The organism is Aminobacter ciceronei (assembly GCF_014138625.1).
In the GTDB taxonomy this organism is placed as follows: domain Bacteria; phylum Pseudomonadota; class Alphaproteobacteria; order Rhizobiales; family Rhizobiaceae; genus Aminobacter; species Aminobacter ciceronei.
In genome coordinates this window covers 167,698-257,519 of record NZ_JACJHY010000004.1, presented here as the reverse complement: position 1 = coordinate 257,519, position 89,822 = coordinate 167,698, and the positions used below count along the sequence as shown (strand labels likewise).

Here is an 89,822-nt window from a genome sequence, read left to right as displayed (position 1 = left end):
CGGTTGAAGCGGTTGACGCAGGTCGTGTGCGGACCGTAGCGCGTCGGAATGTCGGCCCAGGGAGCACCCGTGCGAAGCCGCCAGAAGATGCCGTTCAGCACCTTGCGGTCATCGGCGCGCGGCACCCCGCGCACCTTCGTCGGAAGCAGAGGCTGGATCACCGACCACTCGAAATCCGACAGATCGAAACGCGCCATGATCACCTCCCGCTGATTGCAGGAAGGGAATCACAACCGATGCCAAATGGGAATCCCGTTTATGGGTATGTGACCTAGAACCGTGGTCAGGCAGCACAGCTCCCGACGCGAATTTCGCTCAGCAGGCTTCTTCTTCCTCGGGCGCCTCTTCCCCGCCATCCAAGAATTCGGCAAGCTGCTCCTCGTGGGGCTCGTCGTAGGTTTGGAAGCGGGGCAGCTCCCGTATCTGGTCGCCGTCCGAGTGATAGAGGCGGGTGAAGGTGAACCGGCCTCCAAAGCGATCGCCATGGCCTTCACCATAGGCATTCTTTTCGCCGGCGATCGCCCAGATTGCAACGAGCCCCTGTCGCCTGAGCAGGTCGAGGAAGGCGGTTCGATCGACAAGGGCAACGCTTCGTCCTGCCTCGCTTACCGACGGATCCCAGAAGCGCACGATGTCCGTACCATCTTGATAGACGATCGACTGGCCGTCCGTGAGCCGAAGATTCAATCCGTCCATGATCCAGCGCGCAGGTAAATGAAGATTTATGTTGTCGCTGATTGACCCGTCATAGCCGGCGGATTCCGCCGAGTATTCCGCTGTAGTCGGGAGCGCCGGGATCTTGACGCCGGATCGCTCGGACGATCCATCGGGACGCCATTCGTCGATCCAGTCGTCATGACTTTCGTCGAGCGTGTGCCACGGAAACTCGCCTAGATGCACGCGGTATCCGCCCCCTATTGCGGTCGGCAGATCGTGGTTCGCGGTAAGATGGCTTCCCGACATGATGTTGATCGCCTTCCCGATGTCGCTCGCCCCGACCACCACGCATGACACACGCCGCCAGCTTTCGGTGCTGATCCGTGAAGCAGATGCGTGCCAAGTCTCGAAGCCGGTGAGGACCAGCCAATCGCGGTTGTCGTGAGGCGAGGTCACGGCGACCACGTCGATCCCGTCGAGAATGTCTTCGTCCGAGTGGAGCCACGCGATTGCTGTCGCGGGCGTTTTGGCCGGTAGCCCCGGTGGCGTGCCCGTCCAGAACGCGTTGACCTCGAACTGCTTCCATCCGTCGTCGGAGGTGCGAGTGACGAGCAGGGACGGATCCAGGTTGCGCAGCCGGAGCCGGTCCTCGCCCCGGTCCGGCAGACGTGCCAGGTTGTCGCTCATCCGCGCAACGAGCTCGTAGAGCGCCAGCCATTGATATTTCTTGCCGATGCGTTCGAGCGAATGCTTGCTGCGGCTGCTACGGATGCCCTGGTCAAAGGCGCCGTGCAGATCTTCGGTCCAACCGAGTTGGTGGGCGCGCATCACGACCCAGCGCCGCGCCCAAGCAAGGTTGAATTCAGTGGGCCCGCGCCTCGCGAAGCTCTGATACATGCCCTCGGCACGCCAATACTCTGCCTTCTCGCGCCACTCCTCGAAGGCATCCGACCCCACGAGGGCTCGAAATGCTGCCTTGGCTTTGTTGATATGGTCGCGCTTCTCGCGATTGATGAACGTCCCGTTGAGGTTCTGTTGGGCTATCGTCGCGACGAGCGCATCGTGCGCATCCTTCATCTCCTTGGTGGCCGTAGCGCTGAACTGGGCATACCATTCTTGACGCAGACCGAGTGCTGTCGGCAGCTCGACGGTGCCGATCGGAGCCGGGCTCCAATCTTGCACGGCGTAATCGAGCACGTATCGGCCGAAGTCGCCGTCTAGGCAGGAGCTGACTATCTGGTCGCGCCATCTTCCGCTCTCGCCGCAACCCTGCGAATAGGTGTCCATGGTCTCATCGGACACATGATCGATCGGCCAGGGGCTCTTAAATGGAGGTTCAAGGTTTGCCGGATCGATGGCACTTGGATCGCCGTGGTGCTGGGCGTAGCCTATCAGTCCGAGGGCGTGATTGCGAAGCAACTCGTTGGTCGGGGGCGAGCGGTCGGCGAACAGGTCGTCGTATAGCTTGCGCGCGACGGCAGTCAGCGCGTTCGGCTTCCAGCGCCCTTGCATCGCGGCGCCGTACAGCGAAGCGACAACGCGCTCCGTCACATAGCCGTCGTCGACATCCTTGAACCGGTCCCACAACGTGACCGCCAGTTCCGGGCGACCCGCCAGCAGCACGACCAGCGCTTTAGTCGCGCAGTCGCGCAGCGGTCGGTGCGTGGCCGTCAGGAACCATGTGAGTTGGACCGCCGCAAGCTCGGCGCGGCCTTTCGTGATGCGCGACTGGTCCGCGTTCCAAGCCCAGTTGACAAGGTGGTTCGCTCGATCGGATCTCGCTAGATGTGCGCTCCACCCAGCGTCGCGCTCCGGCATGCGGAACGTTCGGAGTTGCGCGTCGAGATAATTCACATTGAAAGGGTGACCCGGCTCGGACGCAAGCGCGATCAGCGTCTCGTATCGAAAATAGCTGTCGCACTTATCCTCAACCAGCTGCCAAGTTCGGTCACAGAAGGCCGAAGCGCAGCGGGTAAGTAGGCTTTTCGCGAAGGCATTATCGATCCAGCCGATGCTGGGCAATCCTGCGAGGTCCGGAAGCTCGACTTCGAACCGTTCCGGCAGCTGGACTGCAAGCGCTTCGAGAAGGCCGGGCACAATCCTTGACCTGGCATCTGACAGCGTTGCATTGAGCGGCGATCCGGGTTCGCAAAGTTTGTTCGTCCCGTGCTGCGCGCTTCGATCCAGCAGGTTCGCCGCGATCGCATGATCGCCGACGCGCTCGAACGCGAAGCGGACAACTTCGTCGTCGCCCGCGACCGAGTAGGGGTCAGGTTCGATCGCCAGCAATCCCTCATTCGCTAGCTGGAATAGAAGGTCACGGGCCATTTCCTGGCCGTCGTGGATCGACCGCATCAGCGCGTCGGCACGGGCGTGGCCGACCTGCCCGCGGCCAGCGTTGGCCATCTCTTCCGCCAGCGCGGCAATCGCCTTTCGAGCGATCCTGCGCATTGGCGCGACGCCTAGAGTAGCTTCGACCCGCTTCGATGCTTCAGTGGTGAATAGCTCCAGTGCAGCGGAAACGCCAACAAGGCTGTCAGGCATGAGCGCTTGGCCATCGGCCCTGAGCGCATCGCACGCGATGCGTAGGAAAAGCGGATTGCGAAGCTCGTCGAGTTGGCGCGGCGTCTCAGGAACACTAATGCCACGCTTGGCGAGATAGCGCACGACGTCCTCGTCGTCGAAGCCAAGATGTTCGATCCGAGGCAGTTTCTTCTCGTCCAGGGAGGATGGGATCACGACGTCGGCGTATGTGGACCGGCACGACAGAACAACGGTGATCCAGGGAAACTCGCGCAAGTCACTCAGGAGCCCGGGTAGCCGCGTCGGCCAGATCGACTGCCCGTTCTTTTCGTTCAAAGCGTCGATCGCGACAAGGGTACGCACGCCAGCCGCTTCACCGGCCGCGTTCAGCGCGCCAAGGAACTGCTTCACCTGCAAATGTTTCGGCAGGTCGAGATCCCGCAAGATCTCTCCCCAGGGTTCGGCGTCGGGCAGCTTGCCGCCGAGGATCATGAGAGTGGGGCGGTCTAGCTGAATCTGGTGCGCGCATGCGTCCGCAAGAAGATGAGACTTGCCTGTGCCGGCTTCGCCCAGGATCAGGAGCGCCCGTCTATCGAGGTACGCCCAGCGATCGGACCTCAGCCCGCGGCCCGCAGAGCGCAGCGCGCCGACGAGGTTGGAGACAGCTGCGACCTCGGGATCCGGCTTGTCCATCGAAGTGCGCTTGAGCTCAAGATTGTCATGCCAAGTCAAGGCCAACTCGGCGGCCTTGTCGACCGATTCCGTCAAGTCGACAAGGGGGAACGGTTCCGGTCGCCCCAGTCCCGCCTGCCGCAGCACCGCGGCTGCGGCAAACGCGGCGCTGTTTGCTCCGCTGTCGCCAGTAGCGGGCACCTTCTCAAGCCTACCTTCGATCCTCGCGGCGAAGGCCAGCAGCTCGTCGAATACACTAGGGTCGCGGAGGGTTGCAAGGATCGTCCGTCGGACGGGAAGGTCTATGTGGCATTCGGGGCTGTAGCGCTCGCCGAGGCTATCGACGACGCGGTTGAAGGCCTTGCTGAGCCATTCGCCGGTCAGCATCTCCTTGTCGAACCAGAACGCTATGCGCCCCGCTGACCGGATGTTACTTTCGGTGAGCCTGAGCTTGATCTCATGCGCGTCCCACCGGTCGATCGTGATCGTGCGGCCAGCTGCTTTGGCGGCCTCGATCCTTCCATCCTTCCATGCGTCCCATTTCGAAAGCGCGGTCTTGACGTCCTCTTTCCGGGAATCGGAGAGATCGAATGGGAAACAGGCAACGAAACGGTTCATCACGGGATGCTTGTTGAGCGCGGTCGTCAACGACTTTTCCAGCGACCCGATCATGCTGTCGAAGCTCGAGTAAAACTTGACCTGCCAACCGACCTCCGACCTGTCTGCGAGCGTGGCGAAGCACTCTACGCCGGCATCGCCTCCGCGACCCTTCCGGTCAAAGCGAATCTTATCTTTGATGGGCTCTTCGTTGGCTAGCTGACAGCAAAGCTCCTCGAACGCGTCTGCCTGGCTGCCGCGATGCTGGCGAATTTCGTACATGTCGATGTCGGGGAGAGCCATCTGAGGAAGCGACCTTGTTACTGAGCAGCTGGGCGCGGCATATTCTTGCGTTGAACGGATACTGATCATCTAACTACCGGCGATGCATTCGTCCACGAGCGGTGATGATATGATCTACGTAGTTGATACCTGGGACGAGGCATCGATGTCTCGGGCAGCACGACTGCGTTTAGCCGGTTCTTTCCATACGCATCGATACTTCTGGCCTTGAGATGGAGCCGCCGCCTTCGTAGCTAGCATTTCCCACCCTGAATGGCGAAACCCGGCGCATTGCCTTCGAGGCTCGCCGGCCCGATGAGTGGCCGCTTTGCGATGTCGCCGCAGGTTCCGGTGGCACCCGCCCGCCGCATCCTTCATGACACCTGCACAACCCTAGCCCTCCAGCCCACCCTTACGTTGGACGTCGAACATCCACAGCCCCCCGTCGTCGGTGGGCGGCGGGTGATAGGACCGGTCGGCCGGTATCGCTTCGAGCTGCACGCCGGTTTCGTCGGCGAGGTAGCCGATGGCCTGGTCGCGGCGGTGCGGGTCGAGGAGGAGGTCGCGGCGCGCGCTGCGCCGGGCCGGGTCGATCATCTTGAGATGATAGAGATTGAGCCCGCTGCGCAATTCCTTGAAGCCGGCATTTTTGGGGTGCCACAGATTATGCAGGCCGGTGTCGGCCGAAGCGCGACCCGACGTCGCCGCTCAAAAACTCATCGCAAACCCCACCGTTCCCTTGACGCCGTAGCTGCCGGCGAAGCTGGTGGAGGCCAGCGCCTCGCCGTGCAGGGTGCCGCCGGCCCAGCGATAGGTTGCGCCCAAGCCGAGTTCGGCGCCGAAACGCTGCGCGGCAAAAGCCGTGTCGAGGCCTGAGACCATGACGCTTGTGCCGTCGCCGAACTGGTAGGTCAGGTTGGCGATGCCGTGGAGCTGCATTCCGGCCGCTTCATGGTTGGCGGCGATGCCGATGCGGCCCTTGAGGCTGTCGCCGTCCTTGAGAGAGACGACGGCGCCGAAGCGGTCGGTGAAGCTGTCGAAGTCGACCGACGACCAGGCCAGCTGCGCCTGCGGCGTCAGCGACCAGCCGTCGCCGAGCGCGATGTTCCGGCCGGCCTCCAGGCTGAGCGCATGGCCGCTGCCGTGAATGTCGTCGCCGACCCTGCCGATGCCCGTGGCATCGAGGTCGCTGCGCAACATGGCCATCTGCACCTGTCCGTCGACATAAAAGCCGTTCTCGCCAAACCAGCTCAGCGTAGCCCCGATGCCGTAGCTGGTGGTCGCGTTGGATCCGTCGCCGATGCCGGAGAAGATGTCGGCGCCGGCGCGGCCATATTGCACGGTCAGCCCGCCTATCCACATGCCCTGGGCGTTGGCCGCCAGCTGGCCGTCGAGGCCGGCCTGCAACAGCGCGCCCGTGGTGTCGAAGCCTGTGCCGCCGCTGGTCGACCCACCTGATTTGACGCGGCCATGCGCGCCCTCGATGCGGGCCCAGATGGGGCCCGGCGCGGCGCCGCCCGAAGCCGTGCCGCCGATCGGCGCGGCACCGTCCAGCGCCGTGCCGTAGCGGGCGCCGACGCGCTGCTTGAGGGTGGGCAGCTCGACCATGCCGAGCAGCAGCTGCGGATAGGTTTCGTAAACAGGCAAGGTCGGCGCCAGGCCGGACGAGCGCAGATACCAGTCGCCGTCGGCGGGGTCGGCAATGCCGTTGTGGTACAGGCCATAACGATAGGCGCCGGCGATGGCCGGGCCGGCGAGCGCGAAGGCACTCGCATCGGAGATGCCGTCGACCCGGATGACGCGGATGCCGTCGGCGGTGGTCAGGCCACCTGTGCCGCCGACATTGACGACGCTGACCAGCGTGGTGCCGTTGCCGAGAATGCTGTTGCCGCCGATGACCAGCAGGTCCGTCGGCGCGGTGTCGGTGCCGAGTTCGGTGGCGATCTCGAGCGTGCCGCCATGACCGGTATAGTCGCCGGCAACCGTCAGCGTGGTGCCCGGTGTGCCGCCGAACGTCACCCGCCCGGCATTGTTGAGCGAGGCGACAGACTGGTCGAAGCCGTCGAGCGCAAGCGTGCCGCCGCCGAGAACCATATGCGCCGAGCCGGCACTGAAGACGTTGGCAGCGCCTGCGGCCAGCAGGCCTGACGCAACCGTCGTGCCGCCGGCATAGCTGTTGGCGCCGTTCAGCGTCAGCCTGCCCAGGCCATCCTTGGTCAGGCCGCCCGCGCCGGTCATTTCGGGGGCGATGCCGATATCGTGGCCATTGGTGTCGACGATGCCGCCGGCTGTGCCAAGGCTGATCTGTTGAGCGCCGTAGTTGCGGAAGAAGGTCGCGTTGTCGGCGATGGCGCGGATGATGCCGCCGTCGAGCGTGAGATGTGCCGTGCCCATGCCGCCGCGGAAGCCGCTGGTTTCCACGACCCCGCGGGCACCTGGGGTGCCCAGCACGTCAAGCGTGCCGCTTGCCGCCGCATCCGACATGCCGAGATAGACGCCGCCCTGCGCAAAAACCCGGCCGCCGTCTGCGATGGTCATGGCGCCGACGCCGTAATTGCCCAAGTTGAGATTGGAGCCGGTCATCTCCCAGCTCGACCCCGCACCCGTCACGGTGACGGAGCCGTCGCCACCGGCATTGGCGCCGACATAACCCTGGTTGCTGCTCACCCGGGCGCCGCCCTCGATCCGCAGCACGCCCTGGGCGCCCAGGCCGACCGTCAGCTGGTCGGTCATGGTCCAGGACCCGGCCGATGTCAGCAGCGCCTCGCCATAGCCGGCGACGCCGACGATCGCGTCGTGGCTCGAGACGGTGGCGCCGTCCGAGATGGCAATTTCGCCCTGGCCGTAAGTGCCGATGTTGATGCGGCCTGTGGTCACGACGCGGCCGCCCTGGGCGACATTCAATGTGCCGCTGCCCTCATAGCCGACATTGAGGTCGTTCTGCTGGGTCCAGGTCGAGGCGTTGCCCTGGCCATCGTCGCCCGACACGGTGACGACACCGACGCTGCCGGGGCTGGCGCCGACATAGCCCGACGCGCTGCTGACGCGCCCGCCGGCGAGAACATCGAGCGTTCCATCGCCGGACTGGCCGATGACGACGTCACCGAGATTGTTCCACCATGAGCCCTGGCCGGAAACCGTAACCGAACCGGTGCTGCCAGCCGCATCTCCGACAAAGCCGCCGCTGTCGGTCACCACCCCGCCATCGAGAATGTCGAGGGTGCCGCTGCCCTGACCGCCGACAGTGAGAAAATCCGTGTTGGTCCAGCTGGAGGCAGTGCCCGCGCCGTCGCGCCCGCTGACGATGACAGTGCCATTGCCGCCGATATCGCTGCCGAGCGTGCCCTGCCTGTTGGTCAGCGTGCCGCCATCCTGGATGGTCAGGGCGCCGATGCCGGTGCGGCCGATCTGCAGATCGTCAGCGCTGGTGATAACAGTCGGATCGGAAGGATCGACGTCGCCGCTGAGGATGACCTGCTGCGCCGCCACGGGCGCGCTCGCCAGCATCAAGGCCAAAGGTGCTGCGACCATAAGCAGGCAATGGCGGGACAGTTGGAAAGCCCCAAACGGGCGGCGATGCTTCAACATGGAAAACCGAAATGATTCAAATACCAAGCGAGGTTGGGAGGATCATGGTTAAAACTTCGATAATCTGCGCCGGCCGGCACGAGCATAAAGTCGTGGGGCAGAGGGGCTGTGACGAGAGGTCGGGTTCGTGGGGATGGCGCCGGACGCAGAAGCCGCACATAATCAGGACATGCCCGAGCCGTTGCCTGGCGAACAGAGGGCAGGGCTCTGGAAGGTCGGAGACGCGCCATGGATATCCGGTCGCTGTTGACGGAACTGAGCGACGCTTTCAACGCCCATGATCTCGATCGCATCCTCGCGCTGTTTGCCGACGATTGCGTTCTGGAGATGCCGAGGGGCAATGCGCCGTGGGGCGCACGCTTCGAAGGCAAGCCGAAGGTGCGGGAGGCACTGGCATCGCGCTTTCAAGGGCTGCCTGACGTCCACTACGGCAACACAGAGCATTTCGTCGATGCGGCGGCTGAAACCGGCATCTCGAAATGGACGCTGACGGGCACGACACCGGATGGGGTTCGAAAGGAAGTCCGTGGCTGCGACTTCTACACGTTTCGCAACGGCGAGGTGATCCGCAAGGACTCCTACTGGAAGATCGTGGAGTGAAGCCTTGGCCAAGGCCGGCGTCGTGCTGCGCTCCACCCGCAACAGGCGGGTCGACGCGATCTCCCGAGTGCCTGGACGACCACGCGCCTGCCGATGGCCAACGATGCGGGCTGCCGCGGACACGCCCGGTCGGTGGGCGGCTGCTCCGCCCGCCGCTGCCGCCGCGATCCGCAAACGCTGGCGCGTGCGACCTTGCGCGCTGAACTGCCTCGCTGCGCCGGAACAAGCTGCTGATTTGGTAGCCTGCCTAAACAGACGAGCTTTCGTTCTAAATTGAGCTAAACAGGCAAGCGCGCTAATCAGGACGGGTCGGAACGCGGTCAGTCCTGCGCCGGCCTGGAGGGAGGAGCCTCCCAGCATATTCTGGAATTTCAACCGTCCGGCGCAGCCGCCGGATCGTTGCGCGTTTCCGTCCTGTTGCACCTGGCGGCCGACTGCCTGCGGCGACGGATGGATTTCGCGCGACCGCTCGCGAACAAAAGGGACCTTCCATCATGAATCTCGCCTCACTTCTCGCCGCCCGCACCGCCGCGGGCAAGCCGGTTCGGGTCGGACTGATCGGCGCCGGCAAGTTCGGCTCCATGGTGCTGGCGCAGGCCCAGCGCATTCCCGGCTACCACATGGTCGCGGTTGCCGACCTCAATGTCGGCAAGGCGCGGGACGCGCTCGAGCGTGTCGGCTGGCCGAAGGAGCGCTTTGCGGCGACCAGTGCCGCCGATGCGGTCAAGAACGGCACGACCTTCGTTACCGACGACGTCGCCAGGCTCCTGGCCTGCGGCGAGATCGAATGCGTCATCGAAGCGACCGGCCATCCGATTGCCGGCACCCGCCACGCGCTTGCCGCCATCGAGGCGAACAAGCATGTCGTCATGGTCAATGTCGAGGCCGACGTCATGGTCGGGCCGATCCTGGCCCAGAAGGCGGCGGCCAAGGGACTGGTCTACTCCATGGCCTATGGCGACCAGCCGGCGCTGATCTGCGAGCTGGTCGACTGGGCCCGCGCCACCGGCTTCGAGGTGACCGCTGCCGGCAAGGGCATGAATTTCGAGCCGCGTTACCGCTATTCGACCCCCGATACGGTCTGGGGCTTCTTCGGCTGGTCGGAGGAATATGTCGCCAAGGGCGACTTCAATCCGAAGATGTACAACTCGTTCACCGACGGCACCAAGGCGGCGATCGAAATGGCTGCGGTGGCCAACGGCACCGGCCTCGATTGCCCCGACAATGGCCTGGCCTTCCCGCCGGCCGGCCTGCACGACCTGGCAAAAGTGTTCCGGCCGGCAGCCGACGGCGGTCGCATGGACCGCAGCGGTCTCGTCGACATCGCCGCCAGCCAGGAGCCGGACGGCCGCGAAGTGTTCAACAACATCCGCTACGGCGTCTTCGTCACCTTCAAGGCGCACAATGAATATTCAAAAGCCTGCTTCAACCAGTATGGCCTGCTGACCGACCCGTCGGGCTGGTACGCCTCGATGTGGCGTCCGTTCCACATCATCGGCCTGGAGACGTCGATCAGCGTGCTGTCGGCCGTGCTGCGCGGCGAAGCCACCGGCTGCTCGAAGGAGTTCCGCGGCGATGCGGTGGCGACCGCCAAGAAGGACATGCAGCCGGGCGAGATGCTGGATGGCGAGGGCGGTTTTGCGGTCTGGGCCAATGCCATTCCAGCGACGCGCAGCCTGGCCCATCGCGCCCTGCCGATCGGCCTTGCCCACAATGTCAGGCTGAAGCGCGCGATCAAAAAGGACCAGATCGTCAGCTTCGACGACGTCGAACTGGTCGACGATCTCGATGTCGTGGCGCTGCGCCGCGACATGGAAAGCCGCTTCGCGCCGAAGCCGGGCGTGGCCGCCTGATCGTTGGGAGGGAAAGCCGATGGCCGAGGCCCTGCCTTTCGTGGTGATCCCGGAATTCCGGGTCAGGCCGGCGGCCAGGGCAGCGTTCCTCGAGGCTGCCCTGGACGACGCGCGGCATTCGCTTGCCGACGAAGCGGGATGCCGTCGCTTCGACGTGGTCTGCCCCGAGGGCGTGGAGGAGACGGTGGTGTTTTACGAAGTCTATGACGACCGCACAGCCTTCGAAGCGCATCTTGAGACACCGCATCTCAAACGCTTCCAGGCGGCGATGCAGACGCTCGGCGTCGACGAAACGGGCGTCCGTTTTGCCGCCTTGCAGAATGGCTAAAAGGTGAGGGGAGGCAGCACAATGGGCAACAGGCATATCGGGTTCGTCGGCACCGGCATCATGGGCGGCCACATGGCCCGCCGGCTCGCCGAAGCGGGTTTCCGGGTGACGGCCTGGAACCGGACGGCCGACAAGGCCGCGGCACTGGCCGCAGCAGGCGTCGAGCTGGCCGGTAGCCCGGCCGGCGCCGCCAGCGCGGCGGACGTGGTCATCTGCATGCTGAGCTCGGGGCCGGTCTGCGACGAGGTCCTCTTGGCTGCAGGCGGTGTGCTGGAGGCGATGCGCCCCGGCGCGACGCTGGTGGTGATGAGCTCCATTCCGGTGGAGACCGCGCGCAGCCAGGCAGGGCAGGCGGCCGAAAGGGGCGTCCGTTACATCGACGCCCCGGTTTCGGGCGGCGAGACCGGCGCCCGCGACGGTTCGTTGGCCATCATGGCCGGCGGCGCGGCGCAAGAGGTTGCGGCGCTTGCCGATGTCTTTGCGCCGCTGGGCCGTCTCACCCATATCGGCCCGGCAGGCACAGGCCAGCTGGCCAAGCTCGCCAATCAGCTGATCGTCGCCTCGAACATCTGTGCGGTCGCCGAAGCCCTGGTGCTGGCCGAGCGGGGCGGGGCCGATCCGGCCATGGTGCGCGAGGCGCTGCTCGGCGGCTTCGCCGACTCGACGGTGTTGCGCCAGCACGGCCAGCGCATGGTCGACGGCAATTTCATCCCGGGCGGACCGGCGAAATACCAGCTCAAGGATACCGGCACCGCGCTGGCACTGGCCGGCGCGCTCAAGCTGCAATTGCCGATCGCCGAGACGGTCGACGCGCTGTTTCGCCGGCTCGTCGAGGAGGGCGGCGGCGATCTCGACCACAGTGCGGTTTTTCTGACATTGCAAAACATGAACCAAGCCGGGGGCGCTGGCGCCCTCTAAGATCTGTCAAGGGAGGAAAATGACATGACCATGCACAAAGCCATTCGTGGCCTGCTTGCCGGTGCCGCGATGCTTGCGGCAAGCGTTGCCCAGGCAGCGACGACGTTCACGCTGTCGACGCCCGATCCGGATGCCGCCGAGATCACCGTTGCGGCCAACAAGTTCGCCGAACTGGTGGCGGCCAAGACCAAGGGCGAGGTGACGATCAAGGTGTTTCCGAACGGCACGCTTTATGGCGGCGACCCCTCGGCGGCGGTCAAGCAGCTTGCCAGCGGTTCGCTCGACATGCTGGTGCTTGCCGGATCGCTCTATGCCAACTTCAATCCGAAGTTTTCGGCGATTTCGATCCCCTATCTGTTCGACGACGAGGCACAGCTGCGCGCCTATCTGGCCGGCGAGCAGGGGCAGGAGCTGGTCGCCGACCTGAACGGCATCGGCATCAAGGGCCTCAGCCTGTGGACCCGCCCGTTCCGCCAGATGACCAACTCCAAGCTGCCGATCGAAAAGCCGGCCGATCTCACCGGGCTGAAGTTCCGCGTGCCGAACAACCCGCTCTGGGTCGAGTTTTTCAAGAAGATGGGCGCCGCACCGACCCCGATGGCCTTCGCCGAAGTCTACAACGCCTTGCAGCTCAAGGTCGTCGATGGCCAGGAAAACCCGATCAGCGTGCCGCTGGCGGCCAAGTTCTACGAAGTCCAGGGCTTCGTCTCGATGACCAACCACATGGCCGACTCCTGGGTGCTCGGCATCAACCCGGCCAAGTTCGACGCCCTGAGCGACGCCGAAAAGGCGGCGATCAACGAGGCGGCGAAGGAAACGGAAGCCTGGAAGGCCGACAACGACGCCGCCCAGGCCGAGACGATCCTCAAGGAGCTGGAGGGCCATGGCATGAAGGTCAATCGCCTGACCCCGGAACAGCAGGCCGCCTTCGTCGCCGTGTCGAAGGAGCTCTATCCGGTGTTCGCCGGCCTGGTGAAGGACCAGGCCTTTTTCGACAAGAGCGTTGCCTTCGTCGGCAAGAAGTAACAGCTGGCGCCAAGGCGGCGGGAAGAGGGGGCCCGCCGCTGCTTCTGGGAGGAGCATATGGACAAGCCCATGGACGAGCCGTTGGACAAGCCGGTGGACTGGCCGCGCAGCCGTTGCGATGCGACGCTTCACGTCCTGCTGGACGGCCTCGCCGGCCTCGCCATGACAGGCGTGATCGTCGTCGTCCTGGCACAGGTCGCCAGCCGCCTGCTCGGCGTGCCGTTGTCGTGGACCGAGGAAGCCACGCGCTTCCTGTTCGTCTGGATGATCTTTCTCGGCATCGGGGCCGGCTTCCGGACCGTGGAAACGGCCCGCGTCACCGTCTTCATCGGCATGTTCAGGGGCGGGCTGCGCCGCCTGGCGGTTCCGATCTATGTCGCCTCGTCGGTGCTGTTCTTCGTGCTGATGGCATGGACCGGCTGGAAACTGGTCCAGCAGCAATGGATGATGAACGAAACCGCCGCCACGCTGATCGTGCCGATGTGGGTGATCGGCTCGATCATGCCGATATCGGCCATCCTGGCGATCGCAGCCATTTTCGAGTCGCTTCGCACACGCCGCAGGCAGATCGAGCTGCCTGACCTCGATCTGCAGGTGGGGCAGGCAGTCGACGTCGACGTCAACGTTCCCGACACGGAGCCGAAGCCATGAGCATCGCACTGCTCGTCCTGTTCCTTTTGTTGAGCGCGCTCGGCGTTCCGCTTGCCGTGGCGCTCGGCCTGGCAGCCGTCGCGGTGATCTTCGCCTTCACCTCGACCCCGATCGACCTTTTGTCGCAGAGCATGTTCTCGGCGATGAACTCGTTTCTGCTCGTCGCGGTGCCGCTGTTCATCTTCGTCGGCGTGCTGATGGAGCGGGGCCGGGTCGCCGAGAAGCTGTTCGACTTCGCCGAAGCCTGCGTCGGCTGGATGCCGGGCGGCATGGGCCATGTCAACGTCGTCTCGTCGGTCATCTTCGGCGGTGTATCCGGCTCGTCCGTCGCCGACATCGCCTCCATCGGCGCGATCGAGATCAAGGCGATGGAACGCCACGGCTATCCCAGAGGTTATGCCGTCGGCATGACGCTGTGCACCTCGACCCTGTCGTCGATCATTCCGCCGTCGATCCTGATCGTCATCGCCGGCTCGATCGCCAATGTGTCGATCGGCACGCTGCTGGTGGCGGGACTGATCCCGGGCCTGTTCATCGCTTTCGCCTTCATGGTGTTCAACCATGTCTATGCCGTGCGGCACGGCTACAATCCGCCATCGCCGATCAACCTGCGCAAGATAATCGTCACCGGCATGGGTGCCATCCTGCCGATGCTGACGCCGGTCATCCTTCTGGTCGGCATCGTCGACGGCTATTTCACGCCGACCGAGGCGGCGGCGATCGCAGCCCTCTACACGCTGTTTCTTGCCGTCGTGCTGTACCGGACCATCGGCATCGGCGAGCTGCCGGGCATCGTCGTCGAGACGGCGCGCACCTCGGGCACCATCCTGTTCATCGCCGCCACCGCCAAGCTGGCCGCCTGGGTGTTCACCTTCGACGGCCTGCCGCAGCAGGTCGCCGCTTTCCTCGGCGCCGTCAGCACCGGCCCGACAACGGTGCTGATCCTGGTGTTCCTGTTCCTGATCGTCGTCGGCATGTTCATGGACGCGATCGCGGCGATGTTCATCCTCATCCCCGTGCTTCTGCCGCCGGCGGTTTCGCTGGGCGTCGATCCGATGCATTTCCTTGTCGTCACCGTCATCACGCTGACGCTCGGGCTGGTGACGCCGCCGGTCGGCGTCTGCCTGTTCGCTGCAGCGCAAGTGGCAAAGATGTCGATCGAGGACGTCATCAGGGGCGCGATGGCGCCGATGTCGATCCTGGTGCTGGCGATCCTGGCGCTGGTGCTGTTTCCGATGCTGACGCTCGGGCCGATCCGCCTGATGGGCCTCTACTGATGGCCCCCCACTGATGGCCTCCTTGCTGATGGAAAAGCCCGACTTCATCGTCGTGATGGGTGTCTCCGGCACCGGCAAGTCGGTGATCGCGCGCCGCCTGGCCGAGCGGCTCGGTGTCGACTGGATCGAGGCCGACAGCTATCACAGCCCTGAAAATGTCGAACGCATGCGCAGCGGCCAGGGTTTGACCGACTGTTTGCGCTGGCCCTGGCTCGCGGCCGTGGCGGCAGCCGCCCTTGATTTGCCCGGCCGGCCGGCCGTCGTCGCCTGCTCCGCCTTGAAGCGCAGCTATCGTGATTTTCTGCGCCAGCGCCTGGGCGATGTCGCCTTCGTGTTTCTGGACGGCGAGGCCGAGCTGATCCGGCAGCGGCTCGGCGACCGCGCCGACCATTTTGCCGGACCGTCGCTTCTGGCGAGCCAGCTGGCGACGCTCGAGCGCCCGCAAACCGACGAACGCTTCATCGCCCTGCCGATCGCCTGGAGCCCCGATCGCATCGTCGACGCGGCCGCCGCAGCCTTCGCTTGATCAGGCTCCGGCTCAGCTTCAGGTTCAGGCTATGGCTCCGGCGCTGCGCTCCGTGCGCAGCCAGTCGAGAAACGTCCTGACCTTCTTGTGGCGCAGGTGGTCGCGCGGGCAGACGATCCATTGTGTCACGATGCGGATCTCGGGCGGGCTCTTGACCGGGCAGACGACGGCGCCGGCGGCAAGCTCGCGCTGCATCATCAGCGTGCTTTCGAGGGCGATCCCCATGCCGCCGGCGGCAGCGTCGATTGCCATGTGACTGCGATCGAACAGCACCCGGCGCCAGCGTTCCCTGGGCTCGACGCCGGCAAGCGCAAACCAGCGCGGCCATTGCGCCTGCGATTTGACCGAGTGGATCAGGCGATATCCCAGGACATCCCCAGCCTCGAGGCTGCCGGGCCCGGCCAGTCCAGGCGAACAGACCGGAATGAAGCTCTCCTCGGTCAGTCCCTCGACGAACAGGCCGGGCCATTTGCCGTCGCCATGGCGGATCTCGACATCGACAGCCTCGCGGTTGAAATCGGTCGGTTCGTTGGTTCCGTCCAGCCGCACCTCGAGATCCGGGTTGGCGGCCAGGAACTGCCCGAGGCGCGGCAGCAGCCATTTGTTGGACAGCGTCGGTGTCGCCCGCACCGTCAGTGTCGTCACCGAGCGGTAGCCGCGGATGGCGTTGGTCGCCTCGGTGATCAGTTCGGCACTTTCGTCGATGGACTCGAAGAAGCGTTCCCCGGCCTCGGTCAAGACGACGCCGCGTCCGACCTTGGCCAGCAGCGACACGCCGAGCTGTGTTTCCAAAGACTGGATCTGCTGGCTGACGGCCGACGGCGTGACGCCCAGTTCGCCTGCCGCACGCGTAATGCTGCGGCTGCGGGCCACCAGGTGGAACACCCAGATCGAGCGAATCGGAACTTGCGACACAAAGACATCCTAACCCTTGGATCGCACGGTCTTATCGCGCGTCGGCCGAGTCAATGCATGCCCGGCGTCGCCGACGCGGCCGGGTCTGACGACGCGAGGGCTGCACCATATGGTCCGTCTCGGGGGCGGTTGCGGTGCGGCGGCTTTCAGCCACCTCCGGTACGAAAGCGGGGGTTGACGATGTGAACCTTGGAGTGGCGGGGGAATGTGCCGTGAGCAGTTCGACAACATCTGTTGATAAAGGTGAGATTGCCAAGGCGTGGCCCAATGGGAAGCACATAGAAAGTAGGGCATGTTGCTGCGTGATGTTCGCTACACCCTATCAACAGGCCCGGAGCCCTATAAACTGCCCGCAACAAATACCTAAGCGAAGTCATCATGCCGGTATCGAGAAAGCGAAAAAAGAGGGGCCAGCCGGTCAAATCCAGCGATCCGCACAAAATCGTTTTCAGGCAGATAGAGATTGGCGGCGACAATCATGCGGAGTTCAAGGCGGCGATGATGGATGCCGCCCGGAAAGGGGTTGACGAGTTTCCAAAGCTCTTGGGTCGTATCTCCGACCTATTCCAATCGACCTATCCGCCCAACCTCCTGAGTACGTTTGCCTTTTACGGTTGCCAGGGCTCGATCGACGATCAGGGCCATCAAAAGCCCATGGCCGGGGGCATACTACAATACCATGTCGAGTTGTTGCAGGCGCTGGCTCTGATGGTGCCTCGCGAAAAATGGGGCGGAGCGCCTAGTACGGGCGAGAAAATGCAAGCGGTCTTCGACACGGTCCCGGAGATTTCCGACACGTTTTTGAGAATTCGGATCGTCAGACAGGCGGACGAGACCGACGCTCAAAAGAAAGCGGTCTTGTCGCTACAGGAGAAAATCCGACTTCATACCCAGGCGGTACGGAATTGGGGCTACTATCTCGAAGTCATCAAAATTTGCCGCGAACTATATTGCCCGCTTGATGGCAAGTTCAATGAGGTGCTGGGCTTTTCAGCGACCGACTTCATCGATGTGGCGGAAGCGCTAGTGTCTGAATTTGAGAGGCGCGCCCGCCTTCACTTCGAGACTATGCGAAAATTTCTGCGGGGCAAAACCATTCCCCAGATTGTGAATCTATATTTCGAGCATATGCCCAACATACAGGGTTCGCCGGGTGATTTTATCAAGTCCATACCCCCCGGCACATCGCTCCAAGGCGTGAAGGGTTTCCTGATGTCCCACGCGGATCTCCGCCACGTGGATCTGATGACGTTCACGCCAAACGAGTTGGCAACCCTTACCAACAAGCCAGTAAGCACCGTCGAGAAGGTTCTGGACGCGATCGCCCTGGAGCCAGGCGCTCTGGTCGGTGCAAATGTTGAATACCTCTTTCTCTCCAATCCGGTTTGGACGCGGCCCGCTATCAAGCTGATGGACGGCTACTTCATTCCGCTGCCTCAGGCGGTCTTCAGCCATATCAACAACATCATGCGGGGACTGGCAGAGAGCGCCAAACTGGACAATGCGCTCAGCGACCGCCGCGCCGCCTATCTTGAAAACAAGACGGAGGAAGTGCTGAAAGCGGTGCTGCCAACGGCCCGTATCGAGAAGAACAAGAAGTGGTCAGTCGACGGCGTTCAGTACGAGACGGATATTTTCGGCGTCGTCGATCGGACATTGATCATCGTGGAAGCCAAGTCGCACCGAGTTTCCTCGCAAGCGCTTCGTGGTGCTCCCGATCGCCTGAGGAAACACCTGGTCGATCTTGTTGTTGATCCGTCAGTGCAATCGGAACGGCTTCAGTCGCTGGTAGTTAATGCCCGAGCCGGTGACACGGTGAGCAAAGCGATTATCGCTCCGCTGGGACTCGATGCGGGACAGATCGACAACATCATTCGCTTGTCGGTGACGCTTGATGATTTTTCGATCATGAGCTCGTCAGAGGACGAGTTAAAAGAGGTGGGATGGATACCGGAGGGGCATGAGCTTGCCGCTACCATCCTCATCGCCGATCTAATCTGCATAGCCGAGATATTAGTTAACGAGCTGCAGTTCTTGCACTACCTCGCAGAGCGATTTCATTTTCAGAAGGCGTTCGAGCTTCTCGGGGATGAACTCGATTTTCTGGGTTTGTATCTCGCAAACGGGTTCAATCTTGGTCAGGCGCAAAAGCAGTTGAAACGCATTGCGCTTAGCGGCCTGTCGGAGGTAATCGATCGCTACTACCAAGGCCGAGAAGTTGGGTTGGAACTTCCCCGTCCGAAGTCCAACCTGAATCGCACCTTCCGCGATATCGTTGATCGGCTGACGCTTCGAAAGCCGCCAGGCTGGACGACCATAGGCATTCACCTCCTGAATTCCGTCGATGGCGAGGAGCAGAAAAAGGTTACGGCGGGACTGGAGCGGCTCCGCAAATCTGTTCTGAACAAGCGGACCATACCCGGCGATGATTGCATCATGCAGATTATTCCGCCGCTCGAACGGAAAGCGACAATTGCCTTCTTCGTTTACTCTCCCGACGGCGGTTTGGACGTCCGAAAGTCCATGGAGCAAATTGCGGCGGACATGCTGGAGCGCGACGAGGCCAAGGTATGCGTTGTATTTGGTAAAAGCACCGCAGCATGGGACGAGCCTTATCGGTCAGCGCTGATCGTTCAAAAGAGAGATTGAACCGAAGGCTCAGAGAGAGCCCTCCTGGCCGCGATCAAGCTGCGATCAGTTTTGGCTTAGACGTGCGAAGCAGTTGGGCCTCAAGCCCAACGCCAGCCTCCCGTCATCCGGGCAGGCTGGTGGTCGAACTCGAGGCTTGTGCATCGATGGCGTCGCGGCTCGACGACCGCCATCAAGCGCGAAGCCGTCCGTCAGTGCGGTAACAGCAGCTCCAGCGCCCGCGTCAGGCAAAAGGATCAGCTGCCGCCGCCATCGAGCGGCTGAACCGCAGCACCGGGGAATATCTTCTGCAGATTGCCGGAGATGATCTTGTCGCCTTCCACGATGCCTGACGTCAGCGTCACCAGCTCGCCGTCGGTGGGGCCGAGGGCGACGACGCGCTGTTCGACGAGGTTGTCCTTGCCGACGACATAGACATATTTGCCGAACTGGCTCGAGCCGAGGGCCGTCTGCGGCACCATCAGGGCGTTGGGCAGTTCCCTGATATGCAGGCGGATGCGGACATATTGGCCGGGCAGCAAGGAGAAGTCGCTGTTCTCGATCGTCGCGCGGGCGACGATGGTGCCGGTGTTGCGCTCCACCGCATTGTCGATGAAGGTCAGCTTGCCCTGACGCGGCTTCTCGTCGCTGCCGGGGATGATGACCTCAGTGTCGACAGTGCCGTCGGCAAAGGCCTTCTGGATCTCGGCCAGCTCGGTTTCGCCGGGGTTGAAGGTGATGTAGATCGGCGCGAGCTGGACGAGATTGTTCAGCGGCGTGCCGGCCGAGCTGGTGACCAGCGTGCCTTCCGGCGCCTGGTTGCGTCCGAGGCGACCGTCGAAGGGGGCACGGATTTCGGTGTTCTTCAGATTGATCTCGGCGGTCCGCAAGGCCGCGCGCGATATGGCGAGTGCCGCTTCCGCCTGGCGCACGGCGCTGCGGCGCTGATCGAAGCCGTCCTTGGCGAGATAGCCGTTGTCGGCGAGCTTGTTGCCGCGGTTGAGACTGGAGTTGAGGTATTCGAGCGATGCCTGGTCGCGCTCGATCTGCGCCTTGGCCTGGTCGAGTGCTGCCTGATAGTCCGAGGCCTCGATCCGGTAGAGCAGGTCGCCCGCCTTGACGTCGGCGCCGTCGGATACCGGCTGTTCCTGCAGATAGCCCGACGCCTTGGCGCGCAAGGTCACATTGCGGATGGCCTCGGTGCGCGCGGCATATTCGAGATAGATGGGGATCGTCTTCTTGACGACGCCGACCACCGGCACCGGCATGGCCTGGGGCGCCGGGGCCGAAGGGGCGGCACCGGCAGAGGTGCTGCCGACGTTCCAGCCCTGTTGAGCGAGCAGGTAGCCGCCCGCCACAGCCAGAGCGAGAAGGCTGCCGTTCAGACCGAGTTTGAAAATGCGCATCGTAATACTCCTGATTATTCGGCCGGCTCGACCGCATGGGGATGCTGCGAGCGGCGGGCGAAACGTTCACGCCAGGTTTCGAGCACGACGTAGAAAATCGGCACGAAAGCAAGCGTCAGCACGGTGGCGATCAGCATGCCGCCGAAGACGGTGGTGCCGATCGACTGCCGGCTTGCCGCGCCGGCGCCCGACGCCAGCATCAGCGGCACGACACCGAGGATGAAGGCGAAGGCCGTCATCAGGATCGGGCGCAGCCTGAGGCGCGCGGCTTCGACGGCCGCGGCGACGATCTCGACACCTTCCTCGCGCCGGCGTTTGGCAAATTCGACGATCAGGATCGCATTCTTGGCGGCGAGGCCGATCAGCATGACGAAACCGATCTGCGAATAGACGTCGATCTGCAGGCCGCGCAGCCAGATCGCCAGCAGCGCGCCGAGCAGGGCGAGCGGCACGGCGAGCAGCACGACGAAAGGCATCGACCAGCTTTCATACTGCATGGCCAGGACCAGGAAGCAGAAGACGATGGCGAGGCCAAAGACGAGGTTGGCGATCGAGCCGGCGCGGATCTCCTGATAGGTGATGCCGGTCCATTCGAAGGCGAAGTCCCGGGGCAGGGCGCTTGCCGCGACACGCTCCATGGCGGCGACCGCCTGGCTCGAGCTGTAGCCTTCGGCGGCCGCGCCATTGACGAGGGCGGAAGGGTAGTTGTTGTAGTGGGTGACCGTTTCCGGTCCCGACACCGCCTTCAGCGCGCCCAGCGTGCTGAGCGGCACCATGTCGCCCGTATTGCTGCGGACATAGAGCCGTGAAATGTCGGTGGCAGAAGCGCGCGCCTGCTGTTCGGCCTGCAGCGTGACGCGGAAGGTGCGGCCGAACAGGTTGAAATCGTTGACATAAAGCGAGCCGAGATAGATCTGCAGCGTCGAGAAGATGTCGGGCAGGTTGAGGCCGAGCAGCTTCGCCTTGTTGCGGTCGAGGTCGTAGGAATATTGCGGCGTCGAGGTGCTGAAGGTGGTGAACAAAGTGAACGGGTTCAGCTCCGGCTGCTTGCGCGCTTCGGCAAGCAGCGCCTGCGTCGCCTCGTCGAGGGCGACAGCACCGCGGCCGGTCAGGTCCTCGACCTGGAACTCGAAGCCGCCCGTCGCACCCAGACCCTGGATCGAGGGCGGGTCGAAGGCCAGAACCAGCGCTTCCGGAATCTGGATCAGCTTGCCCTGGGCGATGTTCTTGAGTTCGGTGGCACTTTCGCCGGGGCCGCGCTCGTCCCACGGCTTGAGCACGGCGAACTGGACACCGGCATTGGACTGGTTGGCGAAGGTGAGGAAAGAGAAGCCGACGACGGAGCCGACGGATTCGACGCCGGGCAGGGCGCGGAGGACCTCCTCCGACTTCTTGGCGACGGCCGCCGTGCGTTCCACCGAGGCGCCGTCGGGCAATTGCAGGACGACGAAGAAATAGCCCTGGTCTTCGACCGGCAGGAAGGTGGAGGGGATGCGCTGCGACAGGGCGTAGGTGGCGTAGAGAGCGAGCGCGAACAGCCCCATGAAAGCCCAGCGCCATCTAACGAAGCTGCGGATGCTGCCGGCATAGGCGTTGGACAGCCAGCGGAAGCCTGAATTGAACCAGCGGAACAGGACGAATTTCGGCGCGCCGCGATGGCGCAGGAAAACCGCACTCAGCGCCGGGCTCAGCGTCAGCGAGTTGAAGGCCGAGATGGCGAACGAGATCGCCACCGTCAGCGCGAACTGGTTGTAGAGCTGGCCGGCGACGCCGGGGATGAAAGCGACGGGCACGAAGACGGCGAGCAGCACGCCTGTGGTCGCGATGATCGGGCCGGTGACCTCCTTCATCGCGATCTTTGCCGCCTCGAGCGGCGGATGGCCGTCTTCGAGCTGGCGTTCGACGTTTTCGACGACGACGATGGCGTCGTCGACGACAAGGCCGATGGCCAGCACCATGCCGAGCAGCGACAGCATGTTGAGCGAGAAGCCCAAGAGATACATCACCGTCAGGGTGGCGATCAGCGACACTGGTATCGCGATGATCGGGATGATGGTGGCGCGCCAGCTCTGCAGGAAGATGAAGACGACGAAGACGACGAGCAGCAGCGCTTCGACAAGCGTCTTGATCACGTCGTCCATGGCGGCGGAGACGAAGCGGGTGGTGTCGTAGAACATGTTGTAGGACATGCCCGCGGGGAAACGCTTGGACAGCTCGTCCATCTTGGCCTTGACGCTGCCCTGCAGGTCGAGCGCGTTGGAGCCCGGGGCCTGGAGCACGGCGAGCACGACGCTGTCCTCGCCGTCGAGGCTGAAGGAGGAGGAGTAGGACAAAGCGCCGAGTTCGATGCGTGCGACGTCGCGCAGATGGATCGCGGCGTGGGTTTCGGGATCGACGCGCAGGATGATCTCGCCGAACTGCTTGGGGTCGCTCAGGCGGCCGACGGCACTGACCTGCATCTCGAAGGGCGTGCCCGACGGCGCCGGCGACTGGCCGATCTTGCCGGCCGCGACCTGGATGTTCTGCTCCTGGATGACGTTCTGGACATCGACGGCGGTGACGCCGAGGCTCGCCATCTTGTCGGGGTCGAGCCAGACGCGCATCGAATAACGACGCTCGCCGAAGAACTGGACGTCGCCGACGCCGGGCAGCCTTTTGATCGGGTCGAGGATCTGCAGATAGGCGTAGTTCGACAAAGTGGTGAAATCGACCGACTTGTCCGGCGAGCTGAGATTGACCAGCACGTTGAAGTTCGGGTTCTGCTTGATGACGGTGACGCCGGTCTGGTTGACCAAAGCGGGCAGGGAAGGGGCCGCCTGCGAGACGCGGTTCTGCACGTCCATGGCGGCGATGTCGACGTCATAACCGACCTGGAACGAGATGGTGATGCGCGCCGAGCCGTCGTTCGAGCTCGTCGACGACATGTAGAGCATGCCCGGCACGCCGTTGAGCTGCTGCTCCAGCGGCGTCGTCACCGTATCGGCCACGACCTGGGCGCTGGCGCCGGGATAGTTGGCGGCAACCACGATCTGCGGCGGGGTGATGTCGGGAAACTGCGAGACCGGCAGAAGGAAGTAGGAGATGGCGCCGGCCAGCACCATGATGATGGCGATCGCCGAAGCGAAGATCGGCCGCAGGATGAAGAAATTGACCATGATGGTTCTCTCCGAGGCGGCTCGTGATGGTCGATGGCTGCCCTGGGAGATGGCAACGAAAAACCGATGCAGCGCACGGAACCGTGCGCTGCTCCTGAACAACCCGATATTGACTTCAGACGATGGATGTTACTATCTAGTAACAGGATAAATGTTACGGATCGGTAACATTGTCAAGGGCGTTCCAGCGACAAGACTGGAAGCGAGGAAACGTTGATGACAGTTGCTGTCAAATGTCCCCCGAGAGAGCGGATCATCGACGCTGCGCGCGACCTGTTCCGAAAGCACGGCATCAAGGGCATTGGTGTCGATGCCATCGCCGAGGCCGCCGACAGCAACAAGATGACGCTCTACCGCCATTTCGGCTCCAAGGACGACCTGGTGTTCGTCTGCCTCAAGGAGGCGGCCGCCGAGGCCGACGCCTTCTGGGAGGGCATCAAGGCCGCCAATCCCGGTGATGCCAAGGCGCAATTGCGCGACTGGGTCCGCTGCGCCGGCGAATTCGTCACCGTCGAACATTGCAATTGCGAGCTCTTGGATGCCGCAGCCCAGCTGGTCGAGATCGACCATCCGGCGCGGCAGTTCGTCGAGGAGCTTCGCAACCTGTACCGCGTGCGCCTGGTCGAGCTCTGCCGTGCTGCCGGTGCTGCCGACGCCGAGCTGATGGTCGATGCGTTGACGCTTCTGGTCGAAGGCGCCAGGACCAACTGGCGCAGCGCCGGGCCTGGCGGCGCTGCGACGCGCTTCGTCAAGGTCGCGGAGATGATCGTCGACGATTTTCTGGCGTAGGCTGGCGGCAGCTTTGGGCCGATCCAGACAGTCCGATCAAGGCGCCTCGACATCAATAAGCATGCGTTTTTCGGTACATGAAGCCGGAGCAGCAGACCGGCTGGCCGCCGTCTCGATCGCAACCTGTTCCAATGGAACGGCGCCGTGGGCCTCCCTCATCGCCTTCATCGCGGCGGACGAGGATTGCGTGCTTGTCCTCATCAATGGCAATTTAGCTGTCTCTGTAATATGGTTGTCACAATTCGGTTTGCTGACATCGGAATCCTGTCATCTGCAACCGATCCGGGCTCGAACCGATTTCGGTGGGCAATGCAGGCTGGGACCGATCCGAACAATCCTGCTTTGCCCCATGGCGAGGAGCCGGAAGGATTCAGGCTCGCACGCATAGGCGACCTGCAGGATCTGGAAGGCGGCGTGTATTGGCCGCGGCTCCGGCCGCACTTCCTCAAGCCTCATTTCAAGCTGTTGCGCTACAAGATTGAAGAAGGGACCGGGGCCGACCGGACCCCGAAATTCTTCTCGGTCCGGGGCGCGAGCGGGGTCGGCGATCTGGATGTCGCCTATGTTGCGGATCGGCTCGCCGCGACGCTGACCGTCACCGGATCCGGCATACCCGACTACTGCCTCACCGCCGTGAGCAGGGGCGCCTTGAAGTTCGGCGGCGCGCCGGGCGCTCGGACAGTGCCTGGAATCGACCGCAGCGTGGGCCTGGTCTACCGCGGCGAGCCCGGAACGACGCTGTCCGCGACCGGGAGCCACGAGCGACTTTCGGTTTGGATCCCTGCGACGAGCCTGAACCAGCGATTGGCTGCGTTGCTGGGTGGGCCCGTGACGAAGGACATCGCCTTTGAGCCGGTCTTCGACTGGGGTTCGGTGCCGGCGCAGCGCTTGAGGCGCCTCATGGAGCTGATGGTGGAGGAGCTTCGCGCGCCGACACCCTTTGCGGGCAGCGAACTCGCCAGCCGTTCTTTCATCGACCTCATGCTCTACACACTGCTGCGCGCACTCCCTCACAACCATTCGGATCATCTTGCCCGGGCAGGCAGCCCCGCTGTCCCGGGAATCATACGGCGGGCGGAGGCCTATATCCACGCCCATGTCGAAGAGCCCATCGCGCTGCACGAGGTGGCGGCGGCGGCGGGGTGCAGTGTGCGCAGCCTGCAGCTTGGCTTCCGGCGGTTCCGCGAGACGACGCCGCTGGCAGCGGTCCGCCTCGCCCGCCTCGTCGCGGTGCGCGACGCGCTCAGGACCGGCGACATCGCGGGCACGGTCACCGACCTCGCCCTTCGGTTCGGCTTCACCAATCCCAGCCGCTTCGCGCACGACTACAAGGCGGCATTCGGTGAGGCCCCGCGCGACGCCTTGCGTCGCGGTTCAGGACATCGACGACGCGGCCGGTGATTTAGGCGCCACGCAGGCCCGTGGGCGGTTGCCGCTGTCGCGATGTTTGCGCGATCTGTCCTGCTCTTTCGCTTTCCGCATAGAACGCAGCCTTAACGTAGCGTTAACTTAGGCCTGTCGCGCTCAGTCCGGCTCTCTTGCCGTTGAGCAGCGCAGCCGCCCCTGCGGCTGCCAGGCAACCGACACTATGACACCAACCGCAACTACCAGTTCGCTTAGGGAGGGCTGATCATGAAACGCGCGCTATCTGCACTTCTTGCATTGCCTGCACTTCTTGCATTGCCTGCACTTCTTGCATTGCTTGTACTGTCGCATGCAGCACAGGCGGATACGAAAACGGTTATCGTCAAAAAGAAAGCGGTCATATCAGAGGAAAGCCCGCCGGCTCTCGACAAAAGGCCCACCGGATCGGTCAGGCCCGCATCCGATGCAATCACAGATAACACCAGCAAAGACCCGTCCTATCCTCCAGCACTGTGGTTCACGTTCTAAGCAGCGCGGCGCGCCCTTTGGGGCGTGCGAACGAGGTTTTGACACGTCGAGTTGACTGATGACGGCACGCGTCAGCTTCGCTGAGCGATGTGTCGCGCTCGCGCTGATCGACCGCAGGGCGTTTGGCCTGCTGACCCCCGAGCCGATGGTTGGGGCGGCCGGTGGAAGCGTGCTTCATACGGCCAAGCTGCCACGAAGCCTGCCGACGGTACAGTTTCTGCGCCCGGTTAAGCGGATCAGTCGACCCAGACCGTCTGCTGTCGGTTCTTTGGGCCGGATTTTTTGGGGGGGGCGGAAGCCGTCGGTCGCGCGCGGACCAACTGGCGCAGCGCCGGGCCTGGCGGTGCGGCGACGCGCTTCGTCAAGGTTGCGGAGATGGTCGTCGACGATTTTCTGGCGCAGCCAGTCGGTATCCGGGCGCCGCCGGCCGGCCGCCTGGAACCTCGCATCAGATGTCTGTTCCTGATGTAACGGTCCGAGGGGCGCGAAGCCCGCTTTTGCGCCGCCGCCGCAGGCGTGAATGATTTCAGCCGGACAAGCCTGGACATCCACAGATCGCCGTCGTCGATGTGAGGCGGAAGCGCTCGATCGGGTCGCGTGAACGAACAGAGGTGGTTCAGGGTCGATTCGATCAGGACCCCAAGCGCGCAGGATTGCCATGTGAAAGCGTGTGTCGGCCTGCGTCCGGTGCTGCAGCGAGCCGCCGCAGGATGTACTCCACCCTCTCATCGGCAGGCAATGGCGGCACGGTTTCGAGAGGGAAGCCGAGGGACCGGTACACGTCGATCAGCAACGCATGGATCCGGTGTTGTGCACCGGTGTCTTCGGTCCGCGCATAGTCCCTGGCGAGCGGCAGCAGGTCGAGGACGAACACCTTCCGGTAGGAGGCGGTTTTCAGCGCTTCGATCAGTTCCGGCTCCGGCTCGAGCGACAGGAAGCGGTAGTAGGCCAAGGCATCGGGCAGCGCGCGGTCGAGGAAGCAGACCTCGTCCGGGTCGAGCATTCCTTCCTGCTCGATCTGCATCTTGAGAACGCCCTTCTGGAACTCGCGCTGGTTGGCCCGTATCTCGGCGACCGTCCGTCCGGTGACGCGCTGCGTGTCGATGAAGTGCCGTGCGTGCTCGATCGTGGTGCGATAGCCACGCTTGGCGAGCAATTCGATGGTCGTCGTCTTGCCTGAACTCGGTCCGCCGGTGATCACGTACCAGTTTGTCATGGACGGCAGCCTGACACGCGGCGGCGATCGCGCCCTTGATCGGGATCAATTGGCAGCACAGGCATCGTGCCGGTCCAGACCTCTCTTCCCAGTCCCGCGAGGCAGGCATGGTCAGCCATGCGAAACTTGCCGAGACATATGCTCTGCAGGTCGGTGACTTCGAGGGTGACGGTTTTCACGCTCGGACCTCGGGGTCGGCAGCCGAAGGTCGAATCATGCCGGCCGCCTTGTGGGAGAGGTGGTTGCAGTCGTCTGATGCTGTTCCAACCGCGACTGGACGGTCGCGGTTGGGGGGATGGCATGGAACTGCCGCTGCTGGTCATTGAGACCGCGCCGGCCCTGCGGCCGGCCCGTCTCACAGTCCGCGTGCCGCGACGGCGTTATGCACCGCAGCCACGATCGCGCCTGCAATGATGCCGAAAACGAGGCTGAAGAAAATGCCTTCGAGCCAAGCCTGGGGCGACGTCACGGGTGCGAGCGTGAACAGTCCTACCCAGGCATGCGTCACCTGCAGGCTGGGAAACAGCACTCCCACGAGCGCGCACAGGACGAACAGCACGATCAGCGCTGCGCTGGCCGCCATTGCCAGCCCCAGCATCGACAGCGTGCGTCTATTGACGATGTCGGTCATGGCATGTCTCCCTCAGCAGGGGCCTCGGGTGCGGGGATGTCCATCTGCATCTGCCGCATCATCCGCATCATGTCCATCTGCATCATCTGCATGGACCGCATCATCTCCATCATCTGCATCTGCGGCGAGCCGCCGGCGCCTGGCTGCATCATCCCGCCACTCTGCATCTGCTGCATGAGTTGCAGGTGCATCTGCATCATCGTCATCATGTGCATTTGCATCATCGGTATGGCTGCTCCCCCGCCGCCCTTCATCATGCCCATCATGTCCGGGCATTGGGCCGTCGCGTTGGCCGCGGGCGGGGCAGGAAGCTGGGCAATGTTGCCTGCCGGTGTCCCGGTCGTGGCAGAGGGGGTATCGGCCCCCTCGGGGTGATGCGGGTCGGTCTGGGCGATCGCAGGATTGGCGAGGCTGAGGAACAGCGCCGCCATGAACAGGGGCCTGGTAACGCGCATGGGTCTTCTCCCTTTGCGTTGTGCTGGATTGAATGGGTGGTGACGAGACGCCGGACAACGGTGCAATGCAGGGCAGTGCGCGGGCGAGAAGCGAAACGCCGCGGCCGTCAAGGTCGCTTGTGTCAGCCGAGGTCGCGGGGCGGATGGCGGTTGACGAGCGGATCGATCCCGTGGAGGCATTGCGCTCCTGCCAAGGTCCAGGTCCGGTGCGCGGAACCGGCAAAGCCGGGCGCGTCAGCCGGCGCCACGAGGGCAATACCGCTGCAATGCGCCAGGCTTGAACAGCAATCGGCGAACCGATCATCGCACGGCTCTTGCCCGTTGGCGTCGTGCGCGATCGATGCAGGATGGACGATGGCCAGATGGTGCAGTTGTTCGACGGACGTGCCGGGCAAAGCGGCAACCGCCGCAGCGCCGACGCCAAGCGCCAACGCCAGGCTCAAAATCAGCGCCGTCGCCAGAAGCCGGAGTTCGTCGCACAACCAAACCATGTTGACACGATAAGGCCATCCCGCAAGCTGTCCTTGATCGAAATCAAAATCGCGTCGCCGGACGTTCGAGCTTGCGGCCGGCCGGTTCGAGCCGCACGCCGGTTTCGGCGGCCAGGTCATCGTAGCCAATGGCCTGGTCGCGGCGGTCGGGATCGTCTGCCTTCTCAAAAATCGTTCGTTTCCGCGTTTTCGTGCGCTTGCTCTGCGTCAATTCGGATCCGCAGGCCAGGTGATAGGCTGGCGTCGGATTGTGGTGCCTACGCGCCGTCTCGCACGCAAACTGGACAAAGCGTCGGCCACTCGCCGGACGCAGAAAAAGGAAGGGATATGTCAGCAACGCCGGGCAGCGATCTGCCCATGGATCTAAAGCTTGCGGATGGCATGCCGCGTCGCAGCGGCCGGTGGTTCCACAAACGATATTTGCTCGTCCTGCTGATACCGGTCTTCATGTTCTTGGGCGGCGTCCTGGGTATGTATTTCCAGCCCGTACCCCTCCAGAAATTCTATGAGATTACCGGGCTGACGCCGGGTGCGGGATCAGCCTCGCCAATCGCGCTGCCTCCCAATATCGAGTTGCCGGCGCAGTTGGCCGAAACGATGCTGCCGTCCGACGTCGTGGGGCTCGCCCGCGTGATACCGCGCGGTGACGTCTCGATCGTTGCAGCGCCTTACGGGGCCGGAGATGCCAGGCTTTCCGAACTGCTCGTCGGTGTCGGCGATTGGGTCGACCGGGGCACGCCACTGGCGCGCCTGGACAACCGCGACGCACTCGAAAGCGCCGTTCTTCTCGCTGAGGCAAATCTGGCGGTACGTCAGGCTGCACTGCTTCAGACCCGCAGCACCGTCTTGTCGAGCCGCGACGAGGCGCAGGCGACGCTCGACCAGGCTCGCTCAAATCTGCGTGAAGCCGAAGCCAATCTCGATCGCACCGGGAAGCTTGCCGGTAGCGGGGTTGCGACCGGCGCTACGCTCGATACGGCGCGCGCGGCCGTCCAGGGTGCCGCGCTCAGCGTGACGCGTGCCGAGGCAACGCTCGCCCGTTTTTCCTCGGTTCACCCCGACGAGCAGCCGGACGTGGTTGTCGCCGGCCGCAACGTTGCTGCCGCCGAGGCCGATCTTGCCCGGGTGAAGCTCGACACGCAGCGGGCGCTCGTTGTCGCGCCTATTGCAGGAACGATCCTCGATATTCACGCGACGCCGGGGCAGCGACCACCGACGGAAGGGATCATGGAGATGGGTGACACCAGCCAAATGATGGCGGAGGTCGAGATCTATCAGGACCGGATTGCCAGCGTTCGAGCCGGCCAGCCGGTGGAACTGGTCGCCAGCGCGCTGGGGCGGACATTGCTGGGAACGGTGGAAAGCATCGGCCTGACTGTTGGCCGACAGGGCCTCATCTCCGACGATGCCGCCGCGAACACCGATGCGAGGGTCATTCGCATCCTCGTGGCTCTTGACGCCTCGTCGACGAAGCTGGCTTCGGGCTATACCAACCTGGAGGCTATTGCCCGCATCGACACGTCAGCGGCGACACGGGCCGCACGATGAGCCGCCTGCTGCAACGGCTCTTTGGGCGGCTCCCTATCGGCTGGTTGCAGCTGACCCATAATCGCACCCGCTTCGCGGCTGCGATCGCGGGTGTCGCCTTCGCCAACGTACTGGTCTTCGTCCAACTCGGCATAATGAACTCGATGGCCGTTGCGACGCTCAGACCGTATGAGTTTTTTCGGGCCGACATCATCATTTCGGCGGCCGACGCCAATGCGATCGCGGACGGGGGGAACGTTGCTCGCCAGTGGATGCTGCAGGCGCTGGCAAATCCGGACGTCATCGCAGGCATGGGCCTCTTTGTCGCCAATGTGCCCTGGGACCGCGGACAGACGGACATCAGCCTCACAACATTCGGGATAGATCCGTTCAAGCAGGACTTCATCTCGCCCAAGATTGCGGCCGACCTGAACCTGCTGCAGGTGAACGACGCGGCGATCCTGGACAGGCTCGCGCGCGGAATTACGCGAGACGAAGCTGTCGCCATCCGGCCGCAGACGCCGCTCTCCTTCGAGACTGACGGCCGCACCATCAAGGCCTACAACACGTTTTCCGGCGGTGGAGGGTTCGGCGGCGACGGCTACATGCTGGTCTCCGACCAGACCTTCCTGTCGCTGTTTCCCGCGCGAAGCTCGGCCGCGCCCGATCACATCCTCCTGCGCACGAGACCCGGCACGTCAGTGGACGAAGTGTCGGAACAGCTGCGCGGCCAGATCTCGGATTCCTCGCTGCGCATCCGCAGCTATGCAGACGCGATGGCCGAGGATTTGCGGTACCAGCAGACGCGACGTCCAACCGGCGTGATATTCGGGTTCGGCGTCTTTATCGGCATACTGGTTGGCCTGATCATCATCTATCAGGTACTCTCCACCGATGTGGCGGACCACTTGCGGGAATACGCGACCTTCAAGGCCATGGGATATGGCTCGCGGTTCTTTCTGGGCATCGTATTCGAGGAAGCGTTGATCCTCGGTGTCTTCGGCTTCATCCCGGGCCTGATCGTCGGCACGACAATTCTGACTGTAATGGCAAAGGTGACGACGCTGCCGCTATCGATGACGCTCGTTATGGCGGCTTCTGTCTTCGTCGGAACGATCGCAGTTTCGTCCCTGTCGGGCGCGATCGCCACCAGACGCGTCGCAGCCGCAGATCCGGCGGACCTCTTCTGATCATGGAAACGCCAGATCGCGACGTCATCGAAGTCCGTGGGCTTAACCACTGGTTCGGCATAGGCGATGCCCGCAAGCAGGCGCTCTACGATCTCAATTTCGCGATCGAGGCTGGAAGCTTCACCGTGCTCATGGGGCCATCCGGCTCCGGCAAGACGACGGTGCTTACCCTGCTCGGTTGTCTTCGCGGCGTGCAGGACGGATCTGTGCGCCTGCTCGGGGAGCAACTGAACGGTGCCCGTGAAACCACGCTGATGACGCTGAGACGGCGCCTCGGCTTCATTTTCCAAGCGCACAATCTGCATGAGAGCCTGACGGCCTTGCAGAACGTGATCATGGGCGTTCAGGTTCATGGTGATGTTTCGGATGAACTCGCACACAAGGCAGCGGTCCATGTCCTTGAACTCGTGGGCCTGTCCGATCGAATCAACTATCTGCCCGCCAACCTCTCGGGCGGACAGAAGCAACGCGTGGCCGTTGCCCGCGCACTCGTTGGCAACCCGGCACTCGTGCTGGCTGACGAGCCCACCGCCGCGCTCGACGCCGACAGTGCATCCGAAGTCGTGGATCTCCTCAAGCGCCTCGGCCGCAGCCGCGGCACGACCACTCTCCTTGTCACCCACGACAGCCGGATACTCGAACGCGCAGACCGTATCCTTGTGCTGGAGGATGGTCGAGTTGTCTCTGATACGGCACCACGAACAGCGCAGAAACGACACCACCCCTGACGCTTTTGGCGCCCTGCGCGGTCCTCTCATGAACTTGAAAAGACAAGTTTCAGTATCCGATCGCGGGCAGCTGAACGACCGCAACGGGGCGCATTGCCGCCGAAGCTCGTCGGCCGATGAGAAGCCGCTTTGTGATGTGGTTGTTTCGGCGGCATCCGGCCGCCGCAGGCCTGAATGGCAGAGTGATCTCAGCTGGACAAGCCTAGCCCTGCCATCCTTCTGCGCCGGCCTTGTCGCGGAGGTCGAACATCCACAGGCCGCCATCGTCGACATGAGGCCGATGATAAGGACGGTCGGCCGGGATGGGCTCGAGCTGCACGCCGGTTTCGTCGGCGAGGTAACCGACGGCCTGGTCGCGGCGGTGCGGGTCGAGAGGAGGTCGCGCCGGACGCTGCGCCGGGCCGGGTCGTTCATCTTCAGATGATAGAGGTTGAGCCCGCTGCGTTATTCGCGGAAGCCGGCGTTCTTTGGATACCAGAGATCATGCAGTCCGGTGTCGATGCGTTCGGCCGGGTCGAAGGTCCGGAACAGGCAATGGCGGATCTTGGCGCCAAAGAGCGAGGTGACTGCAGCCCCTATCTTGCTCGTCGAGCGATGATCTCATCGGTATTCGCCAGAAGCTTGCGGACCGCGTTGCGCGCGGCATTCGGCTTCTGCAGCCGAATGCACTTCTCGATGTTCTCGTGCAGTTTCTGCGCGCGCAGCAGGCTGCTGTCCTCGCGGGTCACGTGAACGAACAGGTGGTTCAAGGCAGATTCGATCAGGACACCGAGCGGCACCAGAAGGTCGTTGCCCGATGCGCGCAGGATTGCCACGTGAAAGCGTGTGTCGGCCTGTGTCCGGTGCTGCAGCGAAGCGGCATTGCCCATGTCGTGAAGGGCCTGGCTTATGTCAGCCATCTGCGCTTCGGTCCGGCGCTCGGCGGCCAGTGCCGTCGCTTCCGGCTCGATGATGTGGCGGAACTCCTGCACCGTCCTGAGAAAGCCTTCGCGGTCGGGCGAGGCGGCGTACCAGCTCAGGACGTCGCGGTCGAGCAGGTTCCAATGCTCCTTGGGCTCCACCCAGCTGCCGATCTTGGGGCGGGAGGCCAGCAGGCTCTTGGCCATCAGCATCTTGATCGCTTCGCGCACCGCGGAACGACTGACATCGAAGATTTCGGTCCACTTGGCCTCGTTGGGCAGGATCGTTCCGGGGGGATAGTCGCCGCGAACGATCCTGAGGCCGATCTCGCTGGCAAGGGAGGTATGTACGCTGGCGCCCGAAATACGCGTGGCGTCGGTTCGGCGGCTCGCCAGCGGCTTGTCGGCGATGAGTGCGTCTGTCGGCTTCGAGGCCATTGGTCTTCCTGTTGTCGTCTTCCTGTTGTCGTCTGGCCGATGCTGGAATTTCGGGCCGCCTTCGCAACAGAGTGGTGCGCCATCCCAAGTGTCAAGCGTCGCTTCCCGGCGCCGGCCAATCAGTTTTGCGAGACGTATTTTCGCCAGCTGTGCTGGCTGCGGAAACCCAGGACCTCCTTGGCCTTGCGATTGGACAGCAGCGTTTCGAATTCGCCGAGTTCATGCTTCAACGGCACGCCGGGATAGAACCGCTCGAGCAGCTCTTGTGTCGGCAGGTCGGACGAGGTGTCGTCATTGGCCGCGTTGAAGACCTGATAGCCCAGGCCGTCGGTCTTGACCGCGAGGTCGGTGATCTGACCCAGGTCACGCGCGTCGATGTAGCTCCAGGCGATGCGCTTGCGGAAACCCGGATCGGCAAACCACTTCGGAAACAGCTCGTATTCGTGCGGCTCGATGACGTTGCCGATCCGCAAGGCATAGATGTCGAAGCCGCTGCGCAGTGCAAAGGCCCGTGCCGTCTTTTCATTGACGACCTTGGAGAGGGCATAGCTGTCCATCGGATCGACGTCATAGTCCTCATCGAGCGGAAAATAGTGCGGGTTTCGCGGCTCATTGGCGAAGACAAGACCATAGGTCGTCTCGCTCGAGGCGATGATGATCTTGCGGATGCCGAGTTTCACCGCCGCCTCGATGACGTTGTAGGTGCCGAGCGCGTTGATGCGGAACAGCTCGTTATCAGGTGTGAGCATGATCCGAGGAATGGCGGCGAAATGCACGACGGCGTCGACGGGCTGCGGCCGCAACGACGGGTCGAACTCGTGCAGCCCCATATAGCTGGTCAGCGCGTTGAAGAGCTGGCCGCTGTCGGTGATGTCGGTGATCAGCGTCCGGACCTTTGGATTGTCGAGCGGCCTGGCGTCGAGATTGAGAAGCTGATGCCCCTGGTCGACAAGGTACTGGACGACGTGGCGGCCGGCCTTGCCGCTGCCGCCGGTAAAGATGATCCGCTTCGACATTTTGTCCTCCACATTCTGCCAGATCATTGGATATTGTCAGACAATATCATCGGTGACGACTGCGCCGAATTCAACCTGCGACCGGAGGGCACGGAAGATGGCAAACAGCACCAGATCGACCGAGCAGATCGGTTTCATCGGCCTTGGCCTGATGGGGCATGGCATTGCCAGGAACATCGTCGACAAGGGCTATCCGCTGACCTTTCTCGGCCGCAGGAACCGCGGCCCGGCCGAAGACATGATCGCCCGCGGCGCCGTCGAGGTCCCCACTGCTGCGGAGGTGGCCGCCCGCTCGAGCGTCATTTTTATCTGCGTCACCGGTTCGCGGCAGGTCGAAGACGTCGTTCGCGGCGCAGGCGGGTTGAAGCAGGCGCTGAAGCCGGGCTCGGTGGTTGTCGATTGTTCGACGTCCGACCCGGTGTCGACGATGGCGCTGGCGGCCGAGCTTGCCGCCGTCGACGTCACCTTGGTCGACGCGCCGTTGAGCCGCACGCCAAAGGAGGCGTGGGAGGGCACCCTGGACACCATGGTCGGCGCTTCCGATACGATGTTTGCCAGGCTGAAACCGGTGTTCGACACCTGGGCCGGGCGTGCCGTCCATGTCGGCCAAACCGGCGACGGCCACCGGATGAAGCTGTTGAACAATTTTCTGTCGCTCGGCTATGCAGCACTTTATTCCGAAGCCCTGGCCCTGGCCGGCAAGGTCGGCATCTCGCCCGCCCGCTTCGACAGCGTCATCCGCAACGGCCGCATGGACTGCGGTTTCTATCAGACCTTCATGCGCTGGACCCTCGAAGGGGATCGCGACGCCCACAAGTTTACGCTGGCCAATGCGGTCAAGGACCTGACCTATCTCGAATCGATGGCCGATTCCGTCGGCATGGTGAACCCGCTGGGAAATGCCGCCAAGAACGCGTTTGCCGGCGCCGTCGCCGCCGGCGGAGGCGAGCGCTACGTGCCGATGCTGGCGACACATATCGGGCAGATCAACGGCGTCGACCTGGCGCCGCCGGAAAAGAGCTGAGTGAGCCCGGGCGGGACACGTGTCTACCGTCCCGAGCGGGCGATCACGTCGTCGGTGTCGGCCAGCAGCCTGTGCACGGCGTTGCGCGCCGCCCTGGGGCGCCTAAGCCGGATGTTCGTCTCGATCGCCTCATGCAGGCTCTGGGCGCGTTCGTCCCTGATCTCCTGCGTCACGAAGGTGAAGAGGTGATGGAGCGCGGATTCGATCAGCACGCCCAGCGGCACCAGAAGGTCGTTGCCGGATGCACGCAGTATGGCAAGGTGGAAGCGCGTGTCTGCCTGGGTGCGTTCCTGCAATGATGTCGCCTGGCCCATGTCGCGACAGCTCTGGCTGATCTCGCCCATCTGCGCTTCGCTGTGGCGTTCCGCGGCAAAGGCGGCGGCTTCCGGCTCGATGATGTGGCGGAACTCCTGCACTGTGCGCAGAAAGGCTTCGCGATCGGGCGAGGCCGCATACCAGCTCAGCACGTCACGATCGAGCAGGTTCCAGCGATCCTTCGGTTCGACCCAGCTGCCGACCTTGGGGCGCGATGCCAGAAGGCTCTTTGCCATCAGCATCTTGATCGCCTCGCGCACGGCCGAGCGGCTGACATCGAAGGTTTCAGACCATTTCGCCTCGTTCGGCAGGATGGTGCCCGGCGGATAGTCGCCGCGCACGATCCTGAGGCCGATCTCGCTGGCGAGCCAGGCGTGCACGCTCGAGCCGCTCATGCGCGCGGCGTTGGGGCGACGCATTGCCGGCGGGCGGTCGGCGACCGTTTCCTCAGGCCTTTTGGACGTTCCGTCTGCCATCGACCGAGTTGATCTCTGCTGGATCAATTCCGTTCTGATTGGTGCAGCAAAAGCCGGCTCGGGCGGCGGAACCGTCCGCGCGCGACATCAACCGCGCAGGCTTGTCGGAGCGCCGGCGAGCCGGGCGCTCCGAGCTGCACCTACTTCTGGCCTGCACCTATTTCTGGATACAGGTATCGACCGTGTCCTTGGTGCATTCGTCGAGGCCGGTGAAGACCGGATCGTCGACCGTCTTGCCTTCGATCAGGTCGATCATGACAGTCGGTGCCTTGTAGCCCATTTCGAACGGCCGCTGGCCGACCAGCGCAGTGACAAGGCCCTCCCTGGCAATCGCCACTTCGTCGCCGATCGTGTCGGCAGCGCCGATGACGAACTCGTTCTTGGCGATCTTGTCGGCCATCGGCTTGAACAGGTCGCGATAGGGCTGCGGGGCGCCGAACAAGGGCCAGCCGCCCATGATGCCGAAGGCATCGAGGTCGGGATTGGCCGCGAGGATGTCGGTCATCGCCTGGACGCCCTTGGCGCCATCGTCATTGGTGAAGACAGGGCAGCCGGCAACCTCGGTCCAGCCGCCTTCACCCTTGAGTTCAGTCAGGCCCTTCTGGCCGGTCAGCGTGTCGCGCATGCCCTGGGCGCGGCGCAGGATGTTGTCGGCGCCCGGATTGCCCTCGATGGTGCAGATCTTGCCACCACTGGGCTTGGCTTTCTTGATGTATTCGCCGATGCGCGCGCCCATCAGGTAGTTGTCGGTGCCGAGATAGGTCTTGCGCAATGCGGCGTCCTCGGCGGCGAGATCGGCATCCAGCGTCATGACCGGAACAGTCGGGTTGGCGGTCTTGATGGTCTGGGCGATCAGCTTGGCGTTCGAAGGCGAAATGGCGATCGCAGCCGTGTCGGCCTTGCCCAGCATGTCCTGGACGATCTGCGCTTCGCCAGCCTCATCCGACGTCGATGCCGGCCCGGTGTAGAAGCATTCATATTCCGAGCTGGCGTTTTCCTTGTTCCACTTCTGGCAACCCTGGTTGATGGCTTCGAAGAATGGGTTGTCGAGGCCTTTGACGACGATGACGAGCTGCTTCTTGGCGAGCGCGTTTCCAGCGCTGAGTGCCAGGACAGCGGTAGCGAGCAATAATGCCTTCCTCATTGTTTCCTCCCATTTGAACAAACGGGCACGGCGTGCCCGCGACGAAATCAACCCGGATACCAGACGGTGCGAGGATCATTGTCCGAACGCTCGTACCGCCAGGCCGAGTCGATGAGCATTTCGAGGTCGTATCGGGGGTGCCAGCCAAGCAGGGACCTGGCCTTGGCATTGTCCATCCAGTTCGAGTGGTACTGGCTCGCTATGTCGATCGAGGCGAGGTGACGGGTGCGGGCGAGATGGTCGGCGACCTCGCCATAATCGACCGGACGATCCATGCAGACGTTGAAGAGTTGCTGCCTGGCGCGCGGATTGTCGATCGCCGCAAGGATCGCCGACACCAGGTCGTGGACATGGACGAAGTTGCGCTTCAGCGGCTGCCCGTCGGCATCACGCAACAGCGGCACGGTGCCCGCCCTGGCATGGCGCCTGGCGTCTGCCTCCGGCACCAGTGTCTTCCAGTCCGGGCCGCCAAAGACGTCGTCACCGAAAGACAGCGTGTATCTGAAGTCGTCCTTCTCCATGATCCACGGCGCGCGCAGGCAGCACCAGTTGAGGCCATACTGGATGCCGAACTGCTCCAGCATGACCTCTTCGAGAACCTTCGACAGCGCATAGCTGCCGGGATAGGCCCGATGCCGTGCCGCTTCGGTGAGGGGCGCATCGTTGCGGTAGTGGAAATGACCGATCGCCGCGTCGCCGCCGATGAGGATGAACTGTCGGGCGGTTGGACTGAGCCGAAACGCCTCGAGCAGCCAGAACAGGCCCTTGACGGCGACGTCCATCACGTCAGCTGGCGTTTCCTTGCATGTGGCGAGGTGCACGACGTGGGTGACGCCGGCAAGCGCGTTGGCAACGACGTCGCGATCGGCGATCGAGCCGCGGGCGATCTCGATGCGGTCGCCTTCATCGACGGAGCGGTTGTGACAAAGCGCGCGGATGCGGGTCTCGGAAAATCGCGGATCGTCAAGCAGCCCAGCGATGAAGTGCCGCCCGACCTTGCCCGTTGCACCGGTAACAAGGATCAGCATGCTCTTCCTCCGATGCCCAGCTAATATCCTGGCGTCGTCGTCGTCAATGCTATTTGTCCGACAAAACAGATTTTTGAGACATTTGTGCCGAGTCCACCCGACAATTGATTGACGCTGTCGAGGCGTTTTGCATAAATGCGGGTCTTCGCGTTTCCCGGGAGGAGATCGGGGAACGTGAATGCGCAGTGCCCGAGCGTGACGCGTGCGGGACGGCTTGCGAGGCTTGCATGTTTCGGGAGGCTAGAGGCTGGTGGCAGTTCTCGAACTCGCCAACATTTCCAAGCATTTCGGCGCCATCCAGGCGGTCAACGACGTGTCGTTCTCGCTCGAGGCGGGACAGGTCGTCGGCCTGATGGGCGACAACGGCGCCGGCAAGTCGACCCTGGTCAAGATGATCGCCGGCAACTTTCGGCCGAGCCATGGCAGCATGCGGCTGGAGGGGGCCGAGCTGGTCATGCATCGCCCGGTGGAAGCGCGGCAGCATGGCATCGAGATCGTCCACCAGGACCTCGCGCTGTGCAACAATCTGACGGCGGCGGCGAACGTCTTCCTTGGCCGCGAGCTGCGCCGCGGTTTTGGACCGTTGCGCGTCCTCGACTACAAGGCGATGTACAAGCGGGCCGGCGAGATCTTCAGGGACCTGAAGTCCGAGACGCGGCCGCGCGACCTCGTCCGGCAGATGTCGGGTGGGCAGCGGCAGGCGGTGGCCATTGCCCGCACCATGCTTTCCGAGGCCAAGATCGTGTTGATGGACGAGCCGACGGCGGCGATCTCGGTCCGTCAGGTGGCGGAAGTCCTCAACCTGATCCGCCAGCTGCGCGATCGCGGCATTGCCGTCGTGCTGATCAGCCACCGCATGCCTGATGTCTTTACGGTGGCTGACAGGGTCATCGTCATGCGGCGTGGCCACAAGGTTGCCGACAAGCCGATTGCCTTGAGTTCGCCGGAGGAAGTGACGGGGCTTATTACCGGTGCCATCGAACAGGTATGATCAACCCTGCCGGTCGCGCAGTGACGAAACGAAGGTCGATGATGGCTGTTACCCTTGACCAGAGCATTTCACAGAAACAGCAGAGCTGGATGGCGCAGGTTCTCGGCAGCCAGACCTTCTGGGTCCTCATTGCCGTCATTCTGGCCTGCATCTTCCTGTCCTTTGCCACCGATTCATTCGCGACGACGAAAAACCTCTACAACATCACCCGCAACGTCACCTTCGTCGCGATCATCGCGCTTGGCATGACGCTGGTCATCATCACCGGCGGCATCGATCTGTCGGTCGGTTCGGTGCTGTGCCTGTGCAGCATGGTGCTGGCGGTGGTCATGCATGCCGGATACGGCATCGAGGTCGGCATTGCGGCGGCCATCGGCACCGCGCTGGTGATCGGGGCGTTCAACGGCATCTTGATCGCCTATCTCGACTTTCCGCCATTCGTGGTCACGCTCGGCATGCTGTCGATCGCACGCAGCCTGGCCATGGTCGCATCCAACAACACCGTCGTCTTCCAGTTTGGCCCCGACCACGACAAGCTGCTGGCGCTGGGCGGCGGCGCCTGGTTCTTCGGCATCGCCAATCCGGTGCTGTACATGATCGTTCTGGCGCTGCTCACCGGTTTTGTGCTGCGCTGGACGCGATTTGGCCGCTACGTCTTTGCCATCGGCGGCAATGAGCACGCAGCGACGCTGACCGGCGTTCCGGTGCGCAAGATCAAGGTCGCCGTCTACATGATCTCGGCGCTGTCGGCCGGCATCGCCGGCATCATCCAGACCGGCTGGCTCGGTGCCGTCACCACCAATATCGGCGCAGGCATGGAACTTCAGGTGATCGCGGCCGCCGTCATCGGCGGCGCCAACCTGGCCGGCGGGGTCGGCACTGCCTTCGGCGCGATCATCGGTGCGGCGCTGATCGAGGTGATCCGCAACAGCCTTGGCCTGCTCGGCATCAACGCCTTCTGGCAAGGCACATTCATCGGCAGCGCCATCGTGCTTGCCGTGCTGTTCGACAGGATCCGCAATTTCCGGCTGAGCGAATAGTGGTTCTGCGGGGCGGCGATCCTCGACGGCCGAACCGAAAAATTCCGTCCTGTTGCCTGTGCGCGCAACCGGCTTGAAGCGAGCGGAAGCCGACCAACGCAGCCGCCAACCGGCATGCCAGCGGCGTTGCGAGCGGGGAGACGCCGGAGTAAACTTACACCCGATGGACCAGAAGCGATGCGGGAGCATTGCGGAAGGAGGTCCGGCATGGAAGCGCCCTCGAACGACAACCCACAAAAACCGCCGGCGGCGGAGGCTGGCGTCATTCTCAAAGACCCTGTCCACGAGCTGACCGTCCATGCCGACGTTCTCGCCTTGTTAGCCGATCCGGCAACCACGCGGCTTTGCCTGGATATCGCCGAAGACGCAGCGTGTGCCGTCGGCGGCACCATGGCCGCCGCCCATGTCGGCGCCGATCCTGAAAGGATGATCGCGGCCGCCGAGGAGATCGACCTGCAGATGCTGCGTGACCTCGACGAAGGCTCGCCGGCGCAGCGGTTGGAGCGGGTCACTTCCGCATTCGAAGACTGGAAGCGAGGCAAGCCGGGTCGAGACCGTCTTCGTCTTGATGATTGCCGCGGCGACCTTAATCGCTGCGTGACGAGCGAATGCCATGAGACGGCACTCGCCGTCGCCCCCTGCCATGGCAACATAGATGCCCGCGATGCGTTTCACGACCTTCTGTTCAACGAACACAAGCTCGTCCTGGCGCCGCCGCCCGGCCAATATGCCGGTGATCTGATGGGTCACATCGTGGTTGGCTGGAAGCAGCACGATCATGCCCAGCGCGCCGTCGTCGCAGCGAGACGCTGGCTGGCGGCAGCCGATCACATCACCGTTCTATGCATCAACGACAAAACCGACGGACGTAATCAGTTCACGGCGCGGGAACTGCTCAAGCAGCTCGAGCTGGACGGCGACGTTGTCACGACCAGCTCAGGCAACTGCTCCGTCGGCGAAACGATCCTCGATTTCGCGAAAACCGCGAAGGCCACCTGCCTGCTGATCGGCGCCTTCAAGCATGGATATTTCCTGGAGCTGCTGCTCGGTCGCGTCACCCACTACCTGTTGTCGCATAGCACGCTGCCGATGATGATGAAGCATTAGAGCGCCGGGCGGGGTCGTGGCCACCGCGGACTGGGCATCATCGGAAAGCGGGCGATCGTCCTTCCCATGGCACATGAATCCAGCTCAAGCGGAGCTTGGAGTGATCTCTGACGTTGACCGTGAATGTGGCGTCAGAGCGTTGCGGGACGTATCCCGCGCAATCCTGCGGAGAACGCAGCCGTGACCAGCCGAACCATAGAAACCGTCGTCCACTTCGCATCCGCATTTTCATTCGCGGGCATCGCCGGACAGCAACCGGCGGGAGCCTACCGTGTCGATCGAGACGAAGAACTGATCGAAAGCGTCTCCCGAGTGGCCTGGCTGCGAACCAAGACATTCTTCCATCTGCCGGCGATCGACACGCCGGGGCCTAAACAACAGATGGTGCCGATCAATCCGGCAGACCTCGAAGCCGCACTGGAAAGGGACCGGCAATCATGACTGCGACCTTCCTCATGCGAGGCAAGCATCCTGCCCGGCGCGACCCGACGATCCATCGTTTTTCGATAGGGCAGACCGTACGGTTGAAGCGAAGCTTCGGCACGCAGGCATACCGCATTACGGGCACGTTGCCCGCGAGAGAAGACTCGCCTCAGTACCGCATCCGCAACGAACGAGAACTTCATGAGCGCGTGACGTCCGAAGACAATATCGAACTGCTCGGCGCGCCACTGGGGCAGGACGACGCAAGTCTCATCGAAAGGGCATTCGGCCATGGCTAAGGGACAAAAGCGCAGCAGTCGCGAGATTCGAAAGCCCAAGCAGGCCCAGGTGAAAACACCTCCGATGCGTGAAGTCACGTTCGGCAGCCAGATAAAGCTCGCCAGAAAGGTGACCGCGGGCGGCAGATGAAGATCGTGATCGAATTCTATCGCACCCGCGGCAAGGACGACGCCCATGCGGTCGTGGGCCGCGAGACAGATGAAGTCGCCGACGTCGAGGGGGCGATAGAGCTTGCACTGCGCCTGTCGCAAACCCTCGACCTGCCGCAGCGGCCGGACGGCATCACGATTACCGACGCGGATGGCAGGGTTCTCTATTCCGGGGACGTAGATGCCGACGCACTCTATGAAGGAAGGTCACGACCATGACGGACCGCAGCACCGAAAGCCAACCCAGACGCGATGCCGCCGCGATCGACATCTGGGACAATGAAGGCGGGGCGCCTTACTCCATCGAACATCAAGTTGGCCGCCGCATCGAAGCGGATCGCTCCTGGACCGTCTATCATGTCTTCACGGGCATCCCGGTCAATATCGACGGCCAGGCGATGACGGGGCTGACCCGGTCTCGTGCGACGAGCGGGATGATTTTTCTCAATCTTCGCAATACAGGCCGCCACAGGGGACGGAGCGGGCCGGAAGCGTTTGGGCTGAGCGCAACAGGAGGCAACACGTGACGCTTGCATTTCTCAATCCGAGCCGCAGCTTCGACCAAGCAAAAAATGCCGTCCGCTTCATCGGTCACGACGGCATGTTCGAAGTGCGCTTCTTCGTCGAAGCCGGCGCATTGGCGAGAGCAGGGGCCTGTGCAAGCGGGACACAGCTGTCCGAGTCAGAATGCCTGACCGCGTTCGACGTAGCGCGCAAGTCAATCTACGATGTCGCGCGCGAAGCCTATTCCCATGGTCGCCGCACCTACTACACGCTGACTGCCGTCGATTTCCGGTGAGACAGCCAATGCCCCGGGGACCGATCGTGCCTGCGCACGATCCTGTCCCAGGCGTTCACGCCGTTGGCTGCCGATTGGGTCGCAACCCGAAAAGTCGATGCAGCCAATATGAGCAACTCAAAATCTGGTCTGGAGTTTCGTCATCAACAGCTTCCCACAAGACGCGCGAGCCGCGAGCCGCACTCTGCTGAACACATGCAAGAAGGCAGCTCGTCCGTTCGCTATGCTCGAGGTCTTTGGAGCGGCCAGGCGAATGTTCCCTCTCGATACATCAGGCATGAGGCTCGCATACGCCACCGCAAGTGAAGCATCGAAGGCTGGGCCCAGCGTCAATTCTGATGATGCCGCAAAGGTGATGGATATCGAAAAATCGGACGATGAGGGCGCCGCCGTGAGAGGACCAAGAACCGAAACCCAGCGACGGAGCGAAAACGACACGAGCGGCATCAGGCGCAGGGCAAGAGAAACGCACACGCGACATCAGCTGGTCTAGGCTATTGTGCCCATCGTGCCCGACGACCAGCGACGTTGAGCGCTCTGTCCGTTGAATCTGGCCAGAAGGAAGTGGACGATGACGCGGATCGGGCATGGCTCGGACCGCTCGCTACGTCCGCTCTCGAGACGCCAGCGACTTGCTCAATATTTCCATGGCCGGCAAGTTTCAGTCGACGCTCCCAGGCAATGGTCCGCGATATCGGAACCGAGATTCCAACGAACAGCATGTGCACATCCTCAATGAGGGAGATCGACGTGAAATATCGTGAGCTTCAAGAGTACCTTCGACCGCTTGGTATAGTCATGAGCAAGAGAGGGACGACAATCCGGTTAAACAGTTTTGGCGGCCTCGAGAACACTGCGCGCTACTCCGAGACATTGGAAGGCGCGCTCGCCATAGCAGGAGATATGGCGAAACCTAGACGCAATATACTATCGTGATGGGTTTCTGGCTTGTTTTGTGTTAAAGTATGACTGACCCATTGCGGGCGCCATGCCTGCATTTCCGTTGATCGGAAAAACCATGAGATCACCTATGCTCTCGATAGCGGTGCTTTACGGCGCCGCCATCGGCGCTCTGGCTACAGCAACCATCGGCTTCACCGTTGGCGGATGGGTTACCCAAAGCACGGCCCTCTTGATGGCCGAGGCCTCATCGCAAATGGCTGTGGCGTCTGTGCTGACGCCGTATTGCCTGGAACGCTCAAGATCCGACCCGCTTTCCACTCAAATCTTGTCGGAGCTGGAGACCAGCCGAGGCTTCAACCGCCGTGGGGTCATTGAACGCGCCGGCTGGGCCACTCCACTTGGGTCCGACAAACCGCTCTCCGAGGTTGCGATTGCATGTGAGACAGCGCTCGCAAAAGGGTAGCTCGGCGCTTTTCAGAGGTGGATTGAACAGAGGTCCGTGCCAAGCTCTGCCGGCTGTTCGAGCCGATCGGCGGCGTCGGCGAATGGCGCGGCGGTGCGGCATCTTGCGCCGCAATCCCGGCGTCGGGGCGGGGTGAGAGCGGCACGGCCCTGCCTGCGGGCAGGTCTTGGACGCCACCGGCTGCCGCCCTCTGCGCCCGCCGCCGCGGCGGCGCCGGCGCATCACCGCTGCCGGGCAGCGGCCCCAGCGGCCGGACCCGGCGGCAGGCGGTTGTCCTTTTTTGTCCGATCCTTGTCCGCTGCATGGCTGGCGCGGCTGGACACGAGGGCTAGGATCAAGCACATCATGGTCCACGGAGTGTCCAGAAATGACCGATACCGCCCTGCTTGTCATCGATGCCCAGGAAAGTTTCCGGCAGCGCGCCAGCTGGCACGAGGTCGACAGCCCGACCTATCTCAGGAACCAGCAGGCGCTGATCGACGGCGCGGTGAAGAAGGGCTGGAAGATCGTGCGGGTGTTCCATGCCGAGCCTGAAGGCATTTTTTCGCTCGCTTCCGGTTTCGTCAGGCCGCTGGCCGAACTCAGGCTCGACAGGCCTGACCTCGAATTCCACAAGTTCCGGCATTCCGCCTTCGTCGGCTCGCCGCTTGAAGTGTTCCTGATCGAGAACGGCATCCGCCGTCTCGTCATTTCGGGCATTCGCAGCGAACAGTGCTGCGAGACGACGACCCGCCATGGCTCGGATCTCGGCTGGCAGGTCGACTATGTCACCGAGGCGACGCACACAATGCCGCTGACCGATGCGACCGGAAAGACCTGGACGGCCGACGAACTGAAGGCGCGCACGGCGGCCGTGCTCGATGGACGTTTCGCCCGCGTCTGCACCATATCCGAGGCGCTGGCCTACGAATCTCTGGCCGACGAGGGCAGGGCAGCCGCAGCATGACCGAGCCGCGCCGGATTCCGACCTATGTGGTGATGCCGGCGCGCACGCTTCTGCTCGATGTCGCCGGGCCGATGGAGGCCCTGCGTTATGCCAATCTGCTGCAAAAGGACGTCAGGTTCGACGTCGCCTATATCGGCGCCTTGCCCGAGGTGACGAGCTCGATCGGCTTGCGCATTTCAGGCATCTCGCCGCTGCCCGAGACCATCGAGCCGGACGCCATGATCGTGGTGTCGGGCGACACCGACGAGCCGATGGATACGGGCCAGCCGGTCGAGGCGGCCGGTCAGGGTTCGGACGAGCTGGTCCGCTGGCTGAGGCGCAGCATAAGGCCCGGCATGCTCCTGGTGTCGATCTGCTCGGGTGCACTTCTGGCCGGCAGGGCCGGGCTGCTCGACGGGGTCAGATGCACCACCCATTTCAGCGATTGCGACCGTCTTGCCCGCCTGGCACCTTTGGCGCGGGTGCAGGAGAACAGGCTCTATGTCGAGGATGGCGAACGCTACACCAGCGCCGGCATCACCGCCGGCATCGACCTGATGCTGCACATCATCGGCCGGCTGACCAATCCTGCCGTCTCGGCGGCGGTGGCCAAGTCGCTGGTCGTCTATATCAGGCGCCTCGGCAGCGACCCGCAGCTGTCGCCCTGGCTCGAAGGGCGAAACCACATCCACACCGCCATCCACAGGGTGCAGGACGCCATGTCTGCCGATCCGGCGCGGGACTGGTCGCTTTCGACCCTGGCCGACATCGCCATATCAAGCCCCCGCCATCTCAGCCGCCTGTTCAACGACCAGGCCGGCATGAGCATTCCGGATTATCTCAACCGGCTGCGCGTGGCTCTCGCCCAGCAGCTTCTGAGCGAGACGCGGCTCGACATCGAGCGGGTGGCGGAGCGCGTCGGCTACAGCTCGAGCCGGCAGTTGCGCCGCGCCTGGAGCCGCTTCAACGCCACCCCGCCAAGCGCCTTTCGCCGCGGCGGGGCAGGCCAACCGCAGCAGCTGCCCACAGGCTGAAACGCCTGGGCGGATCGGCGCCAGGCTGGGATCGGCAGATGTCGAAGCGCCCAGCCATGCACCCGTGCCTTTGTCTCGCGGGGCTCAGGAGCCCTGCAAGATTTCCGGCCGCAGCCCGATCGACCGGCTGTTGCCCGACAGATTGGGGGTGACAGCTGCCATTCCTCCCCAACCCATTCTCGCCGAACCATGCATGGGTCAGACAGCCCATTCGGCACCTGGAGCGTATTGCTGTTACGTACCGCAGAATGTCTGCAGGACGCGTTCTTCGTCTGCCGGTGGCTGCGCATAGTCCTCCATCCCGGGCTGCTCGTCGAACGGGCGCGCCAGCACGGTGAGCAAGCTCTGGAAAGGGCCAAAGTCGCCTTCATTGGTGGCGGCGGCGATGGCGGCTTCGACGCGGTGATTGCGTGCTATGTATTTCGGGTTCACCCTGCGCATACGAGCCGTCCGGTCGGCTGCAGTCTCCGGCTCGCGAGCCAGTCGTTCACGCCAGCGCAAAGCCCAGCTATCGAAAGCAGCAGGGTCGATGAAGTGGTTGCGCACGCGGCCGGAGCCGTCGACCTCATCGGCGAGATCGCGAAATGTCAGGGTGAAATCCGCCCCGTTGCGCGCCATCAGCTCAAGCAGTTCGGCAGCAAGACCAAGGTCTTCAGGCTGTTCGGTTAACAGCCCGATCTTGTGGCGCATGCCTTCATGAAACGCAGCCTCGTAGCGTGCCTGGAACGATCCGATCGCCGCTTTCGCCTGCTCGAAGCCTTCATCGTCTCCGCCTGCTTCGCTTCCCAGAATGGGCAGCAGCGCTTCGGCCAGTCGCGCCAGGTTCCAGACGGTGATGCGGGGCTGGTTGGCAAAGGCGTAGCGGCCTTGATGGTCGATGGAACTGAACACGGTCGCCGGATGATAGGCGTCCATGAACGCACATGGACCATAATCGATCGTCTCGCCGGAAATTGCGACGTTGTCGGTATTGAGGACGCCATGGATGAAGCCGACCAGCATCCACTGCGCCACCAGCTTCGCCTGCCTTGCTACAACGGCATCGAGGAACGCGAGGTAGCGACGGGGGGCTTCGGCGAGATGCGGATAGTGCCGCGTTATGGCGTAGTCCGCCAACGCCCGCAGGCCGTCGATGTCTTCCCGTACGGCAAGGTACTGGAACGTGCCGACGCGGATGTGGCTGGCGGCAACGCGCGCTATCAGCGCTCCGGGAAGCCTGGTCTCGCGAAAGACGTGCTCGCCAGTGGCAACCAGCGACAGGGTTCGCGTGGTCGGGATGCCGAGGGCGTGCATCGCCTCGCTGACGATGTATTCGCGCATCATCGGTCCGAGCGCTGCGCGCCCATCGCCATTGCGGGAAAACCGGGTCGGACCGGAGCCCTTCAATTGAACGTCGCGCAACTGGCCTGTTGTATCGAGCAACTCTCCGACGAGGACGGCACGACCGTCGCCAAGCTGCGGCACGAAGTTGCCGAACTGGTGACCCGCATAGGCCTGGGCGATGGGACGCGCGTCAGCGGGGAAGCGGTTTCCGGCCAGCATGTCGATACCTTGGGGACCACGCAACCAGCCGATGTCGAGGCCCAGCTCCGTCGCCAAGGTTTCATTCAGTTCGAGCAGACGCGGTGTCGAAACCTGGGATGGATCCGGACTGACGTAAAGCCGCTCGGGGAGGTCGGCGGCATAAGTGTGTTGGAACCGGGGGCTGCGCATGACAACTCGGAGTTTGTTCAGGTTACCGGCTAGATAGGGATGCCGCGAGGCGCGGGCCAGCAATTCGAGAGGGGCTGTTAAGTCGCAACCCAATCGCAGTTTCCGATGTTGGCGTCCAGCCAGGAAGCTGCTGTCACCAGGAAGCTGCTGTCAGTTGTCGCCGTAGCCCCATTCCATATCTGGAAGGAAGCGGGCGGCCGAGGGTCTGATGGGTACTCTTGACGTCGTCCTCGTTCCGGGTGGCGCAGACCAGCGACGCCGAAGTCGGCATCTCGCCAGTGTCAGCGAGGACTGATAGTTCTGGGCTCCATGAACACGCTCGGTGTGATCTCGGATACGCACGGCCTTCTGCGCGAGGACGCCGTTGCGCTTCTTCAAGGCGTCGACCACATCGTCCATGCGGGCGATATTGGAAACCCCACCATCATCGAGAGATTGGAACGTGTTGCGCCAGTCTCGGCAATTCGCGGCAATGTCGATGTCGAGCCGTGGGCGTCTCTGTTTGCGGATACCCTTCAAGTGACGCTGTTCGGGCAGAAGATATTCGTCATCCACGACCGAAAGGATATGACGTTTGCTCCAGCCATGATGGGCATCGATCTGGTGATTTCTGGTCATTCGCATCGTGCCAGTATCGAGAGCCGCGATGACGCCATTTATCTCAACCCGGGCAGTGCAGGCCCGCGCAGGTTCAGGCTGCCCATCACCTTGGCAATGGTCCAGATCATCCACGGGCGATTGGTGCCCAGGATCTGCGAGATTGCCTCAGATTTTCATTGAAGCCGACTGCATGGCTGACCAGGGGCCGATGGCAGACTGACTGGTTTTGGGCCAACTCAAAGGACAACGACCCTTCGGCAAGCGGCCCACCTGCTGTTGCTTCGCGCTGACAGGCGAAACCTCCCAAGTCGCCGCACGGATCGCTCCCGCAGGCTTGTGGAGATGACCAAGCGCCATGCATTTGCCAAGGTTCGGCAGCCGAACGCGATCATTCAAGACTGGCGTAGACCGTGCTGTGCATCTCGGCCGTGCCGGAGATGGCCACCAAAGTTGCGAGGGTTGACGTTGCGCCTGCCGCGGTCACGCTGCAGGATGCAGCGAGGTCGAATGGCCCGTTTCAGGGAGCCTTTGCATGGCGTTGTTCTTCTTTGGCATGAACCAGTCCCTGGATGGCTTTGTCGATCACGATCGTTTCCCCTTCGCCCCGGGCCCAAGACTCTATCGCCGCTTCGTCGAGCAGACGGAGAAGCTCGCCGGCAGCCTTTATGGCCGCCGACTCTATGAGACGATGCGCTACTGGGACGAGGACCAGCCCGGCTGGGACGCGGACAGGCGCGCCTTTGCGGCGGCGTGGCGCAAGAACCCGAAATGGGTGGTCTCCAGGACGTTGCAGACGGTCGGACCCAACGCAAGGCTGCTCGGCACGGAGACCGAAGCCGAAATCCGCCGGCTAAAAGTCGAGCTGGAGGGCGAGGTGGAGGTCGGCGGCCCTGAACTGGCGCGTTGCCTGACCGAATGGGGCCTGATCGACGAATACAGGATCTACCTGCACCCGGTCGTGCTCGGCCACGGCACGCCCTTTTTCGCCGGCCCCCGGCCGCCGCTGCGCCTGACCGGAACCGAGCGCTATGACGGCGACGTCATCCGGCTGAGTTATGTGCCGGCCTGATTGTGCCCCCGCCATGGCTCGAGCGGCGCGGTCCGGCGGGCAGGCGCGCGCAGCGGCTCGTTTCGCTTCACCAGGCGTAACGCAGCACGCCCTTGCCTGAACAGGACCGCGTCACGTCGGAGAATTCGCCTTCGAAGCCTGCCGTCGCCGACCAGCCGTTTTGCTATCTTGTCTCGACCGCAGCGCCGACCAGTGCTGTGTCGCGCGCCATGGCAGCGCCATTGACGACGAAAGTGGCGCCGGGCAGCGTCTGGAAGGTCGCGGACAGGCTGCGCTCGGGATCGAAATGATGGGCCCAGGCAAGGCGCCTGCGCAACGTCACCACGGCCTCGGCCATGGCAAAGGCTTTGCCCGCCCGCAATTCGACCGGATGCGGTTCGTCTCCTTGTTTGGTGTCAGCCGCTCCGCCATCGACTCCTCCTCGTCTGAAGGATGCCGGCCGGGGGGCTTGGGCACCCGGCCGGTCAGTCAGCTGTCACTTGGTGGTATTGATTGTGATGCGCTTGGCGTTCGCCTGCGCCTTTTCCGTCTTGGGCAGGGTCACGGTGAGGACGCCGTTCTTGAATGCCGCCTCCACCTTGTCCTCCTCGACTTCGCGGCCAAGAGCAAGGCGCCGCTCGAAACGCCCGTAATAGCGTTCGCTGAACTGACGATCCTTGTCTTCGGTTTCCGATTTCTTCTCGCCGCGAAGTGTGAGAACACCGTCTTCAAGCAGAACCTCGACATCGTTCTCGTCAAGCCCGGGCATTTCCGCGACCACCCGGATTTCCTTGTCGTTCTCCGAGAATTCGACGCTTGGCCAGGTGCCATTGCGAGGCGTCATGCGGCCAAGAACCGACGGTGTGTCAAAGTCCCGGAACACCTCGTCAAACAGCCGGTTGACGTTGCGATGCAGCGACATGAACGGATCCATGTCCTCACTGCGATTGATCGCCGGGGCCTGGTTGTTGCCACGGTTCCATGGGATCAGGTCACGTACACTCATTGCCTTTTTCCTTTCGTCTTTCTTGTTTGTCCTTTCTCGTTTGGTCGCAACGACACCCCACCCCAGATGGGGTGTCGCGCTGGACGGTTCAGTCAAGATCATGCCGCTACGTTGCCTTCGATCCGCTTCGAGGCTGACTTCGTGTCAGCGCCGGCGTTGATCGCGATCCGTCGCGGCTTCATCTCCTCGGGAATTTCCTTCTTGAGGTCGATGATCAGCAGGCCGTTCTCGAGCTTGGCGCCCATGACGCTGACATGGTCGGCGAGTTCGAAACGACGGTCAAAGGTCCTCATCGCCAGTCCATGGTGGAGATAAAAAACGTCGCCATTTTCCGTCTTCGAGCCGTTGATGACGAGCAGGTTTGGCTCATGGGTGATCGAAAGCTCGTCTTCTGCGAACCCAGCTACCGCAAGCGCGATGCGATAGGTGTCTTCACCGAGCTTGACGATGTCATAGGGCGGCCAATTGTCGGCCTGTGGGGAACTGGATTTTTCGAGCAGGTCGAAAATCCGGTCAAAGCCGATGCTCGACCTGTAGAAGGGAGAGAAGTCCATATTTGTTCTCATAGCTACATCCTCCTTGGAGCAACATAGGTACGAGGGCGCGCCAAGAAGCCTGGCGCTCCCTGACCGTGTCGACCCTTTGCAGCGGCCGACGGAATATGAGTTGGGAAGCGATTTGAGCGACGTCAAGGGGCGAGCAATCGAGCCGACATTTTGACGGCGTGGTGGTGGGTTCACAGGTTGGGGCCGCTGGAAAGCGCTCCGTCCAATGCCCATCTAGTCTGCTGGCAAATCGATGGAGTTAGCGATGACCATGACGCGGGAAGACGTTGTCTCGGTCCTCGGGCCGGTGGACGATACGATGATTGCACAAGTGATCCTGTCCGGCGCTTCGCTCGCGGAACTCAGGGAGGCGTGGGGGTGGGCGTTCGGCGACGACGCGTTGATGGGGCAAGGCCGCCCTCTGCCCGGAACGCGGGTTGCGGCACTGATCGACTTGATTGAACCCGACGATGACGAGACAGAGGGCCCGGCTGCACCGGGCCCCGGTGCTCACTGAATCGTAAATACCCCATCCACTGCCTGCCACTCGGCAGGTTTGATCAGGCGGTGGTGGGCAACGCGCACGGAATGCAGCGCACCTTCAAGTTCCTGTTCCCAGTAGCTCAGGAAACCTCTCAGCGTTGGGAATTCCGGTGCGAGGTCGTATTCCTGCCAGACATAAAGCTGCAACAACCGCGGGTAATCAGGAAGGTGATAATGGATCTCCGCGGTCGTGAGGCCGTAACCCTCCATCTGGAGCCGGAATTCCCTGCTGACCACAAGCTTCTTCTCGGTCACCATCAAGCGTCCAATCTTTCCGGGCGTTCGCGGTTGCCGCTCTGGTCGAATTTGCAAGCGACGTCGGCGCGGATTTCATCGAGCCGGCGAAGCGCATCCATGACGGCATCGAAAGTCACCGGGGCCGCAATGCCTGGCGGCTTGCGCAGGGCCGGTATGGATTCGACCGCGCATGCATCCGATGCCCAGGAGGCAAGAATGGCGCGCTTTTCCTCAATGCCGAGTTGATCGTCCGTTATCACGTCGTCGGGATGGCTGAAGAACCGGGCCGGGAAAAGCAGACGGTCCAGTGACAGATCCGTGATTTCAGGGGCGATCGAGGGGATAATCGTCGGGACAGTTCGTTCCATCGATGGTCCTCCGTTACAAAAATCTCCTTGCGTTGACGACCCGACGTTGGTCCCAGGCGAACCACCGTCGGACAGAAAAATTTGGAGGATTCGAACGAAATTGCAAGCCCCGCTTTCGCGGCTTCGCGGCGGATAGCTGCATGAATTCAGCGCGCTAGCACTCGGCAAAGCCGGGGGCTAGAATTTTTGCAGCCACCTCTTGAAACTCAAAAACACCTCACCCAGATCGATTGCGCGCGATGCCGAAGAGGGTCGCGCACCCCGCGCCGGCACCGCTTCGGATGCGGCGCGGAGGAACCTCAAAAATCTGTTTGTCCATGAGGAGAACGACATGACGTTCCGTCCATTGCACGACCGTATTCTGGTCCGCCGCATCGAGGCCGAGGAAAAAACGGCCGGCGGCATCATCATCCCCGACACCGCCAAGGAAAAGCCGCAGGAAGGCGAGGTCATCGCCGTTGGTCCGGGCGCCCGCGACGACAGCGGCCAGTTGCTGTCGCTCGACGTCAAGGTTGGCGACCGCATCCTGTTCGGCAAATGGTCCGGCACCGAGATCAGGCTCAATGGAGAGGATCTCCTGATCATGAAGGAGTCCGACGTCATGGGCGTGATCGATGCCGCGGTCCAGGCGAAGAAGGCCGCCTGAGTGGAACCTGCCGTTTTGAGAAGGAGCAAGAAAAATGGCTGCTAAGGAAGTCAAATTCCACACCGAAGCCCGCGAGAAGATGCTGCGCGGTGTCGACATTCTCGCCAACGCTGTGAAGGTCACGCTCGGTCCCAAGGGCCGCAACGTCGTGATCGACAAGTCGTTCGGCGCCCCTCGCATCACCAAGGACGGCGTCACCGTCGCCAAGGAGATCGAGCTGGAGGACAAATTCGAGAACATGGGCGCGCAAATGGTGCGCGAGGTCGCGTCCAAGACCAGCGACATCGCCGGCGACGGAACCACAACGGCGACCGTGCTTGCCCAGGCGATTGTCAAGGAAGGCGCCAAAGCTGTCGCTTCCGGAATGAACCCGATGGACCTGAAGCGTGGCATCGACAAGGCGGTCGACGCCGTGGTCGCGGAACTCAAGGTCAATGCGCGCAAGGTGACCAAAAACGACGAGATCGCCCAGGTGGGGACCATTTCGGCCAATGGTGACGCCGAAATCGGCCGTTTCCTTGCCGAGGCCATGGAAAAGGTCGGCAACGAGGGTGTCATCACCGTCGAGGAGGCCAAGACCGCGGTGACCGAGCTCGAAGTCGTCGAGGGCATGCAATTCGATCGCGGTTATCTCAGCCCGTATTTCATCACCAACCAGGACAAGATGCGCGTCGAGCTCGACGAACCTTACGTACTGATCCACGAAAAGAAGCTGTCCAACCTGCAGGCGCTGCTTCCGGTTCTGGAAGCGGTGGTCCAATCCGGCAAGCCGTTGCTGATCATCGCGGAGGACGTCGAGGGCGAGGCCCTTGCCACGCTCGTCGTCAACAAGCTGCGTGGCGGCCTCAAGGTCGTGGCCGTCAAGGCGCCTGGCTTCGGCGATCGCCGCAAGGCGATGCTGGAAGACATTGCTATTCTGACCGGCGGCACGGCGATCTCGGAAGATCTCGGCATCAAACTCGAGAATGTAACGCTGAACATGCTGGGCCGCGCGAAGAAGGTGGTCGTCGAGAAGGAAAACACCACCATCGTTGACGGCGCCGGCTCCAAGACCGAGATCCAGGGGCGTGTTGCCCAGATCAAGGCCCAGATCGAAGAGACCACTTCGGACTACGATCGTGAGAAGCTGCAGGAACGCCTGGCCAAGCTCGCCGGGGGCGTCGCCGTCATTCGCGTCGGCGGCTCGACCGAGGTCGAGGTGAAGGAGCGCAAGGATCGCGTCGATGACGCCATGCATGCCACCCGCGCCGCCGTCGAAGAAGGTGTGTTGCCGGGCGGCGGCGTTGCCTTGCTGCGCGCAGTGAAGGCGCTCGACAATGTCCAGGCCGACAATTCCGACCAGAAACACGGCATCGAGATCGTGCGGCGCGCCCTCGAAGCGCCGGTGCGACAGATTGCGGAAAACGCTGGCGCCGAAGGCTCGATCATCGTCGGCAAGCTGCGCGACAAGGCCGAGTTCGGCTATGGCTGGAACGCACAAACCAATGAGTTCGGCGACCTCTACACACAGGGCGTCATCGATCCGGTGAAGGTGGTGCGCACCGCACTTCAGGACGCGGCATCCGTCGCTGGCTTGCTGGTCACCACCGAGGCGATGGTGGCCGAGAAGCCGAAGAAGGACGCGCCGCTGCCGGCGATGCCCGGCGGTGGCATGGACTTCTAAGAGACAGACAGAGAGGCCGTGTCCGCGTCCATCGAGGCGCGGACACGGCTCCAGACGGACGGGTGATTGGCATGGATACGACCAACATCAACAAGATTGCGCCGCCGCAACGTGCGGCTACCGAACTCGATTATGAGACCGATCTTAGAGTCGTGCTGGAGCCGGTGCTGACCGAGGTGCTCGACACGGCAGAATCCGCGGGCTGGGACCGGCGGAAGGCAGCGTACACGGTGATGTTTCTGGCAGCACGGCAGTTGTCAGCCGGAAAATCGACCCCGAAAACGGATGTTGGAAAGGGTTGAGAAAATGGAAGTGCCACATGCCGGCAAATGAAAGGAACGGACAGTATCGTCCGTTCCAACCCGGTTAGACCCGATAGCCAGCCGGAAGCGTCCCTGGCGCCGAGCTAATGGCGCGCCGAAACCTGCCCGGCGGGCAGGGCCGGCATCCCACTCTGTTTTCGGGACCGTGGCGGTCGGTGCCTTGCCGCTACTTCTTCTTCGGCCTCAACACCCGCGGGCCGATGTTGTCGTAAACCTGTTGTGCCGGAAATGCGCCGGCTGGAGGCTGCTGGCCCGGCAAGACCTTGCCGACCTGGACCAGAAGATCCTGCCCCGGTTTGACGATGTCGTAGGTGACACCCGGGTTGTAGGTCGTGAATGCCGTGTTGCCATAGACATTCGTCTGCATGGTGCCGGCCGTCCGTCCGTAGTCGCGGCTGGTGGTGTCCTGGCTGCCGAGGATGACAAAATGGGTGTTGCCGGTCTGCAGCGTGACTTCCGCGGCCTTGAGCAAGCTGTAGTCCTGGACGGCTGTCGGGTCGGTAAAGCCGTTGCCGCGCGCCGAGATGCGGTAGGTGTCGTTGGTGATCGGCATGGCGACCACTCCGCCGGTCGCCCCCATTTCCTGATATGGCGTCTGGCAGCCGGCCAAAAATGCGGCAGCCAATACTGCGAAAAGTCTTAGTTTCATTGCACCCCCCCCCCCCCTGGGAACACCGAAGCACGGGATTAGCCCTTGTTTTCCATGCTGGTGTCCGCCCTCACCATCACTGAAGCCTAAGCTGCCAGTGACGGCAACTGCTCTCTGGTGCTTTTCACCGGCAGCGGTGCATAGCGCCAGCTCAGCCTTCGAGAATGCCAAGGCATTTGCCTGGCCTGTGATGCTGCGCCCGAAGCTCTGCTTGGGCGCGCGAGCTGAGATCAACTGCGCCATTGCAAGGCCGATTGGAGTAGTGAGCGCGTGTCTTGAAGAATAAGTTCAATACTGTACAGATTGGAAGCCATCTGGACATTGTTAAGATTCTGTGAATATATCACCGCGGGGAATTTACTGCGGGGGATAAAAGTGTATCGCACGTCTTTGATGTGCGGGGCGGGGTTGTTTTGCGCTGTATTGACCGGGTGTGCGACAAAACCTGTTCCGAGCGATGTAACCGGCCTGACCAGCTATGCAATTGTTCAGCAGATCAGGTGTGAGGCGCGCGATGCCATCAGGGCGTTTGCGACAAATTCGCTTGCAGAACATCAGCCGCTATTGTCCGCGCATCTGAAGAACAACCCGGCCGACTTCATCGGGCTGGATTTCAGGAAGCTGGACGAGGCGACGCGACGGGTCTTCGAACGCTATGACCAGGGCGCGATCGGCTATGATTTCACCTTCGACATCACGGAAAAGAACAAGGCCGGCGGAGGAATCGGCTTGCGGCGCGGCTTCTCGACAGGTCCGCTCACCATCGGCTTCAGGGCCGACAACAATCTCGAGCGACAGAACACCCGGACGTTCCGCAGCGCCGACACATTCCTGTTTCTGGCGACGCAGATGCCGGAGCGGTTCTGCAGCGAGGTGCGCAAGGGGACCAACTGGCAATATCCCATTTCGGGCTCGATCGGCCTCAGAGAGACGCTGGCGACATTCATCAGCCTGAACCAGTCGGCAAACTTGGTCGGACCCGACAAGACGCCCGACATACCGACGCTCGTCGACACGATCGAGTTCACCACCACCGTGTCCGGGTCGGTTTCACCCAAGGTCCAGCTGGAGCCGATAAGCCAGGCGCTGCGGATCAACGGCGCCGACATCACCTTGTCGGGCGAACGCATCGACAAGCACAAGGTCGTGGTCGGCCTGACCTTGCCATTTGACCCCAACGACCAGCGGGCGCGTGGCAACCTGATTGCCGTTCAGCGGTCGCTGAGTGCGATCGCCGATGCGAAGCGCGAATCCCGCGAAGAGAGGAAGGCTTCGGCCATCGACAGGTTGATCGAATAGCTGCTGGGGAGAGGGGCATGGTTCAACGTTTCAGGCACGACGATGATCTGGTTCTGGCGAGGGGACGCAAGCACCTGACGGTGCCGATGCGGCGGCTTGCCGATGCCTATCAGGCCATCGTGGAAAGTGGCCGGGCTGACGAGTTTGTCGAGGCCTGCAGGCAACAAGGCATCCAGGTGCGCGTGCTGGCTTCCGCCGCCGCCGCACTTTCCCGGGCTGAAGGGCTGATGTCAGGCGATCAGTTGTTCGACGGGCTTCGTCGCGGCGGCTGGGCCGGCGCGATGGTCGCGACGCCGGGCGCGGGCGAGGCTGTGAAAGTGTCGCCGGCCACCATCAATTTCGTCAAGCGTTTCCTGGCCAGGGACGGCGTTGGGGGACTAAGTCCGATGGCGCGCGGCGTGGCCGATTGCGACGAGTGTGAATAGCTGATCCATCAGCAAGCCACGAGCCGGCGCGCATCGTGCTGCAGTCTCCGACTGTCAATTCACAGGCCGTTCGCAGGCAACCGACCGGGAACGAACGGGCCGGCGAACGGGATTGCCTCAGGTAACCTGAAACGTCATGCTGTGGTCACGATGGTGCTTTGCGTCGACAATATGCTGCGTGGTCAGGGGCTGCTTCGGCGGCCCTTTTCGCGTTTATAGAGACCCATCTGCTGCAGGCCTGACCGGCGATAACGACCTGGCTGATGTCACGGCCGAGCCACATGGCATGGCCGTCCGTCTTGAGCGCAGACACGTCGTGCCGCGCCAGCATAACCGGCAGCCACATCGCCGCGCGGCGGCGGCCTAGGCATTCCCAATCCCTGACAACGAGGACGACATGAAAAAGCTCGGCACTTTGCTGCTGATGATATTCGGCTGTCTGGCCTTCAACGGCATCGCTTCGGCCGATGTGGCCGTGCCCGCCAAGCCATACAAGAGCCACCAGAATTCGTGCAACCTGATCACGCCGTTCAAGATCGGCGAATGGGACCTGAGCGGCGACGGCGCCAATGAGTGGGTTTATTACGAAAAGACCGCGCTCGGGAACTGGGCTAACCATATCGTCGTCTTCGACTTTCAGGCCGGCTGCACCTTTTACCCGTTGGACGACAGTCTCTCCGGCGATCCCAACGCCTTCTACACCGTATCGGCTCTGCAGATGGATGGCGCTGCCGGCAATGAGCTGGTCGTGCGGCCGCGGCCGGGCGGAAGCGTCGGCGGCACGCCGACCTGGAGCCATCCGACGAGGGTGATCAAGCAGAGCGCCAGGGTCTATTATCTCGTCGACTATGGTGCGATCGGCTACCGCGCCTACAACGCCACCGACTACAACGGCCAGACCGGCACCGACATCAGCGCCCTGGGCAGCTTCGTCGATTTCGCCGGCAACGAATCCTATTATTTTCACGTCTTTTCGCTACTGCCGTCGCCGGCGTTCCGCCAGTACGACTATCGGGCGACCGTCAGCCTGCGCAACTCCCCCTTCGCGGTGCGCCCGTATAATGGGGTGATGAGCGGCCAGCTCGACGCCCAGCCCGGCGATGAAGCCGCCGTGCTGCTGCCGCCGACCAACGGCACGTCGGGCGTGATCTACATTTTCTCGGATCGCGACAGGTCGAAATGGGTCGGCAGCTTCAGCGGCAATTACGGATCGTTCGTTGCCATGGTGAAGTCGGCAACCATCGCGGCCGGCAAGGTCACTGTTGTCGTCAGCTATTTCAACAACCTGACCCCGAGCGCCTCTTATGATGCGACGTTTCAATATGCGGTGCGGGTCAACACGTCCAGGGTCAACTGACGATGCCATACGTCAATCCCGCCACGGATGACCGGGCGGCCTGCTGTCTTCACGATGGCGCATAACGTCGAAAAGGGCTGCTTCGGCAGCCCTTTTCGAATTTCTGGTTGGTGCAGGTCGAAACTCGCCACAGGCTTCGTCACGACTGCCAGAAGCGGGCGCGCTTCATGCGGTATCCGGCCTGCTCGCTGCCACCTGGCTTTTCGATGCCAGGCTGATCGGGGTTTTGCGGGTCGGGGTTTGGCCGCTCAGTGCCCGGCGGGTTCTGGCCGTCGGCGTGACGGGTCTTTTCGTTGGTCTCGTCGACAGGCTCGGTGTTGCCGTATGTGTCGGCGGGTTTCCTGTTTTCGGCGGCTTCCTGGCTGACGCCGTCATCTTTTTGCCTGTCATTGGGCTTTGAACTGTCATCGGGCTTTGGACTGTCATTGGGGTCGCGATAGTTTGGTGCCGGCTTGCGGGCCGCTATTGCTTTTTCGTGAGGCATGATTGGTCTCCTGCTGTCCCGGAGACAACATGCGGTGCGGCGTAAGGTTCCGTTTCAGCGGGGCAGGGCGCCAGCCTGGCGCGGCCTGCCCAGGCGCACCGGCCCCAGAACGCCGCCCCCCGGGCCATCAGCTCATGAGGGACGTATTCACCGGCTGGTCACAGGCTGCGCGATGGGCCGCCACGGGTAGACCTGACCTTGAGCTGAAAGTCGCCGTCATAGATCCGGTTCAGGATCGAGCACGCAGATGTGGCGCTTTCAAACGAGCGCTCGACAAGGACGGTATTGCCAAGTGTTGCGGGCTGATCTTCGGCATCATCCCAGACCTGCCATGATCCGTTCGGCTCCTGGATACATCTGAAACGTGTAACAACTGCGGTCACGGGCTGCCCCTTTGCTCTATGGCTGGGCTCGATGGCTTGATCGTTGCCTTCCGCAACGCGCGAAGCGCGCATTCGTTCAATCATGGCATCTGGGCTAGGACAGGCAGGACGCCGAGCAGCACCCAGATGGCCATCAGGATCGCGGCCCCCTTTGCCTCCGCCACATCAGCCCCCTTGAAAAGACCCCGGCGCAGCAAAGCAAAGCCGGCCCGCCGCGGCAATAGGGGCAGCTGGTGCAGCGCCGTTTTGCCCCCCGGCGACGCGACGTTGCAGCTGGGGGTGAGGGACCACCTGATCTCGCCGTCGATCAAAACGGGATTGCGTCGGGTTACCCGATACGGCATGCTGTTCTCAACATGGCGCAGTGCGTCGATTGGGGGCTGCTTCGGCGGCCTTTTGCTTTTCAGATTGCCCGGCAGGGCAGGCAGGCCAGATCAGGAGCAGCGGATGTCACGGTCCCGGCGCAGGACGCCCATCGTCGGCATGACGACCGCTGAGAGCGACAAGCCTTTCAAGGTGGCTGAACATCGCCGCGAGCGGCGTATCGTCAGGTCGGCAATCAAGGCCGGCGACGACAGCCCCACGGTTCGGCTGTTTGGCAATCCCTGGGCTTCCGACAAGGATGGCAAGCAGTGGCTTGGCGACCGTCACCCCGACCTGATGCGGAAGTGACGGCTTTCGCCAGGCGGGCAGGCCAAAAGCCAGGGCAGCACATGCCGGGCCGATAGAGGCGAAGGCACCTTCCCACTTCGTAGCCGGGGCGGTTTTTCATGCGCCGAGGGACTGCGAGCCGGACGATGCGACGCCAGCATTCAAGCGTGTTCCAGGTCTCTGACCGATAGATTGAGCCCGAACGCCTTTACGATACTGAGCAGTGTGGACAGCTTTGGGTCGCCATCCTCACTCAGCGCCTTGTAGATGCCCTCTCTGGAGATTTTGGTTTCTCTCGCCAGGTCGGATATGCCTCGGGCCCGGGCAACATTGTTGAGGGCAAGCTTGATCCCGGACGGGTCGCCGTCCTCGAATGCCGCCTCGAGATAGGCAAGGATTTCCTCCTTGGAGTTCAGAAACTCGGCGGCGTCCCATTTTGTGGTCTTGATGGTCATTTGACCTCCTTTGCCATCGCAATGGCCTTCTTGATATCGGAAGCCTGCGTCGACTTATCGCCACCGCAAAGCAGGATGACGACAGTTGTGCCGCGCTTGACGAAGTAGACGCGGTAGCCAGGACCAGTGTCGACGCGAAGCTCGCCGATGCCGTCGAAATATTTGGCATCACCTGAGTTGCCCAACTCCAGCCGGTCGATACGGGTCAGGATGCGGGACCTGGCCTTGAGGTCCTTGAGGTCGGTGAGCCAGCCTGTGAACTCAGCGGTCCTGCGAATTTCGATCACGAGATTTGTGTACTGCAGTTGGCAGATGATTGTCAACTCTGGTTCACAGGTGGATGTTTGCGGGCCGGCGCGTTGTGACCTGTCAGCCTGACCGGCGCCGCCCCTCGCAGCCAGCGCGCCGCGCTCGCCCTCAACCGATCGCCCGGCGAAAGGACCTCCATGCCCGCACCCACCCCGTTCTGGAAGGCGCGCAGCTCTTATGGCGCGGTCTTTGCCACGCCCGACGCGCTGTGGGCGGCCTGCAGCGAATATTTCGACTGGGTCGAGGCCAACCCGCTCTTTGAAGCCAGGCCCTTTGCCTATCAGGGCGAGGTCAAGGTCGAACAGATCGAGCGGATGCGGGCGATGACGATTTCGGGCCTGTGCATCTTTCTCGGCATCGGCCGCGCGACATGGGACGGCTATGGCGAGCGCGACGGCTATGACGAGGTCACCGCGCGGGCCGAGGCGGTCATCCGGACGCAGAAATTCGAGGCTGCGGCGGCCGATCTGTTGAACCCGACGATTGTCGCCCGCGAGCTCGGCCTTGCCGACAAGGCGGAGGTAACCGGCAAGGGCGGTGCTGCGCTGACCTCTGCGGTGGACGAGCTGTCCAAGAACGACATTGCCCGCCGCGTCGCCTTCCTCCTGGCGCAGGGACTGAACAGTGCAGCTCAGTGAGGTGCTGGCGGCCCTCGACGCCCTGCCGGCGCAGGCGCGCCAGGAAGTGATCGACGAGGCGGTGAAGGCGTCGGTCGGCCGCTACATGATCCCCAACCCCGGGCCGCAGACCGAGGCGTGGCTGTCCGAGGCCGACGAGACCTTTTATGGCGGTGCGGCCGGCGGCGGCAAGACGACGTTGATCTGCGGCCTGGCGCTCGAAGAGTACCAGCCGGCACTGATCCTGCGCAGACAGGCGACCCAGCTCAAGGGCATCGAGGACGAGCTCGCCCGCATGCTCGGCGGCCGCGGCGGCTACAACAGCCAGTCGCATGTCTGGCGCCTGGCCAATGGCGGCAAGATCGAGCTCGGCGGCGTGCCGCATGAGGCCGACAAGGAAAAATACCAGGGCCGGGCGCATAGGCTGAAGGCCTTCGACGAGATCACCCAGTTCACCGAGAGCCAGTACCGCTACATCATCGGCTGGTTGCGCGATGCCAGGGGCCGGCGCTGCCGGGTCGTTGCAACAGGCAACCCGCCGACCTCGGCCGAGGGCATGTGGGTGGTCAGGTACTGGGCGCCATGGCTCGACAAAAGCCACCCAAAGCCTGCGGCTTCTGGCGAACTCCGATGGTTCACCACCATCGGCGGCGAGGACCGCGAGGTCGATGCCGACTATGAGGGGCCGAAGGGCGAACGTCCGAGGTCGAGAACCTTCATCCGCTCGATGCTGGAAGACAATCCGGAGCTGATGGCGACGGGTTATGCCGCCCAGCTCGAAAGCCTGCCCGACGAGATCCGCGAGCGGCTGCGCTACGGCTCGTTCGAGGCAGGCGGCAAGGACGATCCCTGGCAGGTGATCCCGACCGGCTGGATCAGGCAGGCGCAGGCGCGGTGGCTCGCCACTCCGCCCGACCTGCCGATGACGGCAGTGGCCGCCGACATCGCCCAGGGCGGATCCGACAAGACGCAGATCCAGAGCCGGCGCGAGTGGTGGTATTCGCCTTTTGCCAGCTACAAGGGCAGCGAAACGCCCGACGGGCCGACGGCAGCCGGGCTGATCGTCAGGCAGATGCGCGACCGTTGTCGTGTGGTGGTCGATGCCGGCGGCGGTTATGGCGGCGACACGCTGACCCAGCTTGCCCATGCCGATGTCGACTGTTTCGGCTTCAAGGGCGGCAGCGGCTCGACCGCTTCGACACGCGACGGCCTGTACGGTTTTGCCAATCTCCGGGCCCAGGCCGTCTGGCAGTTTCGCGAACAGCTCGACCCGGCCTATGGCGCGCGCATCGCCTTGCCGCCGGATGCCGAGCTGGAAGTCGATCTCGCCGCCTATCGCTATGAAATCCGCGTCGGGGGCGGCGGCGAGGACATCCTTGTCCTGCCCAAGGATGTCATGCGCGAACAGCTCGGCCGCTCCCCCGACAAGGGCGACACCACCATCATGCTGTCGGCGTCTGCCATCAGCGGGCTGAAGCGCCCGAAGGCCGCGCAGGAGCGGCGCGAGCAATCGAGGCTGCGGCTGCAATCCGTGACGTCAAACAGTGCCTTGAAGGCCAAACTGCGAGGAAAACGCCGATGAGTGGACTTTTCGGAAAGAAACAGCCGATGCCCGAGCCGGAGCCGCCGGCAACGATGCCCGACCCGGAAGATCCCTTGGCCAAGCGCCAGCGCAGCCGGACGCGCTCGCTGGCCCCGGCGGCCAAAAGCAGCGCCGCCACCGACCGCCTGGCCCAGGTTCCGGGTACGATCGGGCGTGAGTTCTCGCGCGGAACGCTCGGAGCGAGCTGATGAGCGACCAGGCAGGCCGCGACCTGATGGCGATCGATGCGCGCCTCTTTTCCGCCAAGGGTGCGCTCGACAGCCTGTATCAGGAAATCGCCGAATTCCTGTTCCCCGAGCGCGCCGACTTCACGACGGAAATCGTGCTCGGCCAGGAGTTCGCCGCGCATCTGACCGATGCCACGCCCGTGCTGATGCGGCGCGAGCTTGGCGACCAGATCGGCTCGATGGTGCGGCCCGATGGGCGCCAATGGTTCAAGGCGGCGGCCTCCAACAACCGCATCGGCCGTGACCGCGATGCTGCGTCTTTCCTCGAATTCATGACCGACGTGAACAGCGCCATCCTGAATTCGCGCGACAGCGGCTTTCGCCGCGCCGCACAGCAGGTCGAGCATGACTTCGCCGCCTTCGGCATGGGCTGGCTGCAGGTCAGCTACAACAGGAACCGCGACAACCTCATCTACCGCTGCCACCATCCCAAAAACATGGCGGGGCAGGAGGGGCCCGACGGCCAGGTCAACCATGTCCACCGCAAATGCGACATGACCGCTGCCGCCATGGCCCATCTGTTCGGTGAGGCGAGGCTGCCGCAGCAGGTGAAGAACGCGCTGCGCAACAAGGATACGAAGACGACCTTCAAGGTCCGCCACATCTTCATCCCGCTGGAGCTCTACGAGCCGCGCCGCAAATTCCCCAAGGGGGCGAAGTGGGCGGATGTCTATGTCAGCGAAGACGGCACCATCCTGCAGGAACTGCCTGCTTTCACCTTCGATTATGTCGTGCCGCGCTGGTGGCTGTTGTCGGGCAAGTTCTACGCCGTGTCGACGGCGGCGTCGATCGGCCTGACCGAAAGCCGCATGCTGCAACGCATGAAGATGACGATCATCGAGGCCGGCGAAAAGCAGGTCGACCCGCCGCTGGTCGCCACCCAGGATGCGCTTTTGTCGCCGGTCGATCTCGGCGCCAACGGCATCACCTTCATCGACAGCCAGTACGACGAACGCCTGGGGGCGGCACTGCGCGTGCTCGACTTGGGCAAGAATGTCGGCCTCGGCATCGACCTGATCAACGACCAGCGCAACCAGCTCGGCGACGCCTTCTTCCTGAGTAAGCTGCAGCCGATCGCCCAGGCCGACAAGACGATGACGGCTTACGAGGCAGCGCAGCGCGTCCAGGAATGGATCCGCAACGCCATGCCGCTGTTCGGCCCGATCGAACATGAATGGACCGGTGCGGTGCTCGACCTGACCACCGAAAAGGTGATGCGGGCCGGCGGTTATGGCCCGGTGGACCGCAACGGCGTGCCCTTGGACATGCCCGACATCCTGCTCGGCCAGAACATCCAGTACGAGTTCAACAATGCGCTGAAGGAAGCGCGCGACCGGCAGGTGCTCAACGCCTTCCAGGAAAGTGCCGCCATCCTGCAGGCAGGCGTGTCGCTCGATCCGTCGCTGGCCGGCGAGGTCGATGCCCGCACCATGTTTCGCGACGCCTTTGCCGCGATCCCGAACAGCCGCGCCGACTGGCTGCTCGATGCCGAGCAGGCGGCGGCCAATCTCAAGCAGAGCCAGCAGGCCATGGCCGAACAGCAGCAGATGCAGCAGGTCGGCACTGGCGCCGCTGTCGCCACCCAGGTCGGTGATGCCGCGCAGTCGATCCGGGCGGCACTCGGACAATGAGCCAGAAGCCCTATCGCCCCTGGCACCCGGTCACGGTGCGCCCTGACAACGAGATGCCGCGCAGCGATCTGGAAATCCGCAAGGCCGATTGCGCAGCGCTCCAGGCGCTGGCCGCCGGCATTGCCAATGAGGAGCAGCAGAAGCGGGCGCTGGGCGCGGTGCTGCATATTTGCGGCCTGCATCAACCCTCCTGGATGCCGTCGGAGCATGGCGGCGAGCGCGACAGTTCTTTTGCCGCCGGCAAGCAGCATGTCGGCTTCCAGATCCGGAAGCTGATTTCCCATTCCCTTTCCATTTTGACAGGTGAGAGCAATGACCGACCAGCCCATGACCGACGCACAGGCAAACCAGCCGACGACCGCAACGCCGACCGCGCCAGACAATAGCCCGGCGCCGGTGTCGCATTCGCCGGGTTCGACGTCGCCGGCGCCAAATTCGCCGCTACCTGGCGCCGACGCGGCACTGCAGTCGTTCCGCGAACAGCTGGCCGGCGGCGATGCCGCGATGATGAAGCAGCTCGAGCGCTACAGGTCGACCGACGAGATTTCGAAGGCCTTCCGCGAGGGCTACAGGAATGCCAAGAATGGCGGCCGGCAGGTCGAACTGACCGAGAAGTCGACGCCGGAAGACGTCAAGGCCTATCGCGCCGCCAACGGCATCCCGGAAGATGCCGCCCAATATCCCGGCGCGTTCCGCGAGGGTTTCGAGGTCACCGACGCCGACAGGGCGATCCTCTCCGACTTCAAGGCGGCGATGCATGAGCGCCACGTGCCGCCGAAGGTGGCAGCCGCAGCGCTTGACTGGTACCAGGATTTCGCCGCCACCCAGGCCCAGGAGCTGAATGCCCAGCTGGCCAAGGTCGCCGGCGACACGCAGAAGACCCTGCGCAGCGAATGGGGCGGCGACTATGACGGCCAGATCGGCGCCGCCCAGGAGCTGATGCGGGCGCATCTCGGCGACGACGGTTTCGGCCAGATGATGGGCCTGCGCCTGATGGATGGCTCGCGCCTGCAGGACAATCTCGGCTTCGTCAAGATGATGGCGACCATCGGCGCCGACTATTACGGCTCGACGGCGATCCTCACCGGCGACATCGAGGCGACCGGCAAGACGCTCGAAGCCCAGCAGCAGGAGCTCCTGGCGCTGCGCGTCTCCGACCCGGAGAAATACAAGAGCGACGCCGTCCAGGGCAAACTGACCAGGATCTATGCCCAGCTCGACAAGATAAACGCCCGGAAGTGATCCGGGCGGATCAAGACTTATCGCGGCACCCCGGCAACGGCCCCGCAAAACGCTCCAACAAGAAAAGCTGATGTGACGCCCCGCGACGGGGTGAGTAGCGGCCCCGTGCCCCCGGCACGGCATCCCGCGAAAGCCCTGCCTGCTGCACCCCGATCACGGCTGAAAGACCCTCCAATCATCATCGAAGGATATCGAGATGCCTTATGCCATCACGAAAACCCAGTACCGGGATGAGTGGGTCGTCGCCTTTCAGCGCGGCGAAACCTACCTCAAGGACTGCGTCACCAAGGAACTCATGGTCAGCGGCCTGACCGCCTCGTTCGCGCTCCAGGGCGCTGCCGGGCGCATGACCAGGCGCGGCACGAACGGTCTCATCCCGTCGCGCAACCGCACCGACAGCCAGCCGACGATCACGCTGGAAGAAAAGCACACCAAGGAAACCCGTCCCGGCTTCGACGTGTTCACCGCGGCTGCCAACCTGCGTGAAGCGATGCAGAACGCCAGTGCGCTGACCGCCTCGCGCGAAATCGACATGACCATCATCGAGGCGCTGTCGACCGCCACCAACGCCTATGCCGGCGGTGCGGCCCAGACCCTGACCTACGGCAAGACGGTCGACGCCTTGTCCGACCTGTTCGAGCTCGACGTCATGGCCGGCAACGAGATCACCTGCCTGTGGACGCCGAAAGCCTGGGCCCGCCTGCTCACCTTCCAGGAGTTCAAGTCGGCCGACTATATCGACGCCAAGCCGCTCGTCGGCCTGACGCTCGACCGGCCGAAGCTCTGGCTCGGCGCCAAGCACATCATGCACACCGACCTGCCGGGCATGGGCACGGCGACCGCGTCCAACTTCATCTTCGCCAAGCCGGCCGTGGGTCACGCCATCGCCGGCGACGTGAAGGTCGATGCCGGCTTCAACGGCGAGGACGACTACTCCTACGACCGTGCCACGATCTACGACGGCAGCACCATCCTGCAGCAGGCCGGCGTCATCAAGGTCGTCACCGACGACACCGCTGCGTTCTCCTGAGGAGGCTTGGAAATGGCTTATGAAACGAACGGCTTCAAGCTCCTGACCGATGGTCTTTCCGGCGCCAGCACCATGAAGACGTGGCTGCTGGATTCGGTCGACGCCATCGCGACGGTCAATACCTCCAACTATGTCAGCGACGGCCACGCCAAGGGCGCCCGCCAGGGTGACATCGTCATCGTGCGCACGCGCACGACCACGCTGGCCGGCCCGGTGACGGCGATCCACCATTGCTGGGTGATCGACGAGAAGACCGGCAGCGACGGTCGCGGCATCGACCTGACCGACGGCCTCGCCATCACCGCGACCGACACCGATTGACTCGAAGCGACTGGGGGAGGCCTGCGGGCCTCCCTTTCCCCTTTCATTTCCCTTTGATCCCAGGTGAAAACAATGACTGAAGTCACCAAGCTTGCCGGGCATCGCTTCGCCCAGGCCGACTACGCCATCGGCCGTTATGCAGCGACAGTGCCGTCGGACACCACGCTCGCCGACGTCACCCACCCCGAATTCTTTGCCAACCACCTCACGGTGTTCCGGCGCGGCATGACCATCGACATCGTTTCGGATGATTTCGGCCTCGACTGCACGCTGCGTGTGCTCGCCGTCACCAAGACCACGGCGGTTGTCCGCGTCATCAGGCTGTTCGACGAGGACAGCGCCCCCAGGGCGACCGCCACCGAGGTCAGCCCGGCCGAGGTCAGCTTCGGCGGCCCGCACCACAAATGGCGTTTCCTGCATGGCGGCAACGTCATCCAGACCGGTTTCGACACCAGGGACGCGGCTGAAAAAGCAGCCGACCGGTATGTCCAGCAGATGAAGGGCTGACTGTGCCATGGCGACAAAGCTCGAGATCTGGAAGCAGGCGCTGGTCCACCTGGAAAAGGCCGCCATCACAACCCTCACCGACGATGTCGAAGCCACCTATGTCTTCGCCAACGCCTGGGGCGGTGCTGTCGAGGAAGCCTTCAATTCGGGCGACTGGAACTTTGCCAAGGCCTCCATTGCCTTGTCGCCCAACGCGGCCGCAACACCAGCCCTGGGCTGGGCCCATGCCTTCGACTACCCCCAGGGCTGGCTGCGCACGCTTGTTGTCTCGGACACATCAGACTTCGCGACCTTCCATGACTATACCGACGAGGGCGGCCGCCTGCATGCGCAGACGCCGGCGCTTTATCTGCGCTTCATCAGCGATGCGAATGCCGCCGACGACAAGGTCGTGACCTGGCCGACGATGTTCTGGCGCTACGTCGCCCTCAAGCTCGCCTTCGACACCTGCGGCAAGCTGACGTCGGGCGATACGCTGGAAGAAAAGCTGCGCCAGCGCATGGAGCGTGCCCTGGTGCAGGCCAAGAACATCGATGCCCGCAACGAAAACAACAAGCTGATAGAGCCGGGCAGCTGGCTGCGCGCCCGGCGCAGCAGTGGTGTCGGCGGCCGTCATGACGGCGGCGCGACACTCGTCGGCGGCCAGATCAGCTTTGGCGAGGGGGAGGTCTGATGCCGCGCGTTTCGGCCCCAGTCTATTCCCTGAACGGCGGCGAGATCGGCGAGGAAGCGCTGTCGCGCCTCGACCTCGAGCGCATGCAGTTCGCCTCGGCGCTGAGCTCCAACATCTTGCCGCGTGTCGTCGGCTCGATGACGCTGCGGCCCGGCCTCGAGCACATTGCCGACATCGATCTCGGGGATGTCCGGCTGCTCGAATATTCCTTCGCCGGCTCGAATGCCTCGATGCTGGTGCCGATCCTGTCGAACAACGAGATGCGGGTCTTGAAGGACAATGCCTTCGTCTCGCGTGTCGCCGTCTCGACCACGATTACCAATGGCGACTTCAATTCCTTCACCGGCTGGACCAATGCCAGCGCCGTCGGCGCTTCGGCAAATGTCGCGGGCGGCAATCTGGTGCTGACCGGCACCACCCAGGGCAGGGCGGCGGCGCGCCAGACGATATCGGTGGCAGCCGGCGACCAGGGCAAGGAACACGGCCTGCGTGTCGAAATTGTCCGCGGCCCGGTCTGGGTGCATATCGGCTCGTCCGCAGGCGCCAGCGACATCCTGCCGCTGTCGATCCTCGACGACGGCGACCATTCGATCGCCTTCACGCCCAACAGCGCCAGCATCCATCTCGAGATCTACACCGACAAGGCGCGCCAGGCGCTGGTCGCCCGCTGCCAGATCGATGCGCCGGGAACGCTTGTCATTTCGACGCCATGGACCACGGCCGATCTCGCAGCCCCCCGGCACAAGCAGAATATCGACGTGCTCTATCTCGCCTCGCGCCAGTTCCAGCAGCGTGAGATCCAGCGCCGTGGCGACACCAGCTGGGGCATCCAGCGCTACAAGGTCGACGACGGCCCCTTTGTGTCAGCCGACGGCACGGTGGCGCTGACGCCGTCCGTCTACACCGGCAACGGCACGCTGACGGCCAGCCGGCCGCTGTTCGAAGCGAGCATGGTCGGCCGCCTGTTCCGCCTGTTCCAGTCCGGCCAGACGGTGCAGGAGAGTTTCACCGCCGCCCCGGCAAATGGCGCCTCGATCCGCGTGTCCGGCGTCAATGCGGCACGCGATTTCAGCTTCCAGGTCTCCGGCATCTGGGCGGGTTCGGTCCGGCTCGAGGTCGCCACCGATGACGGCAGCGGCAATCCCGGCGCCTGGAGCACGGTGAGCACCTATGCGGCCAACACCGGCCCGACCAACTACCGCGACCCCGACAACAACGTCGTCAAGTTCTTCCGCTTCGTCGCCGTCACCTTCACCAGCGGCACCATCGACACCGCGCTGGTCTACACCGGCGGCAGCCAGGTCGGCATTGCCCGCATGACTGCCTATGGCAGCGCCACCGTTGCCAACGTCGAAGTGTTGAGCCGCTTCTATTCGCTGAGCCCGACCTTCGAATGGGACTTTTCGACCTGGTCGGACTTCGACGGCTGGCCGTGGGGCATCGAGGCCTTCGGCGGCCGGCTCTACTGGGGCAAGGGCGACTTCGTGCACGGCTCTGTGCCCGATGCCTTCCACAGCTTCAACGACAATGTCGAGGGCGACAGCGCGCCCATCTACCGCTCGATCGGCGCCAGCACCGACAGGGGCATCCTCTGGCTGCTCGGCCTGCAGCGGCTCATCGCCGGCACCGACAATTCCGAGATCTCGATCAAGTCGTCGAGCTTCGACGAGCCGCTGACGGCGTCGAGCTGGTTTCCCGTCGATGGCTCGACGCAAGGCAGCTACGACCTGCGCGCGGTCAAATGCGACAAGGACGGCATCTTCGTGCAGAGCACCGGCCTCAGGGTCTTTGCGCTGATCGCCGAGCAGGGCACGCTCGATTACAGCGCCATGGACCTGATGGCGATGCATGAGGAGGTCTGCGGCGGCTCGCCCATCGTCAGCATGGCCGTGCAGCGCCAGCCCGACACGGTGGTTTGGTTCATCCTCGAAAACGGCGAGGCCCGCGCCTTGACCTATCGCCCTTCGGAGAAGGTGGTCGCCTGGTCGCGCGTCGTCACCGACGGTGCGTTCAAGCAGGTCATCGCCTGTCGCGGCAAGGGCCAGGACAATGTCTATTTCGCCATGCTCCGCAACGGCACGCAACGCCTGGAAAGGCTGGCCGACCTGAAGGACTGCCGCGGCGGCAAGGTGAACTGCCTGGCCGACGGTTTCAGGCGCTTCACAACCACGGCGGGGCAGACGACATTTGCCGTGCCGCATCTCAACGGCAAGGGCGTCACCGTCTGGCTCGACGGTGCGGCCCTGCATGACCAGGACAACCTCTATCCCGTTGTCTCGGGGCAGGTGGTGCTGCCGCCGCAGCCGGCCGGCCGGGCAGTGGTGATCGGCCTCCCTTATGTCGGGCGCTGGCAGTCGACCAAGCTGGCTTATGGCGCTGCCAACGGCACCGCACTGTTCCGCAAGAAACGCGTGTCGCAGCTCGGCATGTATCTGGTCTACACCATGCTGGACGGCCTGCACGTGGGCAACACCTTCGACAGCCTGCACCGGCTGACGGTGACCAAGGGCGACAAGCCGATCGCGGCAAACAGACTGTTCACCAGCTTCGACGCCGACATGATGTCGGTGTCGAGCGACTGGGACACCGACAGCCGGCTCTGCCTCGAACATCGCTCGCCCTATCCGTTCACCGCCGGCTCGCTGGTGATGGATGTGAAGACCAATGGCTGACATCAGGCCCGCCGACGACATCGACTTCGCCCGCTTCTATGGCGGCGTGCAGGTAACAAGCCGGTGGGTCGGCCGCGCGCTGTGGCGCCGTCGCCTGCTCGCCGGTTTCGGCTGCGTCATCGAGACGGGTGAGGGCGAGTGGATGGCCTTCCTCGAGGTGCCGGCGGCCATGCGCAAGCCATTCATCTTCCGCCACATCCTTCAGGTGCTGGCGGAGGTCAAGGCAAGCGGTGCCCGCGTCATCAAGGCGACATGCGACACCGCGATCCCCCGCGCCGAAGCGCTGATGCTGAAGCTCGGCTTCAGGCCGACTGACGAGATCTTGGATGGAAAGGTGGTTTGGCAATGGGTTTCCTGACACCTGTTCTTGGGGCGATCGGCACGATCGCCAGCATCGGCGGCACGATCATGTCGGTTGCCGGCGCCATGCAGGAGGGCCGCGAACAGAAGGCCCGCTTCCAGTACGAACAGAAGGTTGCTGCCCAGCAGGCCGACGAGGCTGCGGCGGCAAGCCAGCGCGACGCCATGGCCCGCTATCGCGATGGCCGGCAGCTTCTGTCGCAGCAGCAGGCGGCCATTGCCGGCTCGGGCGGCAACATGACCGATCCCTCGGTCATCGACATCATGGACGACACGTCGGAGCGGGTGCGGCTCGCGGCGGAAACCGACATCTACAAGGGTGACCAGCAGGCGCGCGGCTACAACGACGCCGCCAAGGTCGCCGGCTACAACGCCGAGAGCGCCATGCGCGCGGCACGCATCCGGGCGGCCGGTTCGCTGTTCTCCGGCATGTCGTCTTTGTTCAGCCGGTTCGGCGAAAGCAACAAGAAGACGCAGGACCGGAGCTCGGTCTCTCTCCCCTACAACGCCCCCAGGTGAACAGCGCATGGTGACCATTCCCACAGCACGCGACGTCGCTTACGCCGATCCGCGTTCGGGCCGCATCGCCAATGCCGGGCCGACGCCGATGGTGGGGGCTGCCCTTGCCGACGCCGGCCAGGCCGTCGTGCAGGCGAGCTACAGCCTGCAAGAGCTTGCCGAGCGCGAAAAGATCGACGTCGCCCACGACCGTTCCAACGCTGTCTCGACCAGCCTGACCCGGTTTCTCGCCGATGAGGAACAGCGTTTCCTCAAGGCGCGTGAGGACAGCTCGGAAAGCGGCATCGGCTTCACCCGCCAGTTCATGGAAGGCCACCAGCAGCGCGCTAACGACTTCGCCAAAGCCAATTTCGAAGGCCTGACCAAGGACGCCCAGACGGGATACCTGAACAACATTCTGTCCCGCGGCAATTCGCTTTATGAGAAGGCTGACGAATACGAGCGAAACGCCAAGGGCGCCTATTACGACCGCACCACCAACACCAACCTCGACGCTTACCGCACGCAGATTAAGAACAATGCCGCCGATTTTGTACAGCTCAAGCGCGCGGGGCTGGAGGCGATCAATTCGACTGACATGCCCGAGCCGTGGAAGGCGGCGCGCCGGCAGCAGTGGGAAGCCGACGCCGCCGAAAGCAAGTGGCGCTGGACATTCCAGCAGGATCCGGCCGCTGCAGTATCTCAGATGCGCGCTCCGGTTGGCGGGCGTGTCGGGCGAGCCTATCAGCGCCTGATTGCGAAGGGTTGGGCGCCGCACCAGGCGGCAGGCATCGTCGGCAACCTGCAAGCGGAGTCCGGCGTCAGCCTCAATACACAGGCCCGCAACGCTGGCGACGGAAGCGACGGCTCGGACAGCATTGGCATTGCCCAATGGAACGGAAAGCGCGCGCAGGCGCTCAAGGCGTTCGCTGCATCGCAAGGCACTGACTGGCACGACTTCGATACCCAGATCGATTTCATTGATCACGAGTTGCGCACGAGCGAGCGCGCGGCAGGCGAAAATCTCGCGCGGTCGACGAACGCAGAAGACGCCGCTGCAGCCTTCACCGGTTACGAGCGACCGGCGGGATGGTCTGCCAGCAATGCGCGGGGCGCGCACAATTGGACGGGGCGGCGTGACAACGCGCTTCGTATTGCAGGCGAGAACCCGCAGGCTGAAGACGCCGACCTCGACAAGATTCCGTATGACCGCCGGGACCAATTGGCGTCATGGGGCGAGACGGAACACAGCCAGCAGGTCACGCGGCAGCGCGCAACGACGAAGCAGCGCTATAATGACCTGATTGCCACCGAGCCGGACACGGTTCGGGAAAGCGTGATCCTGGCCGACGCGACGCTCGAAAGCAGCGACAAGGCCGACCTCGTGACGACCCTCCGCGTCGCGCAGCAGGAAAGCGGCGGCGTCAATGCGATGATCGGCGCCCTGGCCGGCGGCAAGGTCGACGTCGACAGCTTCGACAGCGACCAGACCAGCATTGCCGACAAGACCTATGACAAGCTCTTTGCCGCAGCCGAAGATGCCGTCCAGCAGAATGCAATCACATCAGAGTTTGTCGCGCGCACCGGCTACATCCCGAAGAGCGTGCAGGCTGATATTCGCAAGGGTGTGGCGTCGACCGATCCGGCGACTTTCGCGGCGGCCATGTCGAAGGCCGACACGCTCGAACCTCTTGCGCCCGTTTCGTTCGGCGCCTTCGAAGGTGGTGCACAGGCGCGCGAAAAGCTCGGCGTCTTCCGCCACATGGTCGTTGATCTCGGCCTCAGCGGCGAAGAAGCAGCAACCCGCATTCTCGCCGCGTCCGATCCGTTGATGATGGCCAATCGCGAAGTGCTGAAGACCAAGGCGGCCAGGTTCATCAAGTATCTGAGCGTCTCTGATGTGACGAGCTCCTTTGACCCGGGCTGGTTGTCTTCGGCGCCCGGCGCCGGCATCGTCCCGCAACAGCCCAACGGTCTGCTGGCCGAATATCGCGAGATCGCCGAAGAAAAGTTCTACGAATATGGCGGCGATGCCGCTGCGGCGAAGGCCGCGGCGCTCACCGACCTCAAGCGCCGTTGGAACGTCAGCAACGTTTCGGGCTCTCCGAATCTGATGCGGATGCCGCCCGAGTTGCACTATCCGGCGATCGGCGGCAGCCTCGACTATCTGCGCGAAGATGCCATGAAGACCGCCAGCGACTACGCCGCCAAGCTCGGCCGGAAGGTCGAGAACGTCGCGATCCTGGCGTCCGACAAGACGCGTGCCGACATCGAGGCAAAACGCCCCCCACGCTATCGCCTGTTCTATCAATACACGTCAGGCGGCCAGACGCAGTTCAGTGAGGTCTTCGGCCCGCCATGGGGTGTCGATGCTGCGACCTTCAAGCGATACAGCGACAAGCTCGGCAAGCTCTCCATGGCCGAGCGCGCGCGCCAGGATGCTGCGAGTGATGCGACACGCGCCGGCGATGCTGCAGCGATGCGTGCGCTCGAGGCAACCGTCGGCCCCGACTGGATGAAGGCACGCGCGGCCGAAGCTGCCCGCGAGCTTGGCCGATCCCAGTCCGAAACAATCCGAAAGCGACCGCTTGAGACTCCGGCAAAGCCAACCTTCGATCCCGAGAAACTGCCAATCACCTTCGGTCATGCGATGAACGACGCCATGTGGAGCGACGATGCCGCAGATTGAGTATCCCGATGAGCGTCCTGTGCTGGGCGCCTTCCGCGCGCTCGACTACACGCAGATGGACGAGCCGGAGTTTGATCCCGACACGGCGACGGTGATCGGGGCAGCGTGGCGAGATGGCAATACGTTCGGCTCGGCAGCCAACAACAAGCTGGCCGGCATCGATCGGACGACGCCCGAAGCGAGCTATACAGGCGAAGCTGCCTGGAATGACATTCGCGGCACGGCTTACGAACCGCATTGGGAGCGCTTCACCACGCTGCGCAACTGGCGCGCGCACGCAGCCATGAAAAGCCAGATCGACATGGAGCGGGAAGACGACCGCATTCTCGAAGCTGGCGGGTGGACTGCGACAATTGCACAATTCGGCGCTCAAGCGTTCGACTGGCCATCGCTCCTCCCGGGCGGGGCTCTGGTGCGTGGCGCAACGACCGGTGCAACCATCGCCCGTACGGCGCTCTCGACCGGCTTTGCCGGTGCGCTCGGGGCCACCGTGTCCGAAACGGCGCTGCAGGCAACACAGCAGACGCGGCCTCTCGAAGAGAGCGTGCTTGCCATCGGTGGCGGTGCGGTTCTCGGCGCGCTCCTTGGTGGGGGTGTCGGCGCATTGTTTTCGGCATCTCAACGCAAGGCGGCCCTGGCCACTGTCGACCGTGTTTTGTTCGAGGCCGACGACAGCGGGGCTGTGCCGGCTGAACTCAGGGCTGGCATTGCTGAAGAACAGGTCGCGGGCACTGCTGCGAACGGCGGTATCAAAGACTCCGACAACGCCGCGCGCGCCGAGCCGCTGGTCACTGTCGACAGTGTTTTGGCCGCGGCCGACGACAGTGGGGCTGTGCCGGCTGAATTCAGGCCCGGCGTCGCCGAAAAACAGGTCGCGGGCACTGCTGCGAACGGCAACATTAAAGGCGGCGACGACGCTGCGGGCGAAAAGCTGCTCGCCACTGTCGACCGTGTTTTGGCGGAGGCCGACGGCAGCGGGGCTGTGCCGGCCGACTTCAGGGCGGGCGTCGCCGAAAAACAGCTCGCGGAAGCTGCAGCGGACGGCAACATCAAAGACGTCGACAATGCTGCGCGCGCCAAGCCGCTGGCCACGGTCGACCGTGTATTGGCCGGGGCCGACGACAGCGGCGCGGCTCCGGCTGAAGTCAGGGCGGGCCTTGCCGAAGAACAGGTCACGGGCATTGCTGAAGACGGAAACATCAAAGACGTCGACAACGCTGTGGGCGAAAAGCCGCTGGCCACGGTCGACAGTGTCTTGGCCGAGGCCGACACCAACGGCGCGGCGCCGGCTGACTTCAGGGCGGGCATTGCCGAAGCACAGAGCGCGGGCGTCGCTGCGGACGGCAACATCAAAGATGCCGACAACGCCGCAGAGGCCGGGACGGCTGGCCCGGCCAGCGATCATCTCGGGCCGCTGCGGCGCGCCCTGGACAGTCCGTCTGCCGTTCATCGCTCACTCATGGCCGACCTGGTCGATACCGGCTCCCATTTCGACAACACTGCGCGCGGCGAGGGTGAGATTGCCTTGGAAAGTGAAGTGAAATTCTGGGGGCGCGCCGGGGTCGCCAAGGCCCTGACCAGAATGCGCTCCATCTATGACGAAGCGCGCAAGGCCCGCGGCTTCAACATGGGCTGGGAAGAGTTCAAAATCGCCGTCGGCAAGGCCATGCGTCAGGGAGATAAAAGCGACAACAAGGCGGTGCACAAAGCCGGCGTTGCCTGGCGCAAGGCGGTGTTTTATCCGCTGAAGCAGCTGGCAATCAAGGCAGGGCTGCTGCCGGCTGGCGTGAGCGACCAGGGCGCTATTTTGTTTCTGGCCCGCTTCGGCAACGCCCCGCGGCTGAAAGCCGGCGAAGTCCGCTTCAAGACCATTGTGAGGCAGTGGGTTGACCAACAGCTTGCGCGCCTCGAGCGCGAGGCTGACAAGATGGGCAAGCCCGCCCGCATCAAGGGCGTGAAACCCGACGCGCTCGACCAGTTGGCGCCGGAGGCCGAGCCGAATAGCCACCGGTTTCGGTCGCCGGGGGAGCGGGCGGACTATGTGAACGGCGTTGTCGACGACATCTTTTCCCAGGTCACCAGTCGGGCAAACCAGGACATGCCGTTCTATGACATCGTGATGTCGAGACACGGGCTGCTGGCGGGACGCCCCTTCGACATCGATTTGGATCTCATCGAGGAGTTTCTTGAACACGATGTCGAATTGATCGGCCGGCGCTTTGCCCGCGTCGTTGCGGCCGACGTCCAACTGGCACGCCTGGACAGGCGCCTTGGCGGGCCGGGCAAGCCGACGCTTCAGAGCCAGCTGAGCCGGCTGGAAGACGATTACCGGCAACTGCGTGAACAGGTGCAGGCATCCGACATGGACGAAGCAGCCAAGGCCAAGGCACTCCAGGACCTGACCCGCCGGGAAAGCAGCGACATCGCGGACGTCACCGCCATGCGCGATCTTCTGCGCGGGCAGTCCGGGCTCGACAGCCGGCACACCGACTTCGCCCGCGTCTTGCGGACGGCGGGGCTGTTCGAGGTCATGGGCCGGCTCGGCGGCATGCTGGTTTCGTCGCTGGGAGATGCCGTGCGGCCGGCGATGGTCCACGGGCTGGGCCGGTATATGAACGAAGGTATCGCACCGCTGGTCACCAATCTCGGCGCGATCAAGTTCGCGGCCGCCGATGCCAGGCGCCTTTACACGGTGGTGAAACACCTGTTGCGCTCGCGTATCGCCGCCATGGCCGGGCTGACCGATCCTCATGCGATGATTCCGCCCTTCGAGCAACTGATCGACAACATGGGCACCACCTTCTCCAGAATGACGCTGCTGCCGTTCCTGACCGACGTGAACACGCACGTTTCTTCAGCGCTGGTCCAGAACCGCATCTTGAAGAATGTGCTGGCGGCGAGCGATGGCGCTTCCCTGCCGGCCCGAGAGCTGGTCATTGGCGATTTCTTTGAGCAGCCGACTGTATCGCTTGATGAGCTCTATGCGGTGGTCGGCAAACGGCAGGCCGAACTCGTCGCCGCGGGAAGCGAAGTCGCCGAGGCAACCGGCTCGACCTTCGTAAATTCTGGATTCAAGGACAAGGAGAAAGCGGCAGTCAAGATTGCGCGCAAGGGATATGACGACGCGTCCCACCTGACGGATGTGGTCCGGGCCGGTTTCGTGGTCGAGACACCTGCCCGGGCCGACGAAGTGGTTGCGAAGCTGGCGGAGCGATACGACGTTCTGGACGAAGGCTGGAAGAAAAAGACCAACGGCTACTTCGACCGCAAGGTCATCCTGCGCTTTGACGATGGAACGGTGGGTGAGGTCCAGCTATGGGAATCGAACCTGCGTGACGCGAAGTTCGGACGCGGGGAAGAGCTGTACAATCTCGCGCGAGATCTTGATCCCACGTCCGAGGAATTCCTCAAGCTGGAGAAGGAGGCCGAGAAGCTCTATTCGGCGGCGCGGGCTGCTGCAGGCGAGACCTGGTCGAGCGAGAACATCGGCGGGTTCAGTTCGCCGAAGCTCTTGAAGCGTTCGCGCCAGGCCTCTTCGGAGAGCACGTCGGCGGTTTCCCAGACATCCATGAAGTCCACCGGAACCCAAGGGGAGTTGGGCTTGAGCATGGCGAATGCTCCGGCTTCACCGATGACTGCTGGGCGGTTGTCCCAATTCACTAAATTGGTGGGGCGCATATCGGATTCCTTGTTTGGAAAAAGTGTAACACAGCCGGGAATCCGGGGCTATGCGGGCCTTTCTGCGGCCGACCGCAAATACATGGAATTCGTCGGTATCGACGAGGATATGGCCTTAAGAATTGCGGCCCAGTACTCACTGTTCGGACAGATCGAAGAGACTGTCCACATTCCGCTGATCGGGCGCTGGACCGATGACGAAGCGCGCCGCGCCTTCACTGCCGCCGTCAACAAGGACGTCGACACCACGGTGGTCACCGAGAGCTTGGCGGATGTGCCGCTGTTTGCTCACACGCCGGAGGGCAGGGCCTTGCAACAATTCACGAGCTTCGCGCTGGCCGCCAATCAGCGTGCATCGATGCACGGCCTGCAAGACGGTCCGGGCTCGTTCGTCTCGGGCACGCTGGGCATGTCTGCTCTGGGCATGCTGGTCTACTGGCTCGAGGCCATGGAATCGGGCAGCGAGCTTGCGGAGGATTCCGAAACATGGATTGCCGCAGGGCTGGACCGCTCCGGCATCATGTCGGTCGGCATGGAGATCAACAACGCCTGGGAAAAGCTGGGCGGCCCCGGCTTCCATGCATTGGCCTCGGCAGGCGGGCAATTGCCCGATCCGACAGCCGAGGCGCGCCGGCCCGCCGCGCGCGTCGCCGATCGGGACGCCTACGGCTCTCGGCTCGGCCCGTCATTCCGGCTTGGGACAGATGCGGCGCGGTTGCTCGGCATTCCCGCTCACGCCTCATCAGGTGATCTCGCTATGTTGTCTGGTGATGTTGACCGCCGCTCCAGGATGGCGCCGTTCCTGACGCTGCCCTATTGGCGCTGGATCATAGAGGGTGGCTTCGGGTTGCCGGACGATTTCAGAGGTGTCGAACCTGAGCTCACCTCCCTGGCCGCATAGGGCGGCGCTTTTCAGGGGACGGCAACTGGCTGCAACTCATCTCGACATATGTCGGGGCTGGACTGTGGACGGACACTGTCGAGGGAAAAAGAGGGTGCCGCTGTGCCCGATTCCCGCCCGCCAGCTCTCTACCGGACGGGGACACGTCCGGCGGCCTTACAACAGGCGATGCTCACGAATTGGAGGGCCGCTATGGCGTTTCGGGTTTGGGGTACCATATCTGAATTCCGGGGCTGCGCCGGTCTGGATCAGGCGGCCCGACGATCGGATCCAGCGGTCCGGGTGGCGACAGCTGGTCGATCATCGGCGGGTCCAGTTCGCCGAAGCTCTTGAAGCGTGCGCGCCAGATCTCTTCGGGGAGCACGTCAGCGTTCCACCAGACATCGACGAAGTCCACTTCTACCCAATAGGAGTTGGGGCTGAGCATGGCGAATGCTCCGCGTTCACCGATGATCGCAGGACGGCGGTCCCAATCTACCAAAAGGGTGCGGCGCTTGTAGGGTTCCGTGTCCGGTGATGCAGCACTTGCGGATTCCCCGGCTGCGCCGGCCGGGAGCGCAGGCGATGGCGGCGCCGAGGCAGAAGGCTCCGCAGCCGGCCGGCCGGTCGGTTCCTGCGCTCGGGGCAAAACCTGGTCGAACATCGGCGGGTCGAGTTCGCCGAAGCGCTTGAAGCGTTTGCGCCAGATCTCTTCGGGGAGTATGTTACCGGACCACTGGACATCTACGAAGTCCACCGGCACCCAGAGGGAGTTTGGCTTGAGCATGGCGAATGCTCCAGCTTCACCGAAGATCGCCGGACAGCCGTCCCAATCCACCAATCGGGCGCCGCGCCTATAGGGTTTCGTGTCTGGAGGAGGTGCACTTCCGGCTTCCGGGATTGCGCCGGCCTGCAACGCAGGCGATGGCTGCTGCGGCGCCGAACCTCGTTCTTTGGCCATCCACCCGAAGAGCAGGGAAAACAGGCCCCTGAGGAAACCCAGATTTTCCTGCGTTGGACAGGCCATCCAGACGCCAACGGAATACCCGACCATCGCGACCGGATCGGCATTGGTCACACACGGCTTGTTGTAATTTTCGATGATGGTGGCGAGCTCATCCCGATTGCGGAGGCCGATCACTTCGAGCACCGCGTGCGTGCTGGCATACTCGAAATTCGTGCCGATCTTGGACGAGAAATGTCTCGCGGCCACCATGGCGAACAGACCCGCGAGCAAGCGCACGTCGCTGTCGACGACCGAGCGGGGTGTAATGATGTGGCTTACGAGAAGCGCTGCCGAGCGCGGCGCAAGCTGGGTATCGGACCCGGCGGCTATCATCTCGCCGCCGATCGTGGAGATGGCCGAGCGCAGCATGGCGAGGTTTTGGCCTCTGGCGCGCGCCTCCGCGAGGAGTGCTTGCTCCCTGCGGGCTTTTCTGCTGCGAAGCAGATCGAACAGTCCCATGAGAAGCCCAGTCGAAGGTCGGTTTGACCCTGGGTTGAGGCGGCGCAACACCAGGGTATGAAAACGGTAGAAGATCGCCAGCAGGAAAAGGTTGGCGATCAGGCCCAACGCTATGCCGGGAGCCTCGGTCGGCCTGACCAAGGGCATCAGGACTGCAAACACGATCGCCCCGAGAGTGATCGTCAATCCGACCGCAATCCTGCTCTTGAGTTCGAGAGCGGTCGCCAACAGAAATGCCATGAAGGCAATCCGTGCAGGGTCAATCAACAGATCGATAAACAGGCCCATCGTCCAAGCTTCGCTTATTTTCGCGTATAACGTGTATTCAACCTGAAATTGCCGCCCCTTTCAAGGCCGGCTCTCGGCCACGAAATCGCGCTCGCCCCATGCCGCACGGACAGAACCGAGCGGCACGATGTCGCCGATGCCGGATGTCCATCGCGCCCAGGCCGGCCATTCCGACCATCGGTCAAACAAACGAACAAGCATTGGTGCCCCTAGGGTCGCTGCGGTCCGAGCTCGCTCGCGCCAGCGGTTTCATGCCGGTTCTGCCCGCGACGAACAAGATTAGCGCAGATCGTCTCGACCTGCGCTGCTTCTGCGCCGGTGCCCTGACTTCTGATGGCAACAATCGTCCCAGACGTCGATCGATCTGACGGCGCGTGGTTCGCGCCAGGCGCAAAAGCATCGGCCTGTCTCTCCGCATCACCACCCTGAACCGCTCGCCGCGGCGAGCCGCATTGCCTTGAGGACAAGATATGGCGACGGAATTCGACAATTCGCTGCATTGGGGCCTGTTCCTCACCGGAACCACGCTGACCAGCGAGACCGGAAAATATGTCAGGGTGTCCGAGCTGGTTCTGTCGGCGCTTCGCGCGGCCGGCGTGTTCAGCAACATGGTCGACGGCATCGTCGCACCCGCAACCGACAAGCTCTGGCTCGACAAGAATGTCGATCCGGCCGTGCTCAAGGAGTGGGACGCGACCGGGGCGTCATGGGTGCCGATGAGCTATGGCAGGCTGTTCGGCCGCGCCGCCGTGGACAAGCTTACGGTGACGGGCGGCACCGGCAATGCCGTCGTGGTATCCCAGCCGGTGGGATTCCAAGCGAACCGGCTATACCTGATGACGCCGACGCAGAACAACAGTGCCGCTGCCACCATCACGGTCGCGGGTGTCGGCAGCTATGGCGTGAAATATGGCAACGGTGCCGACATCGGCGCGACCGAGTTCAGCGCCGGACGGCAGGCGGTGCTGTTCTTCACCGGGGTTCGTTTCGAGGTGGTGTTTCCGCTCGGCGGTCTGTCGTCTGCCGTGCTGGCCGCACAGGCGTCGGCTGACGCTGCGGCAGCTTCGGCAAGCTCATCGTCGACTTCGGCGTCGAATGCAGCGACCTCTGCTACCAATGCGGCGAACAGCGCGACTGCCTCGGCAAACAGCGCGACCGCTGCGGCCAACGCGGTGGCAGCGCTGCCCTACAATTTCTCGACCACGACGACCGATGCAGACCCCGGAGCCGGCATCTTCCGGCTCAATAATGTGGCTCCCGGCTCGGCAACCGCTGCCTACATCGACAACGTCGATGCGGATGGTGTCTCGGCAACGGGCGTGCTCGACAACTGGGACGACAGTACGAGCACGGTGCGCGGTGTCCTCACCATCCGCTCGAAGGCGAACGCCACGATCCGCCACACCTACAACGTGACGGGCTCCGTGGTCGACGGGACGGGGTATCGCAAGCTCACCCTTGCCTATATCGGAGGCTCGGGCGCGCTGACCAATGGCGCGGGGCACTGGCTGATCTTCAATAGGACTGGGGACAATGCGTCCGGTGATGTCACCGGGCCGGGATCCTCGACCAACAACGGCTTCGCCCGCTTCAATGGCACGACCGGCAAGGTGATCAAGGACAGCGCGGCCGTGATCGCTATTGCCGACGGCGGCACGGGACAGGGCACTGCGGCGAATGCGTTCAATGCTCTGAAGCAGGCGGCAAGCGACACTGCAACCGGCGTTGTAGAACTCGCCACTGGGCCGGAGGTCGCCACAGGAACTGATGCTGCAAGGGTGCCATCTGTTTTGACCATGGGTAGCCATCAGGGTGTTGCCAAAGCATGGATCAATTTCAATGGTGACGGCACTGTCGCAATTCGTGACAGCTACAATGTTACGTCGATCACAGACAACGGAACTGGTGACTACACTCTGAACTTCACAATAGCATTGGCTAACGCCAACTATGCTGTTGTTGGCTGCGGTCGTGACGATGCTGGTGCAGGAAGCTATAACGTTGTGTGTATCACGTCCATCACTCAGCTAACCACGTCTTGCCAGATACGTACTCGTGCTGTCAACAACACCGCCATCGACAGTGATACTGTGGGCTTGGCTATCTTCGGAGACTAACATGCAACGCATTATTTATCCAAATGGCGACGGCGTGGCCGTGATTATCCCGGCTGAAAAGAGCGGCCTTCCCATAGAGGAAATCGCTCGCAAAGACGTGCCTGAAGGCGTGCCATATCGAATAGTCGCGACCGCCGATGTTCCTACTGATCGATCGCAACGTGAACTTTGGACCGCCGATTTTAGCAGCCCTGACGGCCACGGCATCGGGGCGGCCGCATGGTTAGCCGAGCAGGAGGCAATTCTTGCCGCCGCGCACGCTGAGGAACTGGGTCTCGAGGAAAGCAAATGACCGTCATCACCATTCGGGCAGCACCGCCGCCGCCTGTCCCCGACGCTGTCTCTTCTCGGCGGTTCAAGATGCAGCTTGAGATCGACGGTCTAACCACATCTGTCGAAGCATGGATCGCCACGCAGCCCAAGCTTGTTCAGATCGCTTATGTAGAGAGCAAGGCATTCAATCGAGACGATACCATGTTGCAATCGGGCTTTGCTGCGCTCGGCTACTCTTCGCAACGCGTGGATGCATTCTTCACTGCCGCATCTAAGCTTTGACGCCGAAAATGGGACCAGCTATGGCGTAGCAAATGAAGCGCCACGACTTAGTCATTCTCACGGGGAAGCAACGCCCGCTTTTGAACGATCTGGTGCTTCAGCTTAAGGAGCGCCTGCGCGGCCAAGGTCGGCAATATGGTGGCCACCCGGCCGTCACACGCAGCCTGGTCGAAGGCTTGCAGCAGCTTCCCGGCGTCGACTGGCTCTATGCGCGGCGTTACGGCAGTCTTCGGGCCAAGACCGTACATGCTGTCGCGGACGTCCGGTCTGTGCGCACCGGCATAGCAGCAAAGCGGAACGGTCTATGTGACAGGCTGATCGTTGGGCCAAACATTGTTGTTCGTGCCTTTGAAGACGACGCGGTCTTGGCGTCTCCCGAAATCGATATGGTGCTGGTGCCAAGTCGGTGGGTTAAAGCCGCATATGAGGCTGATGAGCCGCGTCTGATCGGCAAGATTGCGGTTTGGCCGGCAGGTGTGGACGCCGATGAGTGGGCGCCCTCGGGAGGGGAGCGCCGTACTGTTCTACTCTATGAGAAGCGCCAGCCCGAAGCGGCAGCCAATGCGGCAGAGGTGATCCGAGCGGCAGGCTACGAGCCTGTGACGATCCGCTACGGCAACTACCAGCCCGAGGAATTCAAGCGAGCGCTGGACGAAGCTGTTGCATGTGTCGTGGTCGGACAGAGCGAAAGCCAAGGCCTGGCACTAGCCGAGGCGTGGTCAATGGACGTGCCGACATTCGTCCGGCGCTTTGATGTCATCCCCGACGAGGGCACTCCTTGCAGTGCAGCCCCTTATCTGACTGACGCGACCGGCGCTTTCTGGTCGACCAGCGATGAGCTTCGGCAATTGTTGGCATCCGGCATGGACGGCTACGCCCCGCGTGAATGGGTGCTGGCGAACAATACGGACCGCCACGCTGCGGAAGCCTTGGTGCGCATAGCCCTCCCGGCCTAGCCGGTCGCTTTAGACCGGCTTCGAATTTCGCGGTGACCTGCCGCATCTCTGCAGGAATGACGGCAGCCGACACGCACCATGGGACGCGTCCATGGCGCCGAGTGGCCGGAGCGTCGTCCTTGGTGGCGGGCAGGGTAAGCTGCGTTGTTGCCGCGCCGCGGCGGCGGATGCCGACTTCAGCGCCGCCAGAATATCAAGCACCTCTCTTCGAAGGTGCGGATCGTCTGTCTGGTTCATCTCCATCGTGAGATCGAGGAACCCTACCGCCGCCAGAAACTCCTCGGTAGCGCTGGCGATGTCGGGTTCCGCTGCAACGGGCGCGGTCGCCTCCACTACCAGGCGCTCGATGCGCGCGACTGGCAGCGGGGTCCGGCCCGTCGACACAAGAATGGCAAGTTCCTCAAAAGCGTCCATCTGTACCCCGGACGACTTTAGCCAGTGCGTGCCCCTGCGGCCAGTCAGAAGCGTCCGCGCGTCCCCGTACGCCAAAGCGAGGGAGAACGGGTCAGTCTGTTGTGGCCTCAAAAAGTCGCGGCCAATCGCTGCGGGATCGCTGCGCGGCAGGATAGGCAACCCTCGACATACGCAACAAGGCCGCAGGCTCGTCGACCGAGGCAATCGTGATCCAGTCCGCGCTCAGGCGAGAACGGCCTAGAAGCTCGCCAGTCTGTCGTTCCTGCAAAGGACGAGGACATCGTGGTTGTTGGCCCAACCGCGCTCGATGTAGCCGGCTCGCAGGCCAGGCAGACTGTCGGCGATGTCGAGGATTGTCGACGGTTTTGACAGCGACACGCCATTGTTCACTCAGGTGATCTGCCAGGTAGCCCAGCCAATCTGCCGTGCGCTTCCGGTCCACATGGGTGAACAACGACCCTATCCAGATGACGTCGAGTGAGCGCGGGAGCCCGACCTGCAGAAGATCCGGTTGGGAGTGGATGGCCGTTCCGCCAAAAGTCCGAGCGCAAAAATCTGCCCCTTCGGCGTCGATGTCGCAGTAGAACATTTCCGCGGTCGGGAAAAGCAGCTTCAGGTGTCTGGAGACCCGCCCGTGACCACAGGGAAGGTCAAGAACCTTTGATACGTCCTGCCGCCAGGTCATAGGCCGAGTAAAGCTCTGCGATTCTCTGGAAATTCATCAGTCCGAAGCCCCTTGATTATTCACGGGACTTCCTAGCGGGGCTCGTCGTTCCCCACAACCCGGAATACCGCCGGCTGACACCCACAATGGAGCATCACCATGGACCGCATTTCCAGCGGGCGCTAACGCTCGTCCTGAAACATGAGGGGGCTGGTCGGATCATCCGGCCGATCCTGGCAGCGCCACCATGAAGGGGTGACGCTGGCGAACGTCCGCCGCGACGTGAGCCCGGGCGATCACCCATATCTGGTGGCGTTAGAGATCGAGCTCGATCTATCCGCACAAGCGGTCGGCGCGATTTGCGTTGCGGCCGGCAAGATCACCTCGGCGCCATGCATTCGCATTGCCTGCCACATGCTCCGGCACCTGGCCTGGCGTGCGCATTCAACTGTGGCCGGAGCAGTCAGGCCGACTTGTGCCTGCCGCGAAATACGGACCAGGCAATCAGGCCGGCCCCGATCAGGCTTGCACCCCAGGCGATCAGCGCCGGCATCATCGGACTGCCGAAACATCCATAGAGGCCGATGTAATCCATCTGGTAGCAATGTCTGGCCGGGCTTTCGTTGTCAAAGCTGTAGGTTCGCGTGAACATTCCGTTGAAGAACAGGAACACGCCGGCGATGAGGATCACCCACTTCATTCAGCCCTCCCTCCCGTTGATGCTGGCAGATTGAACGACTTCATCATCAAAGGAAATCACCAGTGGCCGCAATCTACACCGGCGCTCGTCCTGAAACGTGAGGGGGGCTGATCGCACCGTGATCCGGATGCCATGGCCGCTAGCTAGTAGCCGGCCAGCCAGAAGATGCCGCTAGCCGCACCGAACGCCACGGCGATGTAGAACAGGTCAGTCCATTGCGGTCCTGGAACGTCGCTCAGATGGTCGACAGGTGCCATGTGCTCGACGCGTGAGCCCCCTGAGCCACGGAGATATAGAGCGCGTCTTTCAAGGTCATTGTCGCTGCGGGACGACTTCAGATCGGCCGTCATATTCGCCTCCCAAGAAGATTGCTTAACTCCTTGGACGGCTGACCGTTCCATGCCAGTGCGGGGCAGTCTGGCGCCGGGCCACCCCCGGTGGAGGAAGAGGGATGGCCCCGCTCACTGCTGCGGGGCCCATCAGGACTACGCGGCGTCCGAGACGTCCGACATTTGGTCGAAAATGCCATCCGGAAGGCCGAGGGCTCGCGCAATGCGGTCCCGGTATCCCTTTTCGAAGCGATGTCCGGCCTCGATGCTTTCGACTTCATCAACCGTAAGCCCGCTTGTTACAGCGACGGCGCCGATCGAATAGCCCAAATATTGGCGGTAAGCCTGGATGGCGGGCGTTCCATTTGCAATTGCTGACAGAACTTGCGCCGGCAGCGCGAAGGGCGTTGCAATAGACATTTAGCCTCCAAATTTTGAGTACAGCGCTGGCGGTTGTTTGAAATGCGTCAGCGCTGATTGAGATGGCATGCCGGAAAAGCCGGCAACCGAAAGCGTCACTCCCGAAACGGTGAGAGGCGCAATCGCAATATGGTGCCTGACCCCGAAGTGATCAAGCCATTCCGCCGATGTCAGATCGTCGGACGAACGCGACGTCGCGTCACCGCGCCTGCTGGCTGCTCAAACCAACCCCAACCGAAGGAATTTTTCATGGACCGCAATTTCGCGCGGGCGCTAACGCTCGTCCTGAAGCATGAAGGCGGCTGGTCGGATCATCCGGCCGATCCTGGCGGCGCCACCATGAAGGGGGTGACGCTGGCGAATTTCCGCCGCTACGTGAAGGCGGATGCAACCAAGGACGATCTGCGCGGGATCACCGACGCGCAGCTGGCCACCGTCTACCGGCGTTTCTACTGGGACGCCGTGCATGGCGCCGAGCTGCCCGACGGCGTCGATCATGCCGTCTTCGACTTCGCCGTGAACAGCGGGCCGGGCAGGGCGGCCAGATATCTGCAAGGCGTCGTCGGTGCCGTCCAGGACGGCCGGATCGGCCCGGCGACGCTGAACGCTGTCAGCGCCATGATGCGCGCCACCATCATCAACGACCTGTGCGACAGGCGCATGGCCTTCCTGCGCGGCCTCGCCACCTGGCCGACATTCGGCAAGGGCTGGACGGCCCGTGTCTCCGCCGTTCGGTCGGCGGCGCTGAAGCTGGCCGCGCCCAACGCGCCTGAACACGCGCCGCCGTCACCCGCGCCGGTGGGGCACCCAGTGGACGACAAGCAACCGACAGCCCCCACCAGACCCGCGCCTCATCCCGCCGGGCGCGGGAGCGGCTTGGCTTCATTCCTGCAACTCATCACCAGGGCGATCGCCGCCTGGTTCATCAGAGGACACCGACCATGGCACCGATAATCCGCATCCTGCTGCGTTATGTCTCGCTTCCCCTGCTGGCGCTCGGCCTGATCCTGCCCGAGGAACAGCAGGCGCTCGTCGCCGATCCGCAGCTTGTCGAATGGCTGGGCACCGGCCTTGGCCTCGTCGCCTCGATGGTCGCCGAGGGCTGGTACTGGGGCGCGCGCCGCTTCGGATGGACGAAATGACCGATCGCGCCGTCACATCAGGCGAGGCGCTGACTGTCATGGGCTCTGTCCTGGGGCTGGCCGTTGCCGTCGTCATCCTGCTCGCAATGCATGCCACGCGGCAGCGCTGGGGAAGGGGCGGCTCATGACCGGCTTCCTGCTCTCCAACCCGACGCTTCTGGCGGTCATGGGCGGCCTTTTGGCCGCACTGGTCGCTTTCCTCAAAGGCAACAGCCGCGGCGCCCGCCGTGAGCGCGACCGGCAGGCCAGGGCCGAGCAGAAGGCGAGGGACATCGCCTGCGAGGTGCAGTCGGACATTGGCGTCATGTCTCCCGGCCAGCTGCGCGCCGAGCTCGCCAGAAGGACACGACAATGAGGGCGCGGCCAGAACCACACGACCATAAGGAAATGGCAATGAGGACACGACAATGAAGCGCCGGCTGCTCGACCTGATCACCCGCATCC

Annotated in this window: 95 protein-coding genes and 3 pseudogenes (1 of these 98 running past the window's edge); 61 read left to right on the top strand and 37 right to left on the bottom strand. The window is 63.2% G+C overall.

Annotation, left to right across the window (positions count from 1 at the left end; genetic code table 11):
• The 4 genes from HNQ95_RS06690 to HNQ95_RS06675 form a co-directional block, all read right to left on the bottom strand.
• Nucleotides 1-197, bottom strand: a 197-nt coding sequence (locus HNQ95_RS06690) for a transposase (RefSeq protein WP_182573599.1), incomplete at its 3' end; no start/stop codon positions are given.
• 118 nt (nucleotides 198-315) lie between these two features.
• Nucleotides 316-4,752 (bottom strand): NACHT domain-containing protein, encoded by a 4,437-nt coding sequence (locus HNQ95_RS06685; RefSeq protein ID WP_182573600.1) that lies wholly within the window; start codon nucleotides 4,750-4,752, stop codon nucleotides 316-318.
• Between the two features lie 372 nt (nucleotides 4,753-5,124).
• Nucleotides 5,125-5,361: a hypothetical protein gene (locus HNQ95_RS06680; protein ID WP_182573601.1), complete on the bottom strand. Its 237-nt coding sequence runs from the start codon at nucleotides 5,359-5,361 to the stop codon at nucleotides 5,125-5,127.
• Nucleotides 5,362-5,439: 78 nt separating this feature from the next.
• Complete coding sequence (locus HNQ95_RS06675) at nucleotides 5,440-8,262, bottom strand: autotransporter family protein (RefSeq protein WP_182585772.1); 2,823 nt, start codon at nucleotides 8,260-8,262, stop codon at nucleotides 5,440-5,442.
• 285 nt (nucleotides 8,263-8,547) lie between these two features.
• Here HNQ95_RS06675 and HNQ95_RS06670 point away from each other — a divergent pair, with 285 nt between their 5' ends.
• The 8 genes from HNQ95_RS06670 (at nucleotide 8,548) to HNQ95_RS06635 (ending at nucleotide 15,498) form a co-directional block, all read left to right on the top strand.
• Nucleotides 8,548-8,919 carry a nuclear transport factor 2 family protein gene (locus tag HNQ95_RS06670; protein ID WP_182573603.1) on the top strand — a complete coding sequence of 124 codons (372 nt, stop codon included), beginning with the start codon at nucleotides 8,548-8,550 and terminating at the stop codon, nucleotides 8,917-8,919.
• Between the two features lie 494 nt (nucleotides 8,920-9,413).
• Nucleotides 9,414-10,772, top strand: a complete 1,359-nt coding sequence (locus HNQ95_RS06665) for an NAD(P)H-dependent oxidoreductase (RefSeq protein ID WP_154387313.1) — start codon at nucleotides 9,414-9,416, stop codon at nucleotides 10,770-10,772.
• A gap of 19 nt (nucleotides 10,773-10,791) precedes the next feature.
• Nucleotides 10,792-11,100, top strand: a complete 309-nt coding sequence (locus tag HNQ95_RS06660; RefSeq protein ID WP_182573604.1) for a putative quinol monooxygenase — start codon at nucleotides 10,792-10,794, stop codon at nucleotides 11,098-11,100.
• Nucleotides 11,101-11,121: 21 nt separating this feature from the next.
• Entirely contained in the window at nucleotides 11,122-12,018 is an 897-nt protein-coding gene (locus HNQ95_RS06655) for an NAD(P)-dependent oxidoreductase (protein ID WP_182573605.1), read from the top strand.
• 30 nt (nucleotides 12,019-12,048) lie between these two features.
• Entirely contained in the window at nucleotides 12,049-13,044 is a 996-nt protein-coding gene (locus HNQ95_RS06650) for a DctP family TRAP transporter solute-binding subunit (protein ID WP_376769249.1), read from the top strand.
• Nucleotides 13,045-13,101: 57 nt separating this feature from the next.
• Nucleotides 13,102-13,695: a TRAP transporter small permease gene (locus tag HNQ95_RS06645; protein WP_376769248.1), complete on the top strand. Its 594-nt coding sequence runs from the start codon at nucleotides 13,102-13,104 to the stop codon at nucleotides 13,693-13,695.
• On the top strand, nucleotides 13,692-14,972 hold the full coding sequence (locus HNQ95_RS06640; RefSeq protein WP_182573607.1) for a TRAP transporter large permease: 1,281 nt from the start codon (nucleotides 13,692-13,694) through the stop codon (nucleotides 14,970-14,972). Before HNQ95_RS06645 ends, HNQ95_RS06640 begins: the two co-directional genes overlap by 4 nt.
• Nucleotides 14,973-14,985: 13 nt before the next feature.
• Nucleotides 14,986-15,498, top strand: coding sequence for a gluconokinase (locus tag HNQ95_RS06635; RefSeq protein ID WP_182573608.1), 513 nt, complete (start codon nucleotides 14,986-14,988; stop codon nucleotides 15,496-15,498).
• Between the two features lie 24 nt (nucleotides 15,499-15,522).
• Here HNQ95_RS06635 and HNQ95_RS06630 read toward each other — a convergent pair whose 3' ends face one another.
• Nucleotides 15,523-16,413, bottom strand: a complete 891-nt coding sequence (locus tag HNQ95_RS06630) for a LysR substrate-binding domain-containing protein (protein WP_182573609.1) — start codon at nucleotides 16,411-16,413, stop codon at nucleotides 15,523-15,525.
• Nucleotides 16,414-16,791: 378 nt separating this feature from the next.
• Here HNQ95_RS06630 and HNQ95_RS06625 point away from each other — a divergent pair, with 378 nt between their 5' ends.
• A complete protein-coding gene (locus tag HNQ95_RS06625; protein WP_182573610.1) occupies nucleotides 16,792-19,062 on the top strand; it encodes a hypothetical protein in 2,271 nt (756 codons plus the stop codon).
• A gap of 236 nt (nucleotides 19,063-19,298) precedes the next feature.
• Here HNQ95_RS06625 and HNQ95_RS06620 read toward each other — a convergent pair whose 3' ends face one another.
• The gene (locus HNQ95_RS06620; RefSeq protein ID WP_182573611.1) at nucleotides 19,299-20,447 is read right to left on the bottom strand and encodes an efflux RND transporter periplasmic adaptor subunit; all 1,149 of its coding nucleotides are present in this window, start codon (nucleotides 20,445-20,447) and stop codon (nucleotides 19,299-19,301) included.
• A 14-nt stretch (nucleotides 20,448-20,461) separates the two neighbouring features.
• On the bottom strand, nucleotides 20,462-23,602 hold the full coding sequence (locus HNQ95_RS06615) for an efflux RND transporter permease subunit (protein ID WP_182573612.1): 3,141 nt from the start codon (nucleotides 23,600-23,602) through the stop codon (nucleotides 20,462-20,464).
• 216 nt (nucleotides 23,603-23,818) lie between these two features.
• Here HNQ95_RS06615 and HNQ95_RS06610 point away from each other — a divergent pair, with 216 nt between their 5' ends.
• The 3 genes from HNQ95_RS06610 to HNQ95_RS06600 all read left to right on the top strand — a co-directional run bounded on the left by HNQ95_RS06610 (nucleotide 23,819) and on the right by HNQ95_RS06600 (nucleotide 26,284).
• Entirely contained in the window at nucleotides 23,819-24,391 is a 573-nt protein-coding gene (locus HNQ95_RS06610; RefSeq protein WP_182573613.1) for a TetR/AcrR family transcriptional regulator, read from the top strand.
• Nucleotides 24,392-24,619: 228 nt separating this feature from the next.
• A complete protein-coding gene (locus tag HNQ95_RS06605; RefSeq protein WP_182585771.1) occupies nucleotides 24,620-25,792 on the top strand; it encodes a helix-turn-helix transcriptional regulator in 1,173 nt (390 codons plus the stop codon).
• A gap of 231 nt (nucleotides 25,793-26,023) precedes the next feature.
• Nucleotides 26,024-26,284, top strand: a complete 261-nt coding sequence (locus HNQ95_RS06600; protein WP_182573615.1) for a hypothetical protein — start codon at nucleotides 26,024-26,026, stop codon at nucleotides 26,282-26,284.
• Between the two features lie 631 nt (nucleotides 26,285-26,915).
• On the opposite strand, the gene HNQ95_RS06595 is transcribed toward HNQ95_RS06600, so the two are convergent.
• The 5 genes from HNQ95_RS06595 to HNQ95_RS06575 form a co-directional block, all read right to left on the bottom strand.
• Nucleotides 26,916-27,485, bottom strand: coding sequence for an AAA family ATPase (locus HNQ95_RS06595; RefSeq protein ID WP_210289150.1), 570 nt, complete (start codon nucleotides 27,483-27,485; stop codon nucleotides 26,916-26,918).
• A gap of 11 nt (nucleotides 27,486-27,496) precedes the next feature.
• Nucleotides 27,497-27,679 carry a hypothetical protein gene (locus HNQ95_RS06590; RefSeq protein ID WP_182573617.1) on the bottom strand — a complete coding sequence of 61 codons (183 nt, stop codon included), beginning with the start codon at nucleotides 27,677-27,679 and terminating at the stop codon, nucleotides 27,497-27,499.
• Nucleotides 27,680-27,855: 176 nt separating this feature from the next.
• Nucleotides 27,856-28,131 carry a hypothetical protein gene (locus tag HNQ95_RS06585; protein ID WP_067963662.1) on the bottom strand — a complete coding sequence of 92 codons (276 nt, stop codon included), beginning with the start codon at nucleotides 28,129-28,131 and terminating at the stop codon, nucleotides 27,856-27,858.
• The gene (locus HNQ95_RS06580; RefSeq protein WP_182573618.1) at nucleotides 28,128-28,586 is read right to left on the bottom strand and encodes a hypothetical protein; all 459 of its coding nucleotides are present in this window, start codon (nucleotides 28,584-28,586) and stop codon (nucleotides 28,128-28,130) included. Before HNQ95_RS06580 ends, HNQ95_RS06585 begins: the two co-directional genes overlap by 4 nt.
• Before the next feature lie 122 nt (nucleotides 28,587-28,708).
• The gene (locus HNQ95_RS06575; protein WP_182573619.1) at nucleotides 28,709-29,197 is read right to left on the bottom strand and encodes a hypothetical protein; all 489 of its coding nucleotides are present in this window, start codon (nucleotides 29,195-29,197) and stop codon (nucleotides 28,709-28,711) included.
• A gap of 207 nt (nucleotides 29,198-29,404) precedes the next feature.
• Here HNQ95_RS06575 and HNQ95_RS06570 point away from each other — a divergent pair, with 207 nt between their 5' ends.
• From HNQ95_RS06570 to HNQ95_RS33380, 4 genes are all read left to right on the top strand, one after another.
• On the top strand, nucleotides 29,405-30,625 hold the full coding sequence (locus tag HNQ95_RS06570) for an HlyD family efflux transporter periplasmic adaptor subunit (RefSeq protein ID WP_169808343.1): 1,221 nt from the start codon (nucleotides 29,405-29,407) through the stop codon (nucleotides 30,623-30,625).
• The gene (locus HNQ95_RS06565; protein WP_154387341.1) at nucleotides 30,622-31,794 is read left to right on the top strand and encodes an FtsX-like permease family protein; all 1,173 of its coding nucleotides are present in this window, start codon (nucleotides 30,622-30,624) and stop codon (nucleotides 31,792-31,794) included. The genes HNQ95_RS06570 and HNQ95_RS06565 overlap by 4 nt, the downstream gene beginning before the upstream one ends.
• A gap of 2 nt (nucleotides 31,795-31,796) precedes the next feature.
• Nucleotides 31,797-32,522: an ATP-binding cassette domain-containing protein gene (locus tag HNQ95_RS06560; protein WP_067963645.1), complete on the top strand. Its 726-nt coding sequence runs from the start codon at nucleotides 31,797-31,799 to the stop codon at nucleotides 32,520-32,522.
• A 280-nt stretch (nucleotides 32,523-32,802) separates the two neighbouring features.
• Entirely contained in the window at nucleotides 32,803-32,946 is a 144-nt protein-coding gene (locus HNQ95_RS33380) for a hypothetical protein (protein ID WP_210289149.1), read from the top strand.
• A 151-nt stretch (nucleotides 32,947-33,097) separates the two neighbouring features.
• On the opposite strand, the gene HNQ95_RS06550 is transcribed toward HNQ95_RS33380, so the two are convergent.
• Nucleotides 33,098-33,859, bottom strand: coding sequence for a FadR/GntR family transcriptional regulator (locus tag HNQ95_RS06550; protein ID WP_154387338.1), 762 nt, complete (start codon nucleotides 33,857-33,859; stop codon nucleotides 33,098-33,100).
• A 119-nt stretch (nucleotides 33,860-33,978) separates the two neighbouring features.
• On the bottom strand, nucleotides 33,979-34,875 hold the full coding sequence (locus tag HNQ95_RS06545; RefSeq protein WP_182573620.1) for an NAD-dependent epimerase/dehydratase family protein: 897 nt from the start codon (nucleotides 34,873-34,875) through the stop codon (nucleotides 33,979-33,981).
• A gap of 97 nt (nucleotides 34,876-34,972) precedes the next feature.
• On the opposite strand from HNQ95_RS06545, the gene HNQ95_RS06540 reads away from it, so the two are divergent.
• Complete coding sequence (locus HNQ95_RS06540; RefSeq protein ID WP_067963638.1) at nucleotides 34,973-35,899, top strand: NAD(P)-dependent oxidoreductase; 927 nt, start codon at nucleotides 34,973-34,975, stop codon at nucleotides 35,897-35,899.
• Nucleotides 35,900-35,922: 23 nt separating this feature from the next.
• On the opposite strand, the gene HNQ95_RS06535 is transcribed toward HNQ95_RS06540, so the two are convergent.
• The 3 genes from HNQ95_RS06535 to HNQ95_RS06525 all read right to left on the bottom strand — a co-directional run bounded on the left by HNQ95_RS06535 (nucleotide 35,923) and on the right by HNQ95_RS06525 (nucleotide 38,862).
• Nucleotides 35,923-36,690: a FadR/GntR family transcriptional regulator gene (locus HNQ95_RS06535; protein ID WP_182573621.1), complete on the bottom strand. Its 768-nt coding sequence runs from the start codon at nucleotides 36,688-36,690 to the stop codon at nucleotides 35,923-35,925.
• Nucleotides 36,691-36,847: 157 nt separating this feature from the next.
• A complete protein-coding gene (locus tag HNQ95_RS06530) occupies nucleotides 36,848-37,834 on the bottom strand; it encodes a substrate-binding domain-containing protein (protein WP_182573622.1) in 987 nt (328 codons plus the stop codon).
• A 47-nt stretch (nucleotides 37,835-37,881) separates the two neighbouring features.
• Complete coding sequence (locus HNQ95_RS06525) at nucleotides 37,882-38,862, bottom strand: NAD-dependent epimerase/dehydratase family protein (RefSeq protein ID WP_182573623.1); 981 nt, start codon at nucleotides 38,860-38,862, stop codon at nucleotides 37,882-37,884.
• A 227-nt stretch (nucleotides 38,863-39,089) separates the two neighbouring features.
• Here HNQ95_RS06525 and HNQ95_RS06520 point away from each other — a divergent pair.
• The 10 genes and pseudogenes from HNQ95_RS06520 to HNQ95_RS06470 all read left to right on the top strand — a co-directional run bounded on the left by HNQ95_RS06520 (nucleotide 39,090) and on the right by HNQ95_RS06470 (nucleotide 46,996).
• A pseudogene (locus HNQ95_RS06520) lies at nucleotides 39,090-39,853 on the top strand (ATP-binding cassette domain-containing protein).
• Nucleotides 39,854-39,894: 41 nt separating this feature from the next.
• Nucleotides 39,895-40,893 carry an ABC transporter permease gene (locus HNQ95_RS06515; RefSeq protein ID WP_067966810.1) on the top strand — a complete coding sequence of 333 codons (999 nt, stop codon included), beginning with the start codon at nucleotides 39,895-39,897 and terminating at the stop codon, nucleotides 40,891-40,893.
• Nucleotides 40,894-41,100: 207 nt separating this feature from the next.
• Nucleotides 41,101-42,000: a universal stress protein gene (locus HNQ95_RS06510; protein WP_067963624.1), complete on the top strand. Its 900-nt coding sequence runs from the start codon at nucleotides 41,101-41,103 to the stop codon at nucleotides 41,998-42,000.
• Nucleotides 42,001-42,180: 180 nt separating this feature from the next.
• Nucleotides 42,181-42,441: a hypothetical protein gene (locus tag HNQ95_RS06505; protein WP_067963620.1), complete on the top strand. Its 261-nt coding sequence runs from the start codon at nucleotides 42,181-42,183 to the stop codon at nucleotides 42,439-42,441.
• Nucleotides 42,438-42,722 carry a hypothetical protein gene (locus tag HNQ95_RS06500; RefSeq protein WP_067963617.1) on the top strand — a complete coding sequence of 95 codons (285 nt, stop codon included), beginning with the start codon at nucleotides 42,438-42,440 and terminating at the stop codon, nucleotides 42,720-42,722. Before HNQ95_RS06505 ends, HNQ95_RS06500 begins: the two co-directional genes overlap by 4 nt.
• 126 nt (nucleotides 42,723-42,848) lie before the next feature.
• On the top strand, nucleotides 42,849-43,091 hold the full coding sequence (locus HNQ95_RS06495) for a hypothetical protein (protein ID WP_182573624.1): 243 nt from the start codon (nucleotides 42,849-42,851) through the stop codon (nucleotides 43,089-43,091).
• Nucleotides 43,088-43,399 (top strand): hypothetical protein, encoded by a 312-nt coding sequence (locus HNQ95_RS06490; RefSeq protein ID WP_154387330.1) that lies wholly within the window; start codon nucleotides 43,088-43,090, stop codon nucleotides 43,397-43,399. Before HNQ95_RS06495 ends, HNQ95_RS06490 begins: the two co-directional genes overlap by 4 nt.
• Nucleotides 43,396-43,671, top strand: a complete 276-nt coding sequence (locus tag HNQ95_RS06485; RefSeq protein ID WP_067963609.1) for a DUF1488 family protein — start codon at nucleotides 43,396-43,398, stop codon at nucleotides 43,669-43,671. The genes HNQ95_RS06490 and HNQ95_RS06485 overlap by 4 nt, the downstream gene beginning before the upstream one ends.
• A 1,733-nt stretch (nucleotides 43,672-45,404) precedes the next feature.
• Nucleotides 45,405-45,983, top strand: a complete 579-nt coding sequence (locus tag HNQ95_RS06475) for a cysteine hydrolase family protein (protein WP_182573625.1) — start codon at nucleotides 45,405-45,407, stop codon at nucleotides 45,981-45,983.
• Nucleotides 45,980-46,996, top strand: coding sequence for a GlxA family transcriptional regulator (locus HNQ95_RS06470; protein ID WP_067963600.1), 1,017 nt, complete (start codon nucleotides 45,980-45,982; stop codon nucleotides 46,994-46,996). The genes HNQ95_RS06475 and HNQ95_RS06470 overlap by 4 nt, the downstream gene beginning before the upstream one ends.
• Before the next feature lie 234 nt (nucleotides 46,997-47,230).
• On the opposite strand, the gene HNQ95_RS06465 is transcribed toward HNQ95_RS06470, so the two are convergent.
• Complete coding sequence (locus HNQ95_RS06465; RefSeq protein WP_182573710.1) at nucleotides 47,231-48,709, bottom strand: protein adenylyltransferase SelO; 1,479 nt, start codon at nucleotides 48,707-48,709, stop codon at nucleotides 47,231-47,233.
• Nucleotides 48,710-49,018: 309 nt separating this feature from the next.
• On the opposite strand from HNQ95_RS06465, the gene HNQ95_RS06460 reads away from it, so the two are divergent.
• Nucleotides 49,019-49,489, top strand: coding sequence for a metallophosphoesterase family protein (locus tag HNQ95_RS06460; RefSeq protein WP_182573626.1), 471 nt, complete (start codon nucleotides 49,019-49,021; stop codon nucleotides 49,487-49,489).
• A 352-nt stretch (nucleotides 49,490-49,841) separates the two neighbouring features.
• The gene (locus HNQ95_RS06455; RefSeq protein ID WP_067963590.1) at nucleotides 49,842-50,378 is read left to right on the top strand and encodes a dihydrofolate reductase family protein; all 537 of its coding nucleotides are present in this window, start codon (nucleotides 49,842-49,844) and stop codon (nucleotides 50,376-50,378) included.
• Nucleotides 50,379-50,445: 67 nt separating this feature from the next.
• Here the strand turns inward: HNQ95_RS06455 and HNQ95_RS06450 are convergent.
• The 3 genes and pseudogenes from HNQ95_RS06450 to HNQ95_RS06440 form a co-directional block, all read right to left on the bottom strand.
• Nucleotides 50,446-50,739: pseudogene (locus HNQ95_RS06450) on the bottom strand (autotransporter domain-containing protein); the annotation flags it as partial.
• Between the two features lie 114 nt (nucleotides 50,740-50,853).
• Nucleotides 50,854-51,363: an Hsp20/alpha crystallin family protein gene (locus tag HNQ95_RS06445; RefSeq protein ID WP_067963586.1), complete on the bottom strand. Its 510-nt coding sequence runs from the start codon at nucleotides 51,361-51,363 to the stop codon at nucleotides 50,854-50,856.
• A 98-nt stretch (nucleotides 51,364-51,461) separates the two neighbouring features.
• Nucleotides 51,462-51,929, bottom strand: a complete 468-nt coding sequence (locus tag HNQ95_RS06440; protein ID WP_067963583.1) for an Hsp20 family protein — start codon at nucleotides 51,927-51,929, stop codon at nucleotides 51,462-51,464.
• Between the two features lie 244 nt (nucleotides 51,930-52,173).
• On the opposite strand from HNQ95_RS06440, the gene HNQ95_RS06435 reads away from it, so the two are divergent.
• Nucleotides 52,174-52,425, top strand: a complete 252-nt coding sequence (locus tag HNQ95_RS06435; RefSeq protein ID WP_067966802.1) for a hypothetical protein — start codon at nucleotides 52,174-52,176, stop codon at nucleotides 52,423-52,425.
• Here the strand turns inward: HNQ95_RS06435 and HNQ95_RS06430 are convergent.
• Entirely contained in the window at nucleotides 52,419-52,709 is a 291-nt protein-coding gene (locus tag HNQ95_RS06430; protein WP_154387323.1) for an usg protein, read from the bottom strand. The genes HNQ95_RS06435 and HNQ95_RS06430 overlap by 7 nt on opposite strands.
• Nucleotides 52,709-53,056 carry a hypothetical protein gene (locus HNQ95_RS06425; RefSeq protein ID WP_067963579.1) on the bottom strand — a complete coding sequence of 116 codons (348 nt, stop codon included), beginning with the start codon at nucleotides 53,054-53,056 and terminating at the stop codon, nucleotides 52,709-52,711. Before HNQ95_RS06425 ends, HNQ95_RS06430 begins: the two co-directional genes overlap by 1 nt.
• Nucleotides 53,057-53,387: 331 nt before the next feature.
• Here HNQ95_RS06425 and groES point away from each other — a divergent pair, with 331 nt between their 5' ends.
• From groES to HNQ95_RS06410, 3 genes are all read left to right on the top strand, one after another.
• Nucleotides 53,388-53,702, top strand: coding sequence for a co-chaperone GroES (gene groES, locus HNQ95_RS06420; protein WP_067966797.1), 315 nt, complete (start codon nucleotides 53,388-53,390; stop codon nucleotides 53,700-53,702).
• A 34-nt stretch (nucleotides 53,703-53,736) separates the two neighbouring features.
• A complete protein-coding gene (gene groL, locus HNQ95_RS06415; RefSeq protein WP_182573627.1) occupies nucleotides 53,737-55,365 on the top strand; it encodes a chaperonin GroEL in 1,629 nt (542 codons plus the stop codon).
• Nucleotides 55,366-55,436: 71 nt separating this feature from the next.
• Complete coding sequence (locus HNQ95_RS06410) at nucleotides 55,437-55,667, top strand: hypothetical protein (RefSeq protein WP_182573628.1); 231 nt, start codon at nucleotides 55,437-55,439, stop codon at nucleotides 55,665-55,667.
• 187 nt (nucleotides 55,668-55,854) lie between these two features.
• On the opposite strand, the gene HNQ95_RS06405 is transcribed toward HNQ95_RS06410, so the two are convergent.
• Nucleotides 55,855-56,580: a CC0125/CC1285 family lipoprotein gene (locus tag HNQ95_RS06405; protein WP_182585768.1), complete on the bottom strand. Its 726-nt coding sequence runs from the start codon at nucleotides 56,578-56,580 to the stop codon at nucleotides 55,855-55,857.
• Nucleotides 56,581-56,640: 60 nt separating this feature from the next.
• Here HNQ95_RS06405 and HNQ95_RS06400 point away from each other — a divergent pair, with 60 nt between their 5' ends.
• The 3 genes from HNQ95_RS06400 (at nucleotide 56,641) to HNQ95_RS06390 (ending at nucleotide 59,418) form a co-directional block, all read left to right on the top strand.
• Nucleotides 56,641-57,636: a Y4kA family protein gene (locus HNQ95_RS06400; RefSeq protein ID WP_182573630.1), complete on the top strand. Its 996-nt coding sequence runs from the start codon at nucleotides 56,641-56,643 to the stop codon at nucleotides 57,634-57,636.
• A gap of 17 nt (nucleotides 57,637-57,653) precedes the next feature.
• Nucleotides 57,654-58,061, top strand: coding sequence for a hypothetical protein (locus HNQ95_RS06395; RefSeq protein ID WP_182573631.1), 408 nt, complete (start codon nucleotides 57,654-57,656; stop codon nucleotides 58,059-58,061).
• A 397-nt stretch (nucleotides 58,062-58,458) separates the two neighbouring features.
• A complete protein-coding gene (locus HNQ95_RS06390) occupies nucleotides 58,459-59,418 on the top strand; it encodes a hypothetical protein (RefSeq protein ID WP_182573632.1) in 960 nt (319 codons plus the stop codon).
• A gap of 139 nt (nucleotides 59,419-59,557) precedes the next feature.
• Here HNQ95_RS06390 and HNQ95_RS06385 read toward each other — a convergent pair whose 3' ends face one another.
• The 3 genes from HNQ95_RS06385 to HNQ95_RS06375 all read right to left on the bottom strand — a co-directional run bounded on the left by HNQ95_RS06385 (nucleotide 59,558) and on the right by HNQ95_RS06375 (nucleotide 60,629).
• A complete protein-coding gene (locus HNQ95_RS06385; RefSeq protein ID WP_182573633.1) occupies nucleotides 59,558-59,902 on the bottom strand; it encodes a prolipoprotein diacylglyceryl transferase in 345 nt (114 codons plus the stop codon).
• A 158-nt stretch (nucleotides 59,903-60,060) separates the two neighbouring features.
• Nucleotides 60,061-60,357, bottom strand: coding sequence for a hypothetical protein (locus HNQ95_RS06380; protein WP_182573634.1), 297 nt, complete (start codon nucleotides 60,355-60,357; stop codon nucleotides 60,061-60,063).
• Between the two features lie 8 nt (nucleotides 60,358-60,365).
• Nucleotides 60,366-60,629: a hypothetical protein gene (locus HNQ95_RS06375; RefSeq protein WP_182573635.1), complete on the bottom strand. Its 264-nt coding sequence runs from the start codon at nucleotides 60,627-60,629 to the stop codon at nucleotides 60,366-60,368.
• 103 nt (nucleotides 60,630-60,732) lie between these two features.
• On the opposite strand from HNQ95_RS06375, the gene HNQ95_RS06370 reads away from it, so the two are divergent.
• Entirely contained in the window at nucleotides 60,733-60,957 is a 225-nt protein-coding gene (locus tag HNQ95_RS06370) for a hypothetical protein (protein ID WP_182573636.1), read from the top strand.
• Between the two features lie 140 nt (nucleotides 60,958-61,097).
• Here HNQ95_RS06370 and HNQ95_RS06365 read toward each other — a convergent pair whose 3' ends face one another.
• Nucleotides 61,098-61,391 carry an addiction module antidote protein gene (locus HNQ95_RS06365; RefSeq protein ID WP_182573637.1) on the bottom strand — a complete coding sequence of 98 codons (294 nt, stop codon included), beginning with the start codon at nucleotides 61,389-61,391 and terminating at the stop codon, nucleotides 61,098-61,100.
• Nucleotides 61,388-61,678 (bottom strand): type II toxin-antitoxin system RelE/ParE family toxin, encoded by a 291-nt coding sequence (locus HNQ95_RS06360; RefSeq protein WP_182573711.1) that lies wholly within the window; start codon nucleotides 61,676-61,678, stop codon nucleotides 61,388-61,390. The genes HNQ95_RS06365 and HNQ95_RS06360 overlap by 4 nt, the downstream gene beginning before the upstream one ends.
• Nucleotides 61,679-61,837: 159 nt before the next feature.
• On the opposite strand from HNQ95_RS06360, the gene HNQ95_RS06355 reads away from it, so the two are divergent.
• The 15 genes from HNQ95_RS06355 (at nucleotide 61,838) to HNQ95_RS06285 (ending at nucleotide 80,349) form a co-directional block, all read left to right on the top strand.
• The gene (locus tag HNQ95_RS06355; protein ID WP_182573638.1) at nucleotides 61,838-62,338 is read left to right on the top strand and encodes a terminase small subunit; all 501 of its coding nucleotides are present in this window, start codon (nucleotides 61,838-61,840) and stop codon (nucleotides 62,336-62,338) included.
• Nucleotides 62,325-63,899: a terminase large subunit domain-containing protein gene (locus tag HNQ95_RS06350; RefSeq protein WP_182573639.1), complete on the top strand. Its 1,575-nt coding sequence runs from the start codon at nucleotides 62,325-62,327 to the stop codon at nucleotides 63,897-63,899. The genes HNQ95_RS06355 and HNQ95_RS06350 overlap by 14 nt, the downstream gene beginning before the upstream one ends.
• The gene (locus HNQ95_RS06345; RefSeq protein ID WP_067963548.1) at nucleotides 63,896-64,108 is read left to right on the top strand and encodes a hypothetical protein; all 213 of its coding nucleotides are present in this window, start codon (nucleotides 63,896-63,898) and stop codon (nucleotides 64,106-64,108) included. Before HNQ95_RS06350 ends, HNQ95_RS06345 begins: the two co-directional genes overlap by 4 nt.
• Entirely contained in the window at nucleotides 64,108-65,778 is a 1,671-nt protein-coding gene (locus HNQ95_RS06340) for a portal protein (protein WP_182573640.1), read from the top strand. Before HNQ95_RS06345 ends, HNQ95_RS06340 begins: the two co-directional genes overlap by 1 nt.
• Nucleotides 65,775-66,164 carry a hypothetical protein gene (locus HNQ95_RS06335; RefSeq protein ID WP_246340591.1) on the top strand — a complete coding sequence of 130 codons (390 nt, stop codon included), beginning with the start codon at nucleotides 65,775-65,777 and terminating at the stop codon, nucleotides 66,162-66,164. Before HNQ95_RS06340 ends, HNQ95_RS06335 begins: the two co-directional genes overlap by 4 nt.
• The gene (locus HNQ95_RS06330) at nucleotides 66,091-67,020 is read left to right on the top strand and encodes a hypothetical protein (RefSeq protein WP_246340592.1); all 930 of its coding nucleotides are present in this window, start codon (nucleotides 66,091-66,093) and stop codon (nucleotides 67,018-67,020) included. The genes HNQ95_RS06335 and HNQ95_RS06330 overlap by 74 nt, the downstream gene beginning before the upstream one ends.
• A 196-nt stretch (nucleotides 67,021-67,216) precedes the next feature.
• Nucleotides 67,217-68,050: a phage capsid protein gene (locus HNQ95_RS06325; protein ID WP_182573641.1), complete on the top strand. Its 834-nt coding sequence runs from the start codon at nucleotides 67,217-67,219 to the stop codon at nucleotides 68,048-68,050.
• A gap of 12 nt (nucleotides 68,051-68,062) precedes the next feature.
• Nucleotides 68,063-68,371, top strand: coding sequence for a hypothetical protein (locus tag HNQ95_RS06320; protein ID WP_182573642.1), 309 nt, complete (start codon nucleotides 68,063-68,065; stop codon nucleotides 68,369-68,371).
• Nucleotides 68,372-68,443: 72 nt separating this feature from the next.
• Nucleotides 68,444-68,878: a hypothetical protein gene (locus tag HNQ95_RS06315; protein ID WP_067963532.1), complete on the top strand. Its 435-nt coding sequence runs from the start codon at nucleotides 68,444-68,446 to the stop codon at nucleotides 68,876-68,878.
• Nucleotides 68,879-68,885: 7 nt separating this feature from the next.
• The gene (locus HNQ95_RS06310) at nucleotides 68,886-69,551 is read left to right on the top strand and encodes a phage connector family protein (protein ID WP_182573643.1); all 666 of its coding nucleotides are present in this window, start codon (nucleotides 68,886-68,888) and stop codon (nucleotides 69,549-69,551) included.
• Nucleotides 69,551-72,223 carry a phage tail protein gene (locus tag HNQ95_RS06305; RefSeq protein WP_182573644.1) on the top strand — a complete coding sequence of 891 codons (2,673 nt, stop codon included), beginning with the start codon at nucleotides 69,551-69,553 and terminating at the stop codon, nucleotides 72,221-72,223. The genes HNQ95_RS06310 and HNQ95_RS06305 overlap by 1 nt, the downstream gene beginning before the upstream one ends.
• Entirely contained in the window at nucleotides 72,216-72,581 is a 366-nt protein-coding gene (locus tag HNQ95_RS06300) for a hypothetical protein (RefSeq protein ID WP_182573645.1), read from the top strand. The genes HNQ95_RS06305 and HNQ95_RS06300 overlap by 8 nt, the downstream gene beginning before the upstream one ends.
• Entirely contained in the window at nucleotides 72,569-73,102 is a 534-nt protein-coding gene (locus HNQ95_RS06295) for a hypothetical protein (protein WP_246340593.1), read from the top strand. Before HNQ95_RS06300 ends, HNQ95_RS06295 begins: the two co-directional genes overlap by 13 nt.
• Before the next feature lie 7 nt (nucleotides 73,103-73,109).
• Nucleotides 73,110-75,770: a phage tail tip lysozyme gene (locus HNQ95_RS06290; RefSeq protein ID WP_182573646.1), complete on the top strand. Its 2,661-nt coding sequence runs from the start codon at nucleotides 73,110-73,112 to the stop codon at nucleotides 75,768-75,770.
• Complete coding sequence (locus HNQ95_RS06285; RefSeq protein WP_182573647.1) at nucleotides 75,757-80,349, top strand: nucleotidyltransferase family protein; 4,593 nt, start codon at nucleotides 75,757-75,759, stop codon at nucleotides 80,347-80,349. The genes HNQ95_RS06290 and HNQ95_RS06285 overlap by 14 nt, the downstream gene beginning before the upstream one ends.
• A 190-nt stretch (nucleotides 80,350-80,539) precedes the next feature.
• On the opposite strand, the gene HNQ95_RS06280 is transcribed toward HNQ95_RS06285, so the two are convergent.
• Both HNQ95_RS06280 and HNQ95_RS06275 read right to left on the bottom strand, forming a co-directional pair.
• Nucleotides 80,540-82,081: a hypothetical protein gene (locus HNQ95_RS06280; RefSeq protein WP_182573648.1), complete on the bottom strand. Its 1,542-nt coding sequence runs from the start codon at nucleotides 82,079-82,081 to the stop codon at nucleotides 80,540-80,542.
• A gap of 60 nt (nucleotides 82,082-82,141) precedes the next feature.
• A complete protein-coding gene (locus tag HNQ95_RS06275; RefSeq protein WP_154385499.1) occupies nucleotides 82,142-82,282 on the bottom strand; it encodes a hypothetical protein in 141 nt (46 codons plus the stop codon).
• A 269-nt stretch (nucleotides 82,283-82,551) separates the two neighbouring features.
• Between HNQ95_RS06275 and HNQ95_RS06270 the strand changes: the two genes are divergently transcribed.
• The 4 genes from HNQ95_RS06270 to HNQ95_RS06255 are packed head-to-tail and all read left to right on the top strand — an operon-like array spanning nucleotide 82,552 to nucleotide 85,709.
• The gene (locus tag HNQ95_RS06270; protein WP_182573649.1) at nucleotides 82,552-84,198 is read left to right on the top strand and encodes a hypothetical protein; all 1,647 of its coding nucleotides are present in this window, start codon (nucleotides 82,552-82,554) and stop codon (nucleotides 84,196-84,198) included.
• A 1-nt stretch (nucleotide 84,199) separates the two neighbouring features.
• Nucleotides 84,200-84,490: a hypothetical protein gene (locus tag HNQ95_RS06265; RefSeq protein ID WP_182573650.1), complete on the top strand. Its 291-nt coding sequence runs from the start codon at nucleotides 84,200-84,202 to the stop codon at nucleotides 84,488-84,490.
• Nucleotides 84,487-84,753, top strand: coding sequence for a hypothetical protein (locus HNQ95_RS06260; RefSeq protein ID WP_182573651.1), 267 nt, complete (start codon nucleotides 84,487-84,489; stop codon nucleotides 84,751-84,753). Before HNQ95_RS06265 ends, HNQ95_RS06260 begins: the two co-directional genes overlap by 4 nt.
• Before the next feature lie 32 nt (nucleotides 84,754-84,785).
• Nucleotides 84,786-85,709 (top strand): glycosyltransferase family protein, encoded by a 924-nt coding sequence (locus tag HNQ95_RS06255; RefSeq protein WP_182573652.1) that lies wholly within the window; start codon nucleotides 84,786-84,788, stop codon nucleotides 85,707-85,709.
• 9 nt (nucleotides 85,710-85,718) lie between these two features.
• On the opposite strand, the gene HNQ95_RS06250 is transcribed toward HNQ95_RS06255, so the two are convergent.
• From HNQ95_RS06250 to HNQ95_RS06230, 6 genes and pseudogenes are all read right to left on the bottom strand, one after another.
• The gene (locus tag HNQ95_RS06250; protein WP_182573653.1) at nucleotides 85,719-86,123 is read right to left on the bottom strand and encodes a hypothetical protein; all 405 of its coding nucleotides are present in this window, start codon (nucleotides 86,121-86,123) and stop codon (nucleotides 85,719-85,721) included.
• Between the two features lie 237 nt (nucleotides 86,124-86,360).
• Nucleotides 86,361-86,501, bottom strand: a complete 141-nt coding sequence (locus tag HNQ95_RS06245) for a hypothetical protein (RefSeq protein ID WP_182585767.1) — start codon at nucleotides 86,499-86,501, stop codon at nucleotides 86,361-86,363.
• Between the two features lie 22 nt (nucleotides 86,502-86,523).
• Nucleotides 86,524-86,808 (bottom strand): annotated as a pseudogene (locus HNQ95_RS34155) (methyltransferase domain-containing protein); the annotation flags it as partial.
• Between the two features lie 442 nt (nucleotides 86,809-87,250).
• Nucleotides 87,251-87,487 (bottom strand): hypothetical protein, encoded by a 237-nt coding sequence (locus tag HNQ95_RS06240; RefSeq protein WP_067963513.1) that lies wholly within the window; start codon nucleotides 87,485-87,487, stop codon nucleotides 87,251-87,253.
• A gap of 143 nt (nucleotides 87,488-87,630) precedes the next feature.
• Nucleotides 87,631-87,837, bottom strand: coding sequence for a hypothetical protein (locus tag HNQ95_RS06235; RefSeq protein WP_182573654.1), 207 nt, complete (start codon nucleotides 87,835-87,837; stop codon nucleotides 87,631-87,633).
• Between the two features lie 135 nt (nucleotides 87,838-87,972).
• A complete protein-coding gene (locus tag HNQ95_RS06230; protein ID WP_067963511.1) occupies nucleotides 87,973-88,236 on the bottom strand; it encodes a RodZ family helix-turn-helix domain-containing protein in 264 nt (87 codons plus the stop codon).
• Nucleotides 88,237-88,485: 249 nt separating this feature from the next.
• Here HNQ95_RS06230 and HNQ95_RS06225 point away from each other — a divergent pair, with 249 nt between their 5' ends.
• The 5 genes in view from HNQ95_RS06225 to HNQ95_RS06210 are tightly spaced (at most 52 nt apart) and all read left to right on the top strand, a layout consistent with a single transcriptional unit that may run on beyond the window.
• The gene (locus tag HNQ95_RS06225; protein WP_182573655.1) at nucleotides 88,486-89,190 is read left to right on the top strand and encodes a glycoside hydrolase family 108 protein; all 705 of its coding nucleotides are present in this window, start codon (nucleotides 88,486-88,488) and stop codon (nucleotides 89,188-89,190) included.
• On the top strand, nucleotides 89,178-89,378 hold the full coding sequence (locus HNQ95_RS06220; RefSeq protein ID WP_154385495.1) for a hypothetical protein: 201 nt from the start codon (nucleotides 89,178-89,180) through the stop codon (nucleotides 89,376-89,378). The genes HNQ95_RS06225 and HNQ95_RS06220 overlap by 13 nt, the downstream gene beginning before the upstream one ends.
• A complete protein-coding gene (locus tag HNQ95_RS33930; protein WP_281381191.1) occupies nucleotides 89,375-89,506 on the top strand; it encodes a hypothetical protein in 132 nt (43 codons plus the stop codon). The genes HNQ95_RS06220 and HNQ95_RS33930 overlap by 4 nt, the downstream gene beginning before the upstream one ends.
• Entirely contained in the window at nucleotides 89,503-89,733 is a 231-nt protein-coding gene (locus HNQ95_RS06215) for a hypothetical protein (RefSeq protein WP_182573656.1), read from the top strand. Before HNQ95_RS33930 ends, HNQ95_RS06215 begins: the two co-directional genes overlap by 4 nt.
• Before the next feature lie 52 nt (nucleotides 89,734-89,785).
• Nucleotides 89,786-89,822, top strand: partial view of a hypothetical protein gene (locus tag HNQ95_RS06210; protein ID WP_154385493.1) — the start only. 179 nt of this gene lie beyond the right edge of the window; only the first 37 of its 216 coding nucleotides appear in the window; its start codon is at nucleotides 89,786-89,788; its stop codon lies off the right edge, out of view.

Excerpts from the sequence above, each read along its gene's own strand:
- HNQ95_RS06685 (WP_182573600.1), bottom strand. The coding sequence starts at position 4,752 with ATGGCTCTCCCCGACATCGACATGTACGAAATTCGCCAGCATCGCGGC.
- HNQ95_RS06675 (WP_182585772.1), bottom strand. The coding sequence starts at position 8,262 with ATGGTCGCAGCACCTTTGGCCTTGATGCTGGCGAGCGCGCCCGTGGCG.
- HNQ95_RS06670 (WP_182573603.1), top strand. The coding sequence starts at position 8,548 with ATGGATATCCGGTCGCTGTTGACGGAACTGAGCGACGCTTTCAACGCC.
- HNQ95_RS06665 (WP_154387313.1), top strand. The coding sequence starts at position 9,414 with ATGAATCTCGCCTCACTTCTCGCCGCCCGCACCGCCGCGGGCAAGCCG.
- HNQ95_RS06660 (WP_182573604.1), top strand. The coding sequence starts at position 10,792 with ATGGCCGAGGCCCTGCCTTTCGTGGTGATCCCGGAATTCCGGGTCAGG.
- HNQ95_RS06655 (WP_182573605.1), top strand. The coding sequence starts at position 11,122 with ATGGGCAACAGGCATATCGGGTTCGTCGGCACCGGCATCATGGGCGGC.
- HNQ95_RS06650 (WP_376769249.1), top strand. The coding sequence starts at position 12,049 with ATGCACAAAGCCATTCGTGGCCTGCTTGCCGGTGCCGCGATGCTTGCG.
- HNQ95_RS06645 (WP_376769248.1), top strand. The coding sequence starts at position 13,102 with ATGGACAAGCCCATGGACGAGCCGTTGGACAAGCCGGTGGACTGGCCG.
- HNQ95_RS06640 (WP_182573607.1), top strand. The coding sequence starts at position 13,692 with ATGAGCATCGCACTGCTCGTCCTGTTCCTTTTGTTGAGCGCGCTCGGC.
- HNQ95_RS06635 (WP_182573608.1), top strand. The coding sequence starts at position 14,986 with ATGGCCTCCTTGCTGATGGAAAAGCCCGACTTCATCGTCGTGATGGGT.
- HNQ95_RS06625 (WP_182573610.1), top strand. The coding sequence starts at position 16,792 with ATGCCGGTATCGAGAAAGCGAAAAAAGAGGGGCCAGCCGGTCAAATCC.
- HNQ95_RS06620 (WP_182573611.1), bottom strand. The coding sequence starts at position 20,447 with ATGCGCATTTTCAAACTCGGTCTGAACGGCAGCCTTCTCGCTCTGGCT.
- HNQ95_RS06615 (WP_182573612.1), bottom strand. The coding sequence starts at position 23,602 with ATGGTCAATTTCTTCATCCTGCGGCCGATCTTCGCTTCGGCGATCGCC.
- HNQ95_RS06610 (WP_182573613.1), top strand. The coding sequence starts at position 23,819 with ATGACAGTTGCTGTCAAATGTCCCCCGAGAGAGCGGATCATCGACGCT.
- HNQ95_RS06605 (WP_182585771.1), top strand. The coding sequence starts at position 24,620 with ATGGTTGTCACAATTCGGTTTGCTGACATCGGAATCCTGTCATCTGCA.
- HNQ95_RS06600 (WP_182573615.1), top strand. The coding sequence starts at position 26,024 with ATGAAACGCGCGCTATCTGCACTTCTTGCATTGCCTGCACTTCTTGCA.
- HNQ95_RS06585 (WP_067963662.1), bottom strand. The coding sequence starts at position 28,131 with ATGACCGACATCGTCAATAGACGCACGCTGTCGATGCTGGGGCTGGCA.
- HNQ95_RS06580 (WP_182573618.1), bottom strand. The coding sequence starts at position 28,586 with ATGCGCGTTACCAGGCCCCTGTTCATGGCGGCGCTGTTCCTCAGCCTC.
- HNQ95_RS06575 (WP_182573619.1), bottom strand. The coding sequence starts at position 29,197 with ATGACCTGGCCGCCGAAACCGGCGTGCGGCTCGAACCGGCCGGCCGCA.
- HNQ95_RS06570 (WP_169808343.1), top strand. The coding sequence starts at position 29,405 with ATGTCAGCAACGCCGGGCAGCGATCTGCCCATGGATCTAAAGCTTGCG.
- HNQ95_RS06565 (WP_154387341.1), top strand. The coding sequence starts at position 30,622 with ATGAGCCGCCTGCTGCAACGGCTCTTTGGGCGGCTCCCTATCGGCTGG.
- HNQ95_RS06560 (WP_067963645.1), top strand. The coding sequence starts at position 31,797 with ATGGAAACGCCAGATCGCGACGTCATCGAAGTCCGTGGGCTTAACCAC.
- HNQ95_RS33380 (WP_210289149.1), top strand. The coding sequence starts at position 32,803 with ATGATAAGGACGGTCGGCCGGGATGGGCTCGAGCTGCACGCCGGTTTC.
- HNQ95_RS06550 (WP_154387338.1), bottom strand. The coding sequence starts at position 33,859 with ATGGCCTCGAAGCCGACAGACGCACTCATCGCCGACAAGCCGCTGGCG.
- HNQ95_RS06545 (WP_182573620.1), bottom strand. The coding sequence starts at position 34,875 with ATGTCGAAGCGGATCATCTTTACCGGCGGCAGCGGCAAGGCCGGCCGC.
- HNQ95_RS06540 (WP_067963638.1), top strand. The coding sequence starts at position 34,973 with ATGGCAAACAGCACCAGATCGACCGAGCAGATCGGTTTCATCGGCCTT.
- HNQ95_RS06535 (WP_182573621.1), bottom strand. The coding sequence starts at position 36,690 with ATGGCAGACGGAACGTCCAAAAGGCCTGAGGAAACGGTCGCCGACCGC.
- HNQ95_RS06530 (WP_182573622.1), bottom strand. The coding sequence starts at position 37,834 with ATGAGGAAGGCATTATTGCTCGCTACCGCTGTCCTGGCACTCAGCGCT.
- HNQ95_RS06525 (WP_182573623.1), bottom strand. The coding sequence starts at position 38,862 with ATGCTGATCCTTGTTACCGGTGCAACGGGCAAGGTCGGGCGGCACTTC.
- HNQ95_RS06515 (WP_067966810.1), top strand. The coding sequence starts at position 39,895 with ATGGCTGTTACCCTTGACCAGAGCATTTCACAGAAACAGCAGAGCTGG.
- HNQ95_RS06510 (WP_067963624.1), top strand. The coding sequence starts at position 41,101 with ATGGAAGCGCCCTCGAACGACAACCCACAAAAACCGCCGGCGGCGGAG.
- HNQ95_RS06500 (WP_067963617.1), top strand. The coding sequence starts at position 42,438 with ATGACTGCGACCTTCCTCATGCGAGGCAAGCATCCTGCCCGGCGCGAC.
- HNQ95_RS06495 (WP_182573624.1), top strand. The coding sequence starts at position 42,849 with ATGAAGATCGTGATCGAATTCTATCGCACCCGCGGCAAGGACGACGCC.
- HNQ95_RS06490 (WP_154387330.1), top strand. The coding sequence starts at position 43,088 with ATGACGGACCGCAGCACCGAAAGCCAACCCAGACGCGATGCCGCCGCG.
- HNQ95_RS06475 (WP_182573625.1), top strand. The coding sequence starts at position 45,405 with ATGACCGATACCGCCCTGCTTGTCATCGATGCCCAGGAAAGTTTCCGG.
- HNQ95_RS06470 (WP_067963600.1), top strand. The coding sequence starts at position 45,980 with ATGACCGAGCCGCGCCGGATTCCGACCTATGTGGTGATGCCGGCGCGC.
- HNQ95_RS06465 (WP_182573710.1), bottom strand. The coding sequence starts at position 48,709 with ATGCGCAGCCCCCGGTTCCAACACACTTATGCCGCCGACCTCCCCGAG.
- HNQ95_RS06460 (WP_182573626.1), top strand. The coding sequence starts at position 49,019 with ATGAACACGCTCGGTGTGATCTCGGATACGCACGGCCTTCTGCGCGAG.
- HNQ95_RS06455 (WP_067963590.1), top strand. The coding sequence starts at position 49,842 with ATGGCGTTGTTCTTCTTTGGCATGAACCAGTCCCTGGATGGCTTTGTC.
- HNQ95_RS06445 (WP_067963586.1), bottom strand. The coding sequence starts at position 51,363 with ATGAGTGTACGTGACCTGATCCCATGGAACCGTGGCAACAACCAGGCC.
- HNQ95_RS06440 (WP_067963583.1), bottom strand. The coding sequence starts at position 51,929 with ATGAGAACAAATATGGACTTCTCTCCCTTCTACAGGTCGAGCATCGGC.
- HNQ95_RS06435 (WP_067966802.1), top strand. The coding sequence starts at position 52,174 with ATGACCATGACGCGGGAAGACGTTGTCTCGGTCCTCGGGCCGGTGGAC.
- HNQ95_RS06430 (WP_154387323.1), bottom strand. The coding sequence starts at position 52,709 with ATGGTGACCGAGAAGAAGCTTGTGGTCAGCAGGGAATTCCGGCTCCAG.
- HNQ95_RS06425 (WP_067963579.1), bottom strand. The coding sequence starts at position 53,056 with ATGGAACGAACTGTCCCGACGATTATCCCCTCGATCGCCCCTGAAATC.
- groES (WP_067966797.1), top strand. The coding sequence starts at position 53,388 with ATGACGTTCCGTCCATTGCACGACCGTATTCTGGTCCGCCGCATCGAG.
- groL (WP_182573627.1), top strand. The coding sequence starts at position 53,737 with ATGGCTGCTAAGGAAGTCAAATTCCACACCGAAGCCCGCGAGAAGATG.
- HNQ95_RS06410 (WP_182573628.1), top strand. The coding sequence starts at position 55,437 with ATGGATACGACCAACATCAACAAGATTGCGCCGCCGCAACGTGCGGCT.
- HNQ95_RS06405 (WP_182585768.1), bottom strand. The coding sequence starts at position 56,580 with ATGGCGCAGTTGATCTCAGCTCGCGCGCCCAAGCAGAGCTTCGGGCGC.
- HNQ95_RS06395 (WP_182573631.1), top strand. The coding sequence starts at position 57,654 with ATGGTTCAACGTTTCAGGCACGACGATGATCTGGTTCTGGCGAGGGGA.
- HNQ95_RS06390 (WP_182573632.1), top strand. The coding sequence starts at position 58,459 with ATGAAAAAGCTCGGCACTTTGCTGCTGATGATATTCGGCTGTCTGGCC.
- HNQ95_RS06385 (WP_182573633.1), bottom strand. The coding sequence starts at position 59,902 with ATGCCTCACGAAAAAGCAATAGCGGCCCGCAAGCCGGCACCAAACTAT.
- HNQ95_RS06380 (WP_182573634.1), bottom strand. The coding sequence starts at position 60,357 with ATGCGCGCTTCGCGCGTTGCGGAAGGCAACGATCAAGCCATCGAGCCC.
- HNQ95_RS06375 (WP_182573635.1), bottom strand. The coding sequence starts at position 60,629 with ATGCCGTATCGGGTAACCCGACGCAATCCCGTTTTGATCGACGGCGAG.
- HNQ95_RS06370 (WP_182573636.1), top strand. The coding sequence starts at position 60,733 with ATGTCACGGTCCCGGCGCAGGACGCCCATCGTCGGCATGACGACCGCT.
- HNQ95_RS06365 (WP_182573637.1), bottom strand. The coding sequence starts at position 61,391 with ATGACCATCAAGACCACAAAATGGGACGCCGCCGAGTTTCTGAACTCC.
- HNQ95_RS06355 (WP_182573638.1), top strand. The coding sequence starts at position 61,838 with ATGCCCGCACCCACCCCGTTCTGGAAGGCGCGCAGCTCTTATGGCGCG.
- HNQ95_RS06345 (WP_067963548.1), top strand. The coding sequence starts at position 63,896 with ATGAGTGGACTTTTCGGAAAGAAACAGCCGATGCCCGAGCCGGAGCCG.
- HNQ95_RS06340 (WP_182573640.1), top strand. The coding sequence starts at position 64,108 with ATGAGCGACCAGGCAGGCCGCGACCTGATGGCGATCGATGCGCGCCTC.
- HNQ95_RS06335 (WP_246340591.1), top strand. The coding sequence starts at position 65,775 with ATGAGCCAGAAGCCCTATCGCCCCTGGCACCCGGTCACGGTGCGCCCT.
- HNQ95_RS06330 (WP_246340592.1), top strand. The coding sequence starts at position 66,091 with ATGACCGACCAGCCCATGACCGACGCACAGGCAAACCAGCCGACGACC.
- HNQ95_RS06325 (WP_182573641.1), top strand. The coding sequence starts at position 67,217 with ATGCCTTATGCCATCACGAAAACCCAGTACCGGGATGAGTGGGTCGTC.
- HNQ95_RS06320 (WP_182573642.1), top strand. The coding sequence starts at position 68,063 with ATGGCTTATGAAACGAACGGCTTCAAGCTCCTGACCGATGGTCTTTCC.
- HNQ95_RS06315 (WP_067963532.1), top strand. The coding sequence starts at position 68,444 with ATGACTGAAGTCACCAAGCTTGCCGGGCATCGCTTCGCCCAGGCCGAC.
- HNQ95_RS06310 (WP_182573643.1), top strand. The coding sequence starts at position 68,886 with ATGGCGACAAAGCTCGAGATCTGGAAGCAGGCGCTGGTCCACCTGGAA.
- HNQ95_RS06305 (WP_182573644.1), top strand. The coding sequence starts at position 69,551 with ATGCCGCGCGTTTCGGCCCCAGTCTATTCCCTGAACGGCGGCGAGATC.
- HNQ95_RS06300 (WP_182573645.1), top strand. The coding sequence starts at position 72,216 with ATGGCTGACATCAGGCCCGCCGACGACATCGACTTCGCCCGCTTCTAT.
- HNQ95_RS06295 (WP_246340593.1), top strand. The coding sequence starts at position 72,569 with ATGGGTTTCCTGACACCTGTTCTTGGGGCGATCGGCACGATCGCCAGC.
- HNQ95_RS06290 (WP_182573646.1), top strand. The coding sequence starts at position 73,110 with ATGGTGACCATTCCCACAGCACGCGACGTCGCTTACGCCGATCCGCGT.
- HNQ95_RS06285 (WP_182573647.1), top strand. The coding sequence starts at position 75,757 with ATGCCGCAGATTGAGTATCCCGATGAGCGTCCTGTGCTGGGCGCCTTC.
- HNQ95_RS06280 (WP_182573648.1), bottom strand. The coding sequence starts at position 82,081 with ATGGGCCTGTTTATCGATCTGTTGATTGACCCTGCACGGATTGCCTTC.
- HNQ95_RS06275 (WP_154385499.1), bottom strand. The coding sequence starts at position 82,282 with ATGCTTGTTCGTTTGTTTGACCGATGGTCGGAATGGCCGGCCTGGGCG.
- HNQ95_RS06270 (WP_182573649.1), top strand. The coding sequence starts at position 82,552 with ATGGCGACGGAATTCGACAATTCGCTGCATTGGGGCCTGTTCCTCACC.
- HNQ95_RS06265 (WP_182573650.1), top strand. The coding sequence starts at position 84,200 with ATGCAACGCATTATTTATCCAAATGGCGACGGCGTGGCCGTGATTATC.
- HNQ95_RS06260 (WP_182573651.1), top strand. The coding sequence starts at position 84,487 with ATGACCGTCATCACCATTCGGGCAGCACCGCCGCCGCCTGTCCCCGAC.
- HNQ95_RS06255 (WP_182573652.1), top strand. The coding sequence starts at position 84,786 with ATGAAGCGCCACGACTTAGTCATTCTCACGGGGAAGCAACGCCCGCTT.
- HNQ95_RS06250 (WP_182573653.1), bottom strand. The coding sequence starts at position 86,123 with ATGGACGCTTTTGAGGAACTTGCCATTCTTGTGTCGACGGGCCGGACC.
- HNQ95_RS06240 (WP_067963513.1), bottom strand. The coding sequence starts at position 87,487 with ATGAAGTGGGTGATCCTCATCGCCGGCGTGTTCCTGTTCTTCAACGGA.
- HNQ95_RS06235 (WP_182573654.1), bottom strand. The coding sequence starts at position 87,837 with ATGACGGCCGATCTGAAGTCGTCCCGCAGCGACAATGACCTTGAAAGA.
- HNQ95_RS06230 (WP_067963511.1), bottom strand. The coding sequence starts at position 88,236 with ATGTCTATTGCAACGCCCTTCGCGCTGCCGGCGCAAGTTCTGTCAGCA.
- HNQ95_RS06225 (WP_182573655.1), top strand. The coding sequence starts at position 88,486 with ATGGACCGCAATTTCGCGCGGGCGCTAACGCTCGTCCTGAAGCATGAA.
- HNQ95_RS06220 (WP_154385495.1), top strand. The coding sequence starts at position 89,178 with ATGGCACCGATAATCCGCATCCTGCTGCGTTATGTCTCGCTTCCCCTG.
- HNQ95_RS33930 (WP_281381191.1), top strand. The coding sequence starts at position 89,375 with ATGACCGATCGCGCCGTCACATCAGGCGAGGCGCTGACTGTCATGGGC.
- HNQ95_RS06215 (WP_182573656.1), top strand. The coding sequence starts at position 89,503 with ATGACCGGCTTCCTGCTCTCCAACCCGACGCTTCTGGCGGTCATGGGC.